Raw genomic sequence first — 87825 nt, 5'->3', positions numbered from 1 at the left:
TGAACAAAGCCGACATGGTCGACGACGAAGAGCTGCTCGAGCTGGTAGAAATGGAAGTTCGCGAACTTCTGGACCAGTACGAGTTCCCGGGTGACGACACCCCGATCATCGTTGGTTCCGCCCTGATGGCCCTGAACGGCGAAGACGACAACGAAATGGGTACTACCGCTGTTAAGAAGCTGGTTGAAACCCTGGACGAGTACATCCCGGAGCCGGAGCGTGCGGTAGACCAGCCGTTCTTGATGCCGATCGAAGACGTATTCTCCATTTCCGGTCGCGGTACCGTAGTAACCGGTCGTGTAGAGCGTGGCATTATCCGTACCGGCGACGAGATCGAAATCGTTGGTATCAAGGACACCACCACTACCACCTGTACTGGTGTGGAAATGTTCCGCAAACTGCTCGACGAAGGTCGTGCTGGTGAGAACATCGGCGCCCTGCTGCGCGGCACCAAGCGTGACGAAGTAGAGCGTGGTCAGGTACTGGCCAAGCCGGGTTCCATCACTCCGCACACCAAGTTCGAAGCGGAAGTGTACATCCTGTCCAAGGACGAAGGTGGTCGTCACACCCCGTTCTTCAAGGGCTACCGTCCGCAGTTCTACTTCCGTACCACCGACGTGACCGGTGCGTGTGAGCTGCCGGAAGGTACCGAGATGGTAATGCCGGGCGACAACATTCAGATGACTGTTACTCTGATTGCTCCGATCGCCATGGAAGAAGGCCTGCGCTTCGCGATCCGTGAAGGTGGCCGTACTGTTGGCGCCGGCGTTGTTGCCAAGATCGTCGAGTAATTACTGCTCCTGATCTAATGAAAAAGCCGCAGCGGAAACGCTGCGGCTTTTTTGTTTTGGGGGCGTGGAAATCTCAGCCATGGGTGTGTCGGTGCCCTGTGGCTATTGCTGTGTCTGGATCAGGAGAGATTGTCCGGATCGGCCAGAATCTCGAATTCCGTGCGGTCAGTGCGGCGGTGGTAGAGGGCAAACAGCATAAAAAACGTTGCTGGAGCCATGCAGATGCAGCTCAGTGCCGCTGCCGGCGCGGCTACCGGGTAAGCTTGCACCAGCTTGGCGGCTGCGGGATTGATTTGGGGGAGATTCGTGTATATCCAGAAGAAGCCGCACAGGAAGGCGAAGACCATGGCTGTAGTGATCAGCAGGGCGAAAAGCATCAACAGACTGTCAGAATTTTCCTTCTCTAGTGGCTTGTAGCCCATTTTGGCCTGCCCTGTGCACGGGATTGTCTCAATTTATTATAGGTTATCGGTCAGTATAGACTAGGCCGCTGATGGCGAAGAGGTGAGTGTACCCCTCTGCCATTGCACAGCGGTTTGGCGGATAAGCCGGGCGCCGGCTCCAGTCCCTGGAGCTTGGCTTCTGTTACGGCCAGTCTTTGCTCAGGTCACAGCTGCGGCTGCTCGAAAACAATCGTGCAAATCGGGAGCCGTCCATTTCCACCAGTTCCTCGTGGTCGCCGGCTTCAAAGTAGACGGTGTCGCAGCGGCCAAGGCTGCTGTCCAGCAGTGTGGAGATACCGTAGGCCTGCCCGAGCGGGGGCAGGGCACCCAGTTCGCAGTCTGGAAAGACGCGACCCAGTTCATCCTCCGGTACCATCTGCAGCTGGTTGCGACCTGTCTCGTCGTGAACTGCACGCATGTCCAAGCTACTGCTGGCGGGAATGACCGCCATGACGTACCCTTCATCGTCCTTCAGCAGGATGGCTTTGGCTACCTGGTCCTCACGCACATGGGCGGCATGAGCACTTTCCCGGCTGGTATGGCTGTGTGGGTGCTGTACCAGCTGGTAGTCGACCGACTGGTCGCGCAAATACTGACTCACTCTGGCGGCAATAGTCATTTCTCTGCCCTCTTTCGGCTACCGGTACCCAATTGTAGTTTGCGGGCACGTAGATTTGTGCCGGAGGGCCCCCGCTGAAAGTAAGTCGGCAACCCGGTTGACAGGCGCTGATATCGCCCGTAGAATTCGCGCTCCTTTTCGCCCGCCCTCGGGGCTGCGTAAAAGGACGTTCTTTAGTTTTTAAGTTGGAGTTTGATTCCATGCAGGGTCAACGCATCCGAATTCGCCTGAAGGCGTTCGATCACAAGTTAATCGACGCGTCTACCCAGGAGATCGTCGAGACGGCCAAGCGCACTGGCGCGCAGGTTCGCGGTCCCATTCCGCTGCCGACTCGCAAAGAGAAGTACACCGTGCTGATTTCTCCGCACGTCAACAAAGACGCGCGCGACCAGTACGAGATTCGTACCCACAAGCGTTTGCTGGACATTGTTGAGCCCACCGAAAAAACCGTCGACGCGCTGATGAAGCTCGATCTGGCGGCCGGTGTTGAGGTTCAGATTAGTCTCGGCTAACACTTTTAATTAACTACCGAATCCCGGGCGAAAAAGGTCCGGGTAGTGTAACGCTCTGAAACTGGGCGGCCGCAGTGGGTTAAAGCCCCGTGCACTGAGAGGTTGAAAAGATGACTATAGGTATTGTCGGCCGCAAGAGCGGCATGACTCGCATCTTCACCGAAGATGGCGCTTCTATTCCGGTTACCGTTATCGAGGTAGCTCCGAATCGCGTCACTCAGGTGAAAACTGTGGAAACCGACGGCTATGCAGCGGTTCAGGTAACCGTGGGCAACCGTAAGGCTTCCCGTGTCTCCAAGCCCCACGCGGGCCACTTCGCCAAAGCCAATGTTGAGGCTGGCTCTGCTCTCTTCGAACTGCGCACTGACGGTTCTGACGAGACTTTCGAAATCGGTTCTGAAATCACTGTTTCTGGCTTTGAAGCTGGTCAGATGATTGACGTAACCGGCACTTCCAAAGGTAAAGGTTTCCAGGGTGGCGTTAAGCGCTGGAATTTCCGTACCCAGGACGCAACCCACGGTAACTCTCTGTCTCACCGCGCTCCCGGTTCTATCGGTCAGTGCCAGACTCCTGGTCGAGTGTGGAAAGGCAAGAAGATGGCCGGTCACATGGGTGCTGAGCGTGTAACCGTGCAGAACCTGGAAGTGGTTCGTGTCGATGCCGAACGCAACCTGCTGCTGGTTAAGGGTGCCGTTCCGGGTGCGCCGGGTGGCAACGTTATCGTTCGTCCGGCAGTTAAAGCCTAAGTCTGAGGGGAAATAGATATGGAACTGAATATCGCTACTCCCGAAGGCGCTAAAGGCACTGTAGCTGTCTCTGAAGTGACTTTCGGTCGTGAATTCAATCAGGACCTGGTACACCAGGCCGTTGTCGCCTACATGGCTGGTGCCCGTCAGGGTACTAAAGCGCAGAAGAATCGCGCTGACGTTTCCGGCGGCGGCAAGAAGCCTTGGCGTCAAAAGGGTACTGGCCGCGCTCGCGCCGGTACTATCCGCAGCCCGCTGTGGCGCTCCGGTGGCGTAACCTTCGCCGCTGAGCCGCGTGATCACAGCGTCAAGCTGAACAAGAAAATGTACCGCGCTGCTCTGCGCTGCATTCTGTCTGAGCTGGCCCGTCAGGAGCGCCTGGTTGTGGTTGAGTCCTTCGATGTGGACGCGCCCAAAACCAAGCAGCTGGTGAGCAAGCTGGCTCAGTTCGATCTGTCCGACGCGTTGATCGTGACCGAAGAGGTGAGTGAAAACCTCTACCTGGCCGCGCGCAACCTGCACAAGATCGACGTGCGCGACGTACAGGGCATCGATCCGGTAAGCCTGATTCGCTTCGACAAAGTCGTGGTTACCGTTTCTGCGCTCAAGAAAATTGAAGAGGTGCTGGGATGAACCAAGAGCGACTCTACAAAGTACTGCTGGGCCCGGTAATTTCCGAAAAGGCTGCTGTGTTGGCGGACTCTGCCAACCAGGTGGTTTTCAAGGTTACCACCGATGCCACTAAAGCCGAGATCGCGGCTGCGGTTGAAAAGCTGTTCAACGTTTCTGTTGAGCAGGTTCGCACCGTGAACGTGAAAGGCAAAACCAAGCGTACGCGTTTCGGCATGGGCCAGCGCAACGACTGGAAAAAAGCCTACGTTCGCCTGGCCGAAGGCAGCGACATCAACTTTGAAGCTGCTGAGTAAAGGGGACAGTTACAATGGCTATTGTAAAAACAAAACCGACCTCTGCCGGCCGTCGCCACCTGGTCAAGGTTGTTAACCCCGACCTGCACAAGGGTGCGCCTTACGCGCCTCTGGTAGAGAGCAAGAGCAAAAGCGGTGGTCGCAACAATGCTGGCCGTATCACCACCCGTCATATCGGTGGTGGTCACAAGCAGCACTACCGCATAGTCGACTTCAAGCGCAACAAGGACGGTATTCCGGCCAAGGTTGAGCGTCTGGAGTACGATCCGAACCGCAGTGCGCACATCGCCCTCGTTTGCTACGCAGACGGCGAGCGTCGTTACATCATCGCGCCGAAAGGTCTGAAAGCGGGTGCTACCGTTCAGTCCGGCGATGCTGCTCCGATCGTTGTGGGCAACACTCTGCCGCTGCGCAACATCCCGGTGGGTTCCGTAATTCACGGTGTTGAGCTGAAGCCTGGCAAAGGCGCTCAGCTGGCCCGTTCTGCCGGTGCCTCTGTACAGCTGGTAGCTCGCGAAGGTCAGTACGCGACCATTCGTCTGCGCTCCGGTGAAATGCGTAAGGTTCTGTCCGAGTGTCGCGCCACCCTGGGTGAAGTGAGTAACTCCGAGCACAGCCTGCGCAAGCTGGGTAAAGCTGGTGCCAAGCGCTGGCGCGGTGTTCGCCCGACCGTTCGCGGTGTGGCGATGAACCCGGTGGATCACCCGCACGGTGGTGGTGAAGGTCGTACCTCTGGTGGCCGTCACCCGGTAACTCCGTGGGGCGTACCTACCAAGGGTAAGAAAACGCGCAAGAACAAGCGCACCGATAAGATGATTGTACGTCGCCGCGGCAAGTAAGCCGCGCGATGTCTGAGCAGCTAGAGAGGAATCGACAGTGCCACGCTCATTAAAGAAAGGTCCCTTTATTGATCTGCATTTGATCAAAAAGGTGGAGGCGGCGATTGCAGCCAATGATCGTCGACCGATTAAAACCTGGTCCCGCCGTTCCATGATTATGCCGGAAATGGTTGGACTGACGATTGCCGTGCACAACGGTCGTCAACACGTGCCCGTACTGGTTAACGAAGAAATGGTTGGCCACAAGCTGGGCGAGTTCGCCGCTACCCGCACTTACCGCGGTCACGCTGCGGACAAGAAAGCGAAGAAGCGCTAAGCCGAGGTTATAACGATGGAAGTAGCAGCAAAATTACGCGGCGCTCGTCTGTCGGCGCAAAAGGCGCGACTGGTAGCTGATCAGATTCGCGGTAAAGGCGTTGAAGAAGCCCTGGATATTCTGGCGTTCAGCCAGAAGAAAGGTGCGGCGATCGTCAAGAAGGTTCTGGAGTCGGCCATCGCCAACGCCGAGCACAACGAAGGTGCTGACGTTGACGAGCTGAAGGTATCCACCATTTTCGTGGATGAAGGTATGACCATGAAGCGCATTAAGCCGCGCGCCAAGGGTCGTGCTGACCGCATTCTTAAGCGTACTTGTCACATTACTGTGAAAGTGGCCGAGAAATAAGAGAGCAGGCGAGAAAACCATGGGACAAAAAGTACATCCTACCGGCATTCGTCTGGGTATCGTTAAAAAGCATACTTCTGTTTGGTATGCCGGCAGCGACGAGTACGCAGACAAGCTGTACACGGATCTGAAAGTTCGCGATTACATTCGCAAAAAACTGGCCCACGCTTCCGTGAGCCGTATCGAGATCGAGCGTCCGGCGAATACCGCGCGTGTGACCATTCACACCGCTCGCCCCGGCATCGTGATCGGTAAAAAAGGTGAAGACGTAGAGCGTCTGCGCAATGAAGTAAGCGCGCAGATGGGCGTGCCGGTGCACATCGACATTGAAGAAGTGCGCAAGCCGGACATGGACGCCGCTCTGGTAGCCCAGAACGTCGCCCAGCAGCTGGAACGCCGCGTAATGTTTCGTCGCGCGATGAAGCGCGCGGTGCAGAACGCCATGCGTCAAGGTGCCGAAGGTATCAAGATTCAGGTAAGTGGCCGTCTCGGCGGTGCGGAAATCGCACGTACCGAGTGGTATCGCGAAGGACGTGTGCCGCTGCACACCCTGCGTGCGAATATCGACTACGCCACCCATGAAGCGATGACTACCTACGGCATCATCGGTATCAAAGTCTGGATCTTCAAAGGTGAAGTCATCGGTGACGAAATCCCCGATGAGCAGCCGAAGAAGACCCGCAAGAAAGCTGCTAAATAAGGGGTACGCAAATGCTGCAACCAAAGCGTACAAAATTCCGCAAGGTACAGAAGGGTCGCAACCGCGGTCTTTCTCAGCGCGGCTCTAAAGTGAGCTTTGGCGAGTTCGGCTTGAAAGCCATCGGTCGCGGTCGCATTACTGCGCGCCAGATCGAAGCGGCTCGTCGCGCAATGACTCGTCACGTAAAGCGTGGCGGTAAGATCTGGATTCGCGTGTTTCCGGACAAGCCCATTACCAACAAGCCCCTCGAAGTACGGATGGGTAAAGGTAAAGGTGGCGTTGAATACTGGGTGGCTCAGATCCAGCCGGGCAAGGTCCTCTACGAAATGGAGGGTGTGTCCGAAGATCTGGCTCGCGAAGCTTTCGAGCTCGCCGCAGCCAAGCTGCCTGTAAAGACAACTTTCGTTAAGCGTTCGGTGATGTAATGAAGACTGCAGATCTACGCGAAAAGTCAGTTGAAGAGCTGAACCAGGAATTGCTGAATCAGCTCGAGGCTCAGTTCAAGCTTCGCATGCAAAAGTCCACCGGTCAGCTGACTCAGACTCATCTGCTGAAGCAGACTCGTCGCGACATTGCTCGCATTAAGACTGTGTTGACCGAGAAGGCAGGTAATTAATCATGGCTGAAGCAAAACTGAAGCGTACTCTGACCGGTAAGGTTGTGAGTGACAAGATGGATAAAACCATCACCGTTTTGATCGAGCGCCGTGTTAAGCACCCGATCTACGGCAAAATTGTGAGCAAGTCCACCAAGCTCAAGGCACATGATGAGAACAATGAGTGCAACATCGGTGATGTTGTAACCATCGAAGAGTCTCGTCCGCTGTCCAAGAGTAAATCCTGGGCTTTGCAGAAAATTGTAGAGCGTGCGGCGAAGGTTTAACCCCTAGCGCATTGAAGAGTTTCGGAGAGAGACGATGATTCAAGCGGAATCCTACTTAGAAGTAGCTGACAACAGTGGGGCTCGCCGTGTCATGTGCATCAAGGTGCTGGGCGGCTCCCATCGTCGTTATGCCGGCGTGGGCGACATTATCAAGGTGACCGTTAAGGAAGCCATTCCCCGCGGTAAAGTGAAGAAAGGCCAGGTTATGAACGCCGTTGTGGTTCGCACCAAAAAAGGTGTGCGCCGTGCGGACGGTTCCCTGATCAAATTTGACGATAACGCAGCGGTACTGCTGAACCAGCAACTGGCGCCGGTCGGCACCCGTATTTTTGGCCCGGTAACTCGCGAGCTGCGCGGTGAGAAGTTCATGAAGATCATCTCGCTGGCACCGGAAGTTATCTAAGCCTGAGGCGGAGAAATAGAGTTATGCGCAAGATCAAGCGTGACGACGAAGTGATCGTTATCGCCGGTCGCGACAAAGGCAAGCGCGGTACAGTACGTAAGGTGCTGAACGACGGTCGCCTGATCGTTTCCGGTGTACAGATGATCAAGAAACATCAAAAGCCGAACCCCCAGCTGGGCGTTGCCGGTGGCATCGTAGAGAAGGAGGCCGCGATCCAGGCTTCCAACGTAGCCATCTTCAACCCCAACACCCAAAAGGCTGACCGGGTAGGCTTTAAAGTACTGGAAGACGGCACTAAGATTCGCGTCTTCAAATCCAGCGGCGAAGCCATCTAAGGCTGTAGGCGCAGAAGCAGGTTGGTAGATCATGGCAAAGCTTAAAGAGCTCTACACGAAAGAACTCGCGCCCAAGCTGAAAGAAGAGCTGGGGCTCGACAATGTGATGGCAGTGCCGCGCATCACCAAGATCACCATCAACATGGGTGTTGGTGAGGCTGTTGGTGACAAGAAGGTGCTGGAGCACGCCGTCAGTGACATGACGGCAATTACTGGTCAAAAGCCCATCGTGACCAAAGCGCGCAAGTCAATTGCGGGCTTTAAGATTCGCGACGGTTGGCCGATCGGCTGCAAGGTGACTCTGCGCGGTGAGCGCATGTACGAGTTCCTGGAGCGTCTGGTCGACATCGCGATCCCGCGTATCCGTGACTTCCGTGGCATCAGCCCGAAGCAGTTTGACGGCCGCGGCAACTTCTCTATGGGTGTGACCGAGCAAATTATCTTCCCGGAAGTTGACTACGACAAAGTAGACAAACTCCGCGGTCTGGATATTTGTATTACCACTACAGCGGCTAACGACGATCAAGGTCGTGCGCTGCTGAAAGCGTTTAACTTCCCGTTCAAGGGTTAAGAGGATTCCATGGCGAAGAAATCCATGATTGCGCGTGAGAAGAAGCGCGCTCGAACCGCAGCTAAGTACGCCGAAAAGCGTCAAGAGCTGAAGGCGATCATCGCCAGTCCCACTGCTACTGAAGAAGAGCAGTGGGAGGCTCAACTCAAGCTGCAGAAACTGCCGCGCGATGCAAGCCCGGTACGTCAGCAACGCCGCTGCCGTATCACTGGTCGCCCCCACGCTGTCTACCGCAAGTTCGGCCTGTGCCGTAACAAACTGCGCGAAGCAGCCATGCGTGGTGATGTTCCCGGCCTGGTTAAGTCCAGCTGGTAAAAGGCAGACTTGAGGAGTCTTAACAAATGAGTATGCAAGATCCGTTGGCAGATATGCTGACTCGCATCCGCAACGCCCTGGCGCGCGGAAAGGCCGAAGTCACCCTGCCTTCATCCAAACTGAAAGTGGCCGTAGCCGAAGTACTGAAAGGCGAAGGCTACATCACTGATGTCAACGTAAGCGAAGGTGCCAAGCCGGAGCTGACCATTGCCTTGAAATACTTCCAGGGCAAGCCGGTTATCGCCGAGCTGGTTCGCGTTTCCCGTCCGGGTCTGCGCGCTTACACTGGCAAGAAAGCTCTGCCGACCGTACGCGGTGGCCTGGGTATCGCTATCGTCTCCACCTCCAAGGGTGTGATGACTGATCGCGCTGCGCGCCAGGCTGGTGTCGGTGGCGAAGTGCTCTGCACCGTATTCTAAGCGGGGGTTAGTATGTCTCGAGTAGCAAATGATCCAGTAAAAATCCCCGCAGGTGTTACTGTTGACCTGAAAGGTCAGGATATCGCTGTAAAAGGCGGTAACGGTAACCTGAGCATGGTGATCCACGGCGACGTAGAAGTGAGTGAGGCTGACAGCCAGCTGACTTTCGCGGCACGTAACAATTCCAAGCAGGCCAAGGCGCTGGCAGGTACTACCCGCGCTCTGGTCAACAACATGGTGGTAGGTGTCAGCCAGGGCTTCGAGAAGAAGCTGCAGTTGCTGGGTGTTGGTTACCGCGCTAAGGCGTCCGGTAAGACCGTAAACCTGACCCTGGGCTTCTCCCACCCGATCGATTATCAGCTGCCGGAAGGCGTGACTGCGGAAACGCCGTCTCAGACTGAAATCGTACTGAAGAGCAGCAACAAACAGCTGCTGGGCCAAGTGGCCGCCGAGATCCGCGCTTTCCGTCCGCCGGAGCCCTACAAAGGTAAGGGTGTCCGTTACGCCGATGAGCGCGTGTATCGCAAAGAGGCCAAGAAGAAGTAAATAGGGCATAGATATGAACGTTAAGAAAGCATCTCGCTTGCGTCGTGCACGTCGTGCCCGCGCTAAGATCCGCGAGCTCGGCGCCGTTCGCCTGACCGTGAACCGCACGCCGCGTCACATTTACGCACAGATCCTGTCCGCCGATGGCGACAAGGTATTGGCCTCCGCCTCTACCCTCGACAAGGACCTGCGCGCAGGTAAAACCGGTAACGTCGATGCCGCTACTGCGGTAGGCACCCTGATCGCCGAGCGCGCCAAGGCTGCTGGCGTTGAACAAGTTGCCTTCGACCGCAGCGGTTTTAAATACCATGGCCGCGTCAAGGCTCTGGCTGACGCTGCCCGCGAAGCCGGTCTGAAATTCTAAGGGTTGAGTTATGGCTAGAGAGAAAGACAAAAGCAACGACGAAGGCCTGCAGGAAAAGCTGGTCCAGGTCAATCGCGTTGCCAAGACTGTTAAAGGTGGTCGCATCTTCGCCTTTACCGCACTGACCGTAGTCGGCGACGGCAACGGCCGCGTTGGCTTCGGCCGCGGCAAGGCACGCGAAGTGCCGGTTGCCATCCAGAAGGCGATGGAGGCTGCGCGTCGCAACATGATCCAGGTTGAACTGAACGGTGACACCATTCAGTACGCGACCAACGGTCGTCACGGCGGTTCCAAGGTTTACATGCAGCCCGCTTCCCAGGGTACCGGTGTTATCGCCGGCGGTGCCATGCGCTCCGTACTGGAAATGGCTGGCGTACACAACGTACTGGCCAAGTGCTACGGCTCCACCAATCCGGTGAACGTAGTGCGTGCAACCTTCAGTGCTCTGGAACAAATGCAGAGCCCGGAAGACGTTGCAGCCAAGCGTGGCAAATCAGTCGAAGAAATCCTGGGCTAATTGAGGCTCGGACCAAAGGTTATTAGTGGGTTAAGACCATGGCTAAGAAGACCATTAAAGTCACCCAGACCAAAAGCATTCACGGACGCCTGAAGAGCCATCAGGCGTGCGTTGCCGGTCTGGGCCTGCGCCGCATCGGTCACACTGTGGAAGTGGAAGACACTCCCTCTGTGCGCGGCATGATCAACAAAGTTAACTACCTGGTTAAGGTTGAGGGGGAATAAGATGCGTTTGAACGAACTGTCTCCCGCAGAAGGCCACAAGCACAGCGCCAAGCGCGTTGGTCGTGGTATCGGTAGCGGTCTGGGTAAAACCGGCGGCCGCGGCCACAAGGGCCAGAAAGCGCGCTCCGGCGGCTCTGTACGTCCGGGTTTCGAAGGCGGTCAGATGCCGCTGCAGAAGCGCCTGCCGAAATACGGCTTCACCGCGCGTGTATCCCGCTTCGTTGCGGAAGTACGCCTGGCGGAGCTGGCCAAGGTGGACGCCGACGTAATCGATTTGGCAGCGCTGAAGAATGCCGATATTATCGGCAGCCACATTAAACGCGCCAAAGTGTTCCTGTCTGGCGAGCTGACCAAAGCGGTAACCGTTAAAGGTCTGGGCGTCACCAAGGGTGCAAAAGCGGCCATCGAAGCTGCTGGCGGTAAAGTAGAAGACTAATTGAGGCCCCAATGGCACGACCAGGATCCGGTGTAAATCCCCTGGGCAACAGCAAGGGATTGGGCGAGCTTTGGGCTCGCCTTCGTTTTCTGTTCCTCGCGATTCTTGTTTATCGCTTTGGAACGCATATTCCGGTGCCCGGTATAGACCCGGAAAAGCTGTCGAACCTGTTTAATCAGAACCAGGGCACGATCCTGGGCCTGTTTAACATGTTCTCCGGCGGCGCCCTGGAACGCATGAGTATTCTGGCGCTGGGCATCATGCCCTACATCTCCGCGTCCATCATCATGCAGTTGATGACCGCGGTGACGCCCTCTCTGGAAGCATTGAAGAAGGAGGGGGACGCCGGACGGCGCAAGATCAACCAGTACACCCGTTACCTGACGGTAGTGCTGGCATTGATCCAGGGTATCGGCATGACCTTCGGTCTGGCCGGCCAGAATCTGGCTTACTCTGCTGAGCCGGCATTCGGTTTCTACTTTGTGGCGGTAACGTCACTGGTAACCGGTGCGGTGTTCATGATGTGGCTGGGTGAGCAGATCACCGAGCGCGGTGTCGGTAACGGTATCTCGATGTTGATCTTCGCAGGTATCGTTGCGGGCCTGCCCAGTGCCGTCGGTCAGGCGTTTGAACAGGCGCGCCAAGGCGAGCTGCACATTCTGTTGCTGCTGGCGATCGGTTTTGTCGCCCTCGCGGTTGTGTACTTTGTGGTAGTGATGGAGCGCGGACAGCGTCGCATCACTATCAACCATGCCCGCCGCCAGGCCGGTCGCTACTCCGCAGCTCCGGCTGCGCAGTCCAGCCACCTGCCACTGAAGGTGAATATGGCCGGTGTTATTCCGGTGATCTTCGCCAGCAGTATCCTGCTGTTCCCGGCCACACTGGCGCAGTGGTTTGGCCAGGGCGGTGAAGGTGTAGGCGCGCAGATTCTGCAGTGGATGGCACTGCAGCTGGGCCCGGGTCAGCCGCTGAACATTATTTTGTTCGCACTGCTGATTGGTTTCTTCTGCTTCTTCTACACGGCGTTGATGTTCAACCCGAATGAAGTGGCGGATAACCTGAAGAAATCCGGCGCTTATGTGCCCGGTATCCGTCCCGGTGAGCAGACTGCACGTTACATCGACAGCGTGCTGACCCGTCTCACTCTGGTAGGTGCCGTATATATCGCGCTGGTTTCCCTGCTGCCGCAGTTCCTGGTGGTAGGACTGAATGTTCCCTTCTATCTGGGGGGTACCTCACTGCTGATCGTTGTGGTGGTAGTGATGGACTTTATGGCTCAGGTACAATCGCACCTGCTGTCTCACCAGTACGAAGGTTTGATGAAAAAAGCGAACCTGCAAAGCTACGGTCGTCGCTAGTGCGTCACCTGCTCGCAGTTTGATTGAATTGAGGTAAGGTCATGAAAGTACGCGCTTCTGTTAAAAAGATCTGCCGTAACTGCAAAATCGTGCGTCGCAAAGGTGTTCTGCGGGTTATCTGCAGCGCTGAGCCGCGTCACAAGCAGCGTCAAGGCTAATACTGGGCTGTACAGTCCTTGCGTGGCGGCCTCGGCCGCCATACGCAAAACTTGCTGGAACAAGCCGGTAATCGCGGCCCCCGCGAATATCGGCGACACCGCAGGCTCTCCCGGGTCGGTGGTGGAGACCGCAGAGTCACACTTTGTTGGTTTCAATTAGGGGGCGTTGACTGTCGTCCGCATCCTCTTCGGGCAACCGTAGGGGGCGTGGGCTATTGCAATTTAGTGTCTGAAAAGCTATTCTTGCGCGCCTTTTTGGTGGCGCCGCCAGTTTTTTAGTCGCTGTCAGCGCCGAATTCAAAGCTGAGTCACACGCTTATTCGTAGTAAGTGGCTCTCAATACGTGGAGTACGCCTCTATGGCACGTATTGCTGGTGTCAATGTACCAGACCACAAGCACGCCGTGATCTCCCTGACCCATATCTACGGGGTTGGTCGCACCACGGCTAAGTCTATTTTGGCAGCGGTTGGTATCGCTGAATCCACCAAAATCCGCGATCTGTCTGAAGACCAGATCGAATCCATCCGCGGTGAAGTTGCTAAGCACACCGTAGAGGGCGACCTGCGCCGTGAAGTATCCATGAACATCAAACGTCTGATGGACCTGGGTTGTTTCCGCGGTCTGCGCCATCGTCGCAGCCTGCCGCTCCGCGGTCAGCGCACCAAGACCAATGCCCGCACCCGCAAGGGTCCGCGCAAGCCGATTCGCAAGTAAGTTCCAGGACTGAAACGCAAGTCGCGGTTTAACAAGCCCGGCCTCCTATCGAGGCGGGATTTGATACAGGATTTAGGATACTGGTATGGCTAAGCCAAAAACTACTGTTCGCAAAAAGGTCAAAAAGACCGTTGTCGACGGTATTGCCCACATCCACGCATCGTTCAACAACACGATCGTTACGATCACTGATCGTCAGGGTAATACCCTCAGCTGGGCCACCTCAGGTGGTTCCGGTTTCCGTGGCTCTCGTAAGAGCACGCCATTTGCAGCCCAGGTTGCCGCCGAGCGCGCAGGTACTGCCGCTCAGGAGTACGGCCTGAAAAACCTTGACGTAGAAGTGAAGGGCCCTGGCCCCGGCCGCGAATCTGCTGTTCGCGCGCTGAACAACTGCGGCTACAAGATCACCAACATCACCGACGTGACGCCGATCCCGCATAACGGTTGTCGTCCGCCCAAGAAACGTCGCGTGTAAGAGGGGGCTGACAAAATGGCACGTTATATTGGACCGAAATGTAAGCTTTCCCGTCGGGAAGGTACCGATCTGCAGCTGAAAAGCGGCGTACGTCCGCACGACTCCAAGTGTCGCGCGGAATCCAAGCCGGGTCAGCACGGCGCCGGCCGTGGCCGCCTGTCTGACTATGGCGTTCAGCTGCGTGAAAAGCAGAAAGTTCGCCGCATCTACGGCGTACTGGAAAAGCAGTTCCGCAACTACTATAAGGAAGCGGCGCGTCTGAAGGGCGCCACTGGTGAAAACCTGCTGCAACTGCTGGAGAAGCGCCTGGACAACGTGGTTTACCGCATGGGCTTTGGCTCTACCCGCGCTGAAGCGCGTCAGCTGGTTTCCCACAAGGCGATCCTTGTAAATGGCAGCACTGTAAACATCCCGTCTTACCAAGTGAAAGAAGGCGATGTCATCGCAGTGCGCGAAAAAGCCAAGAAGCAGCTGCGTATCCAGAATTCCGTTTCCCTCTCCGCCGCACGCGGCGATGTCGAGTGGGTAGACGTAAACGCGAGCAAGCTGGAAGGCACTTTCAAGCGCGTTCCGGATCGCGTGGATCTGCCGGCAGAGATCAACGAAAGCCTTATCGTGGAACTTTACTCCAAGTAAGACTTAGTCCACTTTAAGGAATCCAACTGTAAACAGGTATGGCTATGCAGACTGCTGTCAACGAGTTTTTGACACCTCGTCGTATTGACGTCACCGAGTACAACCCGAACCACGCTAAAGTGGTTCTGGAGCCCCTGGAGCGTGGTTTCGGCCACACTCTCGGCAATGCGCTGCGTCGCATCCTGCTGTCCTCCATGCCGGGCTGCGCCGTCACCGAAGTCGAGATCGACGGTGTTGAGCACGAGTACAGCGCGATTGAAGGTGTGCAGGAAGACGTAATTGAAATCCTGCTCAACCTGAAGGAAATCGCCGTGGTCATGCACGGCAAAGATCAGGCGGTACTGAGCCTGAGCAAGAAGGGCCCGGGTGCGGTGACCGCTGGAGATATCCAGGTCGATCACGATATCGAGATCGTGAATCCCGAACACGTGATCGCCAATATCACTGGCGACGTCGAACTCAGCCTGCGTCTGACAGTGGCGCGCGGCCGTGGCTACCAGCCTGCCGACGCCCGTCGTGACGAAGAGGAAGAGTCGCGCTCGATCGGCCGTCTGCAACTGGACGCTTCGTACAGCCCGGTTCGCCGTGTTTCCTACAGCGTAGAATCTGCGCGTGTAGAGCAGCGTACTGACCTGGACAAGCTGGTATTGGACCTGGAGACCAACGGTACTCTGGATCCGGAAGAGGCGATTCGTCGTGCCGCCACCATCCTGCAGCAGCAGCTGGCAGTGTTTGTGGATCTGGAAGGCGAGAAGGAGTCCCAGCCGAAGGCTGAGGAGCCGGAAGTTGATCCGGTGCTGTTGCGCCCGGTTGATGACCTGGAGTTGACCGTTCGTTCGGCCAACTGTCTGAAGGCAGAAAATATCTACTACATCGGTGATCTGATCCAGCGCACCGAAGTAGAGCTGCTGAAGACCCCGAACCTGGGCAAGAAGTCTCTGACCGAAATCAAGGATGTTCTGGCTTCTCGCGGTCTGTCCCTGGGCATGCGCCTCGAGAACTGGCCGCCGGCCAGCCTCAAGGGCGACAGCAAGCTGAGTCCCCTGTAAACAGTTTTGGTAGGCGCGGTCTGTGGCCGCGTAGTAGAAAGAACCCGAGCGGTGCCACGGCTTTGCGCGACACCGCTCCAGAACGACTTGCTGAGACAGCAGTTAACGTCGTAAGGAATTGAGTCATGCGTCATCGCTATAGTGGCCGTAAATTCAGCCGTACCAGCGCTCACCGCAAGGCCATGTTCAAGAACATGACCGCTTCTCTGGTGGAGCACGAACTGATCAAAACCACACTGCCGAAGGCCAAGGAGCTGCGTCGCGTTGCCGAGCCGCTGATTACCCTGGCCAAGAAAGACAGTGTTGCCAACCGTCGTCTGGCTTTCGCACGTATCCGTGATAAGGATGCAGTGAAGAAGCTGTTTGACGAGCTGGGTCCGCGTTACGAAGCGCGTCCTGGTGGTTACATTCGCATCCTGAAGTGCGGTTTCCGTGCCGGCGACAAGGCCCCGATGGCCTACGTTGAGCTGGTTGATCGCCCGCAGGTTGACGAAGATGCGGCAGAAGTCGCCGAAGCGTAAGCTGGCGATTACTGAGCGCTAAGGAAGGCCGGTCTGTGACCGGCCTTTTTTTTGAGCTTCTTTAGCGAGGTCATAACGGATGTCGTTCGAACAGCTACTGAACAACCTCAACCCGCAGATCATCGGCAGTCTCAAGCGCGCCATTGAGTTGGGCAAATGGCCGAACGGTGTCGCCCTGACTGACGAGCAGCGCAGTCTCTGTGGCGAAGCCGTCGCCAACTGGGAGAGACGCAACCTGCCGGCAGAGTCCCAGGTGGGCTACGTGCCGCCGAAGAAGACGCCCTGCGCCGACAAGACGGAAGACGAGCAGAAGCTCAACTGGGTCTAAGTAGTTTCCGGTGCGCCACGCGCACTCGCTCTATTCGCAGGTGTTCCACATTGCGGCGTTTGTCTCACCGTTTCATCCGGTCTGACCGTCGCCTTGAGTTGAATCTCTGCTTATATGATGCTCGTACTGATTCAGACACCAGCCTTCTGTCAATTGTCGAAATCTGCCCGATCAAATCCGGTGCTGTGTTCCGGGGCGCTCAGCGACAGATGGTTGCGCCGTTCGGGAGTGGCCCACGGCCGTGGCAGCCGGGGTTCGCATACAGGTTTGCATCTCACTGCTTTCTCCCCTCTCTTCCAAAATCCGCCGCAGTAGTGCGTGCCTCCGACACTAAATATGCTTTGATTCTTGCTGGCCAGATGTCCTCCGCGGACTTTACCGGGTGCAGTCGCTCGTGGACACTCGGATAAATAAGCACAATAAAGCCCAAAGAGCCTATGAGAATGATAAAGAGATTGTCTGCCGGCCTGGTGGCCGTGGGTTTACTGGCAGTGCTGGTTGGGTATCTGCACCTGCCGCCGGCTATCGAGGTCCAGCTCTCGGAACGGAATTATGTGGCCGAGGCGACGGATTTTAGTGTCGAGATATTGCGCGATAACTGGGGCGTGCCGCATATCTACGGCGAGACGGATGCCGACGCCGCCTTCGGCCTCGCCTATGCCCACGCTGAGGACGATTTTGCCACGATCCAGGACGTGATTCTCGCCACCCGTGGCCAGCTTGCCGCAGAAAAAGGCCCTGCGGCAGCCAAGACCGATTATCTGGTGCAGTGGATGGGCATATGGCCGGCGATTGCGAGCGGTTACCAGCAGCTGTCAGAAAAGGCCCGTGCGGTCGCCGAAGCTTATGCGGCCGGACTGAATCTGTACGCCGCGCATCACCCACAGCAAGTCTCTCGTTATCTGTTACCGGTCAGAGGAGAAGACCTCGTCGCTGGCTTTACCTTCAAGACACCGATGTTTTACGGCTTCGACAAGGTCCTCGGAGAGTTACTAGATAACGAAGCGCCCCACGAGGTTGCCAAGGCCGGTGACAGTCCCCTGGCCTGGCTACCCCGCCAGTCGCTCCCTGTCGGCAGCCAGGGAATCGCCGTGGCGCCGCACCGCTCCAGCGATGGTGCGACACGGTTGCTGGTGAATTCTCACCAGCCGCTCAGCGGACCGGTGGCCTGGTATGAGGCACGCGTTCATTCGCTTGAAGGCTGGAATATGGCTGGTGCAACTTTCCCCGGTGCACCGGTCATCATCCATGGTCACAACGAGCACCTAGGTTGGGCCAATACCGTCAACAAGCCCGATCTGGTCGATATCTACAAACTTGAGATCCATCCCGAAAACCCCGATCAGTACCTGCTCGACGGCGAATGGCATGCGTTGGAAAAGCGTCAGGCGACGATCACGGTCAAGCTGTGGGGGCCGCTACACTGGACCGTCAAGCGAGACGTCCTGATCGCCGAGCACGGCCCGGCCTTGCGAACCGAGCATGGTACTTATGCGGTGCGCTGGGCGGGCATGGGCGAGGTGCGTACGCTCGATTTTATGCTGGCGCTAAACAAGGCCACCAGCAAAGTAGAATTTGAGGCGGCCCTGAAAATGCAGGCCATGCCCAGTATTAATTACGTTTACGCCGATAGAGAAGGCAATATCGGGCACTACTACAATGCCATGTTCCCGCTGCGGGTTGATGGGTGGGATTGGCAAAAATATCTGCCCGGTGACCGGTCGGAATTGATCTGGCGCGACTACCTGGATTTCCAGTGGATGCCGAAAACCCTGAACCCCGACAGCGGTCTTGTCTACAACGCCAATAATCCGCCTTTTCAGGCTACAGATGGCGACGATGATGCTTGGGCGGAAGATTTCCCGCAGTCCATGGGCGTCGAAAGCGTGGTCACCAACCGTGCTTTGCAGATTGAGGCCCTCTACGGCGCACAGGAAGCGATTTCCCCGGAGGACTTCGTGCGCCTCAAGTACGACAACGCCTACCATCCGGATTCCTATCAGGTGCGCACCTTGCGCAGGTGGTTGGCCGCCGCCAAGCCCGCGGCGCTGCAGGATAGAAAATATCAGGCGGCCTTACAGCAGTTTTCGACGTGGGACCTCTCCACCGACCAACAAAATACTTCCGCTGCGCTGGCCGTCATGACGCTGGAACCGGTGCAGCGAGCCCGCCGTGCGCTGCCCGACTTCGATGAGATTGATCGGGCATTTAAGAGCGCCGTGGATCGCTTGCACGAATTCTATGGCAGCACGGCAGTGCCCTACGGCGAGATCAATCGTCATGTGCGCGGCGAGCATAGCTGGCCCTTGAATGGCGGTCCGGATACGTTGCGCGCGGTGTACGGCGGCCCCCTGAATGACAACGGCAAGTTCACGAACAAGGCCGGCGATAGCTTTATTATGCTGGTGGAATGGGATAGTGACGGTAGGGTATCTTCGCGGGCCGTGCACAATTTCGGCTCCGCAACGCTCGATGACAGGTCACCGCATTTTGCCGATCAGGCCGAGCTTTTTGTCCGGGAAGAATTGCGCGAGGTGTATTTCGAGCGCAAGGCACTGATCAACAACCTCTCGCGCCGTTACCGCCCCAATCGTCTTGATTGATCCGCTGGAACAGTAATGGGTGATTCAGGGAGAGAGGTGCAGATCGACTCGGTGCTGGCTCAACTTGATGGCGCGTTCATATTGCAGTTCCGCCTTCATGAATCGAGGTGCGCCCGTACCTTGTCGAGTAACTGAAATTTTCCCGCGAGCACTTCCCGCGCCTGTTCCAGAGTGACTTTTAGGAAGCTGACCCGGTCATTTGCCTTTAGCTGTCCGAGCGTATGCAGATCCGCACTGATGACATGCGCAATGCGCGGATAGCCGCCGATGGTCTGTCCTTCAACGAAGGAGATAATCGGCAGTCCATCCGGTGGAATCTGTATGGTGCCGGGGCAGAGCCCGGAGGAAACCTGCTGCGGTATTTGTTCTGTACTGAGCGTGTCACCGGTCAGGCGGACGCCCATGCGATTGCTCTGGGGTAGCACCTGGTAGGCCTGGCTATAGAAATTGCTTGCCGTCTCTTTGCCGAAGAGGTGCTCCTCGGCACCGGTGACGACCCGCAGTTGCGGGTGGCCGCTATATCTGAGCCGGAAGGCTGCCGGCAGGCGGCGTGTGACGGCGGTACGAAGCTCCGTAAACCCGATTGTGTCGCCTTTCTGGATGGCTCTGCCGTCCAGGCCGCCAAATCCGCCGAGCAGGTTGGTGCCGCAGCTGTCGAAAATTCTCGGCAGGTCCATTGTTCCCGAAAAGGCGATATAGGCCCGAGTGCCGCTAAGCAGCCGGCCGAAGGCTAAGGTATCCCCGCGTTTGACTTGCAGGACCTCATTACCTTCAACCTTCTCTTCATTCAGTGTCAGTTCGAATTCGGCACCGACAATCGCGATGGCTATATCGCACTGAAATTCTATCGCGGGGCCTGCAAGTGTGACCTCCAGTACCGGGGTGTCCGCAGGGTTGCCCAGCAACAGATTGGCCAGGCGCATCGCCATTGGGTCGGCGGCACCGCCCCGTGAGATGCCGTAGCGCATCAGGCCCGTGCGGCCGAGATCCTGAATGCTGGTCTGCATGCCGGCCTTGATAAAGTGCATGCTCACTGCGCTGGCTCCAGTGGTATCACCTCCAGCGTGTTCGGTTCTGACTGCTCGAACTGCTTCCTGTCGATGGGGTAGAACTCGACCCTGTCCAGCGGCTCTGCGACAAAGGGTAGTTGGCACTGTGGCCGGAATAACTGCAGCGGCGTGCGGCCGATAATCTGCCAGCCGCCCGGTGTGGCTTGCGGATAGATACCGGTCTGGCTGCCGCCAATCCCCACAGCGCCGGCGGGAACACTGACCGCGGGTGTCTCCTTGCGAGGGCAGTGCAAGGCCGGGTCCAATCCACCGAGGTACAAGAAACCGGGAGAGAAGCCCAGCATATGTACCAGGTAATGTGGGGCACAGTGTCTACTGATGATCTCCTCCGCAGACAGGCCGGTGTATTCGCTGACCCTCGGCATATCCGGTGCAAACTCCGCTTCATAGCAGACTGGTATGCGAATCAGGCGGGACGGTTTGGCCAGCTTTGGCTGTCCAGTTAGCAGCTTCTGCGCCAGTGCCTCTACATCACTGATCAGCTCGGCGCGGTCGCAACCCAGGGGGTCGAAACATATGGTCAGGCATTGGTAGGCCGGGATCAGATCCTGTATGCAGTTCCAGTCGCGCGCTTCGATTGCCTGCTCGAGTGCGATAATCCGTCGGCTGAGATCCTCGCTGGGTACAGCGTCAAAACGGATATCCAATGCACTGTCGCCATTGGCAGCAATCGTGAACGAAGGCTTCATGGGCGGACTTCCAGATGGTGCCGGTGGAAGTGCTCTAGTAGCTGCCTGGCAATGGTTGGCGCAATCGGGTTGTCCCCGTGCAGGCAGATGCTGTCGACAGAAAATTGTAGAGGTTCACCGGACACAGACTGAAAGACCCGCCCTTTGGCCAGGCACAGCGCCTGCTCCAGGCAGGGAGCCAATTCTGTAATTACCGAGTTATCCATCGAGCGAGGCGCGAGCTGGTGATCGTTGAGGTAGCGCCGGTCCATAAAGCCTTCGCGGATAAATGGATGGTTGTGCCGCTTGGCCGCGGCCTCCATTGCCGCATTGGCGAGCCCCATAATTTTCAGCTGGGGAAATTCTTCGATAATAAAATCAGTAATACTTTCGGCCAGCTCCGTGCTGCTCTCGGCGTCGTTGTAGAGAGCGCCGTGGAGCTTCACATGCTCCAGTCGCAAATCGGCGGCCCGGGCGACTCGCTGTAACCGGTTTATCTGTTCGGCGACGGCGTCGAGCAGCTGGCCAGTCTCCATCTGCAGTGTCCGGCGTCCAAAATGTTCCCGATCGGGGTAGCCGGGATGGGCGCCGATAGCGAGCTGGTTTTCCCGCGCGTTGGCGATCGATAGCTGCATGGTGTTCAGGTCGCCGGCGTGGCCGCCGCAGGCAATATTGCAGCGGGAAATATACGGCATTATCTGCGCGTCTTTCCGGCAGTCCGCGCTTGTCTTGCCCTCGCCGAGATCGCAATTGATATCTATCGTTTGCATTTATAACCAACCAAAAGCCGACATAAGGCTGCGGCCGCCAAGCAGCAGTGTTATCAACAGCACCAGCAGCCCGAGGAGATTCTGTAGCCGGGAGTTCCGGTACTCGCCCAGCCGCTGTGAATTCATTTCCCACAGCAGAAATCCGGTCACTACCGGCAGTAACAGACCATTGGCAATCTGTGCAAACCAGATGAGTTGTACTGGTTTCATGTCCAGGGTGGCGACCAGTGTGCCGATAACGAGGATGGCCAGCCAAACCAGGCGGAATCCGACCGACCTCATCTCTGCCTGCAAATTCAGTATACCGCTCAGTGCATAGGCTGCCGCGAGTGGCGCAGTCAGGGCCGAGGATATTCCCGCGGCGAAAAGGCCGATGCCCATAAAGTACTGCGCACTGCTGCCGAACAGCGGCTGCAAGGAGGCCGCTATATCTCCGGCTCCGGTCAGCGCGAACTGCCGACCAAAGAATGCGGAGGCGGCAGTGGAAACGATGGCAATGGAGATCAGTCCTCCCAGCGGGATGGAAATATAAATGTCTCTGCGCGCCTGCGGCAGACAGTCGGGCCGCTGCCACTTTTTAGCGGCGCTCGAACTGTGCAGAAACAGGTTGTAGGGCACGACCGTGGTGCCGATAAGAGCAACGACCGTCAGTGTCGCACCGGAGGGGATGGATGGGCGCAGCAATCCGTTAAACAGGGCAGACAGATCGGGTCTGGTAATTGCCAGTGTGGCCAGGAAGGCCAGGCTCATCAGTGCGACCAGTGACACCAGGGCGCCCTCTATCACCCGGTATTCGCCTCGCCACAACAGGGCGAACGCGATCGCCGCAATAACGAGTGGCCAGGGGTTGAACGGCAGGGCGGGCTTGCCGATGGCCGACGTCAGTGCATGCAACCCCATGCTGGCACCGGCGATATTGCCGCTCTGGTAAGCGGCGTTGCCGATCACGATCGCGCTGACCACCAGCAAGATGGCCAGCGCGCGGGCCAGTGGCTGGCGAAAGGTCTGGCGAATGTTTTCGCCGAGCCCCTGTCGGGTAACGACACCGAGACGCGCCGTCATTTCCTGCAAAATCATGCTCGCGATTATTGCGAACAGTAATGCCCACAACAGTGCGTAGCCGAAGCGGGCACCGGCGAGACTGGCGGTGACGACGGTGCCGGGGCCGATAAATGCGGCCGCCACCATGGTGGCCGGCCCTATATTCAGGTACTTGCCGATTCTCATTGTAGTTATTGTCGGTATTTGCGCTTGCGGTGAGGGGAGTTAATCACAGCGCTCGGTAAATACCAACGGCCACAGCGGCTGCCACTGTCGGCAGGTAGGTACAAAAAAGGCGAGCCAGAGGCTCGCCCGTTGTATTGTCGGAGCGCGTCTACGCCTTGTTGGCGGACAGCATCGGTTTCAGGAACCTGCCGGTGTGGGAGGCCTTGATCCTGGCGACCTGTTCCGGCGTGCCGGTGGCGATGATCTGTCCGCCGCCGGAGCCTCCCTCCGGTCCGAGATCCACGATCCAGTCGGCCGTCTTGATGACGTCCAGGTTGTGCTCAATCACGACGATGGTGTTGCCGTGGTCGCGCAGCCGGTGCAGCACATCGAGCAGCAGCTGGATATCGGCGAAGTGCAGGCCGGTGGTGGGTTCGTCGAGAATATACAGCGTCTTGCCGGTGTCGCGCTTGGACAGCTCGCGCGACAGCTTGACCCGTTGTGCCTCACCGCCGGACAGCGTCGTCGCCGCCTGGCCCAGCTTGATATACGACAAGCCCACATCCATCAGTGTCTGCAGTTTCTTGGCGATGGCCGGCACCGGGTCGAAAAACTCGCGCGCGTCCTCGACGGTCATCTCCAGCACTTCGTGGATATTCTTGCCCTTGTAATGCACTTCCAGGGTCTCGCGGTTATAGCGCTTGCCCTTGCAGGTGTCACAGGGGACATAGATATCCGGCAGGAAGTGCATCTCCACCTTGATCACCCCGTCGCCCTGACAGGCCTCACAGCGGCCGCCCTTGACGTTGAAACTGAAGCGGCCGGGTTTGTAACCGCGCGAGCGCGCCTCTTGGGTGCCGGCAAACAGCTCGCGGATCGGCGTGAAGATGCCGGTGTAAGTCGCGGGATTGGAGCGCGGCGTGCGGCCGATCGGGCTCTGGTCGATGTCGACGCACTTGTCGAAATGGTCCAGCCCGTGCACCGCCTTGTAGGGGGAGGCCTTCAGGGTGGTCGCCTTGTTCAGCGCCGTCGCCGCGAGCGGGTACAGGGTGGTGTTGATCAGCGTCGACTTGCCGGAACCGGAAACGCCGGTGACGCAGGTGAACAGGCCCACCGGAATTTCCAGGTCGACATTCTGCAGGTTGTTGCCGGTGGCCCCCTCGATGCGCAGGAGTTCGTCGCCGGCCGGATTGCGCGCCTCGGGTATCGCGATCTGCTTCTTGCCCGACAGATACTGGCCGGTTAGCGAGCGCTCGCAAGCGGCGATCTCGTCGTGGCTGCCGGCGGCGACCACCTCACCGCCGTGCACGCCGGCGCCCGGACCGATATCGACAATAAAGTCGGCGCTGCGGATCGCGTCTTCGTCGTGCTCGACCACGATCACCGTGTTGCCGATATCCCGTAGGTGGGTCAGGGTGGCGAGCAGCCGTTCGTTGTCGCGCTGGTGCAGGCCGATAGACGGCTCGTCGAGAATATACATGACGCCGACCAGGCCGGCGCCGATCTGGCTGGCGAGGCGGATACGCTGGGCTTCGCCGCCGGACAGGGTCTCCGCGCTGCGATTCAGGGTCAGGTAGTTCAGCCCCACATCCACCAGGAAGCGGAAGCGGTCGCGCAGCTCCTTGAGGATCTTGTCGGCGATTTCTTTCTGGGCGCCGGTAAACGTCAGCTGGTGGGCGAAATATTCAAAGGCGTCGCCCACCGGCAGTTCGGTGATCTGTGCCAGGGTGCGGTCGTCCACGAATACGTGGCGCGCCTCGCGGCGCAGGCGGGTGCCGTGGCAGTCGGGGCACTTCTGCGTGCTCAGGTACTTGGCCAGCTCCTCGCGCACCGACTGGGACTCGGTGTCCCGATACCGGCGCTGGAAGTTGGGAATGATGCCCTCAAAGGTATGCCGGCGGACGGTAACGTCACCGCGGTCGTTGACGTAGCTGAAGTCGATCACTTCGTCGCCGCTGCCGTGCAGTATCACCTCGCGATGTTTTTTCGCCAGCTTCTTCCACGGCTTGTCCAGGTCGAAACCGTAGTGCTCGGCCAGCGAGTCGAGCATGTGGTAGTAGTAGATGTTGCGCCTGTCCCAGCCACGGATAGCGCCTTCGGAGATGCTGCTGTCCGGATCGAGGATGACTTTTTCCTCGTCGAAGAACTGCTTGACGCCGAGGCCGTCGCAGCTCGGGCAGGCGCCGGCGGGGTTGTTGAACGAGAACAGGCGCGGTTCCAGCTCGTCCAGTGAGTAATCACATACCGGGCAGGCGTGGCGGGCGGAGAACAGGCGGTCTTCCTGCTTGCCCTCCATAAAGCTGATGGAGGCGATACCGTCGGTCAGGTTCAATGCCGTCTCGAAGGATTCCGCCAGGCGTAGCTGCAGGTCCTCGCGCACCTTGAAGCGGTCCACCACCACCTCGACGGTGTGTTTCTTGCGCTTGTCCAGTTTGGGGGTGTCGTCCAGGTCGCAGACGACGCCGTCGATGCGCGCACGCACGAAGCCGTCGCGGCGCAGCTGTTCGAACACGTGCAGGTGTTCGCCCTTGCGGTCGCGCACCACCGGCGCCAGCAGCATCAGCTTGGTACCCTCCGGCAGGGCCAGCACCTGGTCCACCATCTGGCTGACGGTCTGCGCCTGCAGCGGTTCGGCGTGGTCCGGGCAGCGCGGTTCGCCGACGCGGGCGAACAGCAGACGCAGGTAGTCGTATATCTCGGTGATGGTGCCGACTGTTGAGCGCGGGTTGTGGGACGTGGACTTCTGCTCGATCGAGATGGCCGGCGACAGCCCCTCCACGGTATCCACGTCCGGCTTCTCCATCATCGACAGGAACTGGCGCGCGTAGGTGGACAGGGATTCCACGTAGCGCCGCTGCCCCTCGGCGTAGAGGGTGTCGAACGCCAGCGAGGACTTGCCGGAACCGGACAGGCCGGTGATCACGATCAGCTTGTCGCGGGGAATATCCAGATCGATATTCTTCAGGTTGTGGGTGCGCGCACCCCTTACGTAAATCGTGTCCACGCTCTTCCTATACTTTGGCCGGGAAAACAGGCAAGTATAATCTCGCTGACTCATGTGCCAAAATTCGGCCCCGCAGAAATTTAACAACTAACCTTCGATCCATGATTCCAGTCATCCTGTGTGGTGGCACCGGCTCCCGTCTGTGGCCGCTGTCGCGCGAAGCCTACCCGAAACAGTTCCTGCCCCTGGCCGGCAGCGAGACGATGCTGCAGGCCACCGCGTTGCGCCTCGACGGGCTCGCGCAGCTGCAGGCGCCGATCCTGGTCTGTAACGAGGAGCACCGCTTTGCCGCCGCCGAGCAGCTGCAGGAGATAGGCCGGGCGGCCCAGTCGATCCTGCTGGAGCCCTGCGCGCGCAACACGGCGCCGGCGATCGCGCTGGCTGCCCTGGCGGCGCTGGAGGGTGGCGAAGACCCGCTGTTGCTGGTGCTGCCGGCCGACCACGCGGTTGCCGATGTGGCGGCCTTCCGGGCGGCCGTGACAAGGGCCGCCGACCTGGCGGCCCAGGGCAACCTGGTGACCTTTGGCATAGTGCCCACCCGCGCCGAGACCGGCTACGGCTACATCCGCCGCGGCGAGCAGCTGGAAGAGGGCAGCTGGAAGGTGGCGCAGTTTGTCGAGAAGCCGGACGCGGTTACCGCCGAGTCCTATCTGGCCAGCGGCGACTATTCCTGGAACAGCGGCATGTTCCTGTTCCGCGCGTCGCGCTATATCGAAGAGCTGGGCCATCACCGCGCGGATATTCTCGACGCTTGCCGCAACGCCTATGCCGGCGCGGCGCGAGACCTGGATTTCACCCGCATGGACGCCGACGCTTTCGCCGCCTGCGCCGACGAATCGGTGGATTACGCGGTCATGGAGAACACCGAGTCCGCCGCCGTGGTGCCGATGGATGCCGGCTGGAGCGACGTGGGCTCCTGGTCGGCGCTGTGGGAGCTGGCGGAGCGGGATGGCGACGACAACCTGCTGCACGGCGACGTGCTGGCTGAGGACAGCGAGGGCTGCCTGGTGCGGGCCGATAACCGCCTGGTGGGCCTGCTCGGGGTGCGCGACCTGGTGGTGGTGGACACCGACGACGCGGTGCTGATCGCGGACAAGCAGCGGGTACAGGAGGTCAAGAAGCTGGTGCAGCGGCTGAAGCACTCCGAGCGCAGCGAAGCCCAGCGCCACCGCAAGGTCTACCGCCCCTGGGGCTACTACGACTCCATCGATGCCGGGCCGCGCTTCCAGGTCAAGCGCATCGTCGTCAAGCCGGGCAAGCAGCTGTCCCTGCAGATGCATCACCACCGCGCCGAGCACTGGGTAGTGGTGCGCGGCACCGCCAAGGTGACCCGCGGTGACGAGGAACTGCTGGTCACCGAAAACCAATCCACCTACATCCCCCTGGGGGTGACCCACCGCCTGGAAAATCCGGGCACCATACCGCTGGAGCTTATCGAGGTGCAGTCCGGCAGCTACCTGGGCGAGGACGACATAATTCGCTTCGACGACGACTACGGGCGCAGCTGAGCCCGGGCGCGGATGGCGCTCGGCCCTACAGCTCGACTGCCGACCGCTGTACAATGCGCGCCCTGTTTAACGCTGTCCCAGGATGTGCATGAATTCCACTGAGCGCCGCGCCCTCACGGGCCTGGCTTCCCTGTATGTATTTCGCATGCTCGGCCTGTTTATGGTGCTGCCGGTCCTGTCGGTATACGGCACCGACTATCGCGGCAGCACCCCGGCGCTGCTGGGGCTGGCGCTGGGAGCCTATGGCCTGAGCCAGGCGCTGCTGCAGATCCCGCTCGGCATGCTGTCGGATCGCTGGGGGCGCAAACCGGTGATCTACGCGGGGCTCGCGGTGTTCGCCCTGGGCAGCCTGGTGGCGGCGCAGACCGACTCCGTCTACGGGCTGATCGTCGGCCGTGTACTGCAGGGCTGCGGCGCCATCGCCGCGGCGACCATGGCGCTGGTGGCGGATCTGACCCGCACCGAGAAGCGCGGTATCGCCATGGCGATCATCGGCGCCGCCATTGGCGTGGCCTTTATGCTGGCGGTGATGCTGGGGCCGCTGCTGGCAGGCATCGGCGGCCTGTCGGCCATTTTCTGGCTGACCATGGTACTGGCCTTGCTGGGCATGGTGCTGGTCTGGCGCCTGGTGCCGACGCCGCAGGCAGATGCCAGCTCGGCGGTCTATCGCGGTGGGTTTCGCGCGCTGCTGCGCAGCGGGGAGACCTGGCAGCTGGTCAGTGGTGTGTTCTTTTCACACCTGCTGCTGACGGCATTGTTCGTCCCGCTGCCGCTGGCAGTGGTGGCGAAGCTCGGCCTGCCCGCGGAGCAGCACTGGAAACTGTACGGTCCGCTGATGCTCGGTACCTTCCTGGTGATGCTGCCACTGATGCGCATCGCCGAGCGCAGCGGGCGGGTGCCGCTGGCGATGGGGCTGGCACTGATCGGTCTCGCCGCCGGCAGTGTCACGCTGCTGCCCGTCGGCAGCGGCTTCGCACTGGTGGCATTGCTGGCGGTATTCTTTGTCGCCTTCAACCTGCTCGAGGCGTTGCTGCCGGCGCAGCTGACCCGCACCGCGCCGGCAGAGGCCCGCGGTGCCGCCACCGGGCTCTATGCGACCCTGCAGTTCCTCGGCGCCTTCTTCGGCGGCAGTCTGGGCGGCTACCTGTTCGGCCTCGCTGGCGCCGGCGGAGTGGCGGCACTGGGGTTTGCCGTGGTGCTGCTGTGGGCGCTGCTGTGGTGGTTGCTGCGCGCGCGTGGCCTGGAGGCGGGAAGCGCTTACTAACCGGCGGCGTCTGTTGTATGCTGCTGGATAAAAATACACCGGTTGCCGCTTGGTGGCCGTCGCGCAGAAACTGCGCGTGAATGCATGTAGAAATTCAACCTTTGAACGATTATTGCCCCGGGTGCGACCCGGGCGGAAGAGGAGAGGGCCATGGCCAGGGGTATCAATAAAGTAATTCTGATCGGTAATCTGGGCAACGACCCGGATACCAAATATATGCCCAGCGGCGGCGCCGTGACCAATGTCAGCCTGGCGACCAGCGAGACCTGGAAGGACAAGCAGACCGGCCAGCAGCAGGAGCGCACCGAGTGGCACCGCGTGGTGTTCTTCAACCGCCTGGCGGAGATCGCCGGCGAGTACCTGCGCAAGGGCTCCAAGGTTTATATCGAGGGTTCACTGCGCACCCGCAAGTGGCAGGACAAGAACACCGGCCAGGACCGCTACACCACTGAAATCGTCGCCAGCGAGATGCAGATGCTCGACGGCCGCGGCGAACAGGGTGGTGGCTTTGGCCAGGGTATGGGCGGCCAGGGCGGTTACGACCAGCAGCAGGGTGGCGGCTTCCAGGGCGGGTACCAGCAGCAGGGCGGCGGCCAGCAGGCGGATCCCTACGCCCAGGGGCGCACCGCGCCGTCCCCGATGGCGCCGTCCAACAAGCAGGCGTCTAACCAGGCTCCGGCCGGCGGTTTCGACAACAGCTTCGACGACGACATTCCCTTTTAAGGCCCCGCGCAACCCGTGGCAGAGCTTCACACCGGTTACCGGCCGGATTCGGTTGCGGTCGTAGGCGCCGGCAATGAGATCGACGGCGCGCTGCAGAAACGTCTGCAGCGCGCCGGCTTTCGCGTCCAGTTGCTGGCGGCGGACGAGCTGGAGCAACTGCGTCCCCGTTCGATAGTGATCAATGTGTCGGCCTGTGCTGGCGGCCAGCAGATGCCGGAGGCGCTGCGGGTATGCGAGCTGCTGGCCCAAAAGAAGTGCAGCTACCTGCTGCATCTCTCCTCCTATCAGGTGTTCCCCGGCGGCGCGCGCAAGCGCTACGACGAAGACGAGGTTCCCGCTCCCGTTTCGGACGCCGGGCGCAACTGGCTGGCCTGCGAGGACGCACTGGCGGCGCACGACAACCTCACGGTACTGCGCTTCGGCTGGATGGTGGATCGCAATGACGACGCCCTGTTGGGGCGTATACTGCGCGGTCTGGTGGCGCGACAGCCCATTGCACTGGACGACCAGAGCCGGGGTAGTCCGGTGACCGTCATGGATATGGCCCGGGTGACGGTGGCAGTGGCTCAGCAACTGGCCAGCGGTGCGCCGGCATCCGGTGTCTATCACTATGGCGCCGCCGACAGCTGTACCGCGATGGAGTTCGCCCGCGAAGTGGTGGAACGGGCCGAGTCTTTCTACGATGAGGACTTTTCGCCGGAGTTGCATGCGCTGTCCGATGCCGACGGGCACAGCGTGGTGCTGGCCTGCGGCAAGCTGCGTGATGTGTTTGGCATACAGCAGCGCAGCTGGCGCCAGGGACTGACCCGGCAGGTGGAGCTGTGGCTGGAGCGTCTGGAGGCGGGCTCCGCAGGCTAGGCGACAGTTGGAGCAACTGCTGCAGGCAAAAAAGGGCGATCCATGGATCGCCCTTTTTTATTGTTGCCGCCGGCTGCCGATCAGACTTTATCGAAGACCAGACAGGCGTTGGTGCCGCCGAAGCCGAAGCTGTTGGACATGGCGCGCTTGATCTCCTGCTCGCGCAGTTCGGTCACCAGGTCCATGCCCTCTGCCGCTTCATCGCGGTTGTCCACATTGGCGGAGGCGGCGATAAAGTCATTCTGCATCATCAGCAGGCAGTAGATCGCCTCCTGCACGCCGGCTGCGCCAAGAGAGTGGCCGGTGAGTGACTTGGTGGAGGCAAACGCCGGCACCTGGTCGCCGAAGACTTCGCGCATGGCGCGCAGCTCCGCGACATCGCCCACCGGGGTGGAGGTGCCGTGGGTGTTGATATAGTCGATCTTGCCTTCGAGGCCCTTGCCGTCCATACCTGCCAGCGCCTGCTGCATGCAGCGCACCGCGCCCTCGCCGCTCGGGGCCACCATGTCGTAGCCGTCAGAGGTGGCGCCATAGCCGGTCAGTTCGGCGTAGATGGTGGCGCCGCGGGCCTTGGCGTGTTCCATTTCCTCCAGTACCAGGCAGCCGCCGCCGCCGGCAATGACGAAACCGTCGCGGTCGGCGTCGTAGGGGCGTGAAGCGCGGGTCGGCTCGTCGTTGTATTTGGTCGACAGGGCGCCCATGGCGTCGAACAGGTGCGTCAGGCTCCAGGCCAGCTCCTCGCCACCGCCGGCGAAGACGATATCCTGCTTGCCCAGCTGGATCTGTTCGGCGCCGTTGCCGATACAGTGGGCGCTGGTGGCGCAGGCAGAAGAGATGCTGTAATTGACACCTTTGATCTTGAACGGCGTGGCCAGACAGGCGGACACGGTGCTACCCATTACCTGCGGCACCCGATAGGCGCCGACACGGCGGACACCTTTTTCCTTCAGGGTCTGTGCGGCTTCGATGATCTCGCGGGTGGAAGTACCGCCTGAGCCCATCACGATACCGGTGCGCGGATTGGAGATGTCGCTCTCCTCCAGGCCGGACATCTTGATCGCCTCCTGCATGGCGATGTAGGCGTAGGCGGCGGAGTCGCCCATGAAACGCAGCACTTTGCGGTCGATATGCTCCTTGAAGTCGATATCCACCGGGCAGGCGACGTTGCTGCGCAGGCCCAGCTCGCGATATTCCTCCATAAAACGGATACCGCTGCGGCCCGCCTTCAGGGAGGCGGTCACCTCTTCGGTGTTGGTGCCGATGCAGGATGTGATACCCATTCCGGTAATAGCAACCCGGCGCATAGTGATCTCCAATAAAGCTTTACGACAGTGTAATTAGTTATTTTTGTCAGGATAGGTTCGCAGAGGACTTCTCCGGCCGGAACTGCCGGCCGGACCTCCCCGGCGGGACCTGCCCGGCCAGACTTAAAAATTGTCCGTACGGGTGAACAGACCCACGCGCAGGTCTTTTGCGGTGTAGATTTCGCGGCCGTCTACAGACACGGAACCGTCACCGATACCCATCACCAGCTTGCGCTCTACGAGTCGGCTCATCTGGATATGGTAGGTAACCTTCTTGGCAGTCGGAAGGATCTGGCCGGTGAACTTCACTTCGCCACAGCCCAGGGCGCGACCACGGCCGGGATTGCCTTTCCAGGCCAGGAAATAGCCGAGCAGCTGCCACATGGCGTCCAGGCCCAGGCAGCCGGGCATTACCGGGTCGCCGGGGAAGTGGCACTCGAAGAACCACAGGTCGGGGTGGATATCGAGCTCTGCAATCAGTTCGCCCTTGCCATAGGCGCCGCCGTCCTTGGATACATGGGTGATGCGGTCCAGCATCAACATGTTGGGTGCGGGCAGCTGGGCGTTGCCCGGGCCGAACATTTCGCCGCGGGAGCAGGCCAGGAGCTCTTCTTTGCTGTAGCTGCTTTTTTGAACAAAGTTACTCATTTGGTCCCCGTTGTTGGGTGTTTGCGCCATAAAGAGTGAGCGCTTTTGCAAGAGCGGGCATTCTAAGGTCTGAGAATAGCTTGTCCAGTCGGTCAGAACTGTTTTTGTGACTGGTACGGAGATTGCTGACAAGAATCTGTAGCCGGCTCCGCCCAGGCTGGGCCAAGCGGCGGCGCCTGCAGGCAGTAATAAGCTGTAAGTGAACGCTGTCACCAATTTGTGATAAGTTGCCCCGTCTGGCGCCTCCGGGGGGAGAGAGCTGCACTGTAAAGAAGAATTGTTGGGGACAAGAATGCTGAAAAAATGTCTATTCCCGGTTGCCGGCTACGGCACCCGCTTCCTGCCGGCCACCAAGGCCATGCCCAAGGAGATGTTACCTCTGGTCAACAAGCCGCTGGTGCAATACGGGGTCGAGGAGGCTATCGAGGCCGGCCTGTCGGAGATCGGCTTTGTGACCGGTCGCGGTAAGCGCGCTATCGAGGATCACTTTGACACCAATTTCGAGCTGGAGCACCAGATTTCCGGCACCGGCAAGGAAAAATACCTGGACAGCGTGCGCCAGGTGATCGATAGCGCCAGTTTCTCCTACACCCGCCAGGGCGAAATGCGCGGTCTCGGCGACGCCATTCTGCAGGGGCAGCGACTGGTGGGCGACGAGCCTTTCGCCGTGGTGCTGGCCGATGACCTGTGCCTGAACGAAGACATCGGCGTGCTCGGCCAGATGGTGCAGCTGTACAAGCAGTTCCGCTGCAGCATCGTCGCGGTGGAGGAAGTGCCGAAGGAGCAGATTCACAAGTTCGGCGTGATCGCCGGCAATGAGATCAAGCCGGGCCTGTACCAGGTGACCGATATGGTGGAGAAACCGGCCGCGGAAGATGCGCCCAGCAATATGGCCATCATCGGCCGCTATATCCTCACCCCGGATATCTTCGACCTGATTCGCGAGACGCCGCCGGGCAAGAATGGCGAGGTGCAGATCACCGACGCGCTGCTCGCTCAGGCCCAGCGCGGTTGCGTGCTGGCCTACCGCTTCAAGGGGCGCCGCTTCGACTGCGGTTCCGTCGACGGCTTTATCGAGGCCACCAACTTTGTATACGAGAATGTCTACCTGCCCGAGCAGGCGGCACTGGAGAAGAAGTGAATGACCGAGCTGACCTGTTTCAAGGCCTATGACCTGCGTGGCCGCGTACCCGATGAGTTGAATACCGATGTCGCCTACCGCGTGGGCCGTGCCTTCGCCCAGTTCCTGGGCGCGCGTCGCGTCGTCGTGGGGCACGATATCCGCCTGACCAGCGGTGAGCTGACCGACGCCCTGGTCAACGGTCTGCGCGATGCCGGCGCCGATGTGTTCCATATCGGAGAGTGCGGCACCGAAGAAGTCTACTTCGCCACTTTCCACGGGGACTTCGACGGCGGTATCTGTGTGACCGCCAGTCACAACCCGATGGACTACAACGGCATGAAGTTCGTGCGCGCCGGCAGCCGTCCGATCAGCGGCGACACCGGCCTGCTGGATATCAAGCGTCTGGCCGAGGAAAACAACTTCGGCCCGGTGGAGAAGCGCGGCGAGCTTGAGCGTTACGAGCACCGTGACGACTTCGTGCAACACCTGCTCGGCTATGTGGATACCGCGGCCCTGAAGCCGCTGAAGCTGGTGGTCAATGCCGGCAATGGTGGCGCCGGCGCGGTCGTGGACGCCCTGGCGCCGCACCTGCCGTTCGAGTTTGTGCGCGTGCACCACGAGGCGGATGGCAGCTTCCCCAACGGTATCCCCAATCCGATCCTGCCGGAGAACCGCAGCGCCACTGCCGAGGCAGTGAAAACCAGCGATGCCGATTTCGGTATCGCCTGGGACGGCGACTTCGACCGCTGTTTCTTCTTCGACGAGAGCGGCGAGTTTATCGAGGGCTACTATGTTGTCGGCCTGCTGGCGGAGGCCTTCCTGCTCAAGCAGTCCGGCGCGAAAATCGTCCACGATCCCCGCCTGACCTGGAATACCGAGGATATCGTCCGCGCCGCCGGCGGCGAGCCGGTGCAGAGCAAGACCGGTCACGCCTTCATCAAGGAGCGCATGCGCAAAGAAGACGCCATCTACGGCGGCGAGATGAGCGCACACCACTATTTCCGCGACTTCGCCTACTGCGACAGTGGCATGATTCCGTGGTTGCTGGTGGCCGAGCTGGTCAGCCGCAGCGGCAAATCGCTGTCGCAACTGGTGGGCGAGCGCATGGCCGCCTTCCCGTGTTCCGGAGAGATCAACTCCAAGGTCGAAGATCCGGCGGCACTGCTGAAGGCGGCGGAAGAGAAGTACGCTACAGGCGCAGAGAGTGTCGAGCATGTGGACGGTCTCAGCGTCGCGTTTGCCGACTGGCGCTTCAACCTGCGCATGTCCAATACCGAGCCGGTGGTGCGCCTGAACGTCGAGTCCCGCGGGGACAAGGCGTTGATGCAGGAAAAGACGGAAGAGCTGCTGAAGTTGATTCGCGGCTGATCCGGCCGGCACCGCAGCTGAGTTTGTAGGGGCGAACCTTGTGTTCGCCCTTTTTTGTTCACCGTTTCGTAGGCATTTTGGGGTGGCGCCCCCGGCATCAGGGCCTTCGCATAACGTTAATCGCACTTGAAGAACTTGCGAGTTCGATCTGTTCTCGCAAAGTTATTCGCTACAAATCGAAGGCAACGTACTGGGCGTACCATTTCGAAACCGTCGGCGACAGGGACGTCGCCGAGGGAGCGTACAGGGATGTATTCACTGCGGTTTCGAAATGGTACGCCCAGTGCGTTGCCGCCACGGCGCCAAAACAAAGCACCGTGGAAACGGGTTCAAAACCGCAGAACCAGATACAGAAAGGGCGAACACAAGGTTCGCCCCTACAGTTCCAGTGCCGGGAGATGCTACACCGTCCGCTCCACGGCAAAACTCGCCAGCTGTTGCAGGGCAGTTTTTTGTTCGCTGTCGGCAAGGAACGCGAGCTGGTCTTTGGCCTCATCGACCGCCGCTCGCGCCCGCTCCATGGTGTATTCCAGTGCGCCGCAGGCGTCGATCGCCTCGACAATTTCCGCCAGCTTGTCCGCGCTGCGCTGTTCGATCGCTTCGCGCACCAGTTCTGCCTGGGCTGCGGTGCCATTGGCCATGGTGTAGATCAGTGGCAGCGTCGGCTTGCCCTCGGCCAGGTCGTCGCCGACATTCTTACCCAGCTCCTCGGGGTCGCCGCGGTAGTCCAGCGCGTCGTCCACCAGCTGGAAGGCGAGGCCCAGATGGCGGCCGTAGAGTTTCAGTGCGTTGCGTTCCTCCGCCGAGCAGCCGGCCAGTACCGCCGCGGTCTCACAGGCGGCTTCGAACAGGGCGCCGGTCTTCTTATGGATCACGGTGAAGTAGTTGTCCTCGCTCACCTGCGGGTCGCCGGCGTTGACCAGCTGCTGCACCTCGCCTTCGGCGATGGTGTTGGTGGTGTCAGAGAGGACCGCCATGATGTCCATGTCCTGCAGCGCCACCATCATCTGGAAGGCGCGGGAATAGAGGAAGTCGCCTACCAGTACCGCCGGCGCGTTGCCCCACTTGGCGTTGGCGGTCAGGCGGCCGCGGCGTCGGTCTGAAGTGTCCACTACGTCGTCGTGCAGCAGCGTGGCGGTGTGGATGAACTCGATGATGGTTGCCAGGTCGATATGGTCGCTGCCTTTATAGTCGCAAGCCCGTGCGCATAGCAGCACCAGCAGCGGTCGTAGGCGCTTGCCGCCGGCCTCCACCAGGTAGTGGCCGATGTTTTCCACCAGGGGAACGTCCGAGTGCAGTTGGTCGAGGATGCGCTGGTTGACCGCGGCAAAGTCGTCGGCGGCAACGCGGTGGAAAGGCAACATGCATGGATTCCTTATACTGCTTGTAGGGGGCTGCCCGGAGGTGTCCGGCAGCGAAGGGGTGCTATTGTATCAATCCGGCGAATTGATTAGAATCTGCGCCCCGTTCGAACCGGGCCGGCCATGGCGGCCGTGAACTGGTCGGCGGTTGATATTAAACAACACGGCGCAAGCTCCCAAAATGCGGAGCAGTGACTTACCGGTCTCTCCCGCTGCTTCGTGTCGTCCATTTCGGAGCATAGAAATATGTACGCTGTTATCGAAAGCGGTGGCAAACAGCACCGCGTAGAAGAGGGCGAAGTACTTCGCCTGGAGAAACTGGAAGTCGCCACTGGCGAATCCATCGATTTCGACAAAGTGCTGATGGTCGTCGACGGCGACAAGATCAACATCGGCGCTCCCGTGGTAGGCGGCGCTAAAGTGACTGCGGAAGTGGTAAGCCACGGCCGCGGCGAGAAGGTGAAAATCATCAAGTTCCGCCGTCGCAAGCACTCTTTGAAGCGCCAGGGCCACCGTCAGTGGTACACCGAAGTTAAAATCACTGGCATCAAGGCATAAGCAGAGGAGTAACGACTCATGGCACACAAGAAAGCTGGCGGTAGTACGCGCAACGGTCGCGATTCCGAAAGTAAACGCCTGGGCGTGAAGCGCTTTGGCGGCCAGAATGTAGCTGCAGGCAACATCATCGTTCGTCAGCGCGGCACCAAGTTCCACGCCGGCGTAAACGTTGGTATGGGCAAGGACCACACCCTGTTCGCTACCGCGGACGGCGTTGTGAAGTTCGAAGTGAAGGGCCCCAACAACCGCAAGTTCGTTTCCATCGAAACAGCCTAAGCGGTTCCAAGCCTAAGCTTCATAAAAAGCCCCGCCTATTGCGGGGCTTTTTTGTTGGAAAATCGTTGCAGATTACACTGCAATTGAGGAATAAAGCCGCGGTGGCGGCGGAGAGAGCATGAAATTTGTCGATGAGGCGCCCATTCACGTGCAGGCCGGCAAGGGTGGCAATGGCTGCCTGAGCTTCCGCCGGGAGAAGTTCGTCGAGAAGGGCGGCCCGGACGGCGGTGACGGGGGCGACGGCGGCTCGGTCTATCTGGAGGCCGACGACTCCCTAAATACCCTGGTGGATTACCGCTACCAGCCCCGCTACGCGGCGGAGAGTGGCGAACCGGGGCGCGGGCGCAACTGCACCGGCGCCAAGGGTGACGACCTGGTGCTGAAAGTGCCGGTCGGTACCACCGTAATCGATGTCGATACCGGCGAGACCCTCGGGGACATGACCGAGGCGGGCGAGCGCCTGCTGGTCGCCCAGGGCGGCTGGCACGGGCTCGGCAACACTCGCTTCAAGTCCAGTACCAACCGCGCCCCGCGCCAGACCACCAATGGTTCACTGGGCGAGGAACGCAGCCTGAAACTGGAGCTGAAAGTACTGGCGGACGTGGGCCTGCTCGGCCTGCCCAATGCCGGCAAATCCACGTTCATCCGCGCGGTATCCGCGGCCAAGCCGAAGGTTGCTAACTATCCGTTTACGACCCTGGTGCCGAACCTCGGCGTGGTACAGGTGCAGAAGCACCGCAGTTTCGTCATCGCCGATATCCCCGGTCTGATCGAGGGGGCCGCCGAGGGCGCCGGCCTCGGAGTTCGTTTCCTCAAGCACCTGACTCGCTGTCGCGTGCTGCTGCACCTGGTGGATCTGGCACCCTTTGACGGCTCCGACCCGGTGGAAAATGCCCGCGTCATCGAGCGCGAACTGGCCAGCTTCAGCCCGACCCTGGCGGAACGCGAGCGCTGGCTGGTATTGAACAAGACCGACCTGGTACCGGCGGCGGAGCTGGATCAACGCTGCGAGGCGATTGTCGAGGCGCTTAACTGGCAGGGGCCGGTATTCCGTGTGGCGGCTATTCGCGGTGAGGGTACCGACGTGCTGTGTGGCCGCTTGATGGACTATCTGGAAGAGCGCAAGGAAGAAGAGGCGGCGGATCCGGAGCTGGCCGAAGCGGAACTGGAGTCGCAGCGCCAGATGCAGCGTGAGGCGCGTGAGCGTATCGATGAGCTGCGCGAGGCCCAGCGCGCCAAGCGCCGCGCCGCCAAAGGATTGGCTGACGAAGACGAAGATTGGGACGACGATGACCACGACGTCGATATAGAATACCGCCATTGATCGTCAGCCGGGCAGAAGTATGGGCCCGGCATTTTTGCCCGTATCGGGCGGTTTCCACGGGAGGGGATCGGTGCAAGCTCGGCAACAGCTCGCCGCCAGCCGGCGCTGGGTCATCAAGATCGGCAGCGCCCTGCTGACCGACAATGGTCGCGGCGTCAATCGCGCGGCGATATTCAACTGGGTGGAACAGATTGCCGCGCTGCGCCAGCGCGGTATCGAGGTGATCCTGGTCTCCTCCGGCGCCGTGGCCGCCGGCATGGACCGGCTCGGCTGGCGCCGTCGCCCGGAATCCATCCATCAATTGCAGGCCGCGGCCGCTATCGGCCAGAGCCATCTGGTACAGGTCTACGAGCACGCTTTCGATCAGTTCGACAGCCGCGCGGCACAGATTCTGCTCGATCATGACGACCTCTCCAATCGCACCCGCTATCTCAACGCGCGCAGTACCCTGCGTACCCTGCTGTCTCTCGGTGCCGTGCCGATCGTCAACGAAAACGATACGGTGGTCACCGATGAGATCCGCTTCGGTGACAACGACACACTGGCGGCGCTGGTGGCCAACCTGGTGGAGGCGGACGCCCTGCTGATCCTGACCGACGCCGACGGTCTGTTCACAGAGGATCCCCGCGATAACCCGGCTGCCGAGCTGATCGGCGAGGCGTCGGCGGAGGATCCGAAGCTGCTGGGAATGGCCGGCGGCTCCCGCAGCGGCCTCGGCCGCGGCGGCATGACCACCAAGGTGCGTGCGGCGCAGCTGGCCGCCCGTTCGGGGGCGCGCACGGTGATTGCCGGCGGCGCCATAGACAGCGTCATAGAGCGGGTCTGCAGCGGTGAGGCGCTGGGCACGCTGTTGCTGCCGGAGGCGGATCCATTGACTGCACGCAAGCGCTGGCTGGCCGGGCAGTTACAGGTGCGCGGCGCGCTGACTATCGACGGTGGCGCGGAAGCGGCGCTGCGCACCGGCGGCAAGAGCCTGCTGGCAGTCGGCGTCACCGCGGTCGAAGGGCGTTTCCAGCGCGGCGAACTGGTGTCCTGTCGCAACAGTGCCGGTGAGGAAATCGCCCGCGGCCTGGCCAACTACGACAGCGGCGAGACCGCCAAAATACTTGGCAAGCCGTCGGAAAAGTTTGTCGAGCTGCTCGGCTACCGCGACGACGACGAGCTGATCCACCGCGATAACCTGATTCTGCTGTAGCACCGTGTGACCCTGCTGGCCGCCGCTGAGCAAATTCAGGCGCGCGATCCTTCCGGGCGACAGCCGGCGGCTGCGCCCGCGGGTTAGTCTGTCGCATCGACAGTCAGCCCGGGCGGGAGGAGCCTATCGTGGATGCCATTCAGCAGACGGAAAAGCAGATCTTTGCGTTGATGCAGAAGCTCAACGAGTTGCGCAAGCAGCACCGTGGCGATGCGGTGCAAAATTACACCTTTGCCTCCCTGGCCGGCGAAGTCACGCTGCTGGATCTGTTCGCCGGTCGCGAGCGGCTGTTGCTGATCCACAACATGGGCCAGGGCTGCCGCTACTGTACCCTGTGGGCGGACGGCTTTAACGGCTTCGTGCCTCATTTGGAGTCGGCGATGTCGGTGGTGCTGGTGTCCAAGGATGCGCCGGACGTGCAGCGGCAGTTTGCCAACAGCCGCGGCTGGCGGCTCCGGCTCGCCTCCCATGGCGGTGGCGACTATATTCGCGAGCAGTCGGTGCTGCCGGGGGAGGGCAATATGCCCGGTGCGGTGGTCTACGAGCGCGATGGCGACACCATCTATCGCAAGAACAGCTGTATCTTTGGTCCCGGTGATATCTACTGCTCCATGTGGAGCCTGCTCGGGCTCGCCGGGCTGGGTGAGGGCGACTGGACACCGCAGTTCAGTTACTGGCAGCGCCCGCAGCAGCTCGACGACGGCGGGGCAAATCTGCCCGACTGAATTACACCGGCCGAAAACGAAAAAAGCCCCGCTGATGCGGGGCTTTTTGTGTCGCGCGAAGCGTAGATTAGGCAGCCAGTGCCTTGATCTGCGCGTTCAGGCGGCTCTTGTGACGAGCGGCTTTATTCTTGTGAATAATGCCCTTGTCCGCCATGCGGTCGATGACCGGCACAGCTGCTGTGTAGGCTGCTTTGGCTTTTTCCGCATCACCTGCATCAATGGCCGCAACTACCTTCTTGATGTAGGTGCGCACCATGGAGCGCAGGCTGGCGTTGTGGTTGCGGCGCTTGTCGTTCTGGCGCGCGCGCTTCTTCGCTTGAGGTGAGTTGGCCACCGGTTGCTCCTGTCTGGAATCTCAATAAATCTGTAACTAACGGGCCGGGGCCCGATCGGGACGCGACATTATCCCCACAGTTGGTTGTTTGTCAACCATGATGAGGGTTCGGGATAGAATGACTTGGCCGGATGAGAAGGCCCTGATGCCGGGGGCCGTTCGTGAAACATTTGCCGGTGAGGCTGTTGAGCGAACGGCCCCCGGCAGCAGGGCCGCCACAGGTATGCCTACAAGGGGGGTGCAGCGGCCTTAAAGCGGCAGCTGCAGGGTGAAGATCACGCCGCCGCCACCCTGCCGGTTTGCCGCAGTCAGGCGGCCGCGGTGGAAGTCGGCGATCAGCCGCGCGATATGCAATCCGAGCCCCAGGTGGCCGGCCCGGCAGCCGTCGTCGCGCACCGAGACCAGTGAGTCGAACAGCTTGTGGTTGTAGCCCTCGGGTAGTGGCGGACCGTCGTTCTCCACCGACAGCAGATAACCGTCCTTTGCCCGCTCAGCGGTCAGCCTGATCTCACTGCCCGGCGGCGCAAAGCTGCAGGCGTTGTCCACCAGCTTGTCCAGCAACTGGGCGAGCAATTCCGGCGCGCCGCAGCACGGTAGTTCGCCCGCCGGCTTTTGCAGGGCGAAGCGGTGCTCGCGGTGAGCATCACCATAGCTCTGCACCAGTACTGCCAGCAGATCCGCCAGGTCAAACTGCTCGGTTTCGGCTTGGTGAATACTCGCCTCCAGGTTGCTGGCGGCAGAGAGGCTGTTCAGGATGCCGGACAAGCGCGCGCTACCGTCCATCGCGCGTTCGGCGTAGCGACGGCCGTCATCGTCGAGGTCGCTCGCCGACAGGTTGTCGAGCGATGAGCGCACCACCGCCAGCGGTGTGCGCAACTCGTGGGACAGCTTGCTCGCCAGCGTACGCAGGTAGTGGTGGTACTGGTCCAGCTCGGCCAGCAGGCTGGCGAAAGCGCGATTCAGCGCCCCCAGTTCATCACCGAGGCGCGAGCGCGGGAAATTGCCGCGCAGTTTGCCGCTGGCGTCCACCGCATTGCGGGCGGCCCGGTGCAGGCGGCGGATGCGCCAGGACAGCCAGCTGGCGTAGCCGAGCAGTAGCAGCAGGGCGGCGCCGGCGGCGGCACAGCTGATCAGCCACAGCCGGTGCGCGGCGGACTCGGTCAGCGACTGCAGCGCCTCACCGGATTGCAGTGCCACTACCCGCGCCAATAGCGGGCGTTCGACGATATCGTCGGCGCGGGTGATCACCGGCACACTGACAGCGCCGATACGGCTCTCCCGGGGGCCGCGAAACCACTGCTGTGCGCTGGTACGGTTCAGTGTCATTTTCTCGGGTAGCTGTGCTTCCGGCATCTCCGGCAGGGATTCACGTGCCAGCAGGCGACGATAGATCCAGCTGCGCAGCCACGACTGTGACGGCTTTGTCTCGTCTGCCCGCGCCAGTTGCCCGCTGCTGGCGAGCAGAAAACCCTCGCTGTCGACGACGGCGAGCCGCAGTTGTGGGCGGGCGAACTGATCCAGTTCTGCCTGCAATTGCGGCAACGGTTGTACCAGCTTGCCGGGCAGCCCGTCGGCGGGCAGCGTGCTGGCGCTGCGTTGCGGGGGGGCGCCGTTACTGGTTGCCCGATCGGCGATACTGACGGCCAGTGAGCCTCCGGTCAGTGCGTAGGGCAGGGTCAGTTCCAGCTGGTAGCCGCGGGCGGACGAGGTCCAGCGGCCGCGCAGGCGCAGTTCGCGCTCATAACTGCCGCGGCGCGGGTTGTACCAGTGTGCCTGGGCGGCGCCCTGGCTGGCGACCGGCAACGTGTAGTGACGGTCGGCGGTATACAGCTCGATGGCATCGCCGCCGGCCAGCAGCCCCGTGCGTGGATCCTGGTAGGCAGGCGTGTTGTCGGCGACGGTGAGTAGCAGGTAGACGCGGTCGGTATACCGGCCGAGGGTGATCTGCGCCATTGCTTCGCCGCTGCTATCGAGCAGCTCCCGCGCGGGAATCTGCAGGGGGCGCCAGTCATCCCCATAGCCGTCCAGCAGCGGCGCATTGGGTAACGAATTGACGTAGAGCTGGGCACCCGGCGGGCGTCCGTGGCGCTCCGGATCCGGCGCGATCAGTTGCGGTGCACTGGCAAGTCGCGCCGCCACTGCACTGGCCGTTGCCTCGAGCGCCTGCATCTGGCCCTGGGCGAGCGCAGCGTCGACCTGGCGCAGGTATTGGCAGCCTGCCCACGGCAGGGCCAGGGCGACCAGGCTGACGAGCAGGAGTTGGCGGCGCAGCTTCATGGGAACAGTTTCACGGTGCGAGGGTTGCCGGTATTACACCTGCCACCGGTAGCCCATGCCGTAGGCCGTGGTGATGGCGTTGAAATCGGCATCCAGTGCCTGGAATTTGCGGCGGATGCGCTTCACGTGGGAGGTGATGGTGTTGTCGTCCAGCACCACGCGCGCCGCCTCCATCAGCTGGCTGCGGGACTTTACATGGCCGGGTCTCTTCGCCAGGGCGTGCACAATCCAGAATTCGGTCACGGTCAGATCCACCCGCTCTCCGCCCCAGTGGCAGTGCAGTCGCGAGATATCCAGTTCCAGTTTGCCCTGGGTCAGCGTTTCGGCTTCATCGCTCTGATCGCGCAGCACACTGACACGGCGCAGCAGGGCGTTGATGCGCGCCTGCATGTGCGGCAGGGAAATGTCCTTGGTCAGGTAGTCGTCGGCGCCGAGGCGCAGCCCGGAGATGATATCCAGTTCCGAATCCCGGGCGGTCAGGAAAAGGATCGGCAGGCTCGGAGCCATGGCGCGCAGTTCTCGGCACAGTTCGAAGCCGCCCTCGACTTCCGCCCCCAGGCCGATGTCGATGACCGCCAGATCCGGCAGGCGCTGGCGAAAGGCCGCGAGGGCCTCCGGGCGCGAGCTGTGCAGGTCGACCCTATAGCCACTGCGGCGCAGGGCGTCGCGGTAGTTTTCGGCGATGGCGCGCTCGTCTTCGACAATGGCGATAGTGGCACTCATGGCTGCTTCCGGGTGATTTTTATACTGGCGGGGAATCATGCCTGAATTTGCGGACTAATGGAAAAAGGCGGGCGCCATGCGCCCGCAAGCACAACAGGGTTACTGACAGAGGGAGTTGGGAAGTGTGCAGCTGGCTCTGCAGCGGATTTGCGATCCGCGCGGAGCCCGCCCTGGTCAGAGGCGACCGGCCATGGACTCCGGCAGGTTGAAATGGATGTCCACCCGGCGCTCCATCGCGTAGGCATCTGCATCACCGCGGGGGGCCTCAGAGTAGGTGGCGCCCAAGGCGCGGCGGCTGATGCGTGACGCGTCCACACCGTAGGCTTCCAGGGCGCGCTGTACGCTGAGCGCGCGCTGGTCGGACAGTACGTTGTTGTAGCCATCACTGCCGCGGGGATCGGCGCGGCCCTCGAGGTGCACCTGCAGGTGGGGGTGGCGCTTGAGGAAGTCTGCCACTGCGCCGAGCTGGTTCATCTGGCCGTCCTGCAGCTGATCGTTGCCGGTGGTGAACAGCATTTGGAAGTGCAGTGAGTCCAGCGCCAGTTCGTTGGCATCGTTGGCGGACAGTCGGGCCGCGTCCAGTTGTTGTGCCAGGTTGCTGAGTTCTGCGCGGCTTTCTGTCAGTTGTGTCGCCAGCATGTCTGCCTCTTCTGCTTGTTTGATCTGCTCGCCCAGCCAGGCTCCGCCGAGGGCACCGGCGATAAATCCGACCGGACCACCCACGGCGGCGCCCGCGACAGCGGCGCCGGTAAATACAGTGGCCTGCTTGGCCGGGGTGAGTTTAGATCCCTTGAACTCTTGAGTTTGTTCTGCTGCCTGAGCGCTGGTAGCGATAACGGAGCCCAGAGTTACAGCCATCAATACTTTTTTCATTGTTCTTTCTCCTTGCGGTTTTGCAGTCTCTTAAATGGGCTACCTCAGTCTTCGGCCTTTTCGGCCTGTCTGGGTTTCCTGCCCGGTCGAGACTTATTTAAAAACTGCAAGAAGGCGCTGGCATGGCACCAGTGTGGCAAAGCCGAGCGCAATTGTGGCGAAATGTGGCAGCTCCGCCTCTGCTACCTCCGCACTAGCGGTGGTGGCGGCGATAGCGCCGGTCGCGGGGTGCGTCTATTCTCACGCGCACACGCTGGGGACGGGGCCCGAGCACTACTGCGACATACAGCACAATTGCCAGCGCCAGAGCAATAATCAATGCGTTGATGGTCATCCGTCATCTCCTTACGCCACCTCTCTCCCTCGGGGCGCGCAACTAGCTCACTTTGAGTATAGGCTCGCGCGCCAAAGGTCGTAGGACCTATTTGGCATTCCGGCACTTCCGTGTGACCGGCTGAATTGATGTAGACTTGCCGGCCATTAAGCCCGCAGCAACCGCCAGGAGTCGCAACTTTGTCGCAGTCGCCCGCCAATCAGAACCATTCAGGCGAGAAAGCCGGCTCGGTAGGACTGTTGCGTGGCAGTTCGATCGTCGGCGGTGCGACCATGTTGTCGCGCGTCATGGGGTTGGCCCGGGACATGGTTTTAGCCCGTTTTGCCGGCGCCGGCGATGCCGCGGACGCCTTTTTTGTGGCCTTCAAGATCCCCAACTTCTTCCGCCGCCTGTTCGCCGAGGGCGCCTTTGCCCAGGCCTTTGTGCCCGTACTGGCCGAGTACCGGCAGAAGGGTGGCCTGGCGGCGGCGCGGGAGCTGAACAACCGGGTTGCCGGCGCCCTGGGCGGAACCCTGCTGTTAGTCACATTGTTCGGTGTGCTATGTGCGCCGCTCGTGGCGGGAATTTTCGCATTCGGCTGGTGGTGGGACGGCAGCGAACGGGAGAAGTTCGATCTCGCCGCAGACATGTTGCGCATCACCTTTCCCTATCTGATGCTGATCTCCCTGACCGGGTTTGCCGGAGCGGTACTGAACAGTTTCGACCGCTTTGCGGTACCGGCATTGACCCCGGTGCTGCTGAACCTGATGCTGATCGCCGCGGCAACCCTGGCGACCGACTGGTTCGAGCCGCAGATTATGGCGCTGGCCTGGGGGGTGTTTGCTGCGGGTGTGGTGCAGTTGCTGTTTCAGGTACCGTTTCTGATGCGGCAGGGGTTGCTGCCGCGGCCGCGCTGGGACTGGAACTACCCGGGGGTGCGCAAGATTCTGCGGCTGATGGCGCCGGCCATTTTTGGGGTGTCGGTAACGCAGATCAGCCTGGTGCTGGATACCGTGCTGGCCTCATTCCTGCCCACCGGCAGCGTGTCCTGGCTGTATTTCTCCGACCGGTTGACTGAATTGCCGTTGGGGGTCTTCGGTGTCGCCGTGGCCACGGTCATCCTGCCGAACCTGTCGCGCCAGCACGCCGGCGGCGATCCGCGGCGCTTTCGCCACACCCTGGACTGGGCGCTGCGCAGTGTCACGCTGATCTCGCTGCCGGCGGCGGTGGCGCTGATCGTGCTGGCGGAGCCGTTGCTGACCACATTGTTCCAGTACGGGCAAATGGAGCCGCGCGATATGCAGATGGCTGCCTGGTCACTGCGCGCCTATGCCCTCGGACTGCTTTCTTTCATGCTGATCAAGGTGCTGGCACCGGGCTACTTTGCCCGCCAGGACACCTATACGCCGGTGCGCTTCGGGCTGATCGCGATTGCCGCGAAAATGGTGCTGAGCCTCGCCTTCGTCATTCCACTCAACTACTACTTCAAGCTCGGTCACATGGGCCTGGCGCTGGCCACCGCCTGTCAGGCGGCGATCAACGCCTGGCTGCTGTATCAGGGGCTGCGCCGCGATGACATCTATCGTCCGGAAGCCGGCTGGGGCGCCTATCTCCTACGGTTGCTGGCGGCGAACCTGGCGATGGTGGGTGTACTGCTGCTGGCCCTGTATCACTGGCAGGACTGGAGTGACTGGTCGTGGCTGGATCGCGCCTGGCGCATGGCGGTGATGGTGGCCGGCGGCGGCGCCACCTTCGTGCTGGTGCTGCTTGTTTCTGGTCTGCGGCCGCGCCATTTCCGCGCTACCAGCTGACCGCAGTGTTCCGCTTGACCGGCGCCCGCAGGCCGGGCTTTCCCACTGACCGGGCACCACGAATCCGCTATACTGCGCGGCTCGATTTTGTCAGGATGGGAAGACCGCATTGGCCCAAGTACGGGAACAGGAACGCGAACTGATTCGCGGGTTGCACAACCTGCGTCCCCGGCACCGTGGCTGTGTGGCCACGATTGGCTCGTTCGACGGTGTGCACCGCGGCCATCAGGCGATCATCGCGCAGTTGAATCAGCGCGCCCGCGAGCACGACCTGCCGTCGGTGGCGATCATCTTCGAGCCGCAGCCCCACGAGTTTTTCTCCGGCGAAAGGGCGCCGGCGCGGCTGATGCGATTCAAGGAAAAGGTGCTGGCCCTGTTTGAGGCCGGCGTGGACCGGGTGCTGTGCCTGCAGTTCAACGAAAAGCTGCGCAATCTCAGCGCCGAGGCGTTTATCCAGCGCATCCTGGTGGATGGCCTGGGTATCCGCCACCTGGTCGTCGGCGATGACTTCCGTTTCGGTTGTGACCGCAGTGGTGATTACCGCCTGTTGCAGAAGGTTGGTGCCGAGGCGGGCTTCACTGTCGAGGATACCGCGACAGTGGAAATCCGCGGTGCGCGGGTCAGCAGCACACGGATCCGTGAAGCGCTGCAGGACGGTGACTTCGAGCTGGCCGAGACGCTGCTGGGTAAGCCCTACCGCATTACCGGGCGCGTCGCGCCGGGCCGCTCGCTGGGGCGCCAGCTGGGCGCGCCGACGGCCAATGTACGCCTGCACCGCTACCGCTCGCCGCTCGTCGGCGTATATACGGTGCGCACCACCGCGACCGATGGCAGTGAACTGGCTGCCGGGCGCACAGAGATCGACGGCGTGGCCAATGTCGGCTTCCGTCCCACGGTGGAGGGCGAGGGCGCACAGCCGCTGCTGGAGGTGAACCTGTTCGATTTCAGTGGAGATCTCTACGGCCGCGAGCTGGCGGTGGAGTTCTGCCACAAACTGCGCGACGAAGAGAAATTCGCCTCCCTGGATATCCTCAAGGCGAGAATCGCCCAGGATATAAGCGATGCCCGAGAATGGTTCGTGCAACATCCGCGGGAGCGATCCTAGGAATCGCGGCCGCAGACAACCGTTTAATTTTTTCTACTAGAGCTGAAGTAGACACCCAATGACCGATTACAAAGCGACTCTGAACCTGCCCGAGACCGATTTTCCGATGCGCGGTAACCTGCCGCAGCGGGAACCGGCCATTCTGCAAAAGTGGCAGCAGGGCAAGCTCTACGAACAGATTCGCGCGGCGCGTGCCGGGCGCGAACAGTTTATCCTGCACGACGGGCCCCCCTACGCGAACGGCGATATTCATATCGGTCACTCGGTCAACAAGATCCTGAAGGACATTATCGTCAAGTCGAAGACCCTGAGCGGTTTTGACGCCCCCTATGTGCCGGGTTGGGATTGCCACGGTCTGCCGATAGAACACCGCGTGGAAAAGAAAATCGGCAAGGCCGGCGCCAAGGTGGATCACAAGACCTTCCGCCAGAAGTGCCGCGAGTACGCCGCCAAGCAGGTCGAGGGACAGAGGAAAGACTTCATCCGCCTGGGGGTGTTCGGCGAGTGGGACAACCCCTACCGCACGATGGATTTCCAGTTCGAGGGCGACATCATCCGCGCGCTCGGCCGCATCGTGAAGAACGGCCACCTGGCGCGCGGCTTCAAGCCGGTGTACTGGAGCGTGGTAGGTGGCTCGGCCCTGGCCGAGGCCGAAGTGGAATATCAGGACAAGACCTCCTTCTCCATCGACGTCTGCTACCCGGTGACGGAAGAGACCGCATTGGCGATTGCCGATGCCGCCGGTGGTCACGCCGGCGACGGCCAGCTGTCGGTGGTCATCTGGACCACCACTCCCTGGACACTGCCGTCCTCCCAGGCGGTCTCCGTCAACGCTGAACTCGAGTATGTCGTCGTGCAGGTCGGTGACCGCCGCATCCTGGTAGCCGAAGAACTGCAAGACGCGGTGCTGGAGCGCGCGGGGCTGGAAGGCGAAGTGGTCGGTCATATTCGCGGTGCCGCACTCGAGCACCTGAAGGTCCATCATCCCTTCTACGACAAGGAGCTGCCGATCATTCTCGGCGACCACGTCACCACCGACGCTGGTACCGGCTGCGTACACACGGCACCGGATCACGGCCCGGACGACTTCCTGGTGGGCAAGCGCTACGGCATCGAGACGCTCAACTACGTCGACGACAATGGCGTCTACCGCGACAGCGTTCCGGTCTTCGCCGGCGAGCATGTCTACAAGGTGGATGAGAAGATTGTCGATGTGCTGCAAGAGAAAGGCGTGCTGCTGCACCAGGGCAAGCTGGTCCACAGTTACCCGCACTGCTGGCGCACCAAGACGCCGCTGATCTATCGTGCCACGCCGCAGTGGTTTGTCAGCATGCAGCAGAATGATCTGCTGGATCACGCGCAGAAGGCTGCAGACGAAGTACAGTGGATCCCCGGCTGGGGCAAGGCGCGCATCGACGCGATGCTGGATGCCAGCCCGGACTGGTGTATCTCGCGCCAGCGCACCTGGGGCGTGCCCATCGCGCTGTTCGTGCACAAGGAAACCCACGAGATCCACCCGGATACCCCGGCGCTAATGGACAAGGTGGCGGAAAAAGTCGATGCCGAGGGTATGGATGTCTGGTTCGACCTGGATCCGCGCGAGCTGCTCGGCGATGACGCGGACCAGTACCAGAAGGTGACCGATACGCTGGACGTCTGGTTCGATTCCGGTGTGACCCACTACGCGGTACTTGAGCGCCGCGACGGCCTGCGTTTTCCGGCGGATCTGTACCTGGAGGGCTCCGATCAGCATCGCGGCTGGTTCCAGTCCTCGCTGAAGACCTCCATCGCGATCAACGACTGCGCGCCCTACAGGCAGGTGCTTACCCACGGTTTCACCGTGGACGCCCAGGGGCGCAAGATGTCCAAGTCCATCGGCAACACCGTGGCGCCGCAGGATGTGATCAACAAGCTCGGCGCCGACGTGCTGCGCCTGTGGGTGGCGGCTACTGACTTCAGTGGCGAGATGGCCGTCTCCGACGAGATCCTGAAGCGCACCGCGGACTCCTACCGCCGCCTGCGCAATACTGCGCGTTTCTTCCTGTCGAACCTTGCCGGCTTCGATCCGGGCAAGGATCTGTTGCCGGCGGAGGAGCTGCTGGCGCTGGATCGCTGGGCACTGGATGTGGCCGCGCGCCTGCAGGACGAGATCATAGCCGCCTATGACAACTACCAGTTCCACCAGATCTACCAGAAGCTGCACAACTTCTGCGTCGTGGAGATGGGCGGCTTCTACCTGGATATCATCAAGGATCGCCAGTACACCACGCAGAAGGACAGCGTTGCGCGCCGCTCCGCGCAAACTGCCCTGTACCATATCGTGCAGGCGTTCACCCGCTGGATTGCGCCGATCCTGAGCTTCACCGCCGACGAGCTGTGGCAGTTTATTCCCGGCGAGCGCGGTGACAGTGTGTTTGTCGAGGAGTGGTATTCGCTGCCGACGCTACCGGCGGACGCCGACAAGGGCGCCGATTACTGGGCGGCCATCGCACAGGTGAAAACTGCGGTAAACAAAGTGCTCGAAGAGCAGCGCGGGGCCGGCAATATCGGTGGTTCTCTGCAGGCGGCGGTGACGCTGTTCGCCGATGACGACCTGCGCGAAAAACTGATCGAACTTGAAGATGAGCTGCGCTTCGTGCTGATCTGTTCCTCCACTTCGGTGCAACCGCTCAGCGACGCCGCCGGTGCCGAGGCGACGGAACTGGCGGGCCTCAAAGTCACGGTGCGCAAAGTGGATCATCCCAAGTGCGCGCGCTGCTGGCACTTTCGCGCCGATGTCGGCGCCGATCCGCAGCATCCGGAGATCTGCTCCCGCTGTGTAGACAATATTGCGGGTAAAGGTGAGGAGCGTCACTATGCCTGACAACGGGCATAAAGGCCTGAGCCTGTTCGGTCACCCGTGGCGCTGGTACTGGCTGGCACTGCTGGTGATCGCGCTGGATATCGCCACCAAGGTGTGGGCGGTGGATGAGTTTATGCACGGTCCGGCCATGCAGATCATTCCCGGGCTGCTGAAATTCACCTATGCCGAAAACTACGGTGCGGCCTTCAGCTTCCTCGCCGATGCCGGCGGCTGGCAGCGTTGGCTGTTTGGCGCCATCGCACTGGGCTTCAGCGCCATGGTCACTGTCTGGCTGTGGCGCCTGCCGGCGAGCAAGCGCTGGGAGCCCTTCGCACTGGCGCTGATTCTCGGCGGAGCCCTGGGCAACCTATGGGACCGCATGTTGCTGGGTTATGTGCGGGACTTTATTTCCGTTTATTACGGCAGCTGGCATTTTCCGGTGTTCAATGTCGCGGACATGGCGATCAGCATAGGGGCCGCGATGCTGGTAATCGAATTGCTGTTCTTTGCCGAAAAAGACAGTGGCGATGCAAAGAAGAGCGCAGAAGTTTAAATATTTATGAGCAATACCATAATCGGCGAACACAGCCGGGTCACACTGCATTTCAGCCTGAAATTGGACGATGGCACCGAGGTGGATTCCACCTTCAAGGGTGACCCAGCGACCTTCAGTGTCGGTGACGGCAGCCTGCTGCCGGGGTTTGAAAAAGCCCTGTTCGGCCTCAAGGCCGGTGACGAGGCGGAGATCGAGATTCCGCCGGAGCTGGGTTTTGGCCAGCGCAACCCGTCCAATATCCAGAAGGTGCGCCGGGATACCTTTTCCCCGGATATCGAGCTGGAAGAGGGGTTGGTAGTTTCCTTCGACAATGGCAGCGGCGAATTGCCCGGCATCATTCGTGAAATTGGTGAAGACGAGGTTACCGTCGATTTCAACCATCCGCTGGCGGGACAGACGCTGAATTTTCACGTGAAGATTATCGCGGTGGACTCGATCCAGTAGGCCTGCTGTTCCGACTGGTACGAGCGATTCCCGCAATGAGAGTTTTGAACTGACTATGCAAATCCGACTGGCAAATCCCCGCGGCTTCTGTGCTGGCGTCGACCGCGCCATCGATATCGTTAATCGCGCGCTGGACGTGTTCGGTGCGCCCATCTATGTGCGTCACGAAGTGGTACACAACAAGTTTGTGGTGGACAGCCTGCGCGAGCGCGGCGCCGTGTTTGTGGATGAGCTGGCAGAGGTGCCGGACGACGTGATCGTGATTTTCAGTGCCCACGGCGTGTCCAAGGCGGTACAGCGAGAGGCTGCCGACCGTGGTCTCAGAGTGTTCGATGCCACCTGCCCGCTGGTCACCAAGGTGCATATGGAAGTGAGCAAGTTCAGCACCGATGGATCCGAGTGTATCCTGATCGGCCACCAGGGGCATCCCGAGGTCGAGGGCACTATGGGGCAGTACGATGCCAGTGCCGGTGGTGCCATTTATCTGGTGGAGGACGAGGAAGACGTTGCCAGCCTGCAGGTGCAGGACGAAAACAATCTTACCTATGTAACCCAGACCACCCTGTCCATGGATGACACCGCGCGGGTCATCGACGCCCTGCGCGCCCGATTCCCGAATATCCGCGGTCCACGTAAAGACGACATCTGCTACGCGACCCAGAACCGCCAGGATGCGGTCAAACAGCTGGCATTGGAGAGCGATCTGGTCCTGGTAGTGGGCAGCCCCAATAGCTCCAACTCCAACCGGCTGCGCGAACTTGCCGAACGCTGTGGCGCTACCGCCAAATTGATCGATGGCGCCGGCGATATAGATCCGGCGTGGCTCGCCGGCAAAAGCGCTATCGGTATCACCGCCGGCGCTTCGGCCCCTGAGGTATTGGTGCAGGAGGTGATCGATCGCCTGCAGGACCTCGGCGCCGAACTGCCGCAGGAAATGGCCGGGCGCGAGGAGAATATCCGCTTCTCGCTGCCGAAAGAGCTGCGTTAAAAAAAGCGACGCGAAGCGTCGCTACCCTGTCTACATAAAATTCCCGCCCATCAATTGCTGCCGGCCATCCTGGTACCTGGTAGCGGTTCCCTCTGCCCGGCTGCTACGAAAACTTGACGTGATTTAGCTCTTTACAGTTGTGTGCTGCAATCGGCAGCGGCGTTGCAATGCTTGTCGCAAAGTTGTTGCGACGCCGTTTGTCGTCGATCCAGTGCCGCCTGTCGTACCTGAAAGAACTAGCCGCCAATAAAGCTGCAGATTTTTCACTTTGCCTTAGGCTTCAGAGGCTCTTTATCGCGCAGTTGAAGGAACAGCTGCGACCTCGTAAGGAAACGATAATGCGAATAGCGAAAAGATCTGCAGGGTTCACCCTGATAGAGCTGATGATAGTGATTGCGATACTGGCTATCTTGATCGCAATCGGCGTCCCCTCTTTTACCTCACTAATCAAAAATAACCGCCTGACATCCGCGGCCAATGACCTCGCCGGCGCACTGCACTTTGCACGCGCAGAGGCTGTGCGCCGCGGTAGCAGCGTTCAGGTCAGCTCCGTCTCCGACAATATTGGCAATGGTGTCAGGGTCTGGTTCGACGCTGATGGCGACGGGAATCTTGATAGCGGCGCTGACTCTAGCGAAGAGTTACGGCTGGTGCGCATGGCGGCGCCTGCTGTTTCGGTTGCTGCCGATACGGGAGCTAACGTCAGCTTGACGTTCAGCGCCCGTGGCAGGGCCAGTGGAGCAGTGATCCTCAGTATCTGCGACGACCGTTCTGGTAACTACGGCAAGGAGGTGAGCCTGCTCGCCACCGGAGTCATGCGTACCAAATCCGGCATTGCTTGCGGAGGAGGCTGACGATGAAAAAGCACGCTGGCGCAACACTGATGGAAGTACTCATCACGGTGCTCATTCTGGCGGTCGGTCTACTTGGATTGTCCGCCACCCAGGTGATGAGCCTGAAAAACGCCAACAACTCCCATAACCGCTATCTCGCCGGCCTCGCCGCCCAGGAGATGGCCGACCGCATCCGTGCCAATCCTACTGGCCGGATGAATTACGACGGCCAAACGGTGGACGGTAGTGAGACGGCTTCGGGTTGCGGCGCTACCTGTGTCAATCAGGATCTTTACGATTGGGGCCAGGTCATCAAGACAAACCTGCCGTCAGGCAAGGGCGAGATCGACGTCAACGGAACTCAGGTGACGCTGACCGTCTTCTGGAAGGAGCAGCATACCGGCAAAGATCGCGGTACCGCTGCCGCAGTGCCGGAAGAATTTTCCTATCAGCTGGTTGTGGAGCTTTGAAGATGAAGTCACTTAAACGACAGCGAGGCCTTTCCCTGATCGAGTTGATGATCGGTATTCTGCTGAGCGCACTGCTGCTGATGGGCGTACTGCAGATCTTCGATGGCAACCGCAACATCATGCGTATGCAGACCGAATTCGCGCGGGTGCAGGAAAGCGGGCGCTTTGCGATGGATCTGTTGCTGCAGGAAATACGCATGGCGGATTTCTGGGGTTGCGCGCCTCCCGCTTCATCAGTGCGCAACCACCTCGATCCTAAGGATCCCGACTACCTGGCCGGCTATGACGATGTCTACGGCGTACTGATCGGGTCAAATGGCATAGGGGGAGAGAACAATGTCGGTGCTAATGCGACTGTCGGGGGACTGAAGGTGGTCGAGGGAACAGACATGCTGATCCTCGGTGGCACCGACGACGCCTGCCGGGGCAGAGGCAACATGGTGCCGTCTGTAAATGCGCAGGCCATGCATGTCTCGCCAAATTGCGCATTGGAGCCGGGACAAATAGTGCTGATTGCCAACTGTGAAAGCGGTGAACTGATGACGATCACTTCGGTTCAGGGCAAGGGCGGCTGCACTGGTGGTGGCGGGGGCGGTGGTAACAACGAGCCGGAAAAGCTGACGATTACCCACAACTCCGGAAACTGCAACATGCCTGGAGCCGTTGACAACCTTAAGCAGTCACCCTTACAGCGGCAGTACGGTGCCGATGCGCGCATCCTGACCCCTTACCTGCGCACATTTTTTATTGCGGAGAATCAATTCGGAACCTCCCTTTATGTCAGCGAAAGCGGCGTTGGAACACAGGAGCTGGTGCCGCGCATCGAGAATATGCAGATTCTCTACGGCGCGGATAGCGACGGAGACGATGCCGTGGATGTCTGGGGTAGGGCCGACGAGGTGGAGATGAAAAAGGTGCTGAATATCCGGGTGCAGCTGGTGGTGGCCAGTGAAAATTCGGTGCAGGCGGACGATCTGGAGATCACCGATCTGGACGGCAAGAAATGGGACTACACCGATCGCAAGCTCAGAAAAATCTACCTGAGTTCTGCCAAGGTGCGCAACCGGGGAGATATGTGATGGTTTCCGTAACCCGACAAAAAGGTGCAGTTCTGGTTGTCAGCATGATAATCCTGCTGGTGCTGTCGCTGATCAGTGTCTCCGCTGCGCGCACCGTGTTACTGGAAGAGAAAATGACGTTCGCCTCTCGCGACGCCAAAACCGCGCTTGAGGCTGCCGAGGCCATTTTGCGAATTGGTGAAAGCTATCTGGAGAATCGCATACAGACCACCGGCGAGTTCGGTACGGTTGCAGGATTGCACCTGGAAGGCGAAGGCCCGCTCGATCTGTTCAGTGTCAATTCATGGGACGGAAAATCCGTAGAGGTGAACGAGACAATCAACGGGCAGGCTGTGAAGGGACGCTACTTTATCGAAATGGCGGGACTGGCCGACAACATGGATGCGTCGGAAAGCATTACGGTGGAGGGCTACGGCAACAGTACCGGCGCCGGTCAAATAAACGTATTTCGCGTAGTGGCCCAAGGGGAAGGGCTTTCCCCGCACACCAAACGCACCATCGTCGTTCAATATGGCCGGCGGTTCTGAGGGCTTGCTCATGAAGGAAATAAAGTTAATGGATTACGGCCTGAAGACTATCCTTTCCGGTCTTCTCGGATTTTCGGCGACCCTTTCTACCTGTGTCAGCGCGGAGCCAATCGATATTGCCGATGCGCCGCTGACCTCCGTCGGTACGACGGAAGCGAATATGATGATACTGCTGGACTCATCGGCGAGCATGGGCAGTGCGCGACTTCAGCAGGCGCAGCAGGCGGCCGCCGATATTGTCGGGCGGGTGCAGAATATGCGGGTCGGGGTGGCGCGATTAAATCCCAACCCTGTGCCGGGCGCCGACGCCGATTACGATGGCGCTCTCATTCTGAAAGGAATCTCCAGCGTCAATGACAGCGACGCGCGCGAAGATGCAATATTGAAAATCGGCAGTGTGCAGGCCGAAGGCGGCGCGCCGCTGGCCGAGGCATTGCTGTCCGTCGGTCGCTATTTTGTCCAGGGACATGAATCGGAGACGCTGACGCTGCATCCGCAACAGGCGTCTTCGCCGACTGCAGCCGCGGCCGATGTGCTGGGGCCAGAGCCCGAGTACGGCGACGGCGTAAGCCGACCCGCCAGTGACAGCCCTGCGATCCAGCAGTACTGCCAGAAAAATTTCGCCGTGGTGCTGAGCGCGGGCATACCCAGCAGCGATATCGATATCGTCGATAACACTCATGTCGAAGACTACGACGGCGACTGCGCCAGTTCGGAATCCGACTGTCTTGACTTCGATAAGAAGCCGGGGCTGACCTACGACGCCAATGGCGGCTCCGATTACCTCGACGATGTGGCTGCGGCCCTCTACGGTATAGACCTTCGTCCAGATCTCAGCCGCCCGGACGGCAGTGGGGTCAAGAACAATATCATCAGCTATTTTATTGGCTTTGGCGATGACCCTGCGGTGGAAAACCCTCTGCTGAGCGATGCCGGCACAAATGGTGGCGGTCGTTACTGGCAGGTAGCGGATACCGCCTCCTTGACCACCGCGCTCAATGAAACCGTGGACACGATTTCCAGTGTTATCGGCTCTCAGTCCTCGGTAGCTTTCAATTCCACGTCCCTGGAGGCGGGCTCGGTTATCTATTCGGCCCGCTACGACACCTCCGACTTCAGTGGCCGCCTGTTCGCCCACAGCCTGGATCCATTGACCGGCCGCATGATCAGCACGCCGCTTTGGGAAGCGGCGAGCCGGCTCGCCAGCGACGGCTACGGCAGTCGCCAGATCATTACGCTGCGCGGCAGCGAAGGCGTGCCCTTTGACGAGGCCTCGTTGCGTGGTGCGGCGCAAAACTACGATATTAGCGTGAACCTGAACCGCCTCGATATCAACGGAGCAATGGTAAGCCTGTATGTGGGCGGCAACGTAGTGGCGACCGCGAGCAGCGTTGATACGTTGACTGCCACCACCAATGATATCGATAGCGATATCCGCATCGTCTGCGTAGACTGCTTGGATAAAAGTGCCCAAGTGCAGGTTGTTTCCGCGACCGTCGGCGGTGTAGAAAAAAATGTCGGCGGTGCGCTGGCCGCGAATGGTGACTCTGTAAGTTTGGGTAATGTCAAAACTTATGTCGCCGCCACCTATACCCGCCAACGCCTCGACCTTGCGATCGACGCAACAACCGGCTCGGAAGACAGTCAGTGGGCGGACCGGCTCGGCTATGTTCGCGGCAATACCACCAAAGACGGGGGAACTGGGTTCCGCCGGCGGGGCACTATCCCCGGCGGAAGCACCAACCTGTTGGGCGACATAGTGCACTCCGCGCCCACCTATGTCGGGGGGCCCGAATACGGCTGGACCTTCGACAACTACCAGCAGTTTGTCAACAATAAGAAAGACCGCGAGCCGATGGTCTATGTAGGCGCCAACGATGCCATGCTGCACGGTTTCAGGGCGTCGGATGGGAAAGAGATGTTTTCCTATGTTCCGTCACTGGTTCTGAATACTGCGGAGCAAAATAAGGGCCTGCATGCATTCACCTCTCCCGACTACGCGCATAAGTACTATGTGGACCTGCCGCCGACGGTCTCAGACGTGCGTATCGACCGTGACGGAACTGGCGCTCAGTGGACCACGGTACTGGTCGGCGGGCTGCGCGGTGGCGGTAAGGGCTATTTCGCGCTGAACATCACCGATCCGAATGTTCTCGCGAACGCGGAGAACAATGCCGATGATATAGTGCTGTGGGAATTCGACGGCGCCGCCAACGCCGCTGACCTGGGCCTGGGTTTTTCCGAGGCCAAGATAGCGAAACTGAACAACGGCAAATGGGCGGCGATATTCGGCAATGGTTACAACAGCGATAATGGCGTGGCCGGGCTGTTTATCGTCTATATCGAGGATGGTGTCGACGGCAGCTGGAGCAGTGGCGACTGGAAGTTTATTTCCACCGGAGCCGGCACGATCAATGACCGCAAGAACGGCCTGTCAACGCCGCGCCTGATCGACGTGAACGGTGACGGCGTCGTCGACCGCGCCTATGCCGGGGACCTGATGGGCAACATGTGGGCCTTCGACCTGTGCAATCTGGGCGGTAATGGGATATGTTCCGCAGTCGATGATGGTGACTGGGGTGTGGATTACAAGCTGTTTGGCACCGGCATTGGCGAGCCGCACAACGCCATCACTGCAGCCCCCCTGGTGGCGAGCAATACGGCAGTGCCCGCCGGCGCCCTGCCGAATGTGCTGGTGATGTTCGGTACCGGCCAGTACCTGGCGCAGGCGGATCTGACCGAAAATGCCGGCGGTGCCTTCTATGCGGTCTGGGACAAGGGCGTGGCGAACCGCACCACCGATGACCTGGTGGAGCGCACCCTGGAGAGTGCCGGGGGCATGCGCAGCGTCGCCAAGGATAGCGACGGGCAATATACATCGATAGACTGGACCAGCGAATACGGCTGGTATATGTCTCTCGCGGACGCTTCCGGCAACTTCGCCGGCGAACGGGTGGTTGCCTCGCCGGCACTGAGAAACAACACGCTGTTTTTCAATACCATTATTCCCAACCCTGCTCCCTGTGCCTCCAGTGGCACCGGCTGGCTGATGAGCCTGGATTTCCGCACCGGCGTGCCGGAGGTGGACCTGGTGTACCCGGTCACCGACTTCAATAACGACGGCCGGATAAGCGGGGATGATGTCGGCTATGTCGGCAAGGAGTACCAGCCCCCCGCCTGTACCGGGGAGGGTTGTGACGATGGTGAGATTCTTCCCGGCATGCCGGGCCAGTCAGGCTTTATCGGCGATGTACGCTGTACCCCCGGCAGCAACGGTGGTGTCGTCTGTGACGATATCAATGTCGGTAGAATCACGCGTGAAGGGCGATTGACCTGGCAGGAGTTGATTGCCGACTGAGTTTGATGAGCGCGGCGCGGCCGATGTCCGTCACGGAGACCCGGCCCGCGCCGCGACTGCTTTCCCAATGAAATGGCCTGGCTTTTTGCCGGGCTCCATTGAACATTTTCCCATCCATAGTTAGCGCCCCCATATAACTCTCAGGTGTAGCTGTCTGCATCACTCGATGACCCGCCTCCGATAATCAGGGTTGGCCGTTGCCTAACCCGACGACGGTTTTACACAAATCAGCATCGCTGCAGATTCCGAGTTGGCCAAACCTTAAGCCGCTTTGGTTGTGTGTTTTTTCATCAGCTTGTTCTCATGCTGCCGCTTGTCGGTTGATTCATTCCGCTCGTCAGGCGCCTGTGTTCCGCGGTACCAGATTCCTTTTTTTTGCCAGTGCACTCCGATATAAGTACCAGTCACAAAAAATGACGACAGGTGACTCCTGTCAAAAAGGAATAAAAAATGTACAGCGTCACGCGCGTGCGCGGCTTTACCTTGATCGAGCTGATGATGGTGCTGACGATCCTCAGCATCGTCATGGCCATCGGCGTCCCCTCGTTCAATACCATGATCCAGAACAACCGATTGGCAGCCTCCTCCAATGATGTGGCCGGAGCTTTGCACTATGCCCGCGCCGAAGCCGTGCGGCGTGGCCGTGCGGTGCAGGTAGAGGCCCTCGACAACAACGTTAACAACGGGTTGCGAATCTGGTTCGACGAGGATGGGGATGGTGCGTTTGACGACGGCGAGGAGTTGCGCGTTGTGCGCCTGCCGGTCAGCGCCGGTGTCGCGATCGCAGCGAAAGTCAATGATACCGCCAAGACCGATCTGACGATGAGCTATAGCCCGCGCGGTGTGGTTAGCAGTGGCGATGCCATGACTTTCACCGTTTGCGACGACCGCAGCGGCAATCACGGCAAGCAGCTGAACCTGCTGGCCTCCGGCCTGCTACGGCTCACTTCTGGCGTTGCCTGTAACTAGGGAGGGGGCATGAAAAAGCAAGCTGGCGCAACGATGATCGAAATACTCGTCACCATATTGGTATTGGCGGTGGGGCTGCTGGGCCTGTCTGCCACCCAGGTGATGAGCCTCAAAAACGGTAACAACGCCCATCACCGCTATATGGCTGCGCTGGCAGCCCACGAGATGGCGGAGCGTATGCGGGCCAACCCCGACGGGATTGAACTTGGCGGTTACGACAATGCGAAGGTTAGTGCTGAAACCGTGACTGGAACTGCGCCTGACTGCAGCCAGACTTGTGCCGCCGGAAGCCTTGCCGCGCTTGATCTCTACGACTGGGGCCAAGTGATTTCCACCAATTTACCTGGTGGAGAGGGCGAAATCAGTCGCGCTGGTCGTGTAGTAACGCTCACCGTGAGCTGGAACGAGCAGCACACCGGCGAAAACCGCGGCACCGCCGCCGGCGGTACCGATGAATCTTCCTTTGTAATGGTTGTGGAGCTATGAATGTGACCTCTCTCGCAAGACAGCGCGGTCTGTCACTGATTGAACTCATGGTCGCGTTGGTGCTCAGTGCGACACTGCTATGGGGTGTATTGCAGATTTTTGATAGCAATCGCAACACTATGAGAATGCAGACAGCCTTCGCCCGGGTGCAGGAAAGTGGCCGCTTTGCCATGGACCTGTTGACTAAAGAAATCCGCATGGCGGATTACTGGGGCTGTGTGCCGGAGGAGGATAATATCCAGAACCATCTCGATTCGACCGATCCCGATTACCAGAATTCCTCGGCCAAGGACCTGTTGGATCAGATTGGTGCTAACGGAGTTTCCGGAGACAACAACGTCGCAGCCTCCCTCACCTACGGAACGAAAGATGTGCTTCTTGGCACAGACACCTTGACGCTGCGCGGGGCAGAGGACGCCTGCGAAGGAACCGGCCGCATGGTGCCGAGTACCCAGGCAGCGGCACTGCAAGTGAGCCCGCTCTGTCAAGTCGAGCCGGGTGATGTCGTCCTGTTGACCAATTGCCAGAGTGGCGAATTGATGACCATCACCCAGGTCCAGGGCATTGGTAGTGGTGGCGGAGGTGGTACCGGGGAGACCGGGGCCTCAAACAAGCTTACTGTCACTCACGATACCGGTAATAACCCGGCCGACGGTGTAATCGATAATGCCACCAAAGAATTGCAGCGTCAGTATGGGGCCGACGCGCGCCTCTTGAAGCCGTATGAACGCACCTACTTTGTTGCCGAGGGCGATGCCGGCCCTTCGCTTTATTATGCCGCTACCAACGCGTCTGCGCAGGAGCTAGTGCCTGGAATCGAGGATATGCAGATTCTCTATGGCGTGGATGTTGATGGTGACGATGTGGTGGATCGCTGGGGTAGTGCCGACGCATTCACAGACGACGAAATGGAATTGGCATTGGCCATTAAGGTGCAGTTGGTAGTCGCCAGTGATAGCGGTGTTAATGCCGATGAGCTCACTGTGACCGATCTCGATGGTGTGGGTACCGCATATACGGATGGCAAGCTGCGCAAGATCTATCTGAGTACGGCCAAAGTGCGCAATCGGGGGAGAATGTAAATGCAAGGGTATGCAAGGCAAAAGGGCGCGGTACTGGTGATCAGCCTGATCATCTTGCTGGTACTGACCATGATTGGCGTATCCGCCGCGCGCACCGTTCTACTGGAAGAAAAGATGACCTTCGCCTCGCGGGACGCCAAGGTTGCGCTGGAGGTGGCGGAAGCACTGGTCAAGCAGGGCGAACACTATATCGATAGTTTGTCCACGACCGGAGATTTTGGCGTCTCGGCCTGGCTGCATACTGAGGGCGGTGGTCCCAATAACCTTCTCGATGCGGCTACCTGGGGTGATGCTAACTCTCTGGCCCTGAGCAAGGGAGAAAAGTTACCGAATGTTCCCAACGTTGTACCAATGAATGGCAATGGGCGCATTTATATCGAAATGACCGGCAATGCGGATAAAGAAGATCCTGCCGACAGTATCACCGTTGAGGGCTATGGACAGACGACAGGCGGGGGAGAAATCCAGGTCTTTCGCATTGTTGCGCAGGGGCAGGGTATTAATGACGCAACCACTCGGACCATTATCAGCCACTACGGAAAGCGCTTCTAGGATAGATTCATGAAAAATAACTCGCTAGTAATGATCGCTAAGAAGCCGCTGCTGTCAGGCCTATTCGGTTTCTCCATCACGGTTTCCACCTGCATCAGCGCGCAGACACTGCAAAATCCTCAGCTTTCAGACGTGCCGCTGCAGGCACAGGGATCGGTTGAACCCAACTTGATGATTCTCATCGACTCCTCTGGTTCGATGAAAAGAGAACTCGATTCTGACCTTGATGCACTTACGGCTGCGGAAAGCCGCTTGGGTGTCGCCAAGACGGCGGCCAAGACATTTATCGGCGAGCTGGGCAATGTGCGTGTGGGGATCGCCAAGTTTAACGGCGAGAACGGCGCAACCATCATGCAGGGCCTGTCCAGTCTCGATGATGCAAGTCGCACCACCCTCAACAGTAAGATCGACGATATCCAGCCGGATGGCAAGACTCCGCTCGCCGAGGCATTAGCGGATCTGGGCCGCTATTTTGTCGAGGGCTATGAAGATCAGCAGGTTATGCCGAATCCGGACGGGTCTGCCTCCATGCTGACATCGGCAGATATATTGGGGACTGGGCCCAGTTATACTTATACAAACGGCGGTGGTAATGAGGTTACCACCAGTAAACCGAATAAAAATGTCGATGGCACCGTCTCGGGTGCCGCTATCCAGCAGTATTGCCAGAAAAACTTTATTCTGACGCTGACGGATGGCGCGCCCAATGGTGACTCCGCGCGCACCACGTATCTCGAGGATTTTGATGGCGATGGTAACTCCGATGCAGCGGATGCACTGGATGACGTCGCGAAGGCCTTGTACGACATAGACTGGCGCACCGACCTGCAGGATAAAAATAACATAAGTAGCCATTTTATCGGTTTTGCGAGTTCTGACGTCCAGAACAGTACGTTGCTGCAAAGTGCCGCCGGTTGGGGGCACGGTACCTATGAGTATGCGGATAGCGCAAACAGTCTGTTGGCCTCGCTGAACAATGCGTTCAGTTCAATCGCCGGCACCACGGGTACTCAGTCTTCGGTAGCTTTCAACTCGACATCACTCGACGCGGGGTCGGTCATCTATTCCGCGCAGTTTGATACCTCCAACTTCAGTGGCCGCCTCTACGCGCGCTCTCTGGATCCACAGAGGGGGCGCGTCGATCGAACGCTGTGGGAAGCATCGGAGCAGCTCGGTGATAATGCCGACCGTGAAATTATTACCTACCTGGGCGGTAAAGGGGTTCCCTTCACAGCGACTGCACTGGATACCTCCAGTCCGGACTCCGATCATGAATCGGATCTGGGATTCAGTGATAGTGCCAATGCGCCCGACGCTGCCTGGGTCGACCGCCTGATGTACATTCGTGGCGATACCAGCAAGGATGGCACGGGTACTTTTCGGCAGCGCGGGACCTTTTCCCGCTTGGCTGACGCCTCAATAGCAGGCGACCCTAAGTTGCTTGGTGACATCGTGCACTCGACCCCGGTCTACGTCGGAGAGCCGGAACTAAACTGGCCTAACTACTTTGCCAATCCTAGTCAGTCTGCCACCTACTATGAGCAATTTCGCATCCACAATGAAGGGCGTACTCCCATGGTCTATGTGGGAGCGAACGACGGCATGCTACACGGTTTTAATGCGGAAAATGGCGCGGAGGTATTCGCGTATGTCCCTTCACTGGTTTTGAACTCAAGTCTGGAACAGGGCCTTCATGCGTTCACCGACAGTATTTATAACCACAATTATTATGTTGACCTGACACCAACGGTATCCGATGTCTATATCGATATGGACGGAGACCGTAAAGAGGAGTGGAGTACGGTTTTGATCGGCGGACTGCGCCGGGGTGGTAAAGGGTACTTCGCCTTGAATATCACCGATCCCTCCCTGCTGGCTGCGGCGGAGACGGGCACGAATGCCGAACAAATTGTGATGTGGGAGTTCGATGGCGCTTCAGGTTCCAACGATCTGGGCTACTCTTTCTCCGAAGCGCAGGTGGCGCGGCTGAATAACGGCCGCTGGGCCGCAATCTTTGGTAACGGGTATGACAGTGTAAACGGTGTTGCCGGGCTGTTTATTGTCTATCTCGATGGCGGCCTCGACGGCTGGAGTGATGCCGACTGGGAGTTTATCTCCACCGAAGTAGGGCCCGATGCCAGCGGCCGCAAAAACGGTTTGTCCTCTCCACGCCTGATTGATCTGGATGGTGACAGGATTGTCGACCGAGTTTACGCCGGAGACCTCCAGGGCAACATGTGGGCGTTTGATCTCTCTGACCAGGACGCCGATATCCATGGCGGTGATGATGCCGATCAGTGGGGGATTGCTGGAAATGCGCCTCTCTTTACCGGCCCAAATTCCGGCCAGCCTAGCGGCGCGATCATGGCCGCACCGCTGGTTGCGCGCAATACCGCAGTGGCGACTGGCGCAGCCCCGAATCTGTTGGTCATGTTCGGCACCGGGCAATATCTGAACGCTGCGGATTTGGAGGATAACCTGGCGGGGGCTTTCTATGCAGTTTGGGACCACGGGCGCACTGGTATTACTGCCGCTGATCTGGCGAATCGCGAACTGGTAGACGGAACTTACGGTCGGGAAATCGGCGATCCAGCGACTACGAGCACCGTCGCGCTTAACTGGGATAACCCGCACCAGGGTTGGAGGATGAATCTGGAGCTGGGCAACCATGACGCCGTGACTCTTTCTGGCTATGCAGGGGAGCGTGTAATCTCCGCTCCGACTCTTCGCCGGAATACGCTGTTCTTCAGTACAATTAGTCCCAGTCTCGCTCCATGTGCCTCCAGCGGTAAGGGCTATCTGATGAGTCTGGATTTCCGCACCGGCGCTGCTGGAGACGATGCCGTGGCAGATTTCAATAACGATGGTCAGATCAATGCGCAGGACGAAGGGTACGTCGGCATGGAGTTCACCGGTTGCATAGGTGGTAACTGCAGCAGTGACAGCGGTGGTAGTAATCCGGGCATGCCCGGCCAGTCGGGCTTTATCGGCGACGTGCGCTGCACGCCTGGTAGTAGTGGCGACGTTGTCTGCGATGATATTGATGTCGGAGACGAACCGCGCGAGGGACGTCTCTCGTGGGAAGAGTTTTCACCGCGTTGACGGGACAATACCGCCCCGCAGTAGTTATCAGTAGAGCGGCCACAGATAGGTTGGCCGCTCCGGACCGAACTTGAAAGGTAAGAGATAAAATGATGAAGCAACGTGGCTTTACTTTGATTGAGTTGATGATCGTCGTGGCAATTGTGGCGATTCTGGCGGCGGTGGCCTGGCCTTCGTATCAGAACCAGGTGCGCTCGACGAATCGTGCCGATGCACAGGGCGCCTTGCTGGGGCTGGCGCAGGCGATGGAACGACACTTTACCGAGAATGGAACCTATGCTGGGGCCGCAGCGGGCGGTGCTGACGATGGAGTCCCGGCTATTTTCCCAACTCAGTCTCCCCTCGATGGCAGTAACAAAACTTACAACTTATCAATTGACGTTAATGACGGCGGTGATGCCTACATCCTGTTGGCGACGCCTTTTGGCGCTCAGGCGGGTGACGGACTGTTGCGCCTGAGTTCTAGTGGCGAAAAGGCCTGGGATCGAGGAAACGATGGCGCTTTTGCCGATCCAGGTGACTTGTGCTGGAACAAAGTCTGTAACTGATCAGATGTTGGTGGTGCAGCTCAGGTTGTCACCACTGCCATTCTCCGCGATTCCGTCCCCGTCACTGTCCCTGCCAAAGTACGGGCGACCGGTAACGTTCAGCACGATGATCCAGCCGTACTCGGCGTTACCGTCGGGCGGACAGTAGGAAAAATTGCCACTCTGGAAGGGTGTTAAGCCACTCGGGCGAAATTGCAGATATTTTTTATTGCCGAAACTGCGCCACTCAAGCGATGCACCATCGGCAAGCTTTTGCATCACTCTTTCGATATTTTCACCGATTTCATGTTCGCCGTTACCATTGTTATCCGCAAACAGCATGGCCCCTTGTGACCAGTCAGAGGTGCAGCTTTCTCCATCGGCACTTGGGCACAGGGTGTAAACCCGGCCGTGGCCGTAGGCCTTGCCGCGGCTGAACGCGATCAACTCAAAGAGCTCCCGCCCGAGAGTTTCATGCTGATAGCGAAGAAAAAGATCGGCTATAGGCGGTGCCGCCAACGCGGTTACGATAGTGACAATTGCGATGGTGAGTATCAGCTCGGGCAGTGTGAATCCCGAGACCCTGTGTAGTGGTTGCATGATGTGGCTCCGTTCCTTGAGCACACACCAGCATACCGCGCATAGTCTGAATGCCAATCACAGACCATTACAGTACGCTTGTCTCTGTTTCAGGGGGTCAGTCTTCCAGTCCCAGCTTCTTCAACCGGTAACGCAATGAGCGAAAGCTGATGCCGAGCTTCTGCGCCGCTGCCGTCCTGTTCCAGCGGGTTTCTGTCAGCGCGCTCTCGATGGCGTCCCGCTCGATGGCCTGCAGGAAATCGTCCAGTGAACTGAACTGGCTGGGATCAAACTGGCCGGAGTAACTTTCGGCAGGGAGATGTTCTGCCATCGATGAGGGCGTGGGCGAAGGGGTTTCTGAAGCTTCCGGCGGCTGCGCAGCGTCACGGTCGAGCAGCAGGTCGTCGGCCTGGATTTCGTACTGGTCGCTGAGGGTAAAAGCGCGTTCCAGAATATTTTCCAGCTGGCGGACATTGCCGGGAAACGGATACTTCTGCAGTGTTTCCAGTGTATCACCGGAGAGGCGCGGCGGAGCTACGTCAGCATTCGCAGCGATACGGCGCATGATGACGTCGGCCAGTAGCGGAATGTCCTCAGACCTTTCTCGCAGCGGCGGAACGGCTATTTCGATCACATTGATCCGATAGTAGAGATCACTGCGGAAGCGCCCCTCGGCGACCTCCCTGGTCAGATCCTTATGCGTTGCGCTGAGTATGCGCACATCAATGGGGACTTCCTGGCTGGAACCGATAGGGCGTATGCGTTTTTCCTGGATTGCGCGCAGCAGTTTGACCTGCATTTCCAGCGGCAGATCCGCGACTTCATCCAGAAACAGGGTGCCGCCTTCGGCGCTTTGCAGCAGGCCGAGCTTATCCTTGTGGGCGCCGGTAAAGCTGCCTTTCTTGTGGCCGAAAAATTCGCTTTCCATCAGCTCCGCGGGAACCGCGCCGCAATTGATCGGCACAAATGGCTTGTCGGCGCGGGCGCCCAGGCCGTGGATGGAGCGGGCCGCCAGCTCCTTGCCGGATCCGGATTCACCGCTGATATATACCGGCGCATCACTGCGAGCGACCTTGGCAATCTGGCGGCGCAGGTTGCGCATATTTTCCGCTTCACCGAGTAGCAGCTGTTCATCTGCTCCTGCATGTGGTGTCTGATCGCGTTTCTGCTTCAGGCGCAGCGCCAGCTTCACCAGACTGCGCAATTGCTCCAGGTCTACCGGTTTACTGACAAAGTCGAAGGCGCCCATTTTCAGCGCGCTGATCGCGGTATCCATATTGCCGTGGGCGGTGATGACGGCCACCGGTAGCTCGCCGTCACTCTGCTTCTGGATTTGCTCAACCAACTGCAGTCCGTCGCCATCGGGAAGGCGCATATCGGTCAGGCAGAAATCGTAGCGGTGTTCGCCGAGCAGGCGGTGCGCCTCACTCAAGTTGGCTGCGGTGTGACAGCGAACTTCCATGCGCCGCAGGGTCATGGTCAGGAGTTCGCAGATATCCGGTTCGTCGTCGACGACCAGGGCCAGTGGTTGCATCTATTGTTGATCTTTTTTTGTTCTATTGGATTTGCTGATCGCCAGTTTGCCTCAGCAATTTATGTCAGATTTCCCCGAAGACTGTTAAAAAATTTTCCCTTTATCCAGTTAAAAAATACGGTTCGCATGAGCGAATTCTACCCTGAAGCAACTTTGGTTGTCTCCGGTTTGGCAGGAGAACAGGCTGGCCTGATTCGCTTCGCAGAGTTCGCGGGCGATGTAGAGGCCGAGGCCGGTGCCACTTTTCCCAGTGGTAAAAAACGGCTCGAAAATCTTGTCCCGATGTTCCGCCGGCACACCAGGGCCGTTGTCGATCACATCCAGAATGGCGCAGTCGCGCTCGTTGTGGCGGTAGACTGCTATCTCCGCCTCCCGTCGGCCGCTGGCGAGCTCAGAGTGGTGCAATGCGTTGCTGCACAGGTTGGTAACTACCTGGGCCAGTTGTTCGGGGTCGAAACGTGCGACCACCGGCTGTTCGGGCAGGCGCAGGTGAATTCGGCTGCCCGCGGGAGCGCCGGCGCGGAAGTCCGGCAAAAATTGCCGCAGCCATTCGCCGAGATCGCGCTGCTGGGGGGCAGCGGCGCGGCGGCGCGACAGCTGCATTACATTCTCTACGATCTGGTTTACGCGCCGACTGTGACGGCAGATGATGTCGGTGAGGTGCCGGTCTTCTTCGCTGAGTGTCGGAGATTCCGACAGCAGCTGCGCCGCATGGCTGATTGCACCGAGCGGGTTGCGCACTTCGTGAGCGATGGAGGCGGTTAGGTGGCCGAGGGAGGCGAGTTTCAGCTTCTGCGCGGCCTGGGTCAGCTTGCGATTGTCCTCGACAAAGACCAGGGTGCTGTCGCCATTGTCGCGACGCAAGTTGGCGAAACTGAGCCTTAGTTCGCTGCCGTTATCCGCCTGCACTAGCGCACTGCCGCGTGAGTCGTCGCGCCGCCATTCGCGTACTATGTGGCGCAGTTCAGCCCGGCGCTCGCCATCGGGTTGCAGCTGGTCACCCAGCAGTTGGCGTGCCGCGCGATTGATCAGCTCCGGTTTATTGGAGGCATCCATGACCAGCACCCCGGTGCGCATACGCTCGATAATCTGCTGCGCGAGCCGCTGCAGATGGGCCGCCTGGCGGCTCTGCTGGTCCGCTCGCAGATTGGCGCTGCGAATGCGGGCGGACAGATACTGCAGTGTGCTGACCGTGGCGAACAGCAGGATGCCGAGGCTACCGGCGGAGACGATATCCTGGGTCTCAGCGCGATCGGCCAGCAGGTTGTACAGCTGCTGGCCAATGACGCCAAGACTGGCGACAGCGGCGAAGAAGGCGCCCATGCGCTTGTCCAGCAGCATGGAACCCACGGAACAGTTGATCAGCAACAGGTAGCCGAGCCCGGAGTTGAGGCCGCCACTGGCCTGGATCAGCAACAGAAAGGCAAGGATGTCGCAGCCGAGGACTACTCCCACCTGGCCGTGACTTGCGTGGTAGGCGCCGCGGCGCAGATGTAGCAGCCAGCCGAAGTTGAGTGCGGCGTAGGCGATGACAGTATTCAGGTAAAGGGCAGGCGCGGCGCTGCCGACGGCGCCTTTACCGATATCGGAGGTGAAGATGCCGAGCAGCACCAGCGCGATGGCGACCCGGTAAATGGCATAGACACGCAGCAGTTCGTGATGCTGCACGGCGGGTGCGCTGGCGATCGGTGCTGTACTACTCAAGGTGGCCTGCCCGGTATTGTTCTTGTTTTGGGCCGCTGCGGTTGTCCCCCCGGTCACTGTACAATAGCGGCCTCTCTGGTCCGAGGTACAAAGATGTCTACTTTGCAGCTAGTGCTGGCACAAATCAATTCTCTGGTGGGGGATATTCCCGGCAACACCGCACAGGTCATCGACGTGACCCGCAAGGCGCACCGCGAGCTCGGCGCCGAGCTGGTGCTGTTCCCCGAGCTGACCTTGAGCGGCTATCCGCCGGAAGACCTGCTGCTGCGCCCGAGTATGCAGCGCCGTATCGATGCGGCGCTGGCGCAGTTGCTGGCGGCGGAACTGCCCTGCGCGATATTGATCGGCTATCCGCGGGTGGTGGCCGGCAAGGTGTTCAATATCGCCGGCCTGATCGTCGATGGCGAGCTTGTTGTCGAGTATGCCAAGCAGAAGCTGCCCAATTACCAGGTCTTCGACGAAATGCGCTATTTCGTGCCGGGAGACCGCGCCTGCGTGGTGGATATCAAGGGCATTCCCACCGCCATCACCATCTGTGAAGACATCTGGCATCCGGAGCCGGTCGCCCAGGCTGCCGCCGCTGGGGCCAGGCTGATGCTGAATATCAATGCTTCGCCATTCCACCGGGGTAAGGCGCAGGAGCGCCTCGAACTGCTCGGCAATCAGGCGCGTGCCGGCAATATGCCGATCGTGTACGTCAACTGGTGCGGCGGCCAGGATGAGCTGGTATTTGACGGCGGCTCTTTCGCCGTCGATGCGCAGGGTAAGCTGTGTGCCCGCGCCCCGGAGTTTGCCGAGCATCTGCTGCCGGTAACAGTCAGTCACAATGGTGACAGAGTGACGCTGCAGCCCGGCGACATGACACCGGCGCTGGAAGATCTCGCCTCCGTGTACCAGGCGCTGGTGCTCGGCGTGCGCGATTATGTGAACAAGAACGGCTTCAATGGCGTGGTGCTCGGGCTGTCCGGTGGGATCGATTCCGCCCTGACACTGGCCATCGCGGTGGATGCCCTCGGCAAGGACCGGGTGGAGGCCGTGATGATGCCATTCCGCTATACCTCCGACCTGAGCAAGAACGATGCCGCCGACCAGGCCCAGCGCCTCGGCATCCACTACCGGGTGATCAGCATCGAGCCCATATTCGATGCCTTCATGGGGGCGCTGGCGGAAGAATTTGCCGGCAGCGAGCGCGACACCACCGAGGAGAACCTGCAGGCGCGCTCCCGCGGCGTGCTGTTGATGGCCATATCCAACAAGAAGGGCGCCATGGTGTTGACCACCGGCAACAAGAGTGAGCTGGCGGTGGGCTATGCCACCCTGTACGGCGATATGGTGGGAGGCTACAACGCGCTGAAAGACGTGCCCAAGGTACTGGTGTTCGAGCTGGCCCGCTACCGTAACACCCTGTCTGAAGTCATTCCGGAGACGGTCATTACCCGTCCGCCGAGTGCCGAGCTGGCCCCGGATCAGGTGGACTCGGACAGTTTGCCGCCCTACGAGATTCTGGATCAGATACTGCACCTGTACGTGGACAAGGACTACAGCGCCGCGGAAATCGTCGCGCGCGGCTTTGAACGGGAGACGGTGGAGCGGGTCGTGCGCCTGGTGGATCGCAATGAGTACAAGCGTCGTCAGGCGGCGGTCGGTGTGCGTATCTCTGAGCGCGGCTTCGGCCGCGATCGGCGTTATCCGATCACCAACGGCTGGCGGGCCGGCGAATAGGCGGAGATCTCCGGCAAACAAAAACGGCGCCCATGGGCGCCGTTTTTAATTGGATACCAATCGGAGGCTTAGATCAGCTCCGGCGGCAGCGGCGCCTCGTCGGGGCGGAACTCGGCGTTATACAGCTCGCGGCTGTCGAAGCCACGCGGATCCGATTTCTCGAACAGGCCGAGGGTAACCCGGTGAATGAAGCTGCGGCCACTGGCACCCTTGTAATAGTTGTAGTTGAAGCTGCCGTCTTCGCGGAAGGCCGGGTGGTTCGGATAGTTGGTGCGCAGCACGACCAGCGCATTGGCCTCCAGCTCCGGCATCTCCAGCATGTGGTAACCCTGGACCATCGCCGCCAGTGCGTCGGGCACCGCGGGGGTCTGCTGGAAGTTCTCGACCACATAGCGGCCGCGGTTGGCGGCAGCCAGGTAAGCACCGCGCTTGAAGTAGTAGTTGGCGACGTGAATCTCGTAGCGCGCCAGCAGGTTGCGCAGGTGGATCATGCGCTTCTGCGCGTCCGGCGCGTAGCGGCTCTCGGGGTAGCGGGCCATCAGCTGGGCGAAATAGGCGAAGGATTCGCGCGCGGAGCCCGGATCGCGGCTGGTCATGTCGGTGGGCAGGAAGCGCTCGAACAGGCCGGTGCCCTCGGTGAAGGACGCCAGGCCCTTCATGTAATAGGCGTAGTCGACGTTGCGGTGTTGCGGGTGCAGGCGGATAAAACGGTCCGCAGACGCGATGGCCGCGTCGTTCTCGTAATTGCGGTAGTAGGCGTAGATCAGCTCCAGCTGGGCCTGCTCGGCGTAGGTGCCGAATGGGAAGTTGTCTTCCAGCGCCCGCAGGTTCTTGATCGCCAGTTCCCATTGACTGGATCGCAGCTGGCGCTGTGCAGCCTCATAGAAGGCCTGTTCGGTGCGGTTGCCGGTGGGCAGCCCCTCTTCGGATTCATCGGTGCTGGCGCAGGCGACCAGTAGTGCGGACAGTACCGCGAGCCAAAGCATTTTCCAGGCCTGCATAGCCCCTCGCTCTATCATTATTACTCTCTACCTTATTGCTCTCTGCCTGTTTAAACTGGCCGCCATTATAGGAAACGGACGGGCCGGACATTTAACCACAGTCGCCGGGCTGCCCAAAGTGTTTGAAACTGATTAATGAATGACCATCTCGAACTCGATATCGAAGTCCCGGCCCGCCTGGCTGGTCACAGGTTGGACCAGGCCGCAGCGGAATTAATTCCCGACTATAGCCGTGCGCGCCTGCAAACCTGGATAAAAGGCGGCCAATTGACCGTCGATGGCGCCCAGGCCAAGCCAAAAGACAAGCTGTTTGGCGGCGAGCAGCTGCGGCTGCGCGCCGAACTGGAGCCGCAGGGGGAGTGGCGCGCCCAGGCCCTGGACCTGGATATCCTCTTTGAAGACGCCAGCCTGCTGGTGCTCAACAAGCCGGCGGGCCTGGTGGTGCACCCGGCGGCCGGCAACCCGGACAGCACGCTGCTGAACGGCCTGCTGCATCACTGCCCGCATCTGGACAAAATCCCGCGCGCGGGCATAGTGCACCGGCTGGACAAGGATACCAGCGGCCTGATGGTGGTGGCCAAGACACTGCCGGCCCAAACCAGCCTGGTGGACCAGCTCAAGGAGCGCAGTGTCAGCCGCCAGTACGACGCCCTGGTGCAGGGGCAGATCACCGCCGGTGGTACCGTCGACGCCCCGATCGGGCGCCACCGGCAGAACCGCCTGAAGATGGCGGTGCTGGACTTTGGCGGTAAGGAAGCGATCACTCACTACCGGGTACAGGAGCGCTTTCCCGCCCATACACTGCTGCGCTGCAAGCTCGAGACCGGCCGCACGCACCAGATTCGCGTGCATATGGCGCATATCCGCCACCCGCTGGTGGGCGATCCGCTATACGGTGGCCGCCCGAAACTGCCTCGCGACGCGTCCGCAGAACTGATCGGCGCCCTGCAGCAGTTTCCGCGTCAGGCCCTGCACGCGGCCGAACTGGCGCTGATACACCCGGAGAGCGGCGAGGAAATGCACTGGTGCGCGCCGATGCCCGCGGATATGCTGCAACTGCTCGCGCTGTTGCGTGCGGACCGCCAACGTTAATCTGTGCGGCCGCGCCAACCACCCGATGGCGCAGCGCGAGTGTTTTCACCGGCTCCACCCCGACCAATTCGGCTTAAGGCAAAGTATCGATGTCCAGCGACCACTACCTGTTCCCCAACTGGCCCGCGCCAGCGAATGTGCGTGCGGCCACCAGCCTGCGCGGTGGCGGTCACAGCGCGGGTGTCTATGCATCCTTCAATCTCGGTGCGCACGTCGGCGACGACGAGCAGGCGGTGGTGGCCAATCGCCGCCAGCTACGGCAGGAACTGGAGCTGCCGGCCGAGCCCCAGTGGCTGGAGCAGATTCACAGTGACAAGATCGTCGAAGCGCAGGCCGACGGCCTGGTGCGCACCGCCGATGCAAGCTTTGCCTTGGAACCCGGCGCCGTCTGCGCGGTACTCACCGCCGACTGCCTGCCGGTATTGTTCTGCGACAGGGCGGGTACCCGGGTGGCCGCCGCGCACGCCGGCTGGCGCGGGCTGGCCGGTGGCATCCTGCGCAGTAGCGTGGCGGCGCTCGATTGCGAGCCGCGTGAACTGCTGGTGTGGCTGGGCCCGGCCATTGGCCCGCGCGCGTTTGAAACCGGCGTCGACGTGCTGGAAGAATTTTTCGAAAATGCGCTGGATGGCGAGCACACCGAAGCGATCGCCCAGTGCTTCCGCCCGCACACGGAAAAACCCCTGCACTTCCTTGCCGATATCTATGCGCTGGCGCGTGCGGAATTGCGACAGCTGGGCGTCGATGCAATCTATGGCGGCGATCACTGCACTGTTTCCGAGGCCGACAGTTTCTTCTCCTACCGCCGCGACAAAACTACCGGTCGCATGGCATCGCTTATCTGGTTGAAACCGTAGCTCGGCGCGCGAAATTCGCGCCGGTTGATCTGGATCATTGAAAACCCGCCTTCCGCCCTTATTTTATTCCGCAACACTACACTGAATGTCTGGCGCCAAATCGGCGCCACCACATATCGCTTCAATAGTTATGCGAGGAGGAGAGGTTTCGTCCATGCGTATAGACAGAATGACAAACCCGCTGCAGGCCGCGATTGCCGATGCGCAGTCCCTGGCCGTTGGGCGCGACCACAACCAGATTTATCCCGAGCATGTATTGCTGGCACTGCTGAATCAGAACAATGGCAGCGTGCCGGCCTTTCTTTCCCAGGCGGGCTTTAATCTCAACGGGCTGCGCAACGATCTGGCCAAGAGACTCGACAGCCTGCCCACCATCAGCTCGCCTACTGGCGACGTGGGCATGTCGCAGGAATTGGCGCGGCTGTTCAATCTCGCCGATAAAAAGGCGCAGCAGAACGGCGACAGTTTTATCTCCAGTGAGACGGTGCTGTTGGCCGCCTTCGATTCCGCAGCCGGAGAGATTGCCAAGATTCTGAACGCCAACGGCGACCTCAATCACCTGCAGGAGGCGATCAAGAAGGTTCGCGGCGAGGAAAAAATCGACGATCCCAACGCGGAAGAGGCGCGCCAGGCGCTGGACAAGTACACCCTGGATCTGACCGAGCGCGCGGTTTCCGGCAAGCTGGATCCGGTCATCGGTCGCGACGATGAAATCCGTCGCACGATTCAGGTATTGCAGCGGCGCACCAAGAACAACCCGGTGCTGATCGGCGAGCCCGGCGTCGGCAAGACCGCGATTGTCGAAGGCCTGGCGCAGCGTATTGTCAACGGCGAAGTACCGGAAGGCCTGAAAGACAAGCGCTTACTGTCGCTGGATCTCGGCGCCCTGCTTGCCGGCGCCAAGTTCCGCGGCGAATTCGAGGAGCGCCTGAAAGCGGTATTGAACGAGCTTTCCAAACAGGAAGGGCGCATCATCCTGTTTATCGACGAGCTGCACACCATGGTCGGCGCCGGCAAGGCCGAGGGCGCGATGGACGCCGGCAACATGCTCAAGCCGGCACTGGCGCGCGGAGAGCTGCACTGCGTCGGCGCCACCACGCTAGACGAGTACCGCAAATATATCGAGAAGGATGCGGCGCTGGAACGCCGCTTCCAGAAGGTACTGGTGGACGAGCCCACCGAAGAGGACACCATCGCGATTTTGCGCGGCCTCAAGGAGCGCTACGAAGTCCACCACGGTGTGGATATCACCGACTCCGCGATTATCGCCGCGACCAAACTGTCGCAGCGCTATATCACCGACCGTCAGTTGCCGGACAAGGCCATCGACCTGATCGATGAGGCGGCGAGTCGTATCCGCATGGAAATCGACTCCAAACCCGAGGCGATGGACAAGCTCGACCGGCGCCTGATCCAGCTGAAGATCGAGCGCGAGGCACTGAAGAAAGACAAGGACGACGAAGCGGCCAAGAAACGCCTGGCCAAACTCGAAGAAGAAATCCACCAGCTGGAGAAGGAGTACTCGGATCTCGAGGAAGTCTGGAAGGCGGAAAAAGCCCAGCTCGCCGGCAGCCACGACGTCAAGGAAAAACTGGAGCAGGCCAAACTGGATATGGAGGCCGCGCGTCGCGCCGGGGATCTAACGCGTATGTCGGAGCTGCAGTACGGCGTCATTCCCCAGCTGGAGCAGCAACTGAAGTCCGCCGCCACTGCCGAGACCAGTGAGGAGCCGCGCCTGCTGCGCAATCGTGTCACCGATGAGGAAGTGGCGGAAGTGGTGTCGCGCTGGACCGGTATTCCGGTGTCGAAAATGCTCGAGGGCGAGCGGGAAAAACTGCTGCGCATGGAAGGTGAGCTGCACCGGCGCGTCATCGGGCAGGGCGAGGCAGTGGAAGCGGTGGCGAATGCCGTGCGCCGCTCGCGCGCCGGGCTCGCCGACCCGAATCGTCCCAATGGTTCCTTCCTGTTCCTCGGCCCAACTGGGGTGGGCAAGACCGAGCTGTGTAAGGCGCTGGCCCAGTTCCTGTTCGACACCGAGGATGCGATGGTGCGCATCGATATGTCGGAATTTATGGAGAAGCACTCGGTGGCCCGCCTGATCGGCGCTCCGCCCGGTTACGTCGGTTACGAGGAGGGCGGTTACCTCACCGAGGCCGTGCGCCGTAAGCCCTACTCGGTGGTGCTGCTCGACGAGGTGGAAAAGGCCCATCCGGACGTCTTCAATATCCTGTTGCAGGTGCTGGACGACGGGCGCCTGACGGACGGCCAGGGCCGCACCGTGGATTTCCGCAACACGGTCGTGGTGATGACCTCCAACCTGGGGTCCGACCTGATCCAGAAATTCGCCGGCAGCCGCGACGACGATGAGGTGGATGCGGAAATTCATTACCGGCAGATGAAAAACGCGGTGATGGAAGTGGTCGGCCAGCATTTCCGTCCGGAATTCATCAACCGCATCGATGAAGTGGTGGTGTTCCACCCACTGAACAAGGCGGAAGTGCGTTCCATTGCCGCCATCCAGCTGGATCACCTGCGCAGGCGCCTGGCGGAGCGCGACCTGAAACTCGAGGTGGCGGAGCCGCTGCTCGACAAGCTGGCGGAAGTGGGCTTCGATCCGGTATACGGCGCCCGCCCACTGAAGCGTGCGATCCAGATGTGGCTGGAGAACCCGCTGGCGCAGGATGTGCTGGCGGGCAAGTTTGCGCCCGGCGACACCATTCACGCGGAGCTCGAAGGCGACAAGCCCGTATTCCGCTAATCCTCCCCGTATACGCGGGGCGTCCGCTTCTGCAGGCGCCCCGCACTCGTCCCTATTGTCCCGCCGAACGGCTTGATCAAGCAGGTTTTACCAACAGGGGATTCGCGCCAATCCGCGTGCAATAGTGCGGCAGGGCGCGCACATACATGCGCTTTTCTTCATAAACTGAACTGTATTGTTCGGCAAAAGTGCCTTGGTGCCGCGGCTCATCCATAGGCCGGGATGGGCGGGAGGAAATTCAAGCTGTCATTCAATGGATTGACCCTGTGTCTGATTCGGGCGGAATTCTGAACAAACGCATGCTGTTAATGCTGGTCGGCTGCCTGCTGCTGTTCGGCGGTATCTTTGCGTTCAAGATGTTTGGTCGCCACATGATGAACAGGGCATTCGACAGCATGCCGCTGCCGGCGGCGACAGTTACCTCCGCGACCGTCGAGCGGCAGACCTGGCAGGAAAACCTGTCCGCCGTGGGTACTTTGCGCGCGGTGAACGGTGTCGAGGTCACCACTGAGGCACAGGGCGTGGTCAGTGCGATTCATTTCCAGTCGGGCCAGCCCGTTGACAAGGGCGAGTTGCTGGTCGAGATAGCGGCGGAACCGGAGAAGGCGGAATTGCAGGTGCTAGAGGCGGAGTTGAGACTCGCGCGGCGTAATCACGAGCGCATCAAAGCGCTGCATAAGAGAGGCGTCACCACCGACGCAGATCTGGACAATACGCGCAGCGCGCTGGATCAGGTGCTCGCCAATCTGGAAGTACAGCGTGCCACGGTTGCCAAGCGCCGCATCACCGCTCCTTTCAGCGGCGTGCTGGGAATTCGCCGTATTGACCTGGGGCAGAACGTGAGCCCCGGCGAGGCGGTGGTGTCGCTGCAGCAGCTGGCCCCCATCTTTGTCGATTTCTCGCTGCCGGAGCGCCATTTCGCCAGCATCGTTCCCGATCTGCCGGTAACCCTGACGACGGATGCCTTTCCCGGCAAGGAGTACCGCGGACGTATCACGGCGATAGATCCGCGGGTGGATAGCGCCAGTCGTAATTTCCTCGTTCAGGCAACGCTGGACAACCCCGATAAGGATCTGCACCCGGGTATGTACGCCGATGTGGCGGTGGAAATCGATGCCCGTCGCCGGCTGCTGGTGATCCCACGCACGGCGCTGATCTTCTCGCCCTATGGCAACGCCGTATTCGTGCTGGAAGAAAACGAACAGGGCGACGGCTACGTTTCCAGCAAGCGATTCGTCAAGACCGGTGAGGAGCGCGGCGACCTGGTGGAAATCCTACAGGGGGTTAGCGCCGGCGAAGTGGTCGCCAGCAGCGGGCTGCTCAAGTTGCGCAATGATGGCGCGGTGATCATCAACAATGAGAACAAGCCTCCCGCCAATGCCTATCCCGAACCGGATAACAGCTAGTGTCGGGCGGGGCCAGTCGTGAATTTCACTGAGATCTTTATTCGCAGGCCGGTACTGGCAACAGTGGTCAGCCTGTTTATCTTCCTGCTCGGTCTGCGCGCGGCCACGGAGCTGAATGTGCGCCAATATCCGGAGCTGGAAAATGCGGTGATCACGGTTACCACCGTCTATGTCGGCGCCGATTCCGATCTGGTGCAGGGATTTATCACCACGCCGCTGGAGCAGGAAATCGCCACCGCCGATGGTATCGACTACATGGTGTCTACCAGCGTGCAGGGGGTTTCCACCATTCAGGCCTATGTGAGTTTCGATTACGACCCCAACGAAGTGCTCACCCAGGTGGTGGCAAAGGTCAACCGCTTGCGCAGCGAGTTGCCGGAGGAGTCGGAAGATTCCAGTGTCGATATGGCGGTGGGGCAGACTACCGCAGCGATGTATCTGTCATTCTCATCGGAGATACTGGATAACAATCAGATCACCGATTACCTGACCCGTGTGGTGCAGCCGAAATTATCCACCATTCCCGGCGTGCAGCGCGCACGCCTGCTCGGCAATCGTACCTTTGCGATGCGCATCTGGCTCAAGCCGGCACAGATGGCCGCGCAGCAAGTGACGCCGGCAGATGTGAGTGAGGCGTTGCGTGACAACAACGTGTTGTCCGCGGTCGGCGCCACCAAGGGGTCGCGGGTGGCGATGGAGATCAGGGCCAATACGGATATCGCCACGGCGGATGCATTCCGACGGCTGGTGGTGCGAGCCGATGGCGATCGCCTGGTCCGCCTCGGCGACGTGGCGGAGGTGGAGCTGGGCTCGGAGTCCTACGACACTTCAGTCACCTTCAATGGGCGCTCGGCAACCTTTTTTGCCATAGAGGTGGCGCCGGACGCGAATGCCCTCGATGTCATCCGGGTAGTGCGGAAAAAACTGGAAGGGGAAATCTTCCCGCAGCTGCCGCGGGGCATGATCGGTGAAATTCCCTACGACAGCACCGAGTATATTCAGGACTCCATCGACGAAGTGGTAAAGACCATCGTCGAGGCGGTACTGATCGTCATTCTGGTCATCTATCTGTTTCTCGGCTCGTTGCGCAGCGTATTGATACCGGCCATCGCCGTACCGCTGTCGCTGGTGGGTGCATTGTTCCTGATGCTACTGATGGGGTTCTCCATCAATCTCCTGACCCTGCTCAGTATGGTACTGGCCATCGGCATCGTGGTGGACGACGCGATCATCGTACTGGAGAACGTCCATCGCCACATCGAAGAGGGGATGGCGCCGAAAGAGGCGGCCATTGTCGGCGCTCGTGAGCTGGCGTGGCCGGTCGTAGCCATGACCACGACATTGATCGCGGTTTATCTGCCGATCGGTTTTCTCGGCGGGCTTACCGGCACTCTGTTTGTGGAATTTGCCTTCTCTCTGGCCGGCGCCGTGCTGTTGTCGGGGGTGGTGGCTTTGACGCTGTCGCCGATGATGGCATCCAAGATTCTGCGCCCGTATGACGGCGATGGAGGTTCCAGACTGGAGAACTGGCTCGAGAGCAAGTTCGAGCGGTTGCGCAAGGGCTACCAGCGCCGGCTGCACAATGCCCTGGATGATCGGCTGGTGATATTGATCTTCGGTGTCATCGTGCTGGTCAGCTGCTATTTCCTGTTTGTCACCTCGCCGAGCGAGCTGGAGCCGAAAGAAGACCGCGGTTTTGTGTTGACGATTTCCTCCGCCGACGCCTATGCCACGATTGACTACCTGGAACAGTACACTGGCCAGCTGAACGAGATCGCCGAGCGACACAGCGAAGTTGAAAACATTTTTCTGCTCAATGGCGTGGGTGGTGCCGGTAATGCCAGCAACAGTGCGATCGCCGGCTTCGTGCTGGACTCGTGGAACGAGCGCGACAAGGACACGGCGGAGATGCAGGCCATCATCAGTGAAGAGGTCGCGGAAATTGCCGGCCTGAAAGTTGCCGTGGTGGTTCCGCCAAGCCTGCCAACGGCTGGTGGGCGCCTGCCGGTCGAATTTGTGATCGGCGCTACCGAACCGATGGAAAACCTCGCCCGAGTTTCCGACGAAATCGTGGCACGAGCACTGGCCAGCCGGAAATTCATTTTCGTCGACTCCGATTTGAAGATCGACAAGCCGAAGGTCGAGATAGAGATAGATCGCGACAAGGCGGCGGCGATGGGCGTGAGCATGGCGGATCTCAGTCGCGATCTGGGGGCGATGCTGTCAGGTGCCTACACCAATCGTTTTTCGCTGGATAACCGCAGTTACAAAGTGATTCCGCAGGTAGAGCGTGTCGATCGCCTCACCGCGGAACAATTGCAGCAATACTATATTCGCGCGGTCAATGGCGACCTTGTGCCGGTGGCGACACTGGTCAATTTGCGCGAGACGGTGGAACCGCAACAGCTGAAACGCTTTCAACAGTTGAATGCGGTGACTATTTCCGGCGTGCCGCGCCCGGGCATCACGCTCGGCGAGGCACTCGATGTCCTCGAATCGGCCGCCCGCGAGATACTGCCGCGGGGTTACTCCATCGACTACGCCGGGCAGTCGCGACAGTACAAGTCCGAAGGTTCGCAGCTTGTGATTACTTTTTTCTTCGCGCTGATCGTGATCTATCTGGTGCTGGCCGCGCAGTTCGAGTCCTGGCGCGATCCACTGATTATGCTGGTGACTGTGCCGATGAGTGTGTGCGGGGCGATGATCTTTGTCAGTCTCGGGTTCACGACACTGAACATCTACACGCAGGTCGGCCTGGTGACGTTGATCGGCGTCATTTCCAAACACGGAATCCTGATCGTGGAGTTTGCCAACAAGCTGCAGCAGGGCGGGCTGGACAAGCGCGCGGCGATCGAGGAGGCGGCCTCAATTCGCCTGCGGCCGGTGTTGATGACCACCGCCTCGCTGGTACTGGCGATGGTGCCGTTATTGATTGCCGCCGGGCCAGGCGGAGGCGCGCGTTTTGCGATGGGCCTGGTGGTGGCAACAGGCATGACCATCGGCACGCTGTTTACGCTGTTTGTGGTGCCGGCGATGTATCTGTATCTGGGGCGGGACTATCAGCAATTGCCGCAATCGCAACGGTCGGCAGATAGCCACCGGGCTGGGGAGGCCTGAACGGCCCGGGTTCAGTGACTTCAGGCGTCTGCACTGAACCCTTGGAGTGCGCTGTGTGAGAGTGGGTGCTGACCCTATACTGCCGGACAGTTCGAAGCACTTCGGGCGGATTCCCCGCCCGGCTTACCCCGAGCTTCACTGTGGAGGTGGAACCATGCGTTCTTTGCAACTTTTTTTTGCTCGACTCGCGCTGGCACCATTGCTGCTGACAGCGCTTTACTGTGGATCGCTACAGGCTGCTGATGCCAGCAAGACGATTGCGGAAAATGCCGCAAATACGGAAAGCTTGTCCACCCTGGTGGCCGCGATAAAAGCAGCGGAACTGCTGGAAACGCTGAAGGGTGAAGGGCCCTACACCGTATTCGCGCCGACCAACGATGCCTTTGCGGCACTTCCGGCCGGCACGGTGGACATGTTGCTTAAGCCGGAAAACAAGCAGAAGCTGCAGAAGATTCTCGGCTATCACGTGCTGCCGGGAAAGGCGACTGGTGAGGTCGTTATGGAGTTGACCAAGAAGGGGGGCGGGCACGCTAAAGTCGCAACCGTTCAGGGCGAAGAGCTCACTCTCAAGGTGGACGGCGACAAGGTGATCGTCACCGACGCCAAGGGCAACTCCGCCACGGTGATTCAGGCAGATATCATGAATTCCAATGGCGTGGTACACGTCATTGATGGGGTGTTAATGCCCTCCAAGCAATAGATTGCCGGCATAACCCGGCACCCTGGGCGGCCTGCCGGGCCGCCTTTTAATTTGCCTGCCGTCGGGCGGGGAATCAGCAATTCTCCTGCATGACCTGCTGCATATTCGCTATGCGCTGCTGGCGCTCTTCTTCCGGCAGGACGCGCATCTTGCCGTCCTGACCGATTTCGCGTACGCGGGCGTGGGTGGTCAGTTCCTTTAAGTTGTTCTGTGCCATGCGGCAGCGCTGGGCGCGCACTGCCTGTTGCGCTTTGCTCAGCGCTTCGGCTTGCTGCGGCTCCTGCTGGGCTTCCGGCGCGGCCGCTACGGCCTTCTCCACGGAGGTTGCCCCGTCCGCGGCCTGCTCAGCTCTCTTTGCCTGCTGCTCCGACTGCCACTGCTTGTAGCGCTCGGACTTGGGTTTGCGGATAACCTCGACGCCCTCTTTCTGTGGCGGCTGCGCGCCGAAGTGCACCACCCCGTTCTCATCCACCCACTTGTAGATACCATCGGCTTGGGCGGAGATTGCCAGGAAGGAAATCAGTATCGCGAGAGCGATGCGCATGGGGGTGCCCCTCTTTGTTCTATTTCGTATGTGCCAGCCGGCATTGTAGCGGTCTGTGTGCATTTTGCATGCAACCGTTTTAACACTTTCGCCAATCCCCACGGCCAACGCTATTGACAGTCCCGGTCCAGTTTGCAAAATCAATCGCTCGCTCGGCGAGTAGATGTCACCGCATATCCGCGGATCCAGTTCTACCCCCCGGTGGGCCACCCGCCCGCCAGATCCTGTCGAGAGGGTCCTCCTCATCCGCGGAGGCCTGTAAGCCCATCACGGACACCTTCGGTGCCCCTGCGGGGTTGGCGTTTTTTGCATTGTCGATGAAGCTATCCTAAAAATCGGCATGAAAATACGCTGCAGGCTGATATTTGTCACAATTTTCCTTTACAATCGCCCTTTGACGTTCTCGTCATGTGGCGGTTTTCCCGTTCTTGAGTGATGAATATCCTACGAAACCGGAAATATGAGGGGGTTCCAGTGGAATTACTATCCGGCGGCGATATGTTGGTTCGCGCGCTGCAGGATGAAGGGGTAGATCTGATTTTCGGCTACCCCGGCGGTTCGGCGTTACATATCTACGATGCCATCTTTCGGCAAAAAGGCATCAAGCACGTGCTGGTGCGCCATGAGCAGGGAGCTACCCATGCGGCGGACGGCTATTCCCGTTCCACCGGCAAAGTCGGCGTGGTCCTGGTGACCTCGGGACCGGGCGCAACCAATGCGATTACCGGCATCGCCACCGCCTATATGGATTCCATTCCCATGGTGGTGATCTCCGGGCAGGTGCCGAGCGACAAGATCGGTGAGGACGCCTTCCAGGAAACCGACATGGTCGGCTGTTCACGGCCGATCGTGAAGCACAGCTTCCTGGTAAAGAACGCCGAAGAAATTCCCGAGGTGGTGAAGAAGGCCTTCTATATAGCCAGTACCGGCCGGCCCGGCCCGGTGGTGATCGACATACCCAAGGACGTGACCAACCCGGCCGACCGCTTCCCGTATCGCTATCCGGAGAAGCTCCGCATGCGCTCCTATACGCCGGCGGGCAAGGGGCACAGCGGACAGATCCGCAAGGCCATTGCGCTGCTGTTGTCAGCCAAGCGCCCGGTGATCTATGCCGGCGGCGGCGTGGTACAGGGCGAGGGTGCCGGCTTGCTGACAGAATTGGCGAAACGATTGAACTACCCGGTGACGAACACCCTGATGGGGCTTGGCGCCTATCCTGGCAGCGACAAGCGCTTCCTCGGCATGCTGGGTATGCACGGCACCTTTGAAGCCAATACGGCGATGCACCACGCCGATGTGATTCTGGCGGTGGGGGCACGTTTCGACGATCGCGTGACCAACACGCCGAACAAGTTCTGTCCGGGTGCCAAGATCATTCATATCGATGTGGATCCGGCGTCGATCTCCAAGACCATCGTTGCCGACATTCCGATCGTGGGTACCGTGCAATCGGTGCTGAGCGAGATGCTGGAAATGCTCAAATCGTCCGAAGAGCAGCCGGATCAGTCCGCGATAGTCGACTGGTGGCGGCAGATAGACGACTGGCGCGAGCGCCACGGTATCTACACGGCGCCCCGTTACCGGACCGACGGCGCAATGATCATGCCGCAGGAGGTCATCCGCGCCGTCTACGACATCACCGAGGGCGATGCTTTCGTTACCTCCGATGTGGGGCAGCACCAGATGTTTGCCGCCCAGTATTACCTGTTCGACAAGCCGCGGCGCTGGATCAACTCCGGCGGTCTCGGAACCATGGGCTTCGGCCTGCCGGCGGCCCTGGGGGTGAAGATCGCGCACCCGGATAAGGATGTGGTCTGCGTTACTGGCGAGGGCAGTATCCAGATGTGTATCCAGGAGCTGTCCACGGCCACCCAGTATCACCTGCCGGTAAAAATCCTCTGCCTGAACAATCAGGCACTGGGTATGGTAAAGCAGTGGCAGGAAATGCAGTACGAAGGGCGTCTGTCCAACAGTGTGTACGAGGAGTCCCTGCCGGACTTCGTCAAGCTCGCCGAGGCCTATGGCCATCTGGGCGTGAAGATCGAGCGCCGCGAAGAGTTGCACGACAAGTTGCACGAGGCGTTTGCGATCAAGGACCGCACGGTATTTATCGACGTCTACGTCGATCCGTCCGAGCATGTGTATCCGATGCAGGTGATGCCGAACGGCTCCATGCGGGATATGTGGTTGAGCAAGACGGAGCGGACCTAGGAAGTAAGACGATGCGCAGAATAATTTCAGTTCTGATGGAAAACGAACCCGGTGCTCTGTCGCGCGTGGTTGGACTCTTCTCCCAGCGCGGCTACAACATTGAGAGCCTGACAGTGGCGCCGACCGAAGACGCCACCCTGTCGCGTCTGACGATGGTCACTATCGGCGACGATCACAAGATCGAGCAGGTCACCAAGAACCTGAACAAACTGATCGACGTGGTGAAACTGGTCGACCTCACCGAGGGCTCGCATATCGAGCGCGAGTTGCTGTTGGTCAAGGTGCGCGCCAGCGGTGCGCAACGCGACGAAGTGAAGCGCAGCGTGGATATTTTTCGCGGCCAGATAGTGGATGTCACCAGCAACATGTACACCGTGCAGGTGGCTGGTACTGGTGAAAAATTGGATGCTTTTTTGCAGGCCCTCGGTGAGCACACGATTATGGAAGTGGTGCGCTCCGGAGTGTCGGGTATCGCCCGCGGCGAAAAAGTTTTGAGTGTTTGAATTAGTAAGAAATAGGAAGTGAACGATGCAAGTTTTTTACGATAAAGATTGCGATCTCTCTTTGATCCGCCAGAAGACCGTGGCCATCGTTGGCTACGGCTCCCAGGGCCACGCCCATGCCAACAACCTGAAAGACTCCGGCGTTGGCAATGTCGTTGTCGGCCTGCGCAAAGGCTCCAGTTCCTGGGCCAAAGCGGAGAAGGCCGGGCTGCGTGTGGCGGAAATTGCCGATGCGGTAAAAGATGCCGACGTGGTAATGATCCTGGCACCCGACGAGTACCAGGCTGCAGTCTATCGCGAGGAAGTCGCCCCGAATCTGAAGTCCGGCGCTGCGCTGGCCTTTGCGCACGGCTTTAACGTGCACTTCGAGCTGATCGAGCCGCCCAAAGACGTGGACGTCATCATGATTGCTCCGAAAGGCCCGGGCCATACGGTTCGGTCTACCTATCTGGAAGGCGGTGGTGTACCGACGCTGATCGCCGTTTATCAGGACGCTTCTGGCAAGGCCAAGGAGCTGGCGCTGTCCTACGCCTCCGCGAATGGTGGCGGTCGCTCCGGTATCATTGAAACCAATTTCCGCGAAGAGACTGAAACTGATCTGTTCGGTGAACAGGCTGTTCTCTGTGGCGGTGTGTCCGCACTGGTGATGGCTGGCTTCGAAACCCTTACTGAAGCGGGTTACGCGCCGGAGATGGCGTATTTTGAATGTCTGCACGAGCTGAAGCTGATTGTCGACCTGATGTATCAGGGCGGCATCGCTGACATGCGCTATTCTATTTCCAACACCGCTGAGTACGGCGACTATGTCACCGGCCCACGCGTCGTAACCGAAGAGACCAAGGCCGAGATGAAGCGGGTGCTGAAAGATATCCAGACCGGCAAGTTCGCCAAGGACTTTATGTTGGAGTCCCTCGCCGGCCAGCCCCGTCTGAAAGCGGAGCGCCGCATCGGTGCCGAGCACCAGATCGAGCAGGTGGGCGCCAAATTGCGCGCAATGATGCCGTGGATCAAGGCCAATAAGATTATCGACAAGACCGAAGGCAACAGCTGATCAGTCGACGATAATCAAAAAAGCGGCGGGGGAGACTCCGCCGCTTTTTTTTGTTCTGTGCGCAGGATCGCCAATGGCGTTACACTCGCCGGCTGCACAACGCATTAACGGAGAAAATATGAGCGACAAAGGGGAAGACAAGAAATCCGCAGCCGAAGCGCAAGCATCCGCCGAGGAGATTCGCCTGCCCGTCGATGAGCATATCGAAGAAGAGGTTTCGGCCAGCGGCAAGAAGGTACGCGCGCGCGGTGTATATCTGCTGCCGAATCTGATTACCACCGGCGCCCTGTTCAGCGGTTTCTACGCGATTATCGCCGGTATGAACGGCAATTTTGAGGCCGCCGCCATCGCTATTTTTGTCGCCATGATTCTGGACGGGCTGGATGGTCGCGTGGCACGGCTGACCGATACGCAGAGCGCATTCGGTGTGCAGTACGATTCCCTATCGGACATGGTGTCCTTTGGACTGGCGCCGTCGCTGGTGGTCTTCAGCTGGGCGTTTGGGCATCTCGGCAAGTTCGGCTGGGCGGCGGCCTTCCTGTATGCGGCCTGCGCAGCGCTGCGACTGGCCCGCTTCAACACCCAGGTGGACACCGTCGACAAGGGCGTCTTTATCGGCCTGGCCAGCCCGACCGCAGCCGCCATTGTCGCCAGTATGGTCTGGGCCGGCCACGACGCAGAGGTAGGGCCGGCTCTGGCCGTGATCGCTGCCGTGGTGACCATGATCGCCGGTCTGTTGATGGTGTCCAACTTCCGTTATACGAGTTTCAAGAAGCTGGACTTCAAGGGGCGCGTGCCCTTTGTGATGATGCTGGCCGTTATCCTGATTTTCAGTCTTGTGACCATTGACCCTCCTCGGGTTCTGTTGACGCTGGCTGTGCTCTACACCGCCTCCGGTCCGGCGCTGTGGTTCTGGCGGCGCTTCCACACCCCCCGCGCCGAGGCGAAACAGGCGGCGGCAGCCGGCGAATCGGGGGAAAAGGTGGAAGATACGAAAGACGACCAAAGTTAAGCCCAAGTTATTTGGTATTCATGCCCTGTGACACTAAAGTTAAAGAGCGGGAGCGTGAACTTGGGTTCTACGACCGGCAGGAGGCCAGAAGGTCTTCAGTAGGCCAAAGAGGTCTCGATGATTCCCCGGAGGAGGGAAATCTGCCACAGGCCCAAAAAAGGGCTTGCAGAGCGCCGCATCAGCCCGTATAGTTCGCGCCCTCGTCGTTGAGTGAACGGCGAGACGGCAGCTCCAAGTGATTGATTTTCTTGAGAAAATTTCTTCAAAAAAGAGCTTGCCAAGGTCGAAGAGGTCGCTATAATGCGCGCCACTTCGAGGGGAGTCTGAAGGCTTCCAGAGGGGTTCCTGGCAACCCTTCGAGAGATGAAAGAGCAGCTTTTAGCGGCGCTTTCCTCTTCCGAAAAAAGCTCCAAAAAAGAGCTTGTCAGGGTTGAGGAGGTCGCTATAATGCGCGCCCCTTCAAGCGGAACCGGAAGCGGTTTCGCGAGGTTGGAAAGAGGCTCTCGAGCCGCTGCGAAAACCTCGAAAAAAGCTGCAAAAAAGCACTTGCTTCAGCAGCCCGGATGTGTAGAATACGCGTCCCGCAGTTAGGGCCTAGCGCTCAACTGAGTTGTTTAAAAATTCGATCAAGCAATATGTGTGGGTGCTTACGGGGCGATGAATCGATACATCTGGCTTCGGCCAGAAAACGATTTATCGGAAGTAAGTAACTCATGTCAATGAATTACGTTTTAATTC

Annotated in this window: 90 protein-coding genes; 70 read left to right on the top strand and 20 right to left on the bottom strand. The window is 59.8% G+C overall.

What is annotated here, in order from left to right; translation table 11 throughout:
* Positions 1–791 (top strand): elongation factor Tu (locus tag BLW36_RS16615; RefSeq protein ID WP_091391202.1); only part of this gene is annotated, 791 nt, incomplete at its 5' end.
* A 119-nt stretch (positions 792–910) separates the two neighbouring features.
* Here BLW36_RS16615 and BLW36_RS16610 read toward each other — a convergent pair.
* Complete coding sequence (locus BLW36_RS16610; protein WP_091391194.1) at positions 911–1213, bottom strand: hypothetical protein; 303 nt, start codon at positions 1211–1213, stop codon at positions 911–913.
* Between the two features lie 163 nt (positions 1214–1376).
* Positions 1377–1853, bottom strand: a complete 477-nt coding sequence (locus BLW36_RS16605) for an aminoacyl-tRNA deacylase (protein WP_091391193.1) — start codon at positions 1851–1853, stop codon at positions 1377–1379.
* A gap of 200 nt (positions 1854–2053) precedes the next feature.
* On the opposite strand from BLW36_RS16605, the gene rpsJ reads away from it, so the two are divergent.
* The 30 genes from rpsJ to BLW36_RS16455 all read left to right on the top strand — a co-directional run bounded on the left by rpsJ (position 2054) and on the right by BLW36_RS16455 (position 19095).
* Positions 2054–2365 (top strand): 30S ribosomal protein S10, encoded by a 312-nt coding sequence (rpsJ, locus tag BLW36_RS16600; protein ID WP_010133849.1) that lies wholly within the window; start codon positions 2054–2056, stop codon positions 2363–2365.
* Between the two features lie 110 nt (positions 2366–2475).
* Positions 2476–3111, top strand: coding sequence for a 50S ribosomal protein L3 (rplC, locus tag BLW36_RS16595; protein ID WP_091391192.1), 636 nt, complete (start codon positions 2476–2478; stop codon positions 3109–3111).
* Positions 3112–3129: 18 nt separating this feature from the next.
* Entirely contained in the window at positions 3130–3744 is a 615-nt protein-coding gene (gene rplD / locus BLW36_RS16590; RefSeq protein ID WP_091391191.1) for a 50S ribosomal protein L4, read from the top strand.
* Positions 3741–4037 (top strand): 50S ribosomal protein L23, encoded by a 297-nt coding sequence (gene rplW, locus BLW36_RS16585; protein WP_091391190.1) that lies wholly within the window; start codon positions 3741–3743, stop codon positions 4035–4037. Before rplD ends, rplW begins: the two co-directional genes overlap by 4 nt.
* Positions 4038–4051: 14 nt before the next feature.
* Positions 4052–4876, top strand: a complete 825-nt coding sequence (gene rplB / locus BLW36_RS16580) for a 50S ribosomal protein L2 (RefSeq protein WP_091391189.1) — start codon at positions 4052–4054, stop codon at positions 4874–4876.
* 37 nt (positions 4877–4913) lie between these two features.
* A complete protein-coding gene (gene rpsS, locus BLW36_RS16575) occupies positions 4914–5192 on the top strand; it encodes a 30S ribosomal protein S19 (RefSeq protein ID WP_069946924.1) in 279 nt (92 codons plus the stop codon).
* Between the two features lie 15 nt (positions 5193–5207).
* The gene (gene rplV / locus BLW36_RS16570) at positions 5208–5540 is read left to right on the top strand and encodes a 50S ribosomal protein L22 (protein WP_069946925.1); all 333 of its coding nucleotides are present in this window, start codon (positions 5208–5210) and stop codon (positions 5538–5540) included.
* Positions 5541–5559: 19 nt separating this feature from the next.
* Entirely contained in the window at positions 5560–6240 is a 681-nt protein-coding gene (gene rpsC / locus BLW36_RS16565) for a 30S ribosomal protein S3 (protein ID WP_091391188.1), read from the top strand.
* A gap of 11 nt (positions 6241–6251) precedes the next feature.
* Complete coding sequence (gene rplP / locus BLW36_RS16560; RefSeq protein WP_073277504.1) at positions 6252–6665, top strand: 50S ribosomal protein L16; 414 nt, start codon at positions 6252–6254, stop codon at positions 6663–6665.
* Positions 6665–6856, top strand: coding sequence for a 50S ribosomal protein L29 (gene rpmC, locus BLW36_RS16555; RefSeq protein WP_069946927.1), 192 nt, complete (start codon positions 6665–6667; stop codon positions 6854–6856). Before rplP ends, rpmC begins: the two co-directional genes overlap by 1 nt.
* Before the next feature lie 2 nt (positions 6857–6858).
* Positions 6859–7122 (top strand): 30S ribosomal protein S17, encoded by a 264-nt coding sequence (gene rpsQ / locus BLW36_RS16550; RefSeq protein ID WP_091391187.1) that lies wholly within the window; start codon positions 6859–6861, stop codon positions 7120–7122.
* A gap of 34 nt (positions 7123–7156) precedes the next feature.
* Positions 7157–7525, top strand: a complete 369-nt coding sequence (gene rplN, locus BLW36_RS16545) for a 50S ribosomal protein L14 (protein ID WP_067151032.1) — start codon at positions 7157–7159, stop codon at positions 7523–7525.
* 23 nt (positions 7526–7548) lie between these two features.
* Entirely contained in the window at positions 7549–7860 is a 312-nt protein-coding gene (gene rplX, locus BLW36_RS16540; RefSeq protein ID WP_091391186.1) for a 50S ribosomal protein L24, read from the top strand.
* A 31-nt stretch (positions 7861–7891) separates the two neighbouring features.
* Positions 7892–8431, top strand: a complete 540-nt coding sequence (gene rplE, locus BLW36_RS16535; protein WP_091391185.1) for a 50S ribosomal protein L5 — start codon at positions 7892–7894, stop codon at positions 8429–8431.
* 9 nt (positions 8432–8440) lie between these two features.
* Positions 8441–8746: a 30S ribosomal protein S14 gene (rpsN, locus tag BLW36_RS16530; protein WP_091391184.1), complete on the top strand. Its 306-nt coding sequence runs from the start codon at positions 8441–8443 to the stop codon at positions 8744–8746.
* A gap of 26 nt (positions 8747–8772) precedes the next feature.
* The gene (rpsH, locus tag BLW36_RS16525; protein WP_091391183.1) at positions 8773–9165 is read left to right on the top strand and encodes a 30S ribosomal protein S8; all 393 of its coding nucleotides are present in this window, start codon (positions 8773–8775) and stop codon (positions 9163–9165) included.
* Between the two features lie 12 nt (positions 9166–9177).
* The gene (gene rplF, locus BLW36_RS16520; protein WP_091391182.1) at positions 9178–9711 is read left to right on the top strand and encodes a 50S ribosomal protein L6; all 534 of its coding nucleotides are present in this window, start codon (positions 9178–9180) and stop codon (positions 9709–9711) included.
* Positions 9712–9724: 13 nt separating this feature from the next.
* Positions 9725–10075: a 50S ribosomal protein L18 gene (rplR, locus tag BLW36_RS16515; protein ID WP_091391181.1), complete on the top strand. Its 351-nt coding sequence runs from the start codon at positions 9725–9727 to the stop codon at positions 10073–10075.
* 10 nt (positions 10076–10085) lie between these two features.
* A complete protein-coding gene (gene rpsE / locus BLW36_RS16510) occupies positions 10086–10592 on the top strand; it encodes a 30S ribosomal protein S5 (RefSeq protein ID WP_091391180.1) in 507 nt (168 codons plus the stop codon).
* A 38-nt stretch (positions 10593–10630) separates the two neighbouring features.
* Entirely contained in the window at positions 10631–10816 is a 186-nt protein-coding gene (rpmD, locus tag BLW36_RS16505) for a 50S ribosomal protein L30 (RefSeq protein WP_091391179.1), read from the top strand.
* Between the two features lies 1 nt (position 10817).
* On the top strand, positions 10818–11252 hold the full coding sequence (rplO, locus tag BLW36_RS16500) for a 50S ribosomal protein L15 (RefSeq protein WP_091391178.1): 435 nt from the start codon (positions 10818–10820) through the stop codon (positions 11250–11252).
* Positions 11253–11263: 11 nt separating this feature from the next.
* Positions 11264–12610 (top strand): preprotein translocase subunit SecY, encoded by a 1347-nt coding sequence (secY, locus tag BLW36_RS16495; RefSeq protein ID WP_091391177.1) that lies wholly within the window; start codon positions 11264–11266, stop codon positions 12608–12610.
* Between the two features lie 41 nt (positions 12611–12651).
* Positions 12652–12768: a 50S ribosomal protein L36 gene (gene rpmJ, locus BLW36_RS16490; RefSeq protein ID WP_010133825.1), complete on the top strand. Its 117-nt coding sequence runs from the start codon at positions 12652–12654 to the stop codon at positions 12766–12768.
* Positions 12769–13126: 358 nt separating this feature from the next.
* The gene (gene rpsM, locus BLW36_RS16485) at positions 13127–13483 is read left to right on the top strand and encodes a 30S ribosomal protein S13 (protein ID WP_073277529.1); all 357 of its coding nucleotides are present in this window, start codon (positions 13127–13129) and stop codon (positions 13481–13483) included.
* An 85-nt stretch (positions 13484–13568) separates the two neighbouring features.
* Positions 13569–13958 carry a 30S ribosomal protein S11 gene (gene rpsK, locus BLW36_RS16480; protein WP_091391176.1) on the top strand — a complete coding sequence of 130 codons (390 nt, stop codon included), beginning with the start codon at positions 13569–13571 and terminating at the stop codon, positions 13956–13958.
* A 15-nt stretch (positions 13959–13973) separates the two neighbouring features.
* Entirely contained in the window at positions 13974–14594 is a 621-nt protein-coding gene (rpsD, locus tag BLW36_RS16475) for a 30S ribosomal protein S4 (protein ID WP_091391175.1), read from the top strand.
* Positions 14595–14638: 44 nt separating this feature from the next.
* Positions 14639–15643 (top strand): DNA-directed RNA polymerase subunit alpha, encoded by a 1005-nt coding sequence (locus tag BLW36_RS16470; RefSeq protein WP_091391174.1) that lies wholly within the window; start codon positions 14639–14641, stop codon positions 15641–15643.
* A gap of 125 nt (positions 15644–15768) precedes the next feature.
* On the top strand, positions 15769–16164 hold the full coding sequence (gene rplQ / locus BLW36_RS16465) for a 50S ribosomal protein L17 (RefSeq protein ID WP_091391173.1): 396 nt from the start codon (positions 15769–15771) through the stop codon (positions 16162–16164).
* A 79-nt stretch (positions 16165–16243) separates the two neighbouring features.
* Positions 16244–16492, top strand: coding sequence for a YeaC family protein (locus tag BLW36_RS16460; protein ID WP_091391172.1), 249 nt, complete (start codon positions 16244–16246; stop codon positions 16490–16492).
* Positions 16493–16935: 443 nt separating this feature from the next.
* Positions 16936–19095, top strand: coding sequence for an acylase (locus BLW36_RS16455; protein ID WP_244506305.1), 2160 nt, complete (start codon positions 16936–16938; stop codon positions 19093–19095).
* Positions 19096–19190: 95 nt separating this feature from the next.
* Here the strand turns inward: BLW36_RS16455 and BLW36_RS16450 are convergent, their stop codons facing one another.
* The 5 genes from BLW36_RS16450 to uvrA all read right to left on the bottom strand — a co-directional run bounded on the left by BLW36_RS16450 (position 19191) and on the right by uvrA (position 25813).
* The gene (locus BLW36_RS16450) at positions 19191–20123 is read right to left on the bottom strand and encodes a 5-oxoprolinase subunit C family protein (RefSeq protein WP_091391171.1); all 933 of its coding nucleotides are present in this window, start codon (positions 20121–20123) and stop codon (positions 19191–19193) included.
* A gap of 2 nt (positions 20124–20125) precedes the next feature.
* Positions 20126–20854, bottom strand: coding sequence for a 5-oxoprolinase subunit PxpB (pxpB, locus tag BLW36_RS16445; protein ID WP_091391170.1), 729 nt, complete (start codon positions 20852–20854; stop codon positions 20126–20128).
* A complete protein-coding gene (pxpA, locus tag BLW36_RS16440; RefSeq protein WP_091391169.1) occupies positions 20851–21603 on the bottom strand; it encodes a 5-oxoprolinase subunit PxpA in 753 nt (250 codons plus the stop codon). Before pxpA ends, pxpB begins: the two co-directional genes overlap by 4 nt.
* Positions 21604–22830, bottom strand: coding sequence for an Nramp family divalent metal transporter (locus BLW36_RS16435; RefSeq protein ID WP_091391168.1), 1227 nt, complete (start codon positions 22828–22830; stop codon positions 21604–21606). It abuts the gene before it with no gap.
* Positions 22831–22978: 148 nt separating this feature from the next.
* Entirely contained in the window at positions 22979–25813 is a 2835-nt protein-coding gene (gene uvrA / locus BLW36_RS16430; protein WP_091391167.1) for an excinuclease ABC subunit UvrA, read from the bottom strand.
* A gap of 101 nt (positions 25814–25914) precedes the next feature.
* On the opposite strand from uvrA, the gene BLW36_RS16425 reads away from it, so the two are divergent.
* From BLW36_RS16425 to BLW36_RS16410, 4 genes are all read left to right on the top strand, one after another.
* A complete protein-coding gene (locus tag BLW36_RS16425; RefSeq protein ID WP_091391166.1) occupies positions 25915–27321 on the top strand; it encodes a mannose-1-phosphate guanylyltransferase/mannose-6-phosphate isomerase in 1407 nt (468 codons plus the stop codon).
* Between the two features lie 88 nt (positions 27322–27409).
* Complete coding sequence (locus BLW36_RS16420; RefSeq protein ID WP_091391165.1) at positions 27410–28585, top strand: MFS transporter; 1176 nt, start codon at positions 27410–27412, stop codon at positions 28583–28585.
* Between the two features lie 150 nt (positions 28586–28735).
* Entirely contained in the window at positions 28736–29308 is a 573-nt protein-coding gene (gene ssb / locus BLW36_RS16415; protein ID WP_091391164.1) for a single-stranded DNA-binding protein, read from the top strand.
* A 15-nt stretch (positions 29309–29323) separates the two neighbouring features.
* Positions 29324–30166 carry a sugar nucleotide-binding protein gene (locus BLW36_RS16410; protein ID WP_091391163.1) on the top strand — a complete coding sequence of 281 codons (843 nt, stop codon included), beginning with the start codon at positions 29324–29326 and terminating at the stop codon, positions 30164–30166.
* An 80-nt stretch (positions 30167–30246) separates the two neighbouring features.
* Here BLW36_RS16410 and fabB read toward each other — a convergent pair whose 3' ends face one another.
* Positions 30247–31470: a beta-ketoacyl-ACP synthase I gene (gene fabB / locus BLW36_RS16405; protein WP_091391162.1), complete on the bottom strand. Its 1224-nt coding sequence runs from the start codon at positions 31468–31470 to the stop codon at positions 30247–30249.
* Positions 31471–31593: 123 nt separating this feature from the next.
* The gene (gene fabA, locus BLW36_RS16400) at positions 31594–32118 is read right to left on the bottom strand and encodes a 3-hydroxyacyl-[acyl-carrier-protein] dehydratase FabA (RefSeq protein ID WP_091391200.1); all 525 of its coding nucleotides are present in this window, start codon (positions 32116–32118) and stop codon (positions 31594–31596) included.
* Positions 32119–32410: 292 nt separating this feature from the next.
* On the opposite strand from fabA, the gene galU reads away from it, so the two are divergent.
* Positions 32411–33259, top strand: coding sequence for a UTP--glucose-1-phosphate uridylyltransferase GalU (galU, locus tag BLW36_RS16395; protein ID WP_091391161.1), 849 nt, complete (start codon positions 32411–32413; stop codon positions 33257–33259).
* A complete protein-coding gene (locus tag BLW36_RS16390; protein WP_091391160.1) occupies positions 33260–34609 on the top strand; it encodes a phosphohexomutase domain-containing protein in 1350 nt (449 codons plus the stop codon).
* Positions 34610–35010: 401 nt separating this feature from the next.
* Here the strand turns inward: BLW36_RS16390 and ispB are convergent, their stop codons facing one another.
* Positions 35011–35973, bottom strand: coding sequence for an octaprenyl diphosphate synthase (gene ispB, locus BLW36_RS16385; protein WP_091391159.1), 963 nt, complete (start codon positions 35971–35973; stop codon positions 35011–35013).
* 243 nt (positions 35974–36216) lie between these two features.
* On the opposite strand from ispB, the gene rplU reads away from it, so the two are divergent.
* The 5 genes from rplU to BLW36_RS16360 all read left to right on the top strand — a co-directional run bounded on the left by rplU (position 36217) and on the right by BLW36_RS16360 (position 40048).
* Complete coding sequence (gene rplU, locus BLW36_RS16380; RefSeq protein WP_091391158.1) at positions 36217–36528, top strand: 50S ribosomal protein L21; 312 nt, start codon at positions 36217–36219, stop codon at positions 36526–36528.
* Positions 36529–36546: 18 nt separating this feature from the next.
* Entirely contained in the window at positions 36547–36804 is a 258-nt protein-coding gene (rpmA, locus tag BLW36_RS16375) for a 50S ribosomal protein L27 (protein ID WP_091391157.1), read from the top strand.
* Between the two features lie 118 nt (positions 36805–36922).
* Positions 36923–38128, top strand: a complete 1206-nt coding sequence (gene cgtA, locus BLW36_RS16370) for an Obg family GTPase CgtA (protein ID WP_091391156.1) — start codon at positions 36923–36925, stop codon at positions 38126–38128.
* A gap of 70 nt (positions 38129–38198) precedes the next feature.
* Positions 38199–39323, top strand: coding sequence for a glutamate 5-kinase (gene proB / locus BLW36_RS16365; RefSeq protein ID WP_244506304.1), 1125 nt, complete (start codon positions 38199–38201; stop codon positions 39321–39323).
* Between the two features lie 128 nt (positions 39324–39451).
* The gene (locus BLW36_RS16360) at positions 39452–40048 is read left to right on the top strand and encodes a DUF899 family protein (RefSeq protein WP_211567240.1); all 597 of its coding nucleotides are present in this window, start codon (positions 39452–39454) and stop codon (positions 40046–40048) included.
* A 67-nt stretch (positions 40049–40115) separates the two neighbouring features.
* Here BLW36_RS16360 and rpsT read toward each other — a convergent pair whose 3' ends face one another.
* The 5 genes from rpsT to BLW36_RS17385 all read right to left on the bottom strand — a co-directional run bounded on the left by rpsT (position 40116) and on the right by BLW36_RS17385 (position 44589).
* A complete protein-coding gene (gene rpsT / locus BLW36_RS16355; RefSeq protein WP_073277578.1) occupies positions 40116–40382 on the bottom strand; it encodes a 30S ribosomal protein S20 in 267 nt (88 codons plus the stop codon).
* A 249-nt stretch (positions 40383–40631) separates the two neighbouring features.
* A complete protein-coding gene (locus tag BLW36_RS16350; protein WP_091391154.1) occupies positions 40632–42659 on the bottom strand; it encodes an ATP-binding protein in 2028 nt (675 codons plus the stop codon).
* Between the two features lie 33 nt (positions 42660–42692).
* Positions 42693–43382 carry a proteobacterial dedicated sortase system response regulator gene (gene pdsR / locus BLW36_RS16345; protein WP_091391198.1) on the bottom strand — a complete coding sequence of 230 codons (690 nt, stop codon included), beginning with the start codon at positions 43380–43382 and terminating at the stop codon, positions 42693–42695.
* A 174-nt stretch (positions 43383–43556) separates the two neighbouring features.
* Positions 43557–44255 carry an OmpA family protein gene (locus tag BLW36_RS16340; RefSeq protein ID WP_091391153.1) on the bottom strand — a complete coding sequence of 233 codons (699 nt, stop codon included), beginning with the start codon at positions 44253–44255 and terminating at the stop codon, positions 43557–43559.
* 193 nt (positions 44256–44448) lie between these two features.
* Positions 44449–44589, bottom strand: coding sequence for a hypothetical protein (locus BLW36_RS17385; RefSeq protein WP_170833258.1), 141 nt, complete (start codon positions 44587–44589; stop codon positions 44449–44451).
* A 179-nt stretch (positions 44590–44768) separates the two neighbouring features.
* Between BLW36_RS17385 and murJ the strand changes: the two genes are divergently transcribed.
* From murJ to BLW36_RS16255, 17 genes are all read left to right on the top strand, one after another.
* Positions 44769–46379 (top strand): murein biosynthesis integral membrane protein MurJ, encoded by a 1611-nt coding sequence (gene murJ, locus BLW36_RS16335; RefSeq protein ID WP_091391152.1) that lies wholly within the window; start codon positions 44769–44771, stop codon positions 46377–46379.
* Between the two features lie 109 nt (positions 46380–46488).
* A complete protein-coding gene (gene ribF / locus BLW36_RS16330; RefSeq protein ID WP_091391151.1) occupies positions 46489–47484 on the top strand; it encodes a bifunctional riboflavin kinase/FAD synthetase in 996 nt (331 codons plus the stop codon).
* Between the two features lie 58 nt (positions 47485–47542).
* Positions 47543–50347, top strand: a complete 2805-nt coding sequence (gene ileS, locus BLW36_RS16325; protein WP_091391150.1) for an isoleucine--tRNA ligase — start codon at positions 47543–47545, stop codon at positions 50345–50347.
* Complete coding sequence (lspA, locus tag BLW36_RS16320) at positions 50340–50879, top strand: signal peptidase II (protein WP_091391149.1); 540 nt, start codon at positions 50340–50342, stop codon at positions 50877–50879. Before ileS ends, lspA begins: the two co-directional genes overlap by 8 nt.
* Positions 50880–50885: 6 nt before the next feature.
* Complete coding sequence (fkpB, locus tag BLW36_RS16315) at positions 50886–51326, top strand: FKBP-type peptidyl-prolyl cis-trans isomerase (protein ID WP_091391148.1); 441 nt, start codon at positions 50886–50888, stop codon at positions 51324–51326.
* Between the two features lie 55 nt (positions 51327–51381).
* A complete protein-coding gene (ispH, locus tag BLW36_RS16310) occupies positions 51382–52314 on the top strand; it encodes a 4-hydroxy-3-methylbut-2-enyl diphosphate reductase (RefSeq protein ID WP_091391147.1) in 933 nt (310 codons plus the stop codon).
* A gap of 167 nt (positions 52315–52481) precedes the next feature.
* Positions 52482–53168 carry a GspH/FimT family pseudopilin gene (locus tag BLW36_RS17655; protein WP_170833257.1) on the top strand — a complete coding sequence of 229 codons (687 nt, stop codon included), beginning with the start codon at positions 52482–52484 and terminating at the stop codon, positions 53166–53168.
* Between the two features lie 2 nt (positions 53169–53170).
* A complete protein-coding gene (pilV, locus tag BLW36_RS16300; protein ID WP_091391146.1) occupies positions 53171–53617 on the top strand; it encodes a type IV pilus modification protein PilV in 447 nt (148 codons plus the stop codon).
* Between the two features lie 2 nt (positions 53618–53619).
* Complete coding sequence (locus tag BLW36_RS16295; protein ID WP_091391145.1) at positions 53620–54696, top strand: PilW family protein; 1077 nt, start codon at positions 53620–53622, stop codon at positions 54694–54696.
* Positions 54696–55223, top strand: coding sequence for a pilus assembly PilX family protein (locus BLW36_RS16290; RefSeq protein ID WP_170833256.1), 528 nt, complete (start codon positions 54696–54698; stop codon positions 55221–55223). The genes BLW36_RS16295 and BLW36_RS16290 overlap by 1 nt, the downstream gene beginning before the upstream one ends.
* A gap of 28 nt (positions 55224–55251) precedes the next feature.
* The gene (locus BLW36_RS16285; protein WP_170833255.1) at positions 55252–58581 is read left to right on the top strand and encodes a pilus assembly protein; all 3330 of its coding nucleotides are present in this window, start codon (positions 55252–55254) and stop codon (positions 58579–58581) included.
* Between the two features lie 450 nt (positions 58582–59031).
* Positions 59032–59550: a GspH/FimT family pseudopilin gene (locus tag BLW36_RS16280; RefSeq protein WP_091391142.1), complete on the top strand. Its 519-nt coding sequence runs from the start codon at positions 59032–59034 to the stop codon at positions 59548–59550.
* A 9-nt stretch (positions 59551–59559) separates the two neighbouring features.
* Positions 59560–60036 carry a type IV pilus modification protein PilV gene (pilV, locus tag BLW36_RS16275; protein WP_091391141.1) on the top strand — a complete coding sequence of 159 codons (477 nt, stop codon included), beginning with the start codon at positions 59560–59562 and terminating at the stop codon, positions 60034–60036.
* A 2-nt stretch (positions 60037–60038) separates the two neighbouring features.
* Positions 60039–61118 carry a PilW family protein gene (locus tag BLW36_RS16270; protein WP_170833254.1) on the top strand — a complete coding sequence of 360 codons (1080 nt, stop codon included), beginning with the start codon at positions 60039–60041 and terminating at the stop codon, positions 61116–61118.
* Positions 61119–61670: a pilus assembly PilX family protein gene (locus BLW36_RS16265; RefSeq protein ID WP_091391139.1), complete on the top strand. Its 552-nt coding sequence runs from the start codon at positions 61119–61121 to the stop codon at positions 61668–61670. It begins immediately after the preceding gene.
* 9 nt (positions 61671–61679) lie between these two features.
* The gene (locus BLW36_RS16260; protein WP_091391138.1) at positions 61680–64772 is read left to right on the top strand and encodes a PilC/PilY family type IV pilus protein; all 3093 of its coding nucleotides are present in this window, start codon (positions 61680–61682) and stop codon (positions 64770–64772) included.
* An 89-nt stretch (positions 64773–64861) separates the two neighbouring features.
* The gene (locus BLW36_RS16255) at positions 64862–65320 is read left to right on the top strand and encodes a type IV pilin protein (protein WP_091391137.1); all 459 of its coding nucleotides are present in this window, start codon (positions 64862–64864) and stop codon (positions 65318–65320) included.
* Here the strand turns inward: BLW36_RS16255 and BLW36_RS16250 are convergent, their stop codons facing one another.
* The 3 genes from BLW36_RS16250 to BLW36_RS16240 form a co-directional block, all read right to left on the bottom strand.
* Positions 65321–65899 (bottom strand): GspH/FimT family pseudopilin, encoded by a 579-nt coding sequence (locus BLW36_RS16250; RefSeq protein ID WP_091391196.1) that lies wholly within the window; start codon positions 65897–65899, stop codon positions 65321–65323. It abuts the gene before it with no gap.
* 97 nt (positions 65900–65996) lie between these two features.
* Complete coding sequence (locus BLW36_RS16245; RefSeq protein ID WP_091391136.1) at positions 65997–67412, bottom strand: sigma-54-dependent transcriptional regulator; 1416 nt, start codon at positions 67410–67412, stop codon at positions 65997–65999.
* Between the two features lie 108 nt (positions 67413–67520).
* On the bottom strand, positions 67521–69116 hold the full coding sequence (locus BLW36_RS16240; protein ID WP_091391195.1) for a two-component system sensor histidine kinase NtrB: 1596 nt from the start codon (positions 69114–69116) through the stop codon (positions 67521–67523).
* Between the two features lie 93 nt (positions 69117–69209).
* Between BLW36_RS16240 and BLW36_RS16235 the strand changes: the two genes are divergently transcribed.
* Positions 69210–70838 (top strand): NAD+ synthase, encoded by a 1629-nt coding sequence (locus tag BLW36_RS16235; protein ID WP_091391135.1) that lies wholly within the window; start codon positions 69210–69212, stop codon positions 70836–70838.
* Positions 70839–70906: 68 nt separating this feature from the next.
* Here the strand turns inward: BLW36_RS16235 and BLW36_RS16230 are convergent, their stop codons facing one another.
* Positions 70907–71839 carry an outer membrane protein assembly factor BamD gene (locus tag BLW36_RS16230; protein WP_091391134.1) on the bottom strand — a complete coding sequence of 311 codons (933 nt, stop codon included), beginning with the start codon at positions 71837–71839 and terminating at the stop codon, positions 70907–70909.
* Between the two features lie 135 nt (positions 71840–71974).
* Between BLW36_RS16230 and rluD the strand changes: the two genes are divergently transcribed.
* The 6 genes from rluD (at position 71975) to BLW36_RS16200 (ending at position 81766) form a co-directional block, all read left to right on the top strand.
* Positions 71975–72931, top strand: a complete 957-nt coding sequence (gene rluD, locus BLW36_RS16225) for a 23S rRNA pseudouridine(1911/1915/1917) synthase RluD (protein WP_091391133.1) — start codon at positions 71975–71977, stop codon at positions 72929–72931.
* An 89-nt stretch (positions 72932–73020) separates the two neighbouring features.
* A complete protein-coding gene (gene pgeF / locus BLW36_RS16220; protein WP_091391132.1) occupies positions 73021–73785 on the top strand; it encodes a peptidoglycan editing factor PgeF in 765 nt (254 codons plus the stop codon).
* A 154-nt stretch (positions 73786–73939) separates the two neighbouring features.
* Entirely contained in the window at positions 73940–76543 is a 2604-nt protein-coding gene (gene clpB / locus BLW36_RS16215) for an ATP-dependent chaperone ClpB (protein ID WP_091391131.1), read from the top strand.
* 266 nt (positions 76544–76809) lie between these two features.
* Entirely contained in the window at positions 76810–77949 is a 1140-nt protein-coding gene (locus BLW36_RS16210; RefSeq protein WP_244506303.1) for an efflux RND transporter periplasmic adaptor subunit, read from the top strand.
* Positions 77950–77967: 18 nt separating this feature from the next.
* Complete coding sequence (locus BLW36_RS16205) at positions 77968–81066, top strand: efflux RND transporter permease subunit (RefSeq protein ID WP_091391129.1); 3099 nt, start codon at positions 77968–77970, stop codon at positions 81064–81066.
* 154 nt (positions 81067–81220) lie between these two features.
* Positions 81221–81766 (top strand): fasciclin domain-containing protein, encoded by a 546-nt coding sequence (locus tag BLW36_RS16200; protein WP_091391128.1) that lies wholly within the window; start codon positions 81221–81223, stop codon positions 81764–81766.
* A 73-nt stretch (positions 81767–81839) separates the two neighbouring features.
* On the opposite strand, the gene BLW36_RS16195 is transcribed toward BLW36_RS16200, so the two are convergent.
* The gene (locus tag BLW36_RS16195; RefSeq protein ID WP_091391127.1) at positions 81840–82310 is read right to left on the bottom strand and encodes a DUF4124 domain-containing protein; all 471 of its coding nucleotides are present in this window, start codon (positions 82308–82310) and stop codon (positions 81840–81842) included.
* Between the two features lie 474 nt (positions 82311–82784).
* Here BLW36_RS16195 and BLW36_RS16190 point away from each other — a divergent pair, with 474 nt between their 5' ends.
* The 4 genes from BLW36_RS16190 to pssA all read left to right on the top strand — a co-directional run bounded on the left by BLW36_RS16190 (position 82785) and on the right by pssA (position 87087).
* Entirely contained in the window at positions 82785–84521 is a 1737-nt protein-coding gene (locus tag BLW36_RS16190; protein WP_091391126.1) for an acetolactate synthase 3 large subunit, read from the top strand.
* 11 nt (positions 84522–84532) lie between these two features.
* Entirely contained in the window at positions 84533–85024 is a 492-nt protein-coding gene (gene ilvN, locus BLW36_RS16185; RefSeq protein WP_091391125.1) for an acetolactate synthase small subunit, read from the top strand.
* A 25-nt stretch (positions 85025–85049) separates the two neighbouring features.
* Positions 85050–86075, top strand: coding sequence for a ketol-acid reductoisomerase (gene ilvC, locus BLW36_RS16180; RefSeq protein WP_091391124.1), 1026 nt, complete (start codon positions 85050–85052; stop codon positions 86073–86075).
* Positions 86076–86193: 118 nt separating this feature from the next.
* Positions 86194–87087: a CDP-diacylglycerol--serine O-phosphatidyltransferase gene (gene pssA, locus BLW36_RS16175; RefSeq protein ID WP_091391123.1), complete on the top strand. Its 894-nt coding sequence runs from the start codon at positions 86194–86196 to the stop codon at positions 87085–87087.
* The last annotated feature ends 738 nt before the right edge of the window (positions 87088–87825 follow it).

This window comes from Microbulbifer marinus, assembly GCF_900107725.1.
Classification (GTDB): Bacteria; Pseudomonadota; Gammaproteobacteria; order Pseudomonadales; family Cellvibrionaceae; genus Microbulbifer; species Microbulbifer marinus.
Note: the sequence above shows the minus strand (reverse complement) of the source record. Positions and strands in the feature narration are given on the sequence as shown.

Coding starts and splice junctions, on each gene's coding strand:
- BLW36_RS16295 (WP_091391145.1), top strand. CDS start 53,620: ATGAAGTCACTTAAACGACAGCGAGGCCTTTCCCTGATCGAGTTGATG.
- BLW36_RS16390 (WP_091391160.1), top strand. CDS start 33,260: ATGACCGAGCTGACCTGTTTCAAGGCCTATGACCTGCGTGGCCGCGTA.
- rpmJ (WP_010133825.1), top strand. CDS start 12,652: ATGAAAGTACGCGCTTCTGTTAAAAAGATCTGCCGTAACTGCAAAATC.
- rpmD (WP_091391179.1), top strand. CDS start 10,631: ATGGCTAAGAAGACCATTAAAGTCACCCAGACCAAAAGCATTCACGGA.
- rplB (WP_091391189.1), top strand. CDS start 4,052: ATGGCTATTGTAAAAACAAAACCGACCTCTGCCGGCCGTCGCCACCTG.
- clpB (WP_091391131.1), top strand. CDS start 73,940: ATGCGTATAGACAGAATGACAAACCCGCTGCAGGCCGCGATTGCCGAT.
- rpsH (WP_091391183.1), top strand. CDS start 8,773: ATGAGTATGCAAGATCCGTTGGCAGATATGCTGACTCGCATCCGCAAC.
- cgtA (WP_091391156.1), top strand. CDS start 36,923: ATGAAATTTGTCGATGAGGCGCCCATTCACGTGCAGGCCGGCAAGGGT.
- ssb (WP_091391164.1), top strand. CDS start 28,736: ATGGCCAGGGGTATCAATAAAGTAATTCTGATCGGTAATCTGGGCAAC.
- rpsK (WP_091391176.1), top strand. CDS start 13,569: ATGGCTAAGCCAAAAACTACTGTTCGCAAAAAGGTCAAAAAGACCGTT.
- rpmC (WP_069946927.1), top strand. CDS start 6,665: ATGAAGACTGCAGATCTACGCGAAAAGTCAGTTGAAGAGCTGAACCAG.
- lspA (WP_091391149.1), top strand. CDS start 50,340: ATGCCTGACAACGGGCATAAAGGCCTGAGCCTGTTCGGTCACCCGTGG.
- pdsR (WP_091391198.1), bottom strand. CDS start 43,382: ATGAGTGCCACTATCGCCATTGTCGAAGACGAGCGCGCCATCGCCGAA.
- rplO (WP_091391178.1), top strand. CDS start 10,818: ATGCGTTTGAACGAACTGTCTCCCGCAGAAGGCCACAAGCACAGCGCC.
- rpsJ (WP_010133849.1), top strand. CDS start 2,054: ATGCAGGGTCAACGCATCCGAATTCGCCTGAAGGCGTTCGATCACAAG.
- rplN (WP_067151032.1), top strand. CDS start 7,157: ATGATTCAAGCGGAATCCTACTTAGAAGTAGCTGACAACAGTGGGGCT.
- galU (WP_091391161.1), top strand. CDS start 32,411: ATGCTGAAAAAATGTCTATTCCCGGTTGCCGGCTACGGCACCCGCTTC.
- pilV (WP_091391146.1), top strand. CDS start 53,171: ATGAAAAAGCACGCTGGCGCAACACTGATGGAAGTACTCATCACGGTG.
- BLW36_RS16455 (WP_244506305.1), top strand. CDS start 16,936: ATGATAAAGAGATTGTCTGCCGGCCTGGTGGCCGTGGGTTTACTGGCA.
- BLW36_RS17385 (WP_170833258.1), bottom strand. CDS start 44,589: ATGACCATCAACGCATTGATTATTGCTCTGGCGCTGGCAATTGTGCTG.
- BLW36_RS16195 (WP_091391127.1), bottom strand. CDS start 82,310: ATGCGCATCGCTCTCGCGATACTGATTTCCTTCCTGGCAATCTCCGCC.
- BLW36_RS16420 (WP_091391165.1), top strand. CDS start 27,410: ATGAATTCCACTGAGCGCCGCGCCCTCACGGGCCTGGCTTCCCTGTAT.
- BLW36_RS16235 (WP_091391135.1), top strand. CDS start 69,210: ATGTCTACTTTGCAGCTAGTGCTGGCACAAATCAATTCTCTGGTGGGG.
- pxpA (WP_091391169.1), bottom strand. CDS start 21,603: ATGCAAACGATAGATATCAATTGCGATCTCGGCGAGGGCAAGACAAGC.
- rpsE (WP_091391180.1), top strand. CDS start 10,086: ATGGCTAGAGAGAAAGACAAAAGCAACGACGAAGGCCTGCAGGAAAAG.
- fabA (WP_091391200.1), bottom strand. CDS start 32,118: ATGAGTAACTTTGTTCAAAAAAGCAGCTACAGCAAAGAAGAGCTCCTG.
- rplR (WP_091391181.1), top strand. CDS start 9,725: ATGAACGTTAAGAAAGCATCTCGCTTGCGTCGTGCACGTCGTGCCCGC.
- BLW36_RS16450 (WP_091391171.1), bottom strand. CDS start 20,123: ATGCACTTTATCAAGGCCGGCATGCAGACCAGCATTCAGGATCTCGGC.
- BLW36_RS16280 (WP_091391142.1), top strand. CDS start 59,032: ATGTACAGCGTCACGCGCGTGCGCGGCTTTACCTTGATCGAGCTGATG.
- rplC (WP_091391192.1), top strand. CDS start 2,476: ATGACTATAGGTATTGTCGGCCGCAAGAGCGGCATGACTCGCATCTTC.
- pxpB (WP_091391170.1), bottom strand. CDS start 20,854: ATGAAGCCTTCGTTCACGATTGCTGCCAATGGCGACAGTGCATTGGAT.
- secY (WP_091391177.1), top strand. CDS start 11,264: ATGGCACGACCAGGATCCGGTGTAAATCCCCTGGGCAACAGCAAGGGA.
- ileS (WP_091391150.1), top strand. CDS start 47,543: ATGACCGATTACAAAGCGACTCTGAACCTGCCCGAGACCGATTTTCCG.
- BLW36_RS16230 (WP_091391134.1), bottom strand. CDS start 71,839: ATGCAGGCCTGGAAAATGCTTTGGCTCGCGGTACTGTCCGCACTACTG.
- rpsQ (WP_091391187.1), top strand. CDS start 6,859: ATGGCTGAAGCAAAACTGAAGCGTACTCTGACCGGTAAGGTTGTGAGT.
- BLW36_RS16250 (WP_091391196.1), bottom strand. CDS start 65,899: ATGCAACCACTACACAGGGTCTCGGGATTCACACTGCCCGAGCTGATA.
- rpsC (WP_091391188.1), top strand. CDS start 5,560: ATGGGACAAAAAGTACATCCTACCGGCATTCGTCTGGGTATCGTTAAA.
- BLW36_RS16340 (WP_091391153.1), bottom strand. CDS start 44,255: ATGAAAAAAGTATTGATGGCTGTAACTCTGGGCTCCGTTATCGCTACC.
- ispB (WP_091391159.1), bottom strand. CDS start 35,973: ATGTTGCCTTTCCACCGCGTTGCCGCCGACGACTTTGCCGCGGTCAAC.
- rluD (WP_091391133.1), top strand. CDS start 71,975: ATGAATGACCATCTCGAACTCGATATCGAAGTCCCGGCCCGCCTGGCT.
- rplD (WP_091391191.1), top strand. CDS start 3,130: ATGGAACTGAATATCGCTACTCCCGAAGGCGCTAAAGGCACTGTAGCT.
- rplV (WP_069946925.1), top strand. CDS start 5,208: ATGGAAGTAGCAGCAAAATTACGCGGCGCTCGTCTGTCGGCGCAAAAG.
- fkpB (WP_091391148.1), top strand. CDS start 50,886: ATGAGCAATACCATAATCGGCGAACACAGCCGGGTCACACTGCATTTC.
- rplP (WP_073277504.1), top strand. CDS start 6,252: ATGCTGCAACCAAAGCGTACAAAATTCCGCAAGGTACAGAAGGGTCGC.
- BLW36_RS16200 (WP_091391128.1), top strand. CDS start 81,221: ATGCGTTCTTTGCAACTTTTTTTTGCTCGACTCGCGCTGGCACCATTG.
- BLW36_RS17655 (WP_170833257.1), top strand. CDS start 52,482: ATGCTTGTCGCAAAGTTGTTGCGACGCCGTTTGTCGTCGATCCAGTGC.
- rplX (WP_091391186.1), top strand. CDS start 7,549: ATGCGCAAGATCAAGCGTGACGACGAAGTGATCGTTATCGCCGGTCGC.
- BLW36_RS16265 (WP_091391139.1), top strand. CDS start 61,119: ATGCAAGGGTATGCAAGGCAAAAGGGCGCGGTACTGGTGATCAGCCTG.
- BLW36_RS16255 (WP_091391137.1), top strand. CDS start 64,862: ATGATGAAGCAACGTGGCTTTACTTTGATTGAGTTGATGATCGTCGTG.
- BLW36_RS16245 (WP_091391136.1), bottom strand. CDS start 67,412: ATGCAACCACTGGCCCTGGTCGTCGACGACGAACCGGATATCTGCGAA.
- BLW36_RS16605 (WP_091391193.1), bottom strand. CDS start 1,853: ATGACTATTGCCGCCAGAGTGAGTCAGTATTTGCGCGACCAGTCGGTC.
- rpmA (WP_091391157.1), top strand. CDS start 36,547: ATGGCACACAAGAAAGCTGGCGGTAGTACGCGCAACGGTCGCGATTCC.
- BLW36_RS16435 (WP_091391168.1), bottom strand. CDS start 22,830: ATGAGAATCGGCAAGTACCTGAATATAGGGCCGGCCACCATGGTGGCG.
- rplE (WP_091391185.1), top strand. CDS start 7,892: ATGGCAAAGCTTAAAGAGCTCTACACGAAAGAACTCGCGCCCAAGCTG.
- ilvN (WP_091391125.1), top strand. CDS start 84,533: ATGCGCAGAATAATTTCAGTTCTGATGGAAAACGAACCCGGTGCTCTG.
- ilvC (WP_091391124.1), top strand. CDS start 85,050: ATGCAAGTTTTTTACGATAAAGATTGCGATCTCTCTTTGATCCGCCAG.
- BLW36_RS16470 (WP_091391174.1), top strand. CDS start 14,639: ATGCAGACTGCTGTCAACGAGTTTTTGACACCTCGTCGTATTGACGTC.
- BLW36_RS16350 (WP_091391154.1), bottom strand. CDS start 42,659: ATGAAGCTGCGCCGCCAACTCCTGCTCGTCAGCCTGGTCGCCCTGGCC.
- rplF (WP_091391182.1), top strand. CDS start 9,178: ATGTCTCGAGTAGCAAATGATCCAGTAAAAATCCCCGCAGGTGTTACT.
- rpsN (WP_091391184.1), top strand. CDS start 8,441: ATGGCGAAGAAATCCATGATTGCGCGTGAGAAGAAGCGCGCTCGAACC.
- BLW36_RS16260 (WP_091391138.1), top strand. CDS start 61,680: ATGAAAAATAACTCGCTAGTAATGATCGCTAAGAAGCCGCTGCTGTCA.
- pgeF (WP_091391132.1), top strand. CDS start 73,021: ATGTCCAGCGACCACTACCTGTTCCCCAACTGGCCCGCGCCAGCGAAT.
- BLW36_RS16285 (WP_170833255.1), top strand. CDS start 55,252: ATGGATTACGGCCTGAAGACTATCCTTTCCGGTCTTCTCGGATTTTCG.
- BLW36_RS16425 (WP_091391166.1), top strand. CDS start 25,915: ATGATTCCAGTCATCCTGTGTGGTGGCACCGGCTCCCGTCTGTGGCCG.
- rplU (WP_091391158.1), top strand. CDS start 36,217: ATGTACGCTGTTATCGAAAGCGGTGGCAAACAGCACCGCGTAGAAGAG.
- fabB (WP_091391162.1), bottom strand. CDS start 31,470: ATGCGCCGGGTTGCTATTACCGGAATGGGTATCACATCCTGCATCGGC.
- rplW (WP_091391190.1), top strand. CDS start 3,741: ATGAACCAAGAGCGACTCTACAAAGTACTGCTGGGCCCGGTAATTTCC.
- pssA (WP_091391123.1), top strand. CDS start 86,194: ATGAGCGACAAAGGGGAAGACAAGAAATCCGCAGCCGAAGCGCAAGCA.
- rpsD (WP_091391175.1), top strand. CDS start 13,974: ATGGCACGTTATATTGGACCGAAATGTAAGCTTTCCCGTCGGGAAGGT.
- BLW36_RS16610 (WP_091391194.1), bottom strand. CDS start 1,213: ATGGGCTACAAGCCACTAGAGAAGGAAAATTCTGACAGTCTGTTGATG.
- rpsM (WP_073277529.1), top strand. CDS start 13,127: ATGGCACGTATTGCTGGTGTCAATGTACCAGACCACAAGCACGCCGTG.
- rplQ (WP_091391173.1), top strand. CDS start 15,769: ATGCGTCATCGCTATAGTGGCCGTAAATTCAGCCGTACCAGCGCTCAC.
- BLW36_RS16290 (WP_170833256.1), top strand. CDS start 54,696: ATGGTTTCCGTAACCCGACAAAAAGGTGCAGTTCTGGTTGTCAGCATG.
- pilV (WP_091391141.1), top strand. CDS start 59,560: ATGAAAAAGCAAGCTGGCGCAACGATGATCGAAATACTCGTCACCATA.
- ispH (WP_091391147.1), top strand. CDS start 51,382: ATGCAAATCCGACTGGCAAATCCCCGCGGCTTCTGTGCTGGCGTCGAC.
- BLW36_RS16460 (WP_091391172.1), top strand. CDS start 16,244: ATGTCGTTCGAACAGCTACTGAACAACCTCAACCCGCAGATCATCGGC.